Origin of the sequence: Pseudomonas sp. PA15(2017), assembly GCF_001945395.1 — a bacterium.
Classification (GTDB): domain Bacteria; phylum Pseudomonadota; class Gammaproteobacteria; order Pseudomonadales; family Pseudomonadaceae; genus Aquipseudomonas.
Genome location: NZ_MSXV01000058.1, coordinates 111706 through 221244, shown reverse-complemented (window position 1 = coordinate 221244; position 109539 = coordinate 111706). Strand labels below are relative to the sequence as shown.

Sequence of the window (109539 nt, the reverse complement as noted above, 5' to 3'; positions counted from 1 at the left end):
GCCGGGGCGCTCGCGTGGATTGTCTGCTGGCCGGCGAACCGTTATGGTGCGCCGCCCGTTCATGCGAGCGGCGCTCGCGTATCTGCGCACGCCGTCGCCGCCGCAACTGCGCGGCTGCCTGATAGGCTGAACCATGGGGCGACTTTCCTATTCCTCGAGGTGCGCGATGACGCTTTCCGGACCCGGCGTGCTGTTCTCTGTCAGCGCCTCGATGCTGTTCGCCCTGATTCCCGGCTACGTGCAGATGCTCACGCCGCTGGATGGTTTCCAGGTGTTCGCCCAGCGCGTGCTCTGGTCGATCCCGGCGGTGCTGTTGCTGCTCACCCTGCTGCGTCAATGGCCGTTGTTGCTCGGCGCCCTGCAGCGCCTGCGCCGCGAGCCGTTGTTGCTGGCGGCGCTGCCGATCGCCGCGGCGCTGATCGGCCTGCAGTGGTTTCTGTTCGTATGGGCGCCGTTGACCGGGCACATGCTCGACGTTTCCCTGGGTTATTTCCTGCTGCCGCTGGCCATGGTGCTGGCCGGCCGGGTGTTCTACGGCGAGCGCCTGCGCCCGCTGCAGCGGCTCGCCGTGGCGTGCGCCTTTGCCGGCGTGCTGCACGAACTGTGGCAATCCCAGGCGTTTTCCTGGGTCACGCTGGTCACTGCCCTGGGCTATCCGCCGTATTTCATGCTGCGCCGCTGGATGCGCCTGGATGCTTTGCCGGGCCTGGTGTTGGAGATGCTGGTGATGGCGCCCCTGGCCATCTGGCTGATCCTCTACTGGGCGCCGGCTGGCATGTTCGCCGAGCATCCACGCCTATGGTGGCTGGTACCGGGCATGGCGCTGCTGGGCACCATCGCCCTGGCGGCGATGATGGCCTCGTCGCGGCTGCTGCCCCTGGGCCTGTTCGGCATCCTCAGCTATGTGGAGCCGATGTTGCTGTTCACCGTCAGCCTGCTGTTTTTGGGCGAGCAATTCGATCCGGACCAGTTCCTGACCTACCTGCCGATCTGGGTGGCAGTAGTGCTGGTGGGGTGGGACAGCGGGCGCTTGCTGCTCAAGCAGCGACGCATGCAGACCGTGGCCTGACGGCTTTCGGCGAGGCGGCGAGAGAAAGCATTCGGCCCCGAGGCGCGAACGCGGTAACCTATGCGGCTGATTTAGCATTTGCATCGAGGTTGCCCCGTGTTTGCCCAATTTGCCCTGCATGAACGCCTGCTCAAAGCCGTGGCCGAGCTCAAATTCACCGAGCCGACCCCGGTGCAGGCCGCTGCGATTCCTCCAGCGCTGGAGGGCAAGGACCTGCGGGTGATCGCTCAGACCGGCAGCGGCAAGACCGCCGCCTTCGTGCTGCCCATGCTCAACCGCCTGCTTGGCGACGGCAGCTCCAAGGCGCGGGTCAGCGTGCGTGCGCTGATCCTGCTGCCGACTCGCGAGCTGGCCCAGCAGACGCTCAAGGAAGTCGAGCGCTTCGCCCAGTACACCTTCATCAAGGCCGGGCTGATCACCGGCGGCGAAGACTTCAAGGTGCAGGCCGCCATGCTGCGCAAGATCGATATCGTCATCGGTACGCCGGGGCGCCTGATCGAGCATGCCAACGCCGGCAACCTGCTGTTCGAAGACGTCGAGGTGCTGGTGCTCGATGAGGCCGACCGCATGCTCGACATGGGCTTTGCCGAAGACGTGCAGCGCCTCGCCGAACTGTGCGACCGCGAGCATCAGACCCTGCTGTTCTCCGCTACCAGTGGTGGCGCCGGCCTGCGCGAGGTGGTCGCCAAGGTGCTGCGCGAGCCCACGCACCTGCAGCTCAACCGCGTCAGCGAACTGGCCGAGGGCACCCGCCAGCAGATCATCACCGCCGACCACAACTACCACAAGGAACAGCTGGTCGAGTGGTTGCTGAGCAACGAGACCTACGACAAGGCGATCATCTTCACCAATACCCGCGCCCAGGCCGACCGCCTGTACGGCAAGCTGGTGGCCAAGGAATTCAAGACCTTCGTGCTGCACGGCGAGAAGGACCAGAAGGACCGCAAACTGGCCATCGACCGCCTGCGTCAGGGCGCCGTCAAGGTGCTGGTCGCCACCGACGTGGCCGCCCGCGGCCTGGATGTCGAAGGGCTGGACCTGGTGATCAACTTCGACATGCCGCGCTCCGGTGACGAATACGTGCATCGCGTCGGGCGTACCGGTCGGGCCGGCGCCGAAGGCCTGGCCATCTCGCTGATCACCCACAGCGACTGGAACCTGATGTCGAGCATCGAGCGCTACCTCAAGCAGCGTTTCGAGAAACGTACCGTCAAGGAACTCAAGGGTAGCTACCAGGGGCCGAAGAACCTCAAGGCGTCCGGCAAGGCCGCTGGCACCAAGAAGAAAAAGGTCGACCCGAAAACCGGCAAGAAGATCGCCAAGAAGCCCGCGACTAAAACCCCGGCCAAGCGCAACACGGTGAACAAGCCGAAGAGCGATGCAGGCCTGGTCAGCCAGGACGGCCTGGCGCCGCTCAAGCGCAAGGCGCCGTCGACCGACGCCTGATGATTGCTTCGGTCACCGGTAGCCATTGCCGGTGACCGTCACTGCACCTGTTCCTCGACCTCTCCGCCGATCTCTTGCAACTGCTGGAGACGCTGGTCGTAAGCATCGCAATCGGTGGCGTGCTGGCCGCTGCTTTCGGGCTTCGCCTGCTTGAGCTCCTCGCGTAGTACCGCGGCCCGCTGTGGATCGCGCTGGGTAATTTCTTCGATCTTGGCCGCCAGCTCCTGGGCCTTGGCGGTCGCCTCGTCGGCCGTGCAGGCCGGTTCCTTGCCCATGCCGTAACAGGCCGTTGAAAAACTACCTACGTCGCCATTGCTGCGTTAAAAACAGCCTCAAAATGCTCATTTACAGCACGTAAACTGCGCTTTTTCGGCTGTTTTTGCCTTGCACTGGCTTGCTCGCCTACATTTTTCATCGGCCTGTAATAGGTCAGGCCGCATAGCGGCGCAATGTGCTTGATCATGCTTCAATCCTCACACTTTGCAGGGTCATTTCCGAGCGGTTGAGTGCCTGCCAGCGGTGAATGTTCAGGGCTTTGGTCTACTGCTTGTTGTTCAGGCTTCGCACGGTCAGGTCCAGCGCCTTCTGCATGTCCAGCCGGGCGGAGTGGCCGATGTCCTTGTCATTGAGGTCGAAGCCGCGTTCCGATGGCAGGATCGGCGCGGTCAGGTCATCGGCGTCGGTGGGCTCGAAATCGAATTCTTCGCCGATGGTCATGGCACTGCGGCGCAGCAGCATGCGTAGCTGATCGGGGTGCAGATCAGGGTTGATCGACATCAGCGAAGCCACCACGCCGGCCACCAGCGGTGTGGCATAGGAGGTGCCGCAATGCACGCTGCCCTGCTGGTTCTCTTCAGCCGTGGAGGCGCGTACGCAGGCGGCGGCGGTGATGTCCACGCGGGTGTCGACGTTCGACGAGCTGCGCCGTTTCACGTACGCCGGGTCGTCCACGGCAACATCCTGGCGATCGCTGCGTTGGTGCCCGCCAACCACGAACAGCTGCTCGGTGACGAACGAGGAGGGCAGGCGATAGTCGTCGGCACCGGAAAACGAGGCACCGTTGCCGGCCGAGTTGATCACCACCACATCCGGGTGCTCGCGGCGCAGCCAGAGGAAGAATTCCTCGAGCAGCTCTTCGTAACCGCTCATGGCCACGCCCGAACGCACCAGCGAGTCGATCTCGTCGCCGTGAATGTTCTTCGCGCCGATGCGGTGGATGCCCCAGCTCCAGTTCAGCACCCGCACGCCGTCCTCGACCAGGTTGACCGAGGCGGCGATGTTGGCGGTGATGCCGGCGTCCGAGTTGCGGTCGACGATCACCTCGAAGCCCGGCCCGGCGCCATCCAGCCCGCGCAGGAAACCGGTGTTGCCACCATCGTCCCAGCGCGCCGCCAGGATGCCCGCCACGGTGGAGCCGTGGCCATCTGGCTTGTCGGCATCGCGGCTGTACAGACGGGTGTGGGGCGTGTTGCCCTGACGTTCGGCGGCGCCCAGGTAGTCCTTGAAATCCGGCGCGTCGAAGTCGACGTTGCGCTCGATCAGGCCAATGCGCACCGGCTCCGTGGTGATGGGCGAACGCTTGGACGGAATGCGTCGCTGGTAGTAGTTGACCGCATCTACGAAGCGATTGGCGGCCCATTCCTCCTCGCCCAACTGCTCCTCCCTGCTGGTGCCGACGGATGCCTCCTGCTCCTCGGCGGAGGATTCCTCGACCACCACGGCGTCCACGCTCAGCTCGCTGCCCAGGCGCAGCACCATGGCGTCACGCTGGACCAGATCCTTGGCCGGCAGGCGCAACTGGTAGGTGTTGAGCGGCGCGATGGCGCCGACCACTTCGGCGCCATATTTCTTGGCCAGCGCCTTGGCCGTATCCAGGCCGTGGGCATCTTCCTCGATGACCACGCTGACCAGATCGACGTAGGTGTTGAGGCCGTCCATGTTCTTGGCCACTTCACCCGGCTTGGCGGCCAGCACGTGGCTGCCGGCCATCGACAGCCACACCGGGTTGCTTACCTCGTCGCCCTGTTTCAGCCACAGCGGGCCGCTCTCGTAGCCCTTGCTATCGAGGATGATGCGCAGCCCATCCTCTCGTTTCACGGCCCTGGCCGGCAGCGGCTTGCCATCGAGCAGCACCTGTAGCTCGCCGTCGGCCACCCCGCGTGTCGTCAGGCAGAAGGTCTGGCGCTGGGTATCGAGCACGTCTTCGCAGCGATACAAGTGCTTGAGCCGCAACGGCTCGGCCGCCAGTGCCGATGGCGCGATGCTTGCCACGAGCAGAGCGCTGAAAACGGGGCGCAGCAGGGGCTGGCGGAGCATGGCGAACATCCTTTGTACAGGGAGATGCGCCTCAGACTGGCGGCGCAGGCCTTGGTTCAGGCCGCGTTCGGCAGATAGCCCGAACCTTGTTCGTGGCGCTGACGTCACACCTTCACGGGCGCTCGTGGCGCCGAACAGAAGGGAGACGAGGCTATGACGACTCATCAGCACACTCACAACTGGGATCTTGTCGAGCGCATGCTGCACGCAGTGCAGAGTGGTGCGGGCCAGCCATTCGTGCCGCGCCGCTGCGCCGAGGAATTGGCCGACGCCTTGCAGCAGGCTGGCAAGCCGATCGACAACGTCGATTCACTGAAGGCGCAGGCCGACGATTACGAAGCCACGCTGCTCAAGGGCGGTTTCATCGCGCCGCGCCCCGAAGAAGAGGGCGGCAACGGCGAGAATTTCGTCCTCACCCCGCGCGGTGCGCAGTTGCTGAGCATGATCGACAGCACCTTCCCGGGTGAGCAACACCCGCGCGAGGTACTCGATGGCCAGGGCCTGGCAGCGCTGACGCCCGAGGTGTTCGATGGGCTGGCGCCCAAGGCGACGCTGGTCTGATACCCACCTGTGCCCTGGCCGCGTAAACTGTACGCTGATGCCCTGGTTTGCCGGGGCACCGGTTAGGTCGACGTGGTGGGGGCGGTCGTGCAATGAGATGGTGGGCAATCGGACTGCTGCTGTTGGCGACCAACGTCGCGGCCGACGAGCTGAGGATCGGCTTTGGCACGCACAAGCCGCCCTATATCTTCGAAGGCGAGCAGCGCGGCATCGAGTACGACATCGTGGTCGCTGCAGCCCGTGCATCGGGCATCACCGTCGTGCCTTCGTACGCGCCGATGGAGCGCCTGCACCGAGCGTTCAGCCGTGGTGAACTCGATGGCATCGCCACCACGCGCCTGCAAGGCGGTGTGACGAGCTTTTACTCTCAGCCCTACATTCGCTACCACAACGTGGCAGTCGCCCTGACTTCGCGCGATTATCGAATCGAGCGCATCGCTGACCTGAGCAAGCATTCGGTGCGCGCCTTCCAGCGCGCACGGGTGCTGCTGGGCGAGGAGTTCCAGCGCATGGCCGAGGCCAACCCGCGTTATCACGAGGAGGCCCAGCAAATCGCCCGCAACCGCTTTCTGTACAGCGGCCGGGTGGAGGTGGTGATCGCCGAACGGCGAATCCTGCGCTACTTCAACCGCGAGGTTTACCGCCAGGTGGACGTCAGCCAGCCGATCACCGAATACCCGTTGTTCCCCCCCACGCCCTATCAGCTGGGGCTGCGTGACCAGTCGATGCGCGATCGCTTCGATCAGGGCCTGGCCGACATCATCGCCAGCGGCGAATACCGGGAAATCGAACGCCGCTACGCCATGTACTGAACCGCCCCATCATTGGGTGGTTTCTTCTGCCTCTCCTTCGAGGGTGGCGGCCAGCATCTCGGTCTCCATTGGGCGTGTCTCGACGCTGAAATCGGCGATTTCGATGGAGCCCTTGCCTTCGCCCGTCAGGTGAAAGGAGAACGCCTTACGGGTGTCCAGGTTGTCGAAGGTGAAGCTCAGTTCCACCGGCCGGCCTTTTTTCAGTCGTGGTATCTCCGGGACGTTGATCAGCACGTCACGGTCGAATTCCTTGGTCTTCAGGCGTAGCGTGGCGCCAGCTTCGCTCATCTTCAGCGCGTTGATCTTCAGGGTCACGCGGGTCTGGGTGCCCTTGGGCAGCTCCAGATACTGGGCGCCGATCAAGTTGTCGGCCCAGTCGTCTCCCGGTGTGGCTCGCAGGCGAATACGCTCGTTGCTGGCGAACTGCAGCAGCTGGTTGCCCTGGCCATCACTGAGCGAACGATCCAGCAATTCGGCGCGCAGGCTCACCTGGCGCGCCGGTTTGCCACTGACGCGGCCTAGGTATTCGGCCTGTTCAGCGATGAATCCCGGGCTGGCATAGCGCCGGCAAACTTGCTGGAAGTTGCACTCGGTCAACGTGCCCCGGCCATCATGCTCGCGCAGCAAACCGTTGGTGTAGGAAATGATCTGGCGGCCATGGCTGTAATCGCGCAGCATCGAGCGCCCGGCGATGCTCGCCGGCAGCGGCAGGGCCAGGTAGTCGAGCACCGAGGCGGTCAGGTCGATGTGCCCGTAGACGCCGTTCTTGAGCGAAGGCAGTTGCGCCTGCTCAGGCGCCAGCATCAGGTTGAAGCCCCAGGCCGACGCCAGGCGCACGTTCTCGATGCCGTGGGATTCGTCCGAGGTCACCACCACCAGGGTGTCGTCGAGCACGCCGCGTTCTTGCAGGGCGTCGAGGAAATCGCCAATGGCGTCGTCCAGGTAGGCGATGGCTGCCTGCTTGGCGCTGGCGTGACGGGCCAGGTAGTCGTCCGGCGCGGAGTAGGGCTGGTGGGTGCCGACGGTGAGCAGGGTCAGCATCCAGGGCGCCTTCTGCTTGCGCAGGCCGTCGACGTAGCTCAGCGCGCCTTCGAAGTAGGCCTTGTCGTCCATGCCCCAGGCGAAGTCGAGGTAGGGCGTATTACGAAACCAGTCGCGGCCCAGGGTCTTGTCGAAGCCCATGCGCGGCATGATCTGGTCCTTGGCCATGAAGCGCAGCCCGGCGCCCTGCAGGAAATGGGTGCTGAAACCGTTGTCGCGCAGTTGCGCCGGCAGGCACTGGGCGGCGCGCTCGGCATTGCCCAGCAGCTCGATGCCCTTGGGGGTGCCCGAAGCCAGTTTGTCATAGTCGCCACAAAGCATGGCGTACAGCCCGCGAATGGTCTGGTGAGCATGCAGAACGTAGTCGCTGGTGAGCATGCCGCGCTCGGCCCAGGCGCTCAGGCGCGGCATCAGGTCATCCTGGTAACTGCTGCCGATGGCCCGCCGGCTGGCGTCGAGATAGGCACCGGGGATGCCTTCCAGGGTGATGATCAGCACGTTGCGGGCGCGGCCTGGTTCGGCCAGCAGCGGCGTGCCGTCCATGTCCAGGCGGGTGAGGCCGCTGATGTCCGGTGGGCTGTTGGGCTGGCCGCGGGTCATCCAGTCGTCGACGCCCAGCTGAGCGACGCTGATGCCTTCAGCCAGCCATTTGTGCGGCAGGTTGAACTGCACCCACTGGTCGGCTTCGCTTGGGCTACGGTACTGGAAGGCGGCGTGGGCGGTGAGCAGCGCCAGAGGGGCCAACAGCCAGGCCGCCGATGGTTTACGCACCTGCGGGCGTGCGCCGAGCAGGATGAGGAACGCCAAGGCGGCGGCGATGGAAGCGCCTGCCAGCCAGGGGTGAGTGAGGCCACCGCCCTGGGTCGAATGGCTGAGAAACTGTGCGTCGGTCAGGTAATGCAGGTCAGCCGGCTCGGGCATGCGGCCCACGGCGCTGACCAGCTCGACGGTACCCTGGTTGAGCACCACCCAGATCAATGCCAGCGGAATGCCCAACAGCAGGCGACTACGCAGCGCTAGCCATAACAGCAGGCTGCCAATGGCCAGGTCGGAGAGGTAACCGAACGGATGGGACCAGCCCAGCGTATAGCGGCTGAGCAGCGGCAATGCAATGAACAGGACACCCAGTACCAATTGAACACTGGCCGGCCGCTGCAGCCAGGGGCTGAGAACGCGCACGTATCTTCCTTAAACGATGATCGACAGACGATGGTTTTCAGCGTGCCTTCACGGCTGGGGCGAAGGTTGAGTGCTGAAAAAGCGACTGACATCATTTTGAAACATGCGTGTGCTCATCGCCAGCGACAAGCGCTGAAGACGCGAAATAAGTCGTTCAAATCATTGCCCGGACGGGCGAGGGGACGGGGAGGCTGCCGACCTGGCGCCCGGTATCGGGCGCTGCAGGTCGATACAAACGAAATTACTTCTTGGAAATAGTGATATGGCGGCTGGCAGGACCATTGGTCTGGCCGCTGACGCCCTTGGCGATCTCCTGGATCTTGCCGCCGGACTTGAGGAACGCCGCTACCTGAGCGTCGATCGATTCACTGGTTTCCACTGCCGGGGCAGGTTTGGCTTTGCTGTGGGATGCTTTGACGCGCATGACGGTCATATTGCCTACTCGAGTCATCAAGATGGCCGCCCATTGTATCACCGCTGGGCGCTCAGCTGTTCATTCGATGACCAATGGGCTGATCACCTGCCTACTCGCTGCTGCACGTCCGGGCTTCCCAGCGAGGAGTCGGGTACACTGCCTGGCTGAAAACGAGGGTAGGTACCATGGCTGTTATCGGACGTATGAATTCCTTGCAGGTCGTCAAGCACACCGACTTCGGTCTGTATCTGGACGGCGGGGCGGACGGCGAGATTCTCTTGCCCAAACGCTACATTCCCAAGGACACGCCCAGCGAGGTGGACGACTGGCTCAACGTATTCGTCTATCTGGACAGCGAAGACAAGCTGATCGCCACCACCGACAAGCCCAAGGTGCAGGTCGGCGAATTCGCCAGCCTCAAGGTCGTCGACATCAACCGCGTCGGCCTGTTTCTCGACTGGGGCCTGCCCAAGGACCTGCTGCTGCCCCATTCGGAAGAAAAGCGTCCGCTGCAGATCGGCGACTATTGCGTGGTGCACGTGTTCGTCGACAAGCGCAGCCGCCGTATCACCGCCACCGCGCGCCTGGACCGCTATCTGGACAAGGTGCCGGCGACCTACCAAAGCGGCGACGAAGTCGACCTGCTGGTCGTCGAGCCGACAGACATGGGGTTCAAGGCGATCATCAATGGCAAGCACTGGGGCCTGATCCACAAGAACGAGGTGATCGGTTTCATGCGTGGCGGTATCCGCCAGCCGGGTTTCATCAAGGACATGCGCAGTGACGGCAAGATCAGCCTCAGCTTGCAGCCGGTCGGCCAGCAAGTGGCTGACAGCCTTGGCGAACAGATTCTCCAGCGCCTGCGGGACAGCGGCGGCATGCTGGAGCTGAGCGACAAGAGCTCGCCGGAACGCATCAGCGCGATGTTCCGGGTCAGCAAGGGCAACTTCAAGAAGGCCATCGGCGGCCTCTACAAGCAGGGCCTGATCCGCATCCATGACGAGCGCATCGAACTGCTGAAGTAACCGCACGACGGGCAGGCGCCGCGAAAAGCACTTGAGCGGCACGCGGCGCTTGCCAATAATGCGAGCCCCGCCGGTGTAGCTCAGTCGGTAGAGCAGCGCACTCGTAACGCGAAGGTCGCAGGTTCGATTCCTGTCTCCGGCACCATATAGAACAATAAGTTGCGCGATTCCGTGTTGATCGCTTATGCACCTATTGCGGACTTCTCGTGAAAAAAGCGTCGTCCAGCTTTGCTAAGTCAGCAGCTTGAAGATTGCCTGAGTGGTAGTGCAGTTTGGTCCAGGCCATCAGGTAGTCGTAGCGGGCCTGGGCCAGATCGCGGCGAGTGCTGTAAAGCTGCTGCTCGGCGTTCAGCGCATCAAGATTGGCCCGCTCACCACCCAGAATGCTCTGCTGGGTCGAGAGTACCAGCGCCTCAGCAGCTACCAACGCCTTTTGATAGGCGCGCAGCTTGCTCACACCGGAGAGGCAGGCACTGAATTGACGGCGCAGCTCGATCAGGATTTCGCGGGTCTTGCCCTCAAGCTCGTACTCGGCCTGCTGCATGGCATAACTTGCCTGTCGTGTGGATGCTGAAACACCACCACCGGCATACAGCGGCAAACTGATTTCGATGCCGATAGTGTTGGTATCGTAGCGTTGGTTGTAAGTGTTGCTGCTTTCCGACTCCTGTTTGCGTGAGGTGGCGTAGGCCGTGACTTTCGGCAGATGCCCGGAGCGGTTGCGCTCCACCTCATGCCGCGCTATTTCCAAGGCGTGGCGTTCCGACGCCAGAACCGGGTTGTTCTCGACCGCCATCTTGTGCCAAGTGTCATAGCTGGCGGGAGTCAAGATCAGGGCGGAAAAGTCGTCGTCAAGTGGGGCCAAGTCCTCGATGTTTATATTTTGCACGCCAATCAAAGAGCCTAGCGCTCTCAGCGAGGCGTCTTGCTCGTCGAGGGCCTGGATTTCTTCCGCGATAGCGAGCTCGTAGCGCGATTCGGCTTCAAGAATATCGGTGCGAGTGCCCTCGCCTTGCTGGAGCAAATGCTTATTTTGCTGAAAGTGCTGCTCGAAAGCCTTTTTCTTGACTCTGGCCATGTCGATCTGATCTTGCGCAAACAGCGCCTGGGTGTAGTAACTCAGCACGCGAACCAATAGAGCCTGGCTTTTTTCGCGAAATCTTTGATCGGCGAACAACGCCTGGGCCACCCCCTTGCGATAGTTGGCATACGCTTCATAGTCAAAGAGTGGCTGTTGCAGGCTGAAGGTAGAGCCGAAGCTGCTGTAGTTGCGGTCGTCACGGTAGGTGCCGCCGCGTCCATCGGGTAGTCGCGCCTCGGAGTCGTTGTAACCCTTGTTGTAGTTATAGGATAGCTTCGGCATCAGACCCGCGCGGCCGATAGCACGATTCTCAAGACCGGCTTTGTGCTCTTTGATGGCGCCCAGGAACACCGGGTCGTTGCGCAGTGCCTGTTCGTACACATCGAAAGGCCCCATGACGGCTTTGGCGCTGCCGCACACCAGCCACAGCAGGATAAAGAGAAGTCTCATACTCAATCCTCCGTCAGCGCTGAGCTGGCGCGATCCAGCAGCGGCTTGAACAAGTAATTGAGCAATGACCGCTCCCCCGTACGTACAAACAGTTCTGCAGGCATCCCCGGCCTGATCACCAAGCCATGGAGTTTTTGCAGAGCCTCTTCACTGACACTGGCGCGGAGCATGTAGTATGAAACGCCTGTCTTTTCGTCGAGCACTTGGTCGGCGGAGATCAGACTGACCTCACCTAGCACACGCGGCGTGCGGTTTTGATTGAAGGCGGTGAATAGAATATCAACCGGCAAGTGGGTGCCGACCTTATCCACCAAGTTCACCGGCAGCCTTCCCTCCACTTCCAGGGGGGTACCTTGGGGCACGATCTCCAATAAGGTTTCGCCGGCTTGAACAATGGCGCCTTCGGTATGCACTCGCAGATTCAATGCGATTCCGTCGGCAGGTGCATCAATTTCACTGTGCTGCAAATCGAACTTGGCCGACGTTAGTTGTTGCTCTAGCGTCAGTGTGCGTAACTGCGCCTCGGCTAACTGACCACGCACTTCTTTCTGATATTCCTCTAGGTACTGCTCCAGTTTGAGACGCGATTCAATGATGCCCTGTTCCAAGCGCCCGCTTTCGCCGATAGTTTGCGCTAGGTCCTTTTCGACCTGAGAAAGCTGACGCTGAAACTCCCTTAGGCGGTTGAGTGGGATATAACCGTTGTCAGCCAGTGATGACAGGCTGCTGATCTGCTCGCGCAAGGATTGCTCCTGAGCTGTCAGAGCAACCCGAGCGCGCCTTAGGCCACTTAGCTGCGCGGTTGCACCATCGATGTTGGCACGAATGGAGGCCTGTTCACGTGCGAACGCCTCGCGGCGGCTGCTGAATAGCTGGCGCTGATCATCCATCACCAGTACCAGCGCCGGGTCCGGCTCAATGTTTGAAGTTGATGGAAATATAAGGGTGTCTTGGTTGTCACGTTCGCTTTGCCAACGTGCCAAGCTTGCCCAGGCGAGCCGGTACTGAGCTTGCAGCGATCGCACGCTGGCTTGGTTTTGCGTCTGGTCCAGGCGAAACAACGCCTGGCCCTGTTTTACCGCTTCGCCATCACGCACCAGAATTCGACTGACCACACCTGGGCTCAAGGTTTGAACCACCTTACGGTTACCCGAAACCACGACCGTACCCTGCACCGGAATACCCTGATCCAATGGCGCAATGCTGGCCCATAGAAAAAAACCGCCGGCACCGACGACAGTCATCAACCAACCCATGCGCACGAAGAAAATGGCATTTCGCTGTTTGTACGTTCGATTGAACTTGATCTTGCTCATATCCCTTTCCCCTCCCACTCAATACTGACGACTGAAACTCACGCCGGTCTTAGGCCTTTGTATTTCCGGGGGGGCGGACAACGCCTTCAGTACGTCTTGGCTGGGGCCAAACGCTTGCACGCGACCGGCGTTGAGCACCAGCAACTTGTCGGCTTGGGCCAATGTGGAAGTACGATGCGTAACCAGAACCACGGTGCTGCCCTGCGTCTTCATCTGCTCGATAGCGCGGGCCAGTGCCGCTTCACCCACGCTGTCGAGATTGGAGTTGGGCTCATCGAGTACGATCAAGCGTGGCGCGCCATACAATGCGCGCGCCAGGGCCACCCGTTGTTTCTGGCCACCGGACAGACCGCCGCCAGCGTCGCCGAGTAACGTGTCGTAGCCCTGAGGCAGGCTCAGGATCAAGTCATGCACGTCAGCCTGACGCGCTGCGCTGACCACCTTTTCTGGGTCATTTTGGGTGAAGCGCGAAATGTTGTCGGCAATGCTGCCACTGAACAGCTCGATGTCTTGCGGCAAATAACCAATCTCAGGGCCAAGGTCATTGCGGCTCCATTGATGAATATCGGCGCCATCCAAGCGTACCGTGCCGCCCAGGGTTGGCCAGACGCCCACCAATACCCGCGCCAAGGTGGACTTACCCGAACCTGATGCCCCGAGCACGCAAAGCACTTCGCCTGCAGCCAGGTCAAAACTGATTTGATGTAAAGTCGCCCCGCCCCGACCCGGCGGCCCGGCGCTGACATTCTCGAGATTGATGTGGCCTTCGGGGGCCGGTAACGCCATCTGGCTGTCTTTTGGTGGGAATTCGCGCAGCAATCCATCGAGCCGCTGGTAAGCGAGCTTGGCCGAGCTCCACTGCTTCCACACCGCAATTAGCTGGTCGATAGGGCTGAGCGCCCGGCCCATGAGGATTGAACCGGCTATCATCATGCCGGCGGTCATCTGCCCTTTGATCACCAAGTACGCGCCAAGCCCTAGCACCAAAGATTGCAAGCAGAGGCGCAGGGATTTACTCAGGGAGCTCATTATCGAGCCGGTATCGCTGGCCTTGTTCTGAAAGGACAGGAACTGCGAGTGCACGCCGAACCAGCGCTTGCGCAACGCGCTGAGCATACCCATGGCTTGAATCGTCTCGGCATTTTGCAAGTGACTCGTCGCCAGTTGAATGGACTGCTGGGAGAAGGTATTTGCTTGTCCCAACGGTTTTTTTGTCAGGTACTCATTCAGGCAGGCTAAAACGATCAATAGCACGGCTCCGACCGTTGCCAGTACGCCCAGCCACACATTGAAGAGGAAAATTACCAACAGGTAGATCGGAAACCACGGCGCATCGAAAAACGCGAAGAGCGCGGGCCCGGTGACGAATTGGCGAATGGCGGTGAGGTCGCCCAAGAACTGCCCGGCATGCCCTGAGCCATGCTGCAAGTTTCGTTCGAATGCGGCCTTGTATACCCGCAAATTGAAACGCCGCTCCAGCTTGTTGCCGATGCGAATGACGACAAAACTACGGACCACTTCCAAAAGCCCGATAAATGCGAAGAAACCCACGACCAAGAGCGTCAGCATTACCAGGGTGGTTTCATTTTGAGAGGACAGCACACGATCATAAACCTGCAGCATGTAAATGGACGGAACGAGCATCAATAAATTAATCAATGCGGTGAAGCACCCGACAGACGTCAATATGCCCTTGTAGTCTGCCAATGCCCCAAGTAATGGAGACATCGCTTTAGGAGCCGTCATATACATTAATTCCTTATTACGATATGAATGTTTCTTCTTTGCAAAAGCATAGCGCGAGACCGAATTTTTAATCCCGCAGTGACCTCGATTACAGCGGAAAAATACTCAAACACTGGACAAGCAGTTTTTATATGGCAAGCCTTGACCGGTAAAGCTCGACGCAGTAAGCAAAGCCCGAATCTACCTTATGTTGTATTGTCCGGCGCTGAGTCAAAATCATGGTGGCGCGTTGTCAGGATCAAGCCTTGTCCAAATAATCAAAGGCTGGGTTTTTTGCCTGATATCGTTTTTAGCCAATGGAAACATCCTTATTAAACCTATCCCTTAGGGTAGGCACTGCCATTAAAAGCATCAGAGCGTTTAAGAGCCATGGGAAAAAGCAGTGACACGCGGGAAGAGCCATGCAGCAAATGAAGCCTTTGTAAGTCACCGACCCGAAGCTTACGCATTCCTGCGAAAGCTTCGGGTTTCACTCATCGGTAATACGTACCACTTATCAAACGACGTCTAAAACTACGATAAGTAATAGTCTCCCCCGGAGGCTGCCAGGCCTATTTGAATCGCATGGCCCAATCCATCTGCCAGTACCAATGGTGCTTCGGCTACCGAGTTGCTGAAAATATTAATCGTACTGCCATGCTTGACATCGGCCAGGGAGTAGTTGACAACTAACTGGTCAGTAGTCTTACCGTTGCCGCCCAGGTACTCAAGAAAATTGGAGGTTTTCATAGACCCCTTAATGTAATCATTTTTGGCAGCGCCCAGGTCGACAAACGTAGTTGAAAGGCTGTAGTTGCTCAAATCATCTACGATGAATTTAGTGTCGAATGTACGCTTGGCGTTATCCAAATAATTGAGCGTCACGTTATTATCAATATAGAACGTTGCCCCACCCAGTCCAGAGTAATAATCAAGGGACTTCTCAGCGTCACCCTGGAAACCAATTGATTGAGAATAGGACTGAGCCAATGGTGTGTTTTTTACCGTGCTTTTTTCTGCGGAGGACACGATAGTTGTAAAAGGGGAATACCCATCAATAAGCGCAACTGCGTCATGATCCTTAGTGCCTCCCATATAAAGCGAAGCATTAGATACGTCATTGAGAGAGGCACTAAAGCTTCCGCTCGATGAAAAAACGGACACATTTTGATTACTGGTGTAGTTTTTCAGGTGAATTTGGTCATGACCACCCCCTGTCGAGATAGTTTGAATGCCCTGCTTGCCATCAATCACTATCTTGTCATCAAAATGAGTGCCTACGAAATTCGCAAACCCATTGGCTGTAACGGTATTAGCGCTCCCCTTATAGGCTAGAGTCCCGTCTACGAAAGCTACTTCCCTAGTCAAAGGAGATGCAGAAACCGTCGAACCCGCCGAAGGTTCAGAACCCGAAATACTTTTAGGCATATCTTTTAAAAAGACAGTGCCGTCACTGCCTTCAAAAGTGACCTCATCATGCAGGCCTGAATAAACAGTAGCGTTAGAGTTTCTGAGGAATAAATTACTGTGCCCATACGAGACATAGGTGCCGTTGAACTCTTCTAAATTTACCCAGAAGGAGTCCTCCCATCGGCTGTCAAAGACCACTGGCCCTTTGACGATGTCAAAATCCTTCAGATCTGTACTAGGAAAATCCATAGTATGGTCATCGGGTAATTCCGGGTTATGTAAATCCGCTCCGCTGAAATCCAACACCTGTAAAGGGCCACCGTCAGAGTACCCAGCGGTAAGTAAATGAATTTTGTCTGAGTGAATCAAATAATCGACATCAAACTTATAAGTGACTGTGGCGTTGTGGGAGCCATGGTGCTGGAGGTACAAGTCAAACATGGCGTTATAAGGAGAAATTTCTTTAGCAGCTTTGTTTATAATAAGGGTGGTGTTCGAATCCTCAGTTAAATTTCTTGAATAAATATCCAGCCGACCGCTTAGAAGTTCGCCTGCAGGGTGTTTAATTTCAGCAAGAGGCGGAATATCTATGAGTACCAGTACATTTTTTTTATGAAAATAATCCCCTGAATATTGTATTGCGGCCCAGTTTGGATTCGAGCCATCATGTGCTTTTTGGTAAGATGGCTCACCGCTGCTCGAGTATCGCGCAAGATAAAAATTCCCAAACTTCTCTTGGTCCTGGGCGGAACTCAACAGATTTGAAAAAGAATGGTTAGAGAGGGCAACGAACTCAACTTGATCCAGCCCTGCCTGGTTCTTCATGGCAATCAACTTTGGACGCACATCCCTATCCATGTCCCTAATAATTTCTTTTACGTGGTTATCTTGCCAAGCTTGAGAGTTTTGAAGCGCATCAATTTTTCCAGTGAAATTGTTTCTATAAATGCTAGAAAACCAATTGATCAGGGGCGTAGAGTCTAGTGCCGCATTTGTGTGTGCAACCTCAAGTACTTGGGCGGTGGATTCATGACCCAAGGATCTTTGACGATCTATTTCATCCTGCAAATCTAAAGCCACGCCAATGGAGTGAAAATCAGGTATCACTAAAAGAGCCAAAGCGGCTGGCGGAAACGCAACACTAGCAGCAACTGCCGCTACGGATGCAGTCATATTTACAATCGCCCCACCCAGATCGTATTGTGACTGTCGACTAGAATAGTCGCCACCGTACTTATTAGCGACCTGGACTATGTCAGCAACAGAGAGACCTACAAAAATTACTGAGCCGACAGCATTCAACCCCTTCGCTACCGGCGCAATGAACTTTCCGCCCCCCTCGATGAGCCCTAACGCATCACCGGCAAGGAATGACACATCTGCGGCAAGTGTAAGGGAGTTGAGCACTGTTGAATAATCATCAGTTTTTGTAGACAAACCATAAATATCTTTAGAAATTGCAAGGATGTCTGAGGTGAAAGCGAACGGATTTTTGCCCAGTTTGATCAATGCGTCCTTGCCATTTCCAAGGTGCCATGCTTCTTTATTTGCAAGTTCAGAATAATAAAAGTTTCGAAGCTTAGGGGATAATTCGCTTGCTAGATTTACATCATATCGCTTTTCGTTAGTCAGTGCGCTTTTGATAGGGGCCTTGATATCGAGAACACCAGCGTCTAGCTGGCTTTTGAAATTAATGGCATCCTCTTTCAGCTTTGCAAAATAAACGCCTTGTTCTTTCTTTGACAGGAACATATCCATTTGTTGGCCGCGAGCAAAGTTCAATGCGTCTGACGCATACTTAACCGCAGAAATAACGTTGCTTGCTGAGCTGTCCTCTATAGCTGCAGCGATCGAGTTCGGGAGTGTACTCAATGTTGTGATTGATTTCGCAAGGGCAGCGGAAAATTTGTAGGCACTTGCATATTTGAGTTCGTTAGCGAGCACGTCTTGATAAATGTGATTGCTGTTGATCACATCACCAAGATTATTTAGCCTGTCATTAAATAGCGTGTGAAACCAGATAGTTTGATTAGCCAGCGTCACTTGTTCTTTTTCAGCCGCGCTGATCGAGTGACCGTTGCTCTGAAGATGATCAAGTGTCTTTTTATTGAAGTCATCGAATGCTTTATTTCCATATTTTTGCTCGGTGTCTGACAACCAGCGCTTTAACGCTGAGTCGAGTTTTGAACTAACGGACCCCGCTTCTGCATTGAGTTTTTGCCGAATATCCAAGTGAATCGATTTTATTAGCTCCGAGGCGGTAAAATCTCGAAATTTACTGGTGTTGTCGACGCTGGCCTGATGCGCATAGGTTACAGGTAACAGTACTTTTTCGTTCAAAAAATCCTTGTATACGTTTTTGTTGGTTGCCACAATTTCTGTCAGTGCAGCGTTAATATTTGAAGCATCTCGTATAGCCACCTGTGCATCCCGACCCTCACTCACCTTGAGCATCGCGAGGCTTTCGCTTTTGGCTGTAGAGACAGCTGAAACGATCGCCTGAATGCTCTTGATTTCAGCTGCGCTAGGTTGAGATGTACTAGTAGTAGCCAGATAATTTTTCAGTTTACCCGCTTGCTGCGAGAGAGCCTCTATTTCCGATGCCTTCTGAAGCAGTGCATTGAGAACGACGGTAGATACTTCGTCATAGACGCTGTTGTCAGCACTTGGAGATAAATGGTAGTGCTTGATTAAAGCTTTTACTCCCTCGACACTTTCAGCATTATTGAATACTTTGTTGAGATCAATAGTTTTGGTTTTATTGTTCCATGGGCCGGGTACAAGGACTACTGGGTCGTCTCCAACGACTCCTTTAATACGACCTAATAGAAGAGAATCAGAATTCAGTTTCTTTTCTAGGTTATCGAGGTAGTTGATAGTAGCGTGTGTTTCTTTAATATCCATGTGACCATCCTTTAAAAAGTCGGTATTATTGAACCTGTGACAGGTGTCCAATAGGGCATGTCCGTATCGCTCAAGCTGCTGATAACGCTATGAAAGCTGAATGTCTGTTTCTACCATTGCTCTCCATGTTTACTTATTTGCAGGTAAGTCACGAACTTTAAATTCATCATCCGATGCGCAGGGGTGTTAAAGCAGCATTTAGGATGTCGAAAAATTTAGTATATTTTTAGGATATTGCTTTTTAGCCGCTAAAGTTGTAATCAAATAGCGCAACTGCCACGCTGTCTGTTCATGACAGTCGGCAAGTGCATTGGGGCAAGCATTTGCTTTCAAACACCGGTAGGCGAGCCTGGTATTTGAATCTGGATAATCGCGACGGCACTCGCTCCAGCGGTCCCAGTAAAACTTATAATCTGAAAGTGGCTGCGCCGGTGGCGGATGCCAAACAAGATGATTGATTGCCTAGCGCCTTTGATAACTTATTCTAAATACAGAATACGACAAATTTTCATCGGCACTTCCACGACAACCTGCACGCTGTGTGATTTTCAAAAAAACAGCTGCTTGAAAAATTGTTTCCACATTAAGCCGCAAGTGCAAGGCGTATCGAATATGGGAGTTTGATGTGGCCTGACAACAGAGCAAAAGGCTAACCACGCAAATACCTTGCCTCGTGTTGATTCACATTTATTCCGGGATTGAATATATTCATGCCGTCAAAAATTATCGCTGGCTTAGAGTGCGCAGTCTTTTCGCAAGCTACCCAACCTCTAACTCACGGCGAGCGAGATACTGACTGATGGTCGCCCAATAACTGGCTCTAGAACGTCAAGGCTGACCAATATGACTATTTTATTTGATCGGTATCATTAATGCTGCTTGCCTAAATCTGCAATAGCGCACCTGCTTATTAGCAAGCCCGTACGTCCTTTTACGAGGCCGTTTAGCGACTCAACCAGTCATGGGCTACTATTCTGATGGAGCGCGATGGCGCCGATCATCTCAACTGCTGGAGGAGATATGTATTCGCCAATAGCTCTCCCTGCGCTTTCGACCGCGGCACCGGCGGTATCGGCCAGTGTGCTCATGACTAACTCAGTAACTTGATTTGGCTGTCTGTGCCCAGCTCAACTCTTGCATTCGAGTTCGCGTTACCGACATCAAAGCCGAGACCAAATGTACCGTAACCTTAGTGAGTTGTTTGGCAGTGCCGCCCTAGAATACCCAGGTACCGTTGACTGTGTTCTCTACCGATTGAAAAGAATCTGCTACTGAACTTTGAGGTCGTGCGGTATTAAGTTCGACTGCCTTCATCGCAGAATTCATGGAACCAACACGAGTAGCTGAAGCAACCTCTCCAGCAGCGGACGTCAGCCGAATACCTCTATCCAAAGGCCCCGGAATAAAATTATAAGCTGAGTTGTATGAAGTCACGGTATGCACCCACTCCGTTATCTAGAAGTTCCATTTGCTAGCTTATCCTGTCGCTAGGCTATGGAAGAAGCGAACTTGGGAAGCATTTCGATTAGTTCTATCTCGACCGAATCTCCGTTGTTGGGTGGGTAACTTTCAAAAATCTCATGATTCAGAAAAGCTTCCATCACGCGAGACCATTCCTCCTGAGCTCTTTTGCCACGCGGTCTCGTCCATTTCGAACTCGTAGAGAAGTTCCTTTTTAGAAATATTGGGGTTTTAGAGTTGGTATTTACTATTGAAGCTTCTGGCAGCTAGTTATTCGGTCTGATCTAGCAAGACTTTCGCCCCAACAGTGTACGACTCCACGCAACTGTTGGGCCGAAAGGCTATTTAGAAAACAATTCTAGAAATGCTCTCTATCGAGGCAATCTAGAAACTCTGCACTACCTGGGTCTGGACCGTCTGCAGCTTCATAAGAGCCACAACCCGAATCAGCATGTGCCTGACCCATAAAAAACATCAGAGCGGCTGAAACACTCAATGCTGAGATAAGCTTCTTCATCATCTGCTCCTCCATGAAAATATTGCATTATGTAAGCGTGTCATACAGAAAGTTGCTGATTTAAGATAGCGATAGAAAACGGCAGCCGCAAGTCTGTTCGCGGACTTTTACGCAGAAATATGGTGACAATAAATGATGATTAGAGTGATTATTTATCATGAAATGATGTGTTCTAGCTCAGAGAACCGAATTGTGTAATGTTGGCAACATTGGTCGCTGTGACGTGAACTTGATGGGCTTTGTGCGACGTCAATATTAGCGTCGATAGACGCTTTGGCACCAAAGTAATACTGTTTTATCTTTCTCGATCTAGTGCATTTTAGGGTCGCGCTTACCTTCCTTTGTTCTTGGCCGAACTCGGTGCTTGAATCAGCGTGACATTGACTGCGCGTGGCTGAGTCGTGAGCCAACCCGAATACTCAAAAGAGTACTTACCTGCTGAGGTGATTTGACAGTATCAAAGTACATGGTCAACGACCTTGTTATCAAATCGCAGCAGCTAGCGCGAACTACCAGCAGATGTTGTCGACTCTCAACATGCTGGGTTTTAGCCTGAGTGCTGTCGGGCGTTATGGACGAGAAGGCTGCCTGAAGGATTATTTGAATTGCTCAAGCGAACTGCTCACAAATCACATCGAACGTGTGATAAAGCTTGAGTGACCCTATTGAGTTACACCGCACAGCTTCATAATCCACGAACACGTCCTAGCGTCGCGCGGCACGATCTGAAAATAAAGCCCTTTTCAAATCTCCACCGGGGGTATGGTAGAACGGGCAGCACCAGTTGGTCGACCAAGTTTTCTGTTGTGTATTAATTCAAATTTGCCAATCGTTGATATAGGAAATCGACTGCCAGTCGAATTTTTGAGGTTGAATTGGGCGCTGGCAGGTAAAGCATGTAGATACCCATTTTATCGTGGCGAGCCAAAGAAATAGATTGGTCGAGCTCTAGAGCGACAAGTTCCTTTCGCCTCAAGTAGTCATTCATGCGCCAAGTTGGGAGGAGTACGATCCCTCGGTGTTTGCGAGCCATGGTCAATAGCGATGCTCCATCATTGCTAATTAATATTGGTGACAACCTAGCGTTCACCCAGTCATCACAATTTTGAATGAGCTATTTGAGTACGCCATTCGCCCCGCGACACTATGCGTTGCATGGCTGGCCAAATCCTGAACCGTCTTCGGTGCTCCATTGTTCGCCAGATACTTTGGAGAAGCAGCGAGGACGAAGCAATTAGAGTTGAGTCGACGAGTAACCACTCGATTCCCTGGCTGCAAACCACCCCTTATGATGATGTCGTACTGGTCACCTCCTAAATTCTCCAATTCATTAGTCAGATATATATCAAGGAGAATATCCGGGTAGCATTCATTGAAGTCCTGAAGAACAGGCATAAGCATCATCCGCCCGTGACCTGACAAGCAGCTGATTCGTAGTGCTCCGCTAGCTTTGGCTTCCCGGTTTCTCACCAAGTCGAGGAAGCAATCGGCCGATCGCTCCCGAGGGGTGGGCTGGTGATTATCTGTGGGAGCGGGCGGGGACGCCCAGTCCATGCCCGCTATTTTTCGCGCGCATGGCGCGCTGCCACAGTTGATCGTCTTGCCTTGTAGCTGCCTCTTCATGCGTATGCAAGACTTTGAACGGGCTCTTGGCGGGGTGTCCACTGAAACTGGGCAATATCAGGCGCCACTGGCTGCGAGACTCACTGCCGACTGTTGATAAGTGACCAGCCTGGCAGGTTGCGGTAGAGATCGACCTCGGTCGCTGGCAGGGTAGCGGGTCGCCAAGCCCTTCGACTGGCTGATGCTCGATTACAGCTCTGCGTTGCGTGTCGAGGAGCTCGCACACTCGCGTGCAGGTGAGTGCGCCGACGCTTCATAATCATTTCCGCCAGCTCACTGCCATGAGCCCACGGCAGTATCGGAAATGGTTGCGTGTGAATGAGGGAGGCGGCTGATGCTCAACGAGCACCTGAACGTCTCCAGCGCGGCATTCAAGGCTGGTCGCGAAAGCGCCGCCGCCTTTTTGCTCAATCACCCAGGCGCGACATCGGTATGTCGCTTGGGCAGATCGTGCGCGATACAGACGATCAGGACCAATTCGCCGAGTAGTCAGTGGCTGTCCGGTATCATGTACTCGAGACGCATTGGCAATTGAGAGTGGCTGCAGATAGCGCTAAGCTCGCGCTCTCTTTTCCACGCTGATGCTTCCCTGTGATCACGCAAAAGCCATCATCGCTTCTGGCCTGCTTCATTTCCGAGCGCAAGCGCCTGGTTCATTACCTGACCGGCCGCACGGGTTGTGCGGCCACGGCCAAAGACATCCTGCAGGATGCCTGGCTCAAGCTCGACCGCTCCGAGAGCCGCAGGCCTGTGGGCAATCCCCTGGCGTATCTGCAGCGCATGGCGCGTAATCTGGCCATCGACAATGCCCGCGCGCACTCGCGTCGGTGGCTCGATGCCGTGGAGGTCGAAGCTTTGCTGGCATTTCCCGACGAGGCCCCGAATGCCGAGCAGAAAGTCAGCGATGCCCAGCAACTGGAGCGGCTGGCGCAGATCGTCGAGGAGTTGCCGGCGCGCTGCCGCGAGCTGTTCCTGGCCGCGCGCATCGAAGGCACGCCGCACAAGCAGTTGGCCGAGCGTTTCGGTGTCAGCGTGCGCACCGTCGAGCTGGAGGTCGCCCGGGCGCTGGACCATTGTAGCGAACGCCTGCGGCAGATCAGCGGCGAGGCAAGGAGATAGCGTGGTGCCGGTGTACAGTACCGCCTCTGCCGCCGATGCCTGCCTGTGATGACTCAACCTGCCGCCCCCGAACCGTCTGACATGACCCTTAGCCAACACGCCAATGCCTGGGTGGCGAGGCTGACCTCCGGGCACGCCACCGTGGAAGACGCTGCGGCCCTGCGCCAGTGGTGCGCGCAAAGCGACGCGCACGCGGCGGCCTATCGCGAGGCGACGCGCCTGTGGCGTCAGGCTGGCAGCCTGGCAACGCCGCGGCGTTTCAAGCCGTGCCGCAAGTTGTTCGCGGCCAGCGCCGTTGCGGCCTGCCTGGCGTTGGTGATGGTGGGCGGCACCTTGCTCGGGGTGGTGCCCGATGGTCGGGCGCTGCTGGCTGACCATCACACCCAGCGCGCCGAGCACAAGATCATCGATCTGGCCGATGGCAGCCAGGCGGAGCTGGACGCCGACACACGCCTGAGCGTCGATTTCAGTGCGGCGCAGCGGCGTCTCGAGCTGGCCGATGGCGCGGCGATCTTTCACGTCCAGCACGACACCACGCGGCCATTCGTGGTGCATGCGGCGAACATGACGGTGACCGCCGTCGGCACGGTGTTCGAGGTGCGTCACTTGGCCGCTGGCATCAGCGTGACCTGCACCGAAGGGGTGGTCGAGGTGCGTCAGGGCGATGGCACCCGGCAGCGAATCAAGGCCGGTGAGCAGATCGTCTACAACGCGATGGGTGCCGGCCCGCTGCAGCGCATCGACAGCGCTAGGGAGCTGGCCTGGCGCAAGGGCGTGATGGCGTTCCGCAACCGTCCGCTGCAGGAGCTGGTGCACGAGCTCAATCGCTATCACCAGGGTCGTATCGTGATCGCCAGCGACAGGGTTGCGCAGATGCCGGTCAGTGGCGTGTTCCACCTGAACCGCGTCGACGAGGCGCTTCGCCATATCGAGCAGGCCCTGCAGCTCAGTGCCACGCGCCTGCCGGCGGGCGTTGTGGTACTGCGCTGAACTATTTTGCAGATTCCTTTGCGGGTCGCCTCACCGGGCAGCGTCATTGAGGGAAGAGCGCCATCTAGCGCGCTTATCTGACGATGTTTCGGGGGGATGAAATGGGGACGATGCGCAATCCACGCTGCAAGAAGACGACTGCTGGCACCCGCCATATGCTGGCCTGTTCGCTGCTGCTAGCCATCGCCGGCTTGCCGGCCCAGCCGCTGCTGGCCGCGGATACGGCTGCCGATTCGGCACGCGAGCAACAACGGCTGCGTTTCGACATTCCCCCGCAGCCCCTGGATGAAGCGCTGGCCAGCTATGGCATCAGCAGTGGCGTGCAGGTGCTTTACGGGGCGTCGCTGACCGGCGGCCTGCGGTCCAGCGCGGTACAAGGCGAGATGACTCGCCAGCAGGCACTGGCGCAACTGCTGGCAGGCACCGGCCTGAACTACCGTTTCACCGCCGAACGCAGCGCCACCTTGAGTGCCGAATCGGCTCCCCGGCCAGGGCTCGGCAGCCTGGAACTGTCGCCGTTGATGGTCAGCGGCGAGAAGATCGGTCGCACCCTCGAGCAGACCATGACCAGCGTCGCGGTCAGTACCGAGGACGATCTGCGCGAACATGCCGACAAGCACCTGGGCGAAGTTCGCCCGCACGCCTGGCGTCTACACTCAGGCTGGCAACGAGAACTGGGGCATCCGCGGTGTGCCGGTTTCCGGGTTCGACGACCAGGGCCCGGCGACCCTCAACGGTGCGGTGTCGGTATTCGTCGACGGCGCCCAGCAGCCCAATCGCGCCTTGACCCTTAGCCCCGTCCCGCTGTGGGACGTGGAGCAGGTGGAGGTGCTGATGGGCCCGCAGTCCACCACTCAGGGCCGTAACTCCCTGGCCGGCGCAGTGGTGGTGCAGACCCGCAACCCGACGTTCGAGCCGGACCTGCGCGCGCAGACCCGCGTCGGTAACGATGGCGAGAGAGGTGCAGCGATTGCCGTCGGTGGCGCGCTGGTCGACCAGGTGGTGGCTGGGCGTCTGGCCGTCGATTATCAGGAAGGGGACGGCTACATCGACAACATCACCGTCGGCGGCGATGCCAACCCCCGGCGAGCCAGTAACGTGCGTGGCAAGCTGCTGGTGCTGCCGAACGACGATCTGGACGTGCTGCTCAGTTATTCGCGCGGCGAGAATCGCCAGGGCGAGAACTCCAGCCTACGCCAGGGCGACCGCGTGCGTTACTACAAGGTCGCTTCCAACACCAGAGCGTACGATAACCTCGAGCAGGATACCGGCACCGCCAAGATCGACTATCGCCTCGACGACTTCTGGACCCTGACCAGCCAGACCGCGCTGACCCGCGTGGACTACCGGGCGCTGCTGGATTTTGACCAGAGTGCTGCTGAGAATCAGGAAGTTCGGCGCCATCAGGATACCCGGATGTTCAGCGAGGAACTGCGCCTGGGGTATGAGGGCGAAGATGTGCGCGGTTTCGTGGGTGCCTATTACGGGCGCACGACCAATGATTTCCATGATTGCCTGCTCGACAGCGGCAGGCTCCTGCGCACCCTGCGCGGTGATACGCAGATCGACAACCAGGCGCTGTTCGGCGAGCTGAACTGGACTTTCGCACCGAAGTGGACGCTGATCAGCGGATTGCGCTACGACCGTGAGCGCAACCAGACGGACGTGCAGCAGGATGACTTCTCCAGGCCCGCCAAGGCCTCCAAGACGTTCACTGCGCTATTGCCCAAGCTCGGCGTGGATTACCAGTTTGCGGAGAACCAGTACCTGGGCTTTACCGTGCAAAAGGGCTGCCGCGGTGGCGGCGTGAATACCCGGGCCGGCAGCAGACACGGCGCGTACGATCCCGAATACACCACCAACTATGAGCTTTCCTATCGCGGTGCCTGGCAAGAAGAGAGCGTGCGCCTGCGGGCCAACCTGTTCTATACCGACTGGAAGGATCAGCAGGTCAGCATTCGTGAAAACAATGCTGTGTTTTCGCGGATCTATAACGCGTCCAGCAGCACCATCAAGGGTATTGAAGTATTTCTCGAGCAGGACCTGACCAGCCAGCTGAGCATCAATGCCGGCCTGGCCTATACCGACGGTCGCTACGGCGACTTCGTGACCGGCACTGGTCAGGACATGAGCGGCGAGTCGTTTCTTTATGCGCCTCGCTACAAGGCTTCGACCGGCGCGCGCTACCGCTTCGCCAATGGCCTGATGGTGGGTGGTGATCTGGTGTATCAGGAAGGTACGCCCAGCCAGTACGACTTCGGTGCCGACGGCAAGGTCACCCGCACCCACATGTCCGATCACTACGTGCTGATGAACCTCAATGCCGAATATGCGCTGACCGAGCAACTGCTGCTATCGGGCTACGTGAAGAATCTATTCGACAAGCACTACATCACCAACAACCGCAACGACGATGTCATCGACGTCGGTGCACCGCGCAGCTTCGGGCTGGTGCTCGACTACAAGCTGTAAGAACCTGTTCACGATCTTTACGCGCCTGAAGCGGCAACTACCAGGCAGAAGCGGCTGTTGATGCAGTACCTGTGGGATCGAGGAGCGGCCGCTCCCGCCACTTAGCGGCCAACATCGGCGAACCTGGGCCTCTAAGGCGCTGGCATGCCTGATCGGCCCGCACTGTCGTGTTGATCAGGCCACTTCGCCGTCGAGCATTCCCCGCAACTCGTCCAGCAAGGTGCCTGGCCCCTGGTACAGCGCCTTGGAGGAGAGGGTATGGGTACGTTCATCGATCCGTACCAGCAGTTGCGGCACGCCCTGAATGCCGAAACGGTTCAGCAGTGCCTGGGTGGTCTGGATGCGTGCGTCGGTCTGTCGGGCGAGCTCCCCGCCAGCCGTCAGTTGTCGGGCCAGTTCCTCGCTGTCTGTTGCATGGCCGGCCTCGGCAAGGGCCTGGGCCGTCAAGCGCGCGACGACCTCGGCGCTGGCCGTGTTTTCACCCTGCACATACCTGGCCAGCTGCAGGTGCCTGAGCAACTGCGGCTCGAGCATGGCGTCGATCTGCCGAGCCGCCGTCAGAGCGCGGGTGAGGGCGGTCGAATCGAACGCCGTAGCGGTATCGGCCAGCACCTTGTCACGGTACGCGGTGCTGAACACTTCTCCGGTCGCCGCTTCGATACGTTGGTCATTGCTCCACGCATGGGCCGCCCAACCGGCCGACATGGTGCGCGCGCCTGCGCCGGAGAACAGGCCGCTGGGCAGCATCTGCAGTTGGCCGGGCCAGCGCTCGGCCAGGGTGGCCAGTGCCTGGGAGCTGGCATAACACCAGCCGCACAGTGGATCGAAGATGTACTGGAAAGTGAGCGATTCCATGAAGAGCTGCCAGATAAGGATGATCGCGGCACTCTACGGCGTCGATGGGATGGGATATAGGCTCAACGGGTTGCAGCTGTGTTGCGCAGGCCGTGCAGATCGGTGCGTGGCGGCCATCAAGTCAGATGGCGAACCAGGGCCGCCACCAGGATGCCAGCGGCGATGGCCGCGAGCGGTTTTCTGACCACCAGCATGACGATGGTGGTGCTCAACAACGCGAGCCTGGCGCCAGCGTCGCCTTCCAGTGCCAGCGGCGCAAGAATCGCCACCAACACCGAGCCGGACATGGCGCTGATGAACTGCTGGGTTCTGGCGTTGATCGGTACGAAGGACATCACGAATACGCCGCCCCAGCGGGTGGCCAGGGTTACCAGGGCCATCACCACCACCACGATCAGCGCTCCAAAGTCGGTGGTTTCCATCATCATGCTTGCTTCTCCATCCACAGCGCGCCGAGCAGGCCGCCGGCCACGGCGCCGACCACTACGTGGCTGTTACTGGGCAGGTACCAGTAGGCCAGCAGCGAGGCGAGGGCGGCGACCGCCCAGATGATCAGGATGCGCAGGTTCTTCTGGCCGCCCACTACCATGGCCAGCAGGAAGCAGCCCATCACCATGTCGAGGCCGAAGCTCACCGGATCGTCGATGGCACTACCGAAATAGATGCCCAGCCAGGTGCCGAGCAACCACGCCAGCCAAAGCGCCAGACCGCCCCCGAGCAGCAGGCCGAGGCCGGGCTTGCCGGCACCGAAGGCCTGCATCGACATGGCCCAGTTGGCGTCGGACGCCACCAGCATCACGCCATAGCGCTTGGCCGGCGGCAGGCTGCTGAGCCAGGGATACAGCGTGGCGCCCATCAGCAGATGGCGGGCATTGATGGCGAAGACCGTCAACGCCAGCGGCACCAGCGGAATGTGCGTGCCCCACAGATCCAGCGCGGCGAACTGCGACGCACCGGCGAATACCAGGGCGCTCATGACCAGGCTGGTTTCACTGCTCAGCCCGGTTTGCGTGGCGGCGAGCCCGAAGGCCAGGCCGAACAGCACCACGAAGGCCGAAATCGGCAGAAACTGCCGAAAGCCATCCCAGGTGAGTGCCAGGTCGAGTGCTTGTAAGGGGCGTTGCGCTTGGGCGGACATTAGGGTTCCTGCTGGTCGTGAGCGAGCGGCGCTGTTGAAGGCTTCGACGCGGCGAAGAAAATCGGTTTGACTGGCCTGATTGCTTAGAGCCTGTTCACGATCTTCATGCGCATCAGGCGGCAGCTGCAAGGCAAAAGCGGCTGTTCGCCGATCCACCTTGGGAGCGCGCCATGCGTGCGAAAAATCGCCGGCATGAACAGGTTTTCAGGGCGGTTATCAGGCCTTCAACGGCGGCGTACGCGGTGGAATCTGTCGTTTGCTGCCGGTCGCTTCGTAAGCCGAGGCCAGTTGCAGCAGGGCGTTGTCGTCGTAGGCGCGGCCGGCGAAGGTCAGGCCGACCGGCATGCCGATATCGGCCATCACGCCCATGGGCACGGTCACGGTCGGCACGCCGAGGTGGCGAATGGCGAGGTTGCCGTTGGCAACCCAGATGCCGTTGCTCCAGGCGATGTCGGCGGACTGCAGGTTCACGTCGGCATCGGCCGGGCCCACGTCGGCGACGGTGGGGAACAGCACGGCGTCCAGCCTGAGCTCGTCCATCCAATGTTCGAGGTCGAGCTTACGGGTCTTTTCCAGCCCACGCAGGCCGTCCGGCACGCTGGCGATTTCGTCCCAGGCCTTGAGGCCGCGCTGGGCCATGCGCACGTACTCGTCCATGCCGGCGGCCAGGTCGTCTTCGCGGTTGGGCAGGGTGCCAGGGTCATGGGGGAAGATCTGCGGGCCGTCGACATCGGCCAACTGATTGAGCGTCGGGTCGCCGTTGGCGCGCAGGAAGTCATCGAAGGCCCAGCCCGACAATTCCCACAGCTCGTCATGCAGAAACTCGCGGGACACCATACCGCGGTTGAACACCGTCGGCGCGCCAGGGCGATCGCCCTCGCAGTTGGAGACCAGCGAAAAATCCACCTCGACTACCGTGGCGCCGGCTTTTTCCAGGGCGGCGCGAGCCTGCTCCCACAGCGCGATCACCGAGGCCCGGGTGTGGATGCGTTGGCCGGTAGGGCCGCCGATGCCGGGCTTTTCGCCAGTGCCGGCCAGTTCGTCCTTGTTGATGTACATGCGCGGCACGCCCAGGCGCTTGCCTTTAAGAGCTTCGGGTCTGGCGACCAAGTCCAGGTAAGACGCCGGGCGTACCTCGCTGGCCTTGGGAATCGGCACCCAGGGCTGCAGGCGCCACAGGTCGCCGCGGCTATCGGCGTCGTCGGCGACCACCACGTCTAGCACTTCGAGCAGGTCGGCCATGCTGCGGGCAAAAGGCACCACCACGTCCATGGTCGGGGTCAGCGGCCAGTTGCCGCGCACCGAGATCACCCCGCGCGATGGCGTGTAGGCGCACAGGCCGTTGTTCGACGCCGGGCCGCGGCCGCTCGACCAGGTTTCCTCGGCCAGGCCGAAGGCGGAGAAGCTCGCGGCGGTCGCGGTGCCGGCACCGTTGGAAGAGCCGGAGGCGAACGGCGCAGTGAGGTAATTGGCATTGTAGGGGCTTTCGGCACGGCCATAGACGCCGCGCTGCATGCCGCCATTGGCCATCGGCGGCATATTGGTCTTGCCCAGGCAGATGGCGCCGGCCGCACGCAGGCGCTCGACGGTGAAGGCGTCGCGCTGGGCGACCAGGTCCTTGAAGGCCGGGCTGCCCGAGGCGGCGGTCAGGCCCTTGACCAGGTAGCTATCCTTGGCGGTGTAGGGAATTCCGTCCAGCGGGCTCAGGGTTTTGCCACGCGCGCGACGGGCATCGGAGGCCTCGGCTTCTTTCAGGGCATCGGGGTTGTGCACCACCACGGCGTTGAGCCGGGTGGCCGTATCGGCGCCATCGTAGGCCACGATCCGCGCGAGGTAGGCCTTGACCAGTTCGACCGCGGTGGTACGGCCGGCCTCGAGCGCGGCGCGCAGCTCGGCGATGGAGACTTCGGTTACCTCGAACATGCTGTCACCCCTGATGGCTCGCGGGCCAGCAACGTTCTTCGCGCGCCTGATGCCCGGTGCAATGGCGGCTCGCTTGAAGCCGATCGACCGTCGATTCTAGTGCCCCTCGCGCAGGAGGGGCAGCCCCAGGCGTTCAATTTTTTGCACAGGCCTAATATTGTACATTGACGCCTGGATTCCAGTGAGGTGCCACAATGCACGATTCGATCAAGCCCGTGAGCCTGGACAAGGCCTATCGACTGCTCAGCCATGGCCCGACGGTGCTGGTGTCGGCCCGTCATGACGGGGTCGATGGCGTAATGGCCGCCGCTTGGGCGTGCGCCCTGGATTTCGATCCGCCCAAGCTGACCGTGGTGCTCGACAAGATCACCGCCACCCGCGTGCTGGTCGAGCGCAGCGGGCAGTTCGTCATCCAAGTGCCGACGGCCACGCAACTGGAACTGACCTATCAAGTCGGCTCGCGCAGCCTCAATGATGAACCGGGCAAGCTGGCCGACAGTGGTGTCGAGCTGCTTGCCATGGAAGATCTGGATCTGCCGTTGGTGGCCGGCTGCTCGGCGTGGATGGCCTGCCGCCTGATCGACGAGCCTCATAACCAGCAGGCCTACGACCTGTTCATCGGCGAAGTCACCGCGGCCTGGGCCGACGACCGGGTATTTCGCGACGGGCGCTGGCATTTCGAGGACGCCGATCCGGCCTGGCGCAGCCTTCATCATGTTGCCGGCGGTCACTTTTATGGCATCGGCGAGGCGCTGACTCGCAAATGATCCGCGTCTGGCGTTGTCCCAGGTAGACAGGTATTGAGCGCGCGTTCGCGCCTCGCACGGAGTTCGCCATGAAAGCTTCGATCAGTCTTGCCCTGGCGCTGGCCATCATGGCCAGCGCTTCTGCCGCGTCTGCGGATGAGCGTGCGCCGCAGACCATTCGTGTGATTCCAAAGGCCTATGTCAGCCCCGGCGCGAGCGGCAGCGTCGACACCTACGAGCGCCAGGAGCGCTACAATCTTTACGGTGGCCAGCGCATTCCCCAGGGCATCGACTCCAGCCGTCACGAAAGCGGCCAGCGCAGCTCGACCTTCGAGACCCGCGGCGGTATTCGTCAGAGCATCGAGTATCCCAACGGTTACGAAGTGCAGCGTTATCCGGGGCAGGGCACCCAGCGGTACGAGCAACGGCGTTAGGGTCCATCGAGGTGTCAGCGCAACCCGAAGGGCCGTGTTCGTTTCGCCTCACACGTTTTCCTGGCCCATTCGGTCTTCGTGGCAAGACGGAGCCTTGGCGCGGTCGCGATGAGGCCTCGATAGCCCCACAGCACTAAACTTTGGTCTAAAAAAAACGAGGCTTCGACTAAGGTCGTCTGTCGTAAGTTGAATGCTGACATAAAGTTATCCGTACCAGCATCCTGCTGTGGAGGATAACAATAAAATGAACGACAGCATCTACCGGCGGATCGAGCAAAATCCGCGCTTCCAGGAGCTAGTAGCCAAGCGCGAGCGATTCGCCTGGATACTCTCCGCCATCATGCTCGGCATCTATGTCGGCTTCATTCTGCTCATCGCCTTCGTGCCCGGCCTGCTCGGAACTCGCATCAGCGCGGACTCGCCGATCACCTGGGGTATTCCCATCGGTGTCGGCGTGATCCTGTCGGCCTTCGTGCTGACTGGCATCTACGTGCGCCGTGCCAACAGTGAATTCGACAACCTGAACCAGGCCATCCTGGACGAGGTGGGCAAATGATCGGCCGCATCCTTAGCGCCCTGGCCATGATGGCCATGGCACCGGCCCTGTGGGCCGACGCGCTGACCGGTGACGTGCAGCGTCAGGCGGTCAACACACCTGCCATCGTGATGTTCCTGGCCTTCGTCGGTGGCACCCTGTGCATCACCTACTGGGCTTCGAAGCGCAGCAAGTCGACAGCCGATTTCTATACCGCGGGAGGCGGTATCACTGGCTTCCAGAACGGCCTGGCAATCGCCGGCGACTACATGTCGGCGGCCTCTTTCCTGGGTATTTCCGCCCTGGTATTCACCTCCGGCTACGACGGCCTGATCTACTCGATCGGCTTCCTGGTCGGCTGGCCGGTGATCCTCTTCCTGATCGCCGAACGCCTGCGCAACCTGGGTAAATACACCTTCGCTGACGTAGCCTCCTACCGCCTCAAGCAGAAGGAAATCCGCACCCTGTCGGCCAGTGGTTCGCTGGTGGTGGTGGCCTTCTACCTGATCGCGCAGATGGTCGGTGCCGGCAAGCTGATCGAGCTGCTGTTCGGCCTCGACTACCATGTGGCCGTGGTGCTGGTCGGCATCCTGATGGTGATGTACGTGCTGTTCGGCGGCATGCTGGCCACCACCTGGGTGCAGATCATCAAGGCGGTATTGCTGCTCTCCGGGGCGTCGTTCATGGCGCTGATGGTGATGAAGCATGTCGGCTTCAACTTCGCGACCCTGTTCTCCGAAGCCATCAAGGTGCACGCCAACGGCGAGGCGATCATGAGCCCGGGCGGCCTGGTCAAGGATCCGATCTCGGCGATTTCCCTCGGTCTGGCGCTGATGTTCGGTACTGCCGGCCTGCCGCACATCCTGATGCGTTTCTTCACCGTCAGCGATGCCAAGGAAGCCCGCAAGTCGGTGTTCTATGCCACCGGTTTCATCGGCTACTTCTACATCCTGACCTTCATCATCGGCTTCGGCGCGATCCTGCTGGTCAGCACCAACCCGGCCTTCAAGGACGCCACCGGCGCGCTGCTGGGTGGCAACAACATGGCGGCGGTGCACCTGGCCAACGCCGTGGGCGGCAGCATATTCCTGGGCTTTATCTCGGCGGTGGCATTCGCCACCATCCTTGCGGTGGTTGCCGGTCTGACCCTGGCAGGCGCTTCGGCGGTTTCCCATGACCTTTACGCCAGCGTGTTCAAGAAGGGCAACGTCAACGAAAAGGACGAGCTGCGTGTTTCGAAGATCACCACCGTGTGCCTGGGTGTCCTGGCCATCGGCCTGGGGATTCTCTTCGAGAAGCAGAACATCGCCTTCATGGTGGGCCTGGCCTTCTCCATCGCGGCAAGCTGTAACTTCCCGGTGCTGTTCCTTTCCATGTACTGGAAGAACCTCACCACCCGCGGTGCCATGATCGGCGGCTGGCTGGGCCTGATCACCGCCGTGGTGCTGATGGTGCTCGGCCCGACCATCTGGGTCACGGTACTCGGCCACGCGAAGGCGATCTTCCCGTACGAATACCCGGCGCTGTTCTCCATCATCGTGGCCTTCGTCGGTATCTGGTTCTTCTCGATCACCGACAAGTCCAAGGGTGCTGAAGAGGAACGTGCGCTGTTCCTGCCACAGTTCGTGCGTTCGCACACCGGCCTGGGGGCCAGCGGCGCTTCGGCCCACTGATCCATAGCGGGTAAGCAAAGGGCGGCCCTCGGGTCGCCCTTTTTCATTCTGGCGCCGCACGGATAGATGGAGGGGCGAGCGTGCCTGTTTACCACCCATGGCCAAGCCGGCAGCGATGGGCAGTCAACGCTGCGCCTCGTGGTCTGGCGGAGGGGGCCGAGCTGCTGTTCGCCGATCCACTGTGGGAGCGCGCCATGCGCGCGAAAAATCGCGGGCATGGCCCGCTCCCACAATTGACCGGCGAGAGTCTGCCTCCGCCACTTAGCCGCTAAAGTCGCCGATCCTGGGCTTAAAGATCATGAACAGTCTCTTAGAACCTGTTTAAAGTCTGCTGCGCGTCGGCACTGCGGCGTTAAAAACAGGCTCGGACTGCTCATTTACAGCTCGTAAACTCCGCGTCCTCGCCTGTTTTCGCCTTGCATTGCTCTAGCTCGCGAGACTTTGAACAATCTCTTAGGGCCGTAGAGCAGGCGAGAGGAACGCTGCCGTGGCAGGTTGCGGCGCCGGGGTCGCTCACCCCGATGGTTGCGTAACTCGGCATCGCTTGGCGCAGTTACCGCTTACGCCGTTGCCGGCACCTGATAGGTGTCGATATGGATGCGATTACGGCCAGCGCGCTTGGCTTCGTAGAGCTGGTGGTCGGCGCGTTGCAGCCAGTCCTGCCAGCGTTCGTTGGTGTACAGCACCGCGCCGCCCATCGAAGCCGTGACCGGCCCGTCCGGGGTCTTCAGGTGCTGGGCGATCTGCGCCTGCAGCTGCAGGGCTGCGGCCCGCAGGCCCCTTTCGTTGGTGTTGCAGAGCAGCAACAGGAACTCTTCACCGCCAAAGCGGAACAGCCGGTCTTCGTGGCGGAAGCAGCGATTGGTCAGTTCGACGAAGCTCACCAGCACCTGATCGCCAGCGGCGTGGCCGAAGCGGTCGTTGACCTGCTTGAAGTGATCCATGTCGATGACCAGAACGGCGCTGTTGATATCGTGGCGGCGCTTGTTGGCCACGGCGACCTTCAGCTCCTGATCCATCACCCGGCGATTGCGGGCGCCGGTCAGCGCATCGCGGGTGGCCCAGGACTGCAACTGTTTGCGCTGGTAGCGGGCGCGCTGGGCGAAGATGAAGCTGAGGGTGCTGGCCATCATCACCGTGACGATGAACGACAGCATCTGGTAATCGCTTTCGAACACCGCTCCCGGCATCAGCCTGGCATAGATCACCAGCGCGACCAGTACCGCGACGGTTGCCAGCAAGGCCAGCAAGGGCGGCGCCATGAAGAAGTTGAGGAGGATCAGCGGGTAGATCCAGAACAGGCCATTGATCCCCAGCTTGATGGCGATCAGCGTGGCACAGAGAGAGGCGACCACGACCAGGAACAGGCCGGGCTTGCGGGTATCGCCGGTTTGCCAGGCGTAGCCCATGGCGAACAGCGTCGACAGCACGATGATCGTATCGGCGATGCCGACCGGATAGTTGCCTTGCGAGAATCGATAGACCGCGTAGGGGGTAATGCCGAGCACCCCGAAGAAGCCCATCAGAGTGATGATGGAAAGCTGGAAGTCCTTGCGCAGCCGCGTAAGAGCACGATTGAAAGGTTTGCCCATGGCCTGTTGTTCTCATTGATCCGCGTACGCCTGGCAGCAGTGCTCGCTCGTCGCTAGCGCTCGGGGCCATGTCCGGCGGCCATGGCGGGCAGAAAGCACTAACCCGAAGCGAGGTGGCTCGAATGCCAGCGTCACGTCAGGTCTTAAGAGGTGTCAACGTGCCATTACGTTCAATATCTTTTTCTTTTTGTAACGTAGCAGGCGCTCGGCCAGGGGGCCAGGCGGGGATGTGCAAGGTGAAAAGCCCAGGCGGATGTAAAAGGGGTCGAGATCGGGATGGCAGAAAAGCCACACCGGTGTGTCGACCGCCTGCAATGCATGGGTGATGAGGTCACTGGCCACGCCCTGCCGGCGCTGCTCGGCATCGACCAGCAGGCTGGTCAGCCACTGGCCATGAGCCACGGGCTGCAGGCAAAGGGCGGCGATGATCTGCGTACGTTCGGCTACCCACACCTGGTGGGCCGCTCGGGTGCGCATGGCCGAACGCTGGCTTCGGTAGAACTTGTCGGCCAGGGGCCGCAGGTGGTCGGGCAGGCAGCGAAACGCGGGCATCGATGTAAGGTAGTGAAGGGCGGGCCGCCAGTCTACGTTTCAGCTGCCGTGGCTGCTAGGTCTGTCCCGCTTCTCGCAGCAAGGCGGCTCGCGCTCAGACGGGTACGGACCCTTGGCTCACGCGCTACGTAGCAGGCGCACGGCGCTGATTTCCGGCAGGTCGTCGCGACGCAGGTAAACGCGCAGCGGTTCGCTGATGGCCAGGCGCTCGTCGATACGCAGTTCGACCAGCAGGCGCAGGCGATCGCGCTTGAGGATCATCAGCTCGGCATCGGTCGTGGCTTGCCAGACGAACTCGCTGGTCGGGGTGATGCTGTCTTCGGTGACGTCCAGGCCGAAGGAATCTTCGCTGAAACGAACGATATGCTGGCCGGTCTTGAGGTTGAAGCCAACGAACCCTTGCAACTGGTCGGCGGCGGCGCAGATGCCGGCGGAAGTGATAGCCATGGTGAGCCCTCGCGGTGGCGGTATGGATCAACTCAGGCTAAGCGCTGCGTGCACAAGGGTGTTGCCGTGGATCAACGAATCGGCATCGAGCCGCTGCGCCATTCTGCACCCATTGCAGTAGCTGCCGCCCAGGCCGCCGCTGCGCGGTCGATCAGCCTTCCGGCAGCAGGCGGGGTTGCGGGCCAACATCGCGGATCGAATTGGAAACGCGGTAGTTGGGCGCCTGCAGAGCGCTGCGGACCTTCTCGTACTCTTCGTATTGCAAGCCGCTACGGCTGAGCATTTCCAGGGCGAACTGCTTGATTTCGGCGTCGGTATAGGGGCGTTCGGCAGCCGACTGCGGGGTGGCGCAGCCGGCCAGCGAGAGGGTGAGAAGGGTGAGCAGAATAACCAGTGAGCGTTGCATGGCGGGCACCTGTGAGCGAAGCCGTTGAAATAGCTAGGGTCTGTTGCCGTTTCAACGCGAGCCGCGTTGCCGCGAGAAATCTCGCCAGGCCGGGCGGCGATCCGTTAGGCGGAGGACGCAGGGAATGGCGTTCCCTTTTCAAGTCCTCCAACAACGCATGGCGAGATTTCTCGCGCAACCCGAAGGGCCGGGCCCGTTTTGCCGCGATGCTGCGTTTCTCGCCGGCTCACTTAGCTAGCTAAACTTCGCGGCTCGTGCCTTGCCTCGCGGCAAAACGGGCTCCGGCGCGGCCGTGTGTGAAACGGCAACAGACCCTAAGGCTATTGGCTGGCTCGCCGGTGCAGAAATCATTCACTTCGATAGTGGCTATCGGCGCTTCTGTGGCTGGGCGTTCAGAGCGGGCGCGCGGCCCAGATCAGCGGCAGTACATGCAAGCGCAGCAGAGGCGCCAGGTCGTTTCCACGTGGATCGTCCGGGTGCAGCCAGCGCAGCTCTTCGAGTTCGGCGGCTGGCGCCACTGGATGGTCGAGGGCGGCGCGAAAGATATCGGCTTCCACACGGGTGTCGGCTTCGTTGGCGGCCATTTCATTGAAATGGCCCAGCGGCACGAATGCCGCCTCGCAGAGCTGCAGGTTCAGCTCTTCGTCGAGTTCGCGAGTCAGGGCCTGCAGAGCGCTTTCACCGGCTTCGCGTTTGCCGCCCGGCAGCATGAACATCCGCGTGCCGCGTTTGCGCACCAGCAGCAACCGGCCCGCGTCGTCGAGCAGGCAGGCGGCGGCGATGTTCAGGGTGCGCGACGGCATGTTCAGCGCAGGTGGCTGGACGGAGTTTCCAGCAGGCCGACCTTCACCGCCATCAGCGGCGAGTTGTTGATCCATACGTCGTCGATGACGATGGTGCGGCCGATGTCTTCCTTGTCGGCAGCCACCAGCAGGTAGTAGGTGCCATCTTCCGATGCTTCGCCATCCCAGCCCGTGCTGGTCATGCCGACCACCGTGGACGGGCGTGCCGGTATGTTGGGGATCACCGTGCCATAGGCGTCCATCAGCACCGCACGGGGCTTCAGGGCGAATTTGTTGATGCCCATGCAGGTGTGATCGCACAGCGAATTGACGTTGAGGCGGTAGCGCTCGCCCTGCTTGAGTTTCAGGGAGTAGACGCGGTAGTTGGACAGCGAACTGCCGAACTGCATGCTGGCATTGCCGGCGATACCGTGGGGCACGCTGCTCTGCGGGCCCAGCGGCAGCGGCACGACCTGGGCGTTATGGATCGCTTCCAGGTTGCTGCGTACGATGCTGTGCTGAACGTCCGGGGCGGACGAGTGTGGGGCGCTGCTGCAAGCTCCGAGCATAAGGCAGCCGGCGATGAAGAGGGACTTGTGCACGATGAAGCTCCTGTAAGGCTGTATTCCGCTGCGCCTGTGATCGGCGCAGAAGGAAGCCGGCCAGTATACCGGGTTATTGCGGCAATACCGTGATGGATTGCCGCAATTCGCCCTTCGCCGGCAGTTAGCCGGCGAGACCCACGTAAACGTTCTGCACGTCGTCGTGGTTGTCGATGGCCTCCAGGAAGGCCTCGACTTCCTCGAGCTGCTCCGGCGTCAGGCTGGCGACCGGGTTCTTCGGGCGATAGCCGAGCTTGGCCGAGTTGACGGTGAAGCCTTGCTCGGGCAGGGCGCGGCTGACCAGGTCGAGGTCGGTCGGCTCGGTGATGAACAGCGTGTTGCCTTCATCGGCTTCGTCGAAATCCTGAGCACCGGCTTCGATGGCGGCCAGTTCGGGGTCGGCGTCGCTGTCGCTGGAGGCCTCGATCAGGCCGACATGATCAAAATCCCAGGCTACCGAGCCACTGCCGCCCAGCTGGCCCTTGCGGAACAGCACGCGGATCTCGGCCACGGTGCGGTTGACGTTGTCGGTCAGGCACTCGACGATCAGCGGCACCTGATGGGGCGCGAAACCCTCGTAGGTGGTGCGCTCGAAGTTTACCGTCTCGCCGCTCAGACCGGCGCCTTTCTTGATGGCGCGATCGAGGGTGTCCTTGGGCATCGAGGCTTTCTTGGCCTGGTGGATGGCCAGGCGCAGCTTGGGGTTCATGTCCGGGTCGGCGCCATTGCGCGCGGCGACCATGATCTCCTTGACCAGGCGGCCGAAGATCTTGCCCCTGGCGTTGGCGGCGGCTTCTTTAGGTTTGGCTTTCCACTGGGCGCCCATGTGTGTTCTCTCGGCTGTGCGGATGATGGCGTGGCGCAGCCTTGAGGTGAGCGGAACGGGCTGGGCGACGAATTAGGGTGGCAGATTTTAATGCCTCGGCGCCGTACTGGCACCCGGCAAATCACATTTTGCGTGTGATCACCCGATATTGGCGTACTGCAAGGCAGCTGCGGACCGATCGGCAGGAGCGGGCCAGGGCTCCATGTCCATGGCCCCTTGCTTGCGATTCAGGGCGTCTGAATCAGCGCGTCGACTAGCTCCAGGGCTTTCTCGAAGGATGGGTAGCCGCTTTTGGCGACATCCAGCTCGGCATAGTCGGCGCGGTACTCTTCGGCGCGGATGAGGTCGGCTTCATCGACCAGATAAGGCTGCGACCAGATCCGGTAGAGCAGTGCCACGGCGTAGGGTTGCTGCTTTTCGGCGGCGGTCTCCAGCTTGGCCAGCACATCCTCGGTCTGCGGACCCTCGCGGATCATCAGGATCGCCTGGTAGAACTCCACCTCGCCGCGCTCGTCGTCGCTCGCCGCACGGCGCAGCAGGGCATTGGCCAGCTCGTGGCTTTCCATGTCGCCGGACATCACCAGCATCTTGGCCTGCAGCATGTCGTTCTGATAGAGCAACTGGCGATCGCGGCAGCTGTCGCCGCTCAGCGGCTCGTCGCAGGTGGTGGGTGAGGCGCAGCCCGCGAGCATCAGGCTCAGCAGCAGGCAGCCAACGCCATGTCGGCAGTCAATCATAGGAGTTCCCCAGGCAAATCTGATGTATCGACCCGCGCGTCGCCTTCTGGTTCGGCGCGCCTATGCTATCGAGTTCAACGCAGCGCTTCGACCGCCGCCCCGATAAAGGCGTAAGTTTCCATTTCCCGCTCATCCATTTCCGGCTTCGGCCAGGCGCTCCACACCACCGCAACTACTTTCTCCCTGGGGTTGATATACAGGAATTGGCCGAAGATGCCCTGGGCCTCGAAGGCACCGCCGTCGTGGTTGGGCAGCGCCGTGCTGCCGGCCGGGAACAGCCACCATTGGTAGCCATAACCAAGGGCGTATTCGCCGTCGTACAGCTTGCCGGGCTCCAGATGTGAGCCCGCTGGCGCGCGGGTGGCGCGCTGCAGCCAGCCGACCGGCAGGATGCGTTCGCCGTCGATCACGCCGTCATGGAGGATGAACTGGCCGAAGCGACCGTAATCACGCAGCGTCGCCGACAGACCGCTGCTGCCGATTTCCTGGCCAGCACGGCTGTCGAGCTGCCAGAACGCGTCGCGTTCCATGCCCAGGCGCGCCCAGATGCGCTCGGACAGATAATCGCTGGCGGTCATGCCGGTCGCCGCATGAACCAGTTCGCTCTGCAGGTGCGATTCACCCGTGCTGTAGTTGAAGGTGGTGCCGGGTGCCTGCGCCTTTTTCAGCGCGGACATCTGCTTGAGCAGGGCGCCGGGGTCGTTGGCCAGTTGCAATTCGAACATGCGGCGCCGGTCCGATTGCGGGTCGCGGTAGGTTTCGTCCCAGGCCACGCCGGAGCTCATCTGCAGCACCTGCTCGACGCTGACGCCGTCGTAGGCGCCACCCTTGAGTTGCGGCAGGTAACGGGTGACCGGGTCGTTCACGCTGGCGATCTTGCCCTGCTGCACCGCAGCGCCGACCAGGGTCGAGGATATCGACTTGACCACGCTGAAGGAGGTCCAGCGGGTGCTGGCGTCGTTGCCCATGGCGTAGCGCTCCAGCGCCACCTTGCCGTCCTTGAGAATCAGCAGCCCGCTGACCTGATTGCGTTGCATGAACGCATCGACGCCCAGGCGCTGGTCGCCTGCCGTGTATTGCACCGATACTTCGCGGCCCTTGGGCAGCGGCCGAACCTGCGGGCCGCGGTCTACGGTGCGGGTGTAGAACAGCTCGTCCATGTTGCGGTAGGTGCCCGCCTGATAGGCCGGCGGCAGCTCGTAGAGGTCCTGGGCGCGGCCGATGCGCTCGGGCTTGTCGGCCGGCGGCGTGGGCACCTGGGCGCAGGCGCCGAGCAGCAGGGCGATGGCGGCTGGGAGAAGGGCGGTGCTGCATCGTTGCGAGGTGATCACGAGGCGTCCCCGGTGCGTGGTCGATGGCTCAACCATAGCCGATAACGATCCCGGATAGCGCGCTGCGTCGCAGCCGAGAGGTTGAACTGTCGTTTGCTGGCGCGGCTCTACACACCACACAGCAACTGATGGAGGCGCCCATGGAACTGCCCAACAAAGACCTCGGTACCCTGTTCGAGCAACTGGGACTACCTTCCGACCCCGCCAGCATCGATGCCTTCATCGCCAAGCACTATCCGCTGCCCGATGACGTGAAAGTTTCCGAAGCGCCGTTCTGGAACCAGGCCCAGGCGACCTTTCTCAAGGACGAACTGCTGGAAGACGCCGAGTGGGCGCCGGTGGTGGACGAGCTCAACGTGCGTCTGCACGAGAACAAGCTGGCGTAAGCCGTTTGCTCAGGCGGAACTCAGGCGCTGCAGCTCGCGCCTGACCATCGCCGCGTATTCCGGCGGCGAGAGCTGATAGAGCTCACTGGCTACCCAGGTCAGCCAGCCGGCGCCAAGGCTGGCCTGGCGATCAAGCAAACGCTGGGCGTCGGCGGTGGCCTGGGCGGCACGTTGCTGATGGAAGTCGGTGCGGCTCATGCTTGCCTCCTGTCTGGCGGAGCGAAGCGCACATTGTCCTCGGCGTCGGGCGCTTGGTAAACCGGGCGCTGCGCGTTAGGCTCGCGGCTTGTGTGCCTGATCGAGAGCCTGACGATGCCAGCATTGGTGAACTTCAAACAACGAATCTGCGCATTGCGCCCCGGCGATCAGGCTGGCGGCGATGTCGATCTGCTTTACGCCTTCGAGAGCGATCGTGGGCGGATCATCAATTCCGCGGCCATTCGCCGTTTGCAGCAACGCACCCAGGTGTTTCCCCTGGAGCGTAATGCGGCGGTGCGCAGCCGCCTGACCCACTCCATGGAAGTTCAGCAGGCCGGGCGCTTCATCGTTCGCACGCTGTACGCCCAGCTCGGTGAGCGGGCTGCAGACCATGGTCTGGACGGCTTGCAGGGCGCCCTGGAAAGCCTCGTGGAAATGACCTGCCTGATGCACGACATCGGCAACCCGCCATTCGGGCACTTTGGTGAATTCGCCATTGGCGAGTGGTTCGAACGGGCCCTGGATGGGCTGTTCGCCGTGGCCGTGCCGCAGCAGCAGGCCAATCCTGATCTGCAGGCACGCATGCGCGCCGACCTGCGCAATTTCGAAGGTAACGCCCAGGCGGTGCGGCTGGTGGTAAACCTGCAGCGCCTGCGTCTGACCTACACCCAGACCGCCGGCCTGCTCAAATACCTGCGCCCGGCCTACCAGCCCAGGCCCGGCAAGGGCATGGCCGGTGCCTACCTGAACAAGAAGCCGGGCTTCTATCTGTCCGAAGAAGGTTTCGTCGCCGAACTGCAGCAGGCGCTGGGCCAGGCGCCAGGGACTCGTCATCCGGTGGCCTACATCATGGAGGCCGCCGACGACATCTCCTATTGCCTGGCCGACATCGAGGACTCGGTGGAGAAGGGCATCCTCACCGTGACCGAACTGGCGCCGCTGCTGGTGTCCACGTTCGAGAAGCTGAAATCCCCGGACATCCTGATTCCCGGCTCCAAGCAGTCATTCCGGGGCCTGGTCGAGCAAGCCCTCGAGCGCTATCACCAGGAAGAGATCAATAAGGCCGGGGAATTCTTCGTCAGGTTGCGCGTCAGCATGATCCACCCGCTGGTGCAGCACGCGGCGCGACAGTTCATCGACAATATCGACGCGGTGCATGCCGGAACCCTGGATCGCGCGCTGATCGAGGACGACAGCCTGCCCCACGCCATCGTGCAGACCTTCAAGGATGTGGCCATGGCCCGGGTGTTCTGCCACCGCGAGGTGGAAACCCTGCAGTTGCAGGGCCATCGCATCATTCAGGGCCTGTTGGACAGCTACGGCGCCTTGCTACGGGTGGACGCCCAAACCTTCGCCGAGCTGACCGAGGGCAATTGCCGTCGCGAGGCCTACCTGCAGATGCTGGTGCGCCGCTTGCCGGGCCAGCTGATCAAGGCCTATCGCCAGGCCGTGCGTGAGTGCGCCGAAGCGGACCGCGCCGCCTGGGAGTTCTATCACCGTTGCCGGCTGGTGCAGGATTTCATCAGCGGCATGACCGACCAGCATGCCCATGACGAATATCGGACGCTGTTCGCGCTGTAGGTGCGATCTCGCTTGGGGCCTGTTCCTGATCTTTCAGGCCAGGTTTGTTGATTCTGGCGGCTAGGCGGCGGGAGCGGTCATCGGCGCAGTACCTGTGGGAGCGGGCGGGGGCGCCCAGTCCATGCCCGTGATTTTTCGCGGGCATGGCCCGCTCCCACAGATAATCACCAGTCCTTCCTACGAGACCGATCGGCCGCTCCCGCCCCACTTAGCCGCCAAAGTCGCCGAACCTGGGCTTAAAGATTACGAACAGAATCTTAGATGTTCTTCCAGATCAGCTGCAGCCCAGCCAGCAGCATGCCCAGGCGGGCGATGCGGTAGAACCAGGTGTGGTTGATCCGTGACTGCAGCCACAGGCCCGTCCAGACGCCGAGCGGCACGATGGGCGCGAGCATCAGGCTGAGCAGCAGGTTTTCTCGACTGAACTGGCCGAGCCAGGTGTAGGGAATCAGCTTCATGGCATTGGTGAGCAGGAAGAACAGGTTGATGGTGGCCACGTAGCGCAGTTTTTCCAGTTGCTGAGGCAGCAGGTGCATCATCACCGGTGGGCCGCCGGCGTGGGCCACGAAGCTGGTGAAACCCGCCACCGAACAGAGCGCCAACCCCCGACGGGGTTGTAGCGGGCGAGGTGCCGAGTCGTTCTTGAGCAGCCCCAGCAGCACGAAGGAGATGGCGATGACGCCGATCAACAGGCCGATCAGGTTTTCGTTGAGCAGCTCGAAGGTCAGCGAGCCGATGACGATGCCGATCACTGCGCCGGGCAGCATGACCTTGAGGTTGGCCGTGTCCCATTTGCCCCAGTAGGCCTTGAGCCCTACCACATCGGCCAGGCAGAGGATCGGCAACATCACCGCGACGGCCTGCATCGGCGAGGTGGCCAATGCCAGCAGCGGCACGGCGATACCGCCCAGCGCGCCGCCGAAGCCGCCCTTGGACAGGCCGGTCAGAAAGACGACAGGAATGGCGAACAACAGCAGGTCAGCGAGGGTCATTGCAGGAGGGCTCATTCAGCGAATACGCAGGGTAGAGGCTGGCGCCGCTGCCTCGCAAGCCAGCGCTGGTCGGGCCGTCCCTGGACGCGCCTTGAGTCAGCCCTGGCTGAACTCGGCGAACACCTGCTCGCCGGTCAGCTCGCAGGTCTGATTGGCGAAGCAGTAATAGGCCGGCCTGGATTCGATGAAGATCTGGCTGTCGAACTGCCAGTCGCCCTGATCGTCGAGCAGGCCGACCGGCACGGCATGGTGGCCGTTGCTTTTCAGGCGATAGAACAGATGGCTGCCGCACTGGCCGCAGAAGCCACGCTCGGCCCACTCCGATGACTCGTGGATGCGCACCTGCTGCTCGCCACTGAGCTGCGCCAGCTCACCTTCGGCCACCAACAGCGGGCCGCCGCCCCATTTGCGGCAGGTCGCGCAGTGGCAGGCGCTGATGTTGCGGCTGGCGATGCGCAAGGTCAGGTTGACCGCACCACACAGGCAACTGCCGTGTCGGTCGAGTTGAGTCATGGCGTAACTCCTTCAGTCTGGCTGGAGCGTGGACAGCCTCAAGGGATCGGCGACGCCGCCTCGACGACCCGGTGGATGAACTGCAGCTTGCCGACCACCGCAGCCGACAGCACGAACGGGTAGAGATCCTTGTGGCCCATGCTGCGTGCCAGCTCGTTGAGCATAGCGGCCAGTTCGATCCAGGCATTGATGAACTGCAGGAACTCCTCGGCCTGGGGATCGCCGGGGTCGTATAACGCGGCCCGAGTGTAGGGCCGGAACTCCAGCTCCACGTCGCCTGCGCGCATGCCGAAGCTCAGGGCAGTGTCCAGGGTGTCCATCATGTGCAGGTAATGGGCCCAGGTTTCGGCCCAGTCTTCCCAGGGGTGCATGGTGGCGTAGGCGCTGACGAAGGAGGCCTGCCAGTCGGCCGGTGCGCCCTGTTCATAATGACGTTGCAGGGCGGCACCGTAGTCGGCGCGCTCGTCACCGAACAGCCGGCGGTAGTCGTCCAGCCACGCGCTGCCGGCGATCAGCCGATCCCAGTAATAGTGGCCGACCTCATGGCGGAAGTGGCCGAGCAGAGTGCGATAGGGCTCGTGCAACTGGATGCGCGTCTGCTCGCGCACGTCATCGTCGGCTTCGGCGATGTTCAGGGTGATCAGGCCACTGGCATGTCCGGTCACCGGCGGTTGGCCGCTGAGATCCGGGCCGAGGAAATCGAAGGCCAGGCCGCGCTCTTCGTCCTCGTACTTGCTGAGCAGCGGCAGACCAAGGTTCAACAGTTGCGCAACCAGGCGACGCTTGGCCATTTCCAGGCGCGCCCAGCGTTGTTCATTGCCGGGTACCGACAGGTCGGGAATGGTGCGGTTGAGCTGGCAGGCAATGCACAGTGCCGATTCGCTGGCGTGCGGCAGCAGCCAGTTGCAGCCGGCAGCGGCATGCAGATTGGCGCAGCGTCGGTAGCGACGCGAGTCGCCGTCGATGCGCCAGCTCCCGGCATCCTCGCCGGGCGTCAGGGTCACCACCTGGCCACGTTCGGGCTCGTAGCCCAGGGGCGACTGGCAGGCCAGGCACTGGCTGTTACGAAAGAAGATGGGCTGGCCGCAGGTGCATTTGCCCAGGGCTTTCTGACTGGGCATGCGGATTTGCTTGGCCGAGTCGCCAATGCGCAGGCCAAGGGCCTGGAAGAACCGGTTCATGTGATGGCCTCGCCCACGCTGACTACCGCAACGATAGAGTGGTGCGAGAGGGTGGCGGTTCCGGGCTTTTCGACAGTCAGGTAGGGCGCAGGTGTGGCAGGGGTGCGGGGAACGCCTGGCACCAGGGCGGCGCCAGGCGAGGCGTGAATCAGTCCTGGCGGCTGGTCACTTCGAGCAGGTGGTAGCCGAACTGGGTCTTCACCGGACCCTGCACCACGTTGACCGGGGCGCTGAATACCACGGTGTCGAATTCCTTGACCATCTGGCCCGGGCCGAAGGAGCCGAGGTTGCCGCCGTCACGGCTGGATGGGCAGCTGGAGTTGTCTTTGGCGACCTGGGCGAAATCGGCACCGCCTTCGATGGCAGCTTTCAGTTCGTTGCACTTCTCTTCGGTGGCAACCAGGATGTGGCGGGCAGTGGCTTTGGCCATGGGGAAACACTCCGTTCAAATGAGCTGCCGAGCCTACCGGATTCACCCTGCGAGTCAAATTTGCTTGAGCGCCCCACGCCGCGGGTCGCGGGCTCGCCTCAAGGGCGCCAGTCGTCGCGCAGGTTGGCGACGACATGCTCGACGAAGGCGCGCACCTTGGGTGTCAGCTCGAAGCGGTCGCGCACGCACAGGTAATAGTCGAGCGGTTCGATAAGCGCTTGGTCACCGCCACTCTGCGAGGGGGTGAAGAGCTGCTGCAATTGCCCGCTCGCCAACAGCGGTTCGGCGACGAAGGCGGCCAGGCGGGTGATGCCGCCTCCATTGACCGCCGCGCGGGCCAGCACGTCGATATCGTCACTGACCAGCGCGACGCGGATCGGCGCCTCGAAACGCACGCCGTCGCGCACGAAGCGCCAGGGCATCAGGCGGCCATCCACGGCGACCTTGAAGGCCAGGCAATCATGCTCGCGCAGGGCTTCGGGCGTGTCTGGCATGCCGGCTCTTTGCAGGTAAGCCGGCGAGGCGCAATAGATCGACGGCACGCTGGCGATGTGTCGCGCCACCAGGCCGTCCTCCAGCTGCTGGGGGATGCGGATGCTGACGTCCACCGACTCCTGGATGTGGTTGACGCTGCGGTCGGTGGTGCTGAGCTCGCAGGCGATACGCGGATAAAGGGCGCTGAAGGCCGGCAGCATCGGTGCCAGCACATAGCGCCCGAAGGCGGCGCTGGAGGCGATGCGCAGGCGCCCCTGGGGATGGTCGTGCTGCAGGGTGGCGTTGCTACGCGCCAGTTCGAGATCACGCAGCACGTTGCGCACCTGGCTGAAGTACAGCTCGCCGCTTTCGGTCAGGGCCAGGCTGCGCGTGGTACGGGTGAGCAGGCGAACACCCAGGGACGCTTCCAACCGGGCGATGTTCTGGCTCGCGGCTGCCGCACTGATGCCCAGCAGGCGTGCGCCCGAGGCGATGCTGCCGCTTTCCACCGCCTTCACGAAACTCTCGATGCCACGCAGGGTGTCCATAGCCAAGCTTTCTTCTGGTTGCTTGATTGATAAGGTTTGCTTGGCACTGACCTTAACTGCGGCGCGCTAGTCCGGGCAACGGTTGCTGCAGATAATGGCCGCGTTTGGCCGCTGGCCACATCGATCAACCGTCCAAAGGAGTCTACAAATGCCCGATTCGACGCTGAACGTAACCCGCGCGACCTGGAAGCTGCCGGCGAAGTTATCGCCAGTCGCCTTCGCTTTTTTCATGTCCAGCATCATGGCGTTCCTGATGTGCCTGGTCATCACCGCTGCCAACCGCGGTTTCGCCGAGGGTTACCTGGCGGCTGCGCTGGCGGCCTATCGACTGGCCATGCCGGTGGCCTTCGTCTGTGTGATGGGCGTTCGGCCCGTGGTGCTGCGCCTGGTGAAACTGACGGTCAGAAGCTGATCGACAGGGTGCCTGAATGTGAGATGTATCCAAAAATGACTGAACGTTACCAAATGATTCCGCAATGAATGGTAGGCTGGCGCTCGAAATTCAGCCGATCTCATGGAGTTGCAGATGTTCTACAAGGAGTTGTTACTGGCCAGCCTGCTGGCCACCGCCGTCCCGCTGAGCTGGGCGGACCAGGCGCCGGCCGAGGGCGAGCAGCAAGCCACGGCCACCCAAGAGGCCGAAGGCCAGTACCTCAGCGAGGAGCAGTTCCTCGACAGCCTCCACTTCCGCTCCGGCAAGGTAGTGATCGGCAGCAACCTGGCGACCCTCAACCTGCCGGACAACATGGTGTTTCTCGATGGCGCCGACGCCGAGCGTGTGCTCGTCGAAGCCTGGGGCAACCCACCGGATGACAAGCTGCCCCTGGGCATGATCCTGCCCAAAGGCGTTTCGCCGCTGGCCGACGAGTCCTGGGCGGTGACCGTCGAGTACGAGCAGAGCGGCTACGTGTCCGACGAGGATGCCGCCGATATCGATTACAACGATATGCTCAAGGACCTGCAGGACGGCGCCAATGCCGACAACGAGTGGCGCACCGAGAACGGCTACGAGCCCATCGTCATCGTTGGCTGGGCGTCTGCACCGCACTACGACGCCGCTGGCAAGAAACTGCACTGGGCCAAGGAAGTGAAATTCGGCGACAGCGACGAGCACATCCTCAACTACAACATCCGCGTGTTGGGCCGTAAGGGCGTGCTGGTGCTGAACTTCATCGCCGGCATGCACCAGTTGCCGCAGATCGAGGAAAACGTGCCGGCCGTGTTGGCCATGACCGACTTCAACGAGGGCAACCGCTACGCCGATTTCAACCCGGACCTAGACGAAGTGGCGGCTTACGGTTTGGGCGCGCTGATCGCCGGCAAGGCGGCGGCCAAGGTCGGCTTGTTCGCCGCGGCGCTGGTGCTATTGAAAAAGCTGTGGTTCCTGCCCGTTCTGCTGATCGGTTGGGTCTGGCGGCGCGTGACCGGCAAGAAGCAGCAGCCGGCGTCTGTCGAGCCTCAGGTGCAGCCGCAAGCCGAGGCAGAGCCAGCCCCAAGCTAAACGCCGCCGCCGGTGGCGAGCGAGATGGATCTGAACGACGGGCCGGACGATAGGCGCAAGTAACGCAGCCCTCGGAACGAAAAAAGCCCCGGCATAGGCTGTAATGCTGTTCCTTTAAATAGAAACGCCGCTTTTGCGAAACGGGGAGGCGACGTTTTTTCTGGGTTCAAGGCCAATACAAGCGACGAAGCATCTCGCTCTACAGCCTAAGTGAAAAGCATTACGGCATCGACCGGGGCTTTTTGCATGTCACTCGGGTAGGAACATCACAATGACGACAAACAGCCAAAGCAGTACCCCGGGCAGCATGCACAGCCAGTTGGCCAAGCTGAGACGGCTGTTCTGCTTGCCTGCCGGGTCGCCGCTGGCCAGGTTGGCCTGCTGCTGGATGGTTGCCAGCGGCCAGGCGGTCACCAGGGTTGTCGCGACCAGCACGAGAATCTCCAGCAGCGGGTTGCCGAGGCTTTCGCCGCGCGAAAGGCCGTTGCTGACAAATACCAGAGTGATGTACGCCCAGGCGACGGCGCTGTATTTCCACGCGCCGAGGCCCTTGGCCTGCAGCTGGCCCTGAATCAGCCGGCACAGTGAGTGGATGAAGAAGATATGAAAGATCGAGCGCGCGGCCGGGCTGATCTTCTTCGGCAGCATGCCGGCCCGCTGGCGATCCCAGTGCTTGTAGGCCCAGTAGATCGAGTAGAAGCCGAATGTGAAGAGGTACACGAGATACAGCTTGCGGGTGGAGGTGACGAAGAAGGAGCCGTCGGCGTTCGCTTGCTGCAGCAGATCGGCGCTGGGGGGTTGATAAAGATTGTCCATTCCGGGGTCTCGCAGGCACTGCCGGGGCAGTGTGGTTGCTAGGCGTTCTTCAGGCGAACGGCTCCTCCAGGAGCGCGAGAGATTGTACCGCGTATTTCCAGAATGTGGCGTGTCACGAGCCTTGGAAGGTGGGCCGTCGCGGCCCACCGGATGAGGTGCTCAGCAGTAGGTGTCGAGCAGTTCCTGCTTCTGGGCACGGGGGCGGGCCCAGTCGTGTTGCAGGGTGCGCAGCACGTTACCGATGAAGTCGCGGTCGGCGGCGGCGCGGCGGCCTACATAGCCCTGGCCGCGGCGGTAGGTGCGCAGGCGGGTGCGCATGTTCGGCCGTTCGCTCACGAACTCCTGCTCCGGCTTGTCGGCAGGCAGGCGGTCGATGCGGACTTCACCCGATTCGCATACCCACAGGATGTGGTTGTGCAGGCTGTCCTTGTGCTGGGAGAACAGCTGGGCGAGGTCGTCGATGGTCGGTTGCTGATTCAGGTTCATGGTGTTACCCCTTCATTCTCTGATCTGTCTAGGGCGACCGCTGCAGTGCGGCCGTCATTGCCCGTGGCGTTTGAGTGCTGCCGACAGCCGTGTAGTGATGCGTGGGTATCGCTACGCAGCGGCGGCTAACCGAGGTCGAGGAGGTGGGGGAGAAGGCTGCGAAGACAGGATCGGATGCAGGTGATCCGCAGGATCCCGCAGGCATCATGACAATGTCTCGCTAACGCTCTCGTCCGCACGGGACGCTCGACTTCATCAATCTGCCTTGTGGGCAGTACATATCGTGGAACGCTCGGCTGGTATTACCGAGCTCGCCCAAGTGCCCTTGTCAGGGCTCCCGTCAGGGGAGGCGAGCCCATCATGCAAAACCGAAAAGGGGCCGTCAACAGTTTTGTAGTTATTTATTTTAAACACTACAAAAATTCCTCGGGCCCGCTGCAAAGCGTCTGGCACGCCGAAAAATGACCCTCCGGTCAGTCTTCGCAGAGACGCCCGTCGCGCTCGCGCTGAGCGTCACGTTGCATCGACTCGAGGTTCTTTTCGATGGTCTCGCACAGGGCGTCCATCTGGATCTGGTGCTCGCTGACCTGGAAAGGGCTCTGCAGGTCGCTGCCCACCCGTTCGATCGCCAGCAGCATGAAACCGACTACCGTCGAGGCCAGCGGTGTGTACCACTCCAGGGTCTCGACCAGGCCGATTGGCACGATCACGCAGAACAGGGTGATGAACAGCCGCGGGAAGTACACGTAGGGGTAGGGCAGTGGCGTGTTGGCGATCCGCTCCAGGCCGCCTTGGCAGTTGGATACGTCGACCAGCGTCGATTCAAGACGGGTCAGACGGATACTGTCCAGTCGGCCCGCCTTGTATTCGCTGGCCAGCATGGCCGCCGAGCCGTTGAGAATGTCGTTGGGAAAATTGTTGGTGGTGCCGCGGCGTTCGAACTCCTCGGCGGAAACGAAAGCGCGCACCTCGTCGTCGCAGGGCTGGTTGCGCAGGCTGGCGGACAGGCTTCGGATGTAGGCGACATGGCGGCGCAGCAGCACCACTTTCACAGGGTTGCTGCCTTCATGGTCGTCGATCAGGGTCAGCGCCTGGCGGGCGAAACTGCGCGAGCTGTTGATCAGCGCGCCCCAGATGGTGCGGGCTTCCCACCAGCGGTTGTAGGCGCTGCTGTTGCGAAAGCTGATCAGCACCACCAGGGCCGAGCCGAGCAGTGTCAGCGGCATGGAGGGCAGGTTGATGCGGCGGTCGAGAAACAGCATGTAGTCGACCGTGACGATGACGTCCCAGATCAGCAGCCAGAACAGTGACCAGCCGACATAGCCGAAGGTCTTGAGCAGGTAGCGATAACCACGGGTAACGGAATGCATCACGTGGAGTTCTCCGCGAGCGAGTAAGGCGAAAGCGCAGAGATTCGGACGTGGAGCCGCGGGAAAGGTTCGCTGGGGCGGTGAGTCAGCCTCGCTGACGCGCTTTGGCCAGGTCGCGGAAGAAGGCCAGATACTGGCGCGGCCCGCCGGCGAAGATGGTATTCAGGCGCAGCGGATCCCTGGCATCGGTGATGCCGTCGAGCGCCGGCCAGGGATCCCGCGGGTGATCACGCAGGTACGCGGCATTCACGCCGGGGCGCTGCACTTCACCCTGGCTGCTGTCGACGTAGAGCACGCGGTTGTCCTGTGCGAACGCCTTGCCCAGTTCCTGCACCAGGGTGAGAAAGCCGCGGTCGCTGCCGCCGCGCAGCCAGGTGCCGCTGCCAGCATCGGTTGTGGCGGGCGAACTGGTCAGGGTGTCGCCAACGCCGACCAGGCGCGGCATGTCGTGCGGGTCGAAGCGTTGGACGGCCAGTTGCAGCAGCGCGTCGAGGCTGGCTGGCGCCTGGCGCACGTTGAAGTCTTCGCCCAAGGGGAACGTACCGGTACGCTGCCCGTAATGACGGTTGAGGATCACCAGCACGCCGGCTTCCTTGACGGCGCCGCGCAGCATCAGTTGCAGGTCGGTGGTGCCCGCCGCGGTGCCTTGCGCCGGGCGCAGGCGCTCCTGGCCCTCGGCATCACGGCCGAGATTGGGCGCGTAATGGACGAAGAACGACTGCGCCAGGCCCTGTGCAGCGGCCCTGTCGAGCAGCTGCTCGAGGAGCCCGGCGCCGTCGACCTGGATGCGTGCATACAGCGCCGGCTGGTCACGCCAGTGATGATGGAAGGCGTTGAGATTGAGCGTGGGCGACACCGGGTTGTCGAGCACGCTGCTGGCCAGTAGGCGCTCGATATCGTGATCCGCCAGGTGATAGGGCGCCTGCCGCAGCAGTGTCTTCAGCGATTCGTTCAACCACGCGGGCGCTGCGCCGAGAAATGCCAGTTCCTCGGCGCTGACGCCTGTATGGGCGATGCGCCCGTGGCGATCCTGCAACTGCACACCGCCGGCGGCCAGGCCGGGCAGGTACAGGCCCTGCTCCTGACAGCGGCGCGTGCTGCCGATGGCGCGCTCGACCAGGGCGTTCACGCCGCGGCTGCCGATGTGCTCGCCGTTGGTCAGTACCTGGAAGTGGCCATCCAGTTCGCGGGCCGCCTGCAGGTAGGCAGCATCCAGCGTACGAGTGAGTGGATCGCGCACCAGGTCCATGCATACGCCATCCAGATCCTGGATGATCAGCAATTTATCGGTGCCAGCGAGGCTATCGAGCAGCGAAGTGGGGTCGAGCGAATACGCGGTTTCGGTCACAATCATGGGCCCGAGTTTAACGCGGTTTCAGCCGATGGGGCGATTGACTGAAGCATTTGGCCAGAGCGGTTGTCCATCATCAGATTGGCAGAGCGGATTTGAGAGGAAGCACGGATGAGTGACTCACCCAAGCGGGTTCGGCAGATCGTTACGGCGCTGCTGCTTTGCGCGAGTGCCGCAGGTACTGCGAGGGGCGATGAAGCCGCGCAATTGGCCAAACTGATCAACAGCTACCGCGAGGCCGGGCAGGGCTGTGGCGGGCAACCCAGCCCGGCAGCCGGCCCGCTGGCGCCTGATCGGCGCCTGGCCGGGCAGAAGGTCAATTCTTCCGACCAACTTCAGCAGGCCTTGCAGCAGGCAGGCTATCAGGCTGCGGCCGTGCAACTGATCCGCGTCACCGGCCCGGACACCCCGGAAGCGGCCATGGCCATGTTGCAGCAGTCGTATTGCAAGCAGCTGCAGGATGCCCAGTTCGCCGACATCGGCGTGCTGCACGAGGGCAACAGCTGGCAGGTGGTGCTCGGCCGTGCATTGCTGCCGGCGCGCCTGGGGGATTGGCAAGAAGAGGGTAAGGCGATTCTCGAGGCGGTCAATCAGGCTCGTGGCACGGCCCGTCAATGTGGCGACCAGCCATTCGACGCGACCGAACCGCTGAACTGGAACGATGCTCTGGGCCAGGCTGCCCTGGTCCACAGCCGCGATATGGCGATGAATAGCCTGTTCAGCCACCAGGGCAGCGACCGTAGCCTGGTCGGCGCCCGCGCCACCGCAGCCGGCTACACCTGGACGCTGATCGGCGAGAACATCGCCGCCGGCCAGGGCCGCGCCCAGCAGGTGGTCGAGGGCTGGCTGGCCAGCCCCTCGCATTGCTACAACGTGATGAACCCGGACTTCCATGAAATGGGCGCTGCCTACGCCAGCAACCCGCAAAGCCAGGCGACCATCTACTGGACGCAGGTCTTCGGCTCGGCGGGGCGTTCGGGACTCTGAGCGGGTTTGATTTCGTGGTCTGGGTGGCTGGCGTGGATATCCGCCCGGTCCCGTGGGCGCGCGCCATGGGTGCGACATCGTCGGCATACACTAGGCGTGCCGGCGGCTCCTACGTTAGCTATTCCTTAGAACCTGTTCACGATCTCTTGGCGCCTGAAGCGGCCACTACAAGGCAGAAGCGGTCGTTCGCTGATCCACTGTGGGAGCGCGCCATGCGCGCGAAAAATCGCGGGCATGGCTCGCTCCCACAGGTACTGCGCCGATGGCCGCCCCACTTGGCTGCCAGAAACGGCGAGCCTGGGCTGTAAGATCATGAACAGGCTCTTAGACCTGATGATCACTCAACAGCGGTGGCATCGGGCAATCCAGGGTATCGGCGACGGCGCGCATCAATTCGGCCTCGCCCGCACTGATACGCCCGTCATGCTCGATGCAGCGGGCCATGGCCTTGAGCAATTGCGGCTTCTGCAGCGGGCGCATCTGGTTGAGGCGGTTGAGTGCGTCGTTCAGTTCGCTGATTCCGGCGCGGCGCTGCTCGGCAAATACACGGGCGGTGAACGGCAGGGTGCTCCAGGCGGCCTGGAACGCTTCACTGGCCGCCAGTTCGCCGGTATTGCCGGCCCGCGCCAGGGCGGCCAGCAGCACGCAGCTTTCATTGCCCAGCGCCGCCAGTGGCAGGCGACCTTGCACGGGACGTTGCATGCCCAGGTTACGTTCGACGATGCGCAGCAGCGCCCATTCCATCAAGCCCAGTTGCCCGGTGCTGATCAGCAGGGTGCCGATATCGCGCTTGAGGCTGACGAAATCCTGGGGCTCGAGTTGCTTTAGCGCGGGAATGGCCAGCTCCAGCAGCGGCAGACGACGCCCGGTGGGCAACCGTTGCAGCGGGTCGGCCAGCTCCAGCAAACGGTCGGCGAGCAAAGGCGGCAGGTTGGCCTGCATCCAGTTCATGCGTTGCTGGCGGGTGGCGTCGTCGGGGCCCAGCAGCAGGCCATAGAGAATCGTCAGGGCGCCATGGGGATCGTGAGCGGCGTTGCGCAGGCGCACGTCGATCTGTGCCAGGCTCTCGCGGGCTTCTTCCAGGTGCAGCGGTTGTGGCTCGCCGATGCTGGCGATGGCGGCAGTCGCCGCGGCGGCACTGAAGCCTGAGGTCACCGCCTGCTGCGGCGCGGCAGATGGCGCCGGGGCCTCGAATACCTCGTCGCCGAGCACTACGCCTTTCCAGTTCGGGTCGATGCGGCGGATGCGTTCTTCCAGCGGCGGGTGAGTAGCCATCATGCGGCTCAGCGCCAGGCCCTGGCCGAAGTACATATGGCTGTACTCGGCGGCGTGGCTGGCTTCCAGACGCGAACCGCGGCCGAGCTTCTTCAGTGCTCCAGCGATGCCGTTGGGGTTGCGGGTGTACTGTACGGCCGAGGCGTCGGCGAGGAACTCGCGCTGGCGGCTGACGGCAGCCTTGATCAGGTTGCCGAAAAAGGTGCCGGCGTAGCCGATCACCAGCAGCGCAAGGCCGACTACCATGACCAGCGCGACGGCATTACCACGGCCCTTGTCGTCGGAACGACTGGACGAGCGCGCCGCGCCGCTGTGGCCCACGCCGCGCATCAGCAACTCGCCGATCAGGCCGAGCAGCAGGATGCCGTGCAGTACCGCCACCAGGCGGGTATTGAGGCGCATGTCGCCATGCAGGATATGGCTGAATTCGTGGGCGATCACGCCCTGCAATTCATCGCGGTTGAGCCGCTCGATGGCGCCACGGGTCACGCCGATCACCGCATTCTCCGGGCGCAGCCCGGCGGCGAAGGCGTTGATGCCCGGCTCTTCGAGCAGGTACACGGGCGGCACCGGCACGCCGGCGGCCAGCGCCATCTCCTCGACCACGTTGAGCACACGCTGCTCGTGCAGGCCCTCGGGCTTGAGATTGAGCAGGCGCCCGCCGAGGCGCTCGGCGACTACCTTGCCGCCAGCGCGCAGTTGCGAGGCCTTGAACGCCCATCCGAGAACCACAACGCCGACGACCACCGCGGCCACGCTGAGCAGCAACTCCTTGCTCAGTGCCTCGAGGCTGTAATTACCGTATTGGTAGACCTGCCAGGCGACGGCGATCACCAGCGTGGTGCTGACCACCAGGGTTATCACCGCCAATACCAGCAGTATCACCAGGCGCGAGCTGTTGCGCCGGGCGCGATCCTGCTGTTCGAAGAAATCCATCCGCTAGCCCTGTGCTCAGAAGGCGACTTTGGGTGCGTCCTGAATGGCCGCGCTGTCGGCGAACTCCAGCAGGGCCGCATCGTTGCCATGGCCGAAGGCGCCCGCCAGCACCACCGGCGGGAAGCTCTGGCGGTAGGCGTTGTAGGCGGTGACCGCATCGTTGTAGGCCTGGCGGGCGAAGGCCACCTTGTTCTCGGTGCTGGAAAGTTCTTCGCTGAGCTGCTGCATGTTCTGCGAGGCCTTGAGGTCCGGGTAGGCCTCGACGGTCACGTTGAGGCGGCCCATGGCGTTTTTCAGCACGCCCTCGGCGTTGGCCAGGAGGTTCATGCTCTGGGCATCGCCCGGGTTTTGCGAGGCCTGCTTGAGACCCTCGACCGCGCCGTTGCGCGCGGCCACCACGGCCTCGAGGGTTTCGCGCTCGTGGGCGAGGTAGGCCTTGGCGGTTTCCACCAGGTTGGGGATCAGGTCATAGCGGCGCTTGAGCTGCACCTCGATCTGCGCGAAGCCGTTCTGGTAGCGGTTGCGCAGGCTGACCAGGCGGTTGTAGACGCTGATGACGTAGAAAACCACCACGACCAGTACGGCGATGATGATAAGGGTGGAGATATCCATGAGATGTCCCTATCGGTTGGTGAACGTCGCCGCATGGTAACGGAAAGTGCAGGTCGTCGGGCGCACCATGACAGGGCGCCCGGTGTGGATGTGCGGTGGTTCCGGTTATTGCTCGTCCGTCTTGTTCGGGCTGAGCGCCATCATCTGGATGGTCAGGCGCGGGGTCGCCAGGCTAAGGCCGGATTCGTCCAGGTGGCGCTTGAGCGCGAGGTTGAAGGCGCGTGAAACCTCCCATTGGCGAATCGGTGCGGTCTTGAAACGGGCACGCAGCACCGCATTGCCGGAGTCGAAGCTTTCCACACCCTGGATCTCCAGGGGCGACCAGATATGGCGGCGCATCAGCACGTCGCTGCGCAACTCGGTGGCGACTTCGCGCAACAGCTTGATGGCATCGTTGATGTTCATGTCGTGGGGAATGGCGACGCGAAAGATGGCATAGCCGAACTCGCGCGAGTAGTTCTTGATGCTCTTGATCTCGCTGAACGGGATGGTGTGCACGATGCCGTCGATATCGCGCAGGCGCACGGTGCGGATGGTCAGGCCTTCGACGGTGCCGAGGTGGCCGCCGACATCGACGTAGTCGTCGATGGCCAGGGAATCCTCGATGATGATGAACAGACCGGTGATCAGGTCCGCCACCAGCGATTGTGCGCCAAAGCCGATGGCCAGGCCGATCACCCCGGCGCCAGCCAGCAGCGGGGTGACGTTCATGCCCATGTTGGCCAGGGCGACGATGGCCGCAATGATGAAGATGCTGACGAACAGCACGTTGCGGATCAGCGGCATCATGGTCTGCGCGCGGGCGTTGGTCTGGCCCTTGCGCGAGCGGGTGAGGGCGTGATGCACCGCTGTGTCGGCGAGAATCCATACCAGCCAGCCGCAGGCCAGGGTGGCGGCCAGGCCGACCAGCTTGAGGCTGATCTCGTGCCCGTCGCCCTCGGCGAAGCGGATCAGCGACAGCCCCCATACACGCAGGCCCAGCTCGATGAACAGCAGCCACACGGCCAGGCTCAGCATGGTGTGGAAGAAGTTCTGGAAACGCTCGAAATACGCGGCATGCCGGCGATGCCGCGAACGGCTCTTGAACAGGCGCCGCCTGATCAGCCCGTTGACCACCATGCAGGTGACCAGCAGCACGGTACAGACCAGCGACTGGCGGAACGCGGTGCTGGTGTCGCCGGCCGACACGAAGGTCGCCGACAGGGAAATCGCCACCAGGGCCAGGGCCGGCAGGTACCAGAAGCTGCCGAGCAGCTCCACGGTCTCGCTGATGCCGCGCTGGCGCAGACGCCGTGCCAGCGGCTGGTTGCGGATCAGATGGGCGATCGGGCGACGGAAGCGCAGGATGAACAGGCCGGTGCACAACGCCGCCAGCACGTTGGCCAGGGTGGCCGTGGTGTGCGCCAGGTTGGCGCCGAGGCTGGCGACCAGACGCGGATCGTTGAACGCCTCGCCAAAGGCGGCGAAGCTGCCGATCAGCCACAGCGGGCGAAAGGCGCGGCGGCGCAGGATGTTCAGCGCGGTGCGCCGGTGCGGGCCGTCGAGCAGCGAAAAGGCGATCACGCAGATGGCGGAGAAGCAGGTGCCCACCACCAGTGCGTAGGCCAGCACCATGGCCAGATCGCGGCCCAGGGAGGCGGGCAGCACGTAGCTCAGGTAGCCGGTGATCAGCAGGGCAGCGAACCAGGGGCCGAGCTTGCGCAGGGCGAAGCGTAGCAGGTCGGTCGGGCGCGGGTTCTGCGGCAGGTCCTCGGCGAGGCCGAAGCGCAGGCGCACCTGGTGGCTGAGCGCCCGCAGCCCGAAGGCCAGCAGGCTCCAGATACCGATGATCAGCGCGAAGTTGCTGACCAGCGCAAAGCGTTCGCCGGCCTCGGGCAGCAGCGCCGCCAGCTCGCTGCGGCTGCGCGACAGCTCCAGCTGCCAGCGCGCCAGGGGGCTGTGTTCGCCGGAGAACTGGCTTTCGATACCGCTCAGCGTGCTGCCGATCAGCCCCAGCACGCCGTCGTGGCTCTCGAGATGGGCTTTCTGGGTGGTGTCGCGCAGGGTTTTCAGGTCGTTGAGCAACTGCGCGCGTTGCTTGTCGTTCTCCAGCGACTGGATCACTTCGTCGAGCGAGCGATCCAGCGGCTGATCCGCCTGGGGCTGGGTGCTGGCTTCGCCAGTGCTGCCGAACAGCGTCGGGATGCCAGCCGCCTGGGCAGAGGCGCAGGCGAACATGACCAGGGTGAGCAACAGCAGGTGGCGCAGCAGGGCGTTGAGGCGGATCACGCGCGAATTCTCCAACACGCGGGTGAGTTCCGGGGCGGCGTCGGCTGACGCTGCCCGGGGCTCAGGCGTAGTTTTCCGGGCTGAGACGGCGCTCGACCAGTTCGATGAGGATGTGGATGACCTTGATGTGCAGCTCCTGGGTGCGATCGGCGAAATCGCCGCCCGGCGCACAGATGCACACATCGGCCAGGCTCTCCAGCAGCGAGCCGGGCTTGCCGGTCAGGGCGATGACCTTGATGCCCAGGGCCTTCGCCACCTCGGCGGCCTTGACCACGTTGGGGCTCTTGCCGCTGGTGCTGATGGCCAGCAGCACATCGCCTTCGCGGCCGTGGGATTCCACGTAGCGCGAGAAGATGTGGTCGTAGCCGAAATCGTTGGCCACGCAACTGATGTGGCTGGCGTCGCTGATCGACACCGCCGCGATGCCCGGGCGGTTCTTGCGGTAACGCCCAGTCAGCTCTTCGGCGAAATGCATGGCGTCGCACATCGAGCCGCCGTTGCCGCAGGAGAACACCTTGCCCTTGGTCTCGAAGCTGCTCACCAGAAGGTTGGCGGCGTGCTCGATGTTGGCCAGCGTCTGCTCGTTGCCAATGAAGGCGTCGAGGGCGCGCTGGGCTTCGAGCAGGCTATTGCGGATATGTTCGATCATGGTCGCCTCAGGGCAGGTCATGGCTGTTGTAGAAGGCGCCCAGCACTTTCACCAGATGTGCCAGATCCTGACTGCCGGCCAGCTCGCGAATCGAGTGCATGGCGAAGGTCGGCAGGCCGATGTCGACGGTACGCACGCCCAACTGACTGGCGGTGATCGGGCCGATGGTCGAGCCGCAACCCATGTCGCTGCGGGTCACGAAGCTCTGTACCGGTACTTCGTTTTCCAGGCACAGGTGGCGGAAGAAACCAGCGGTTTCGCTGTTGGTGGCGTAGCGCTGGTTGCTGTTGATCTTGATCACCGGGCCGGCGTTGAGCTTGGGCCCGTGGTTGCCGTCGTGCTTGGCTTCGTAGTTGGGATGCACGCCGTGGGCATTGTCGGCCGAAACCAGCAGCGAACGCTGCAGGGTGCGTACGAAATCATCGCCCTGGGGCAATACGCGGCGCAGCACCTGTTCGAGCATCGGGCCATCGGCACCGCACGCCGAGCTGGAGCCGACCTCTTCGTGGTCGGTGCACACCAGCACGCAGGTTTCCTCGTCACCGGCGTCGAGCAGCGCTTGCAGGCCGGCGTAGCAGGACAACAGGTTGTCCAGGCGCGCACTGGCGATGAAGTCCTGGTTCAGGCCCACCACGGCGGCGCTCTGGGTGTCGTAGAAACTCAGCTCGTAGTCGAGCACCGCATCGGCGTTGAAATCGTGCTCCATGGCCAACTGCTCGCTGAGCAGGGCACGGAAGTCGGCACCCTCGGCACCGGCCAGTTGGGCGAGGATCGGCGGCAGTTCGTTCTGCGCATTGATCGCCCAGCCCTGATTGGCCTCGCGGTTAAGGTGGATGGCCAGGCTGGGGATCACGGCAATCGGCTGGTAGAAGTCGATCAGCGCGCTTTCCACCTTGCCGTCGCGGCGGTAGGTGACGCGGCCGGCCAGCGACAGGTCGCGGTCGAACCAGGGGGCCAGCAGCGCGCCGCCGTAAACCTCGACGCCGAGCTGGAAGTAACCCTGACGCTCCAGCTCCGGGTTGGGCTTGACGCGCAGGCAGGGGCTGTCGGTATGGGCGCCGACCAGGCGCACGCCGCCTTCGACGGGCGAGCGAATACCGAGCTTGAAGGCGATGATCGAGGAATCGTTGCGGGTCACGTAATAGCGGCCACCGGCTTCGGTGTACCAGGGCGCGCGCTCGTCGAGCTGGCGGTAACCAGCAGCTTCGAGGCGCATGGCCAGGCTGCTGGTGGCATGAAACGGTGTAGGGGAGGCGTTGAGAAAGTCGAGCAGGCCTTGATTCAATTCTTCGCGCATGGGGCACTCCGGACGGCAATGTGCCGAGTTTATCGGATTTGCCCGCGGCGCTGTTGGCGTTTCCTCGCGTATGCAGGGATCCGTTCAGGTAGCCCGGCGTTGAGCGAAGCGATACCCGGGAGCTGTGTTGAGAACGCGCCGTCTGTGAGTTCACTCTGGGTATCGCTTCGCTCAACCGCAGGCTACAAGAGCAAGTGCTTATTCAAGCCTCGATGGCCACCAAGCTGAGGATCTGCTCGCCTAGCTCGACGTAATTACCGCTCAGCTCGCTGCCGGCCGGCCAGGCGTCACCCAGGTCGATCAGCAGGCGCAGGCGTGCGGTGTGCTGCGCCGGATCGAGGCTGAGCAGTTCGGCGTCCTGGAAATAGAAGCGCGTGAGCACCAGTGGGTAGAGCGCCTTGAACAGGCTCTCCTTGAGCGAGAAGACCAGGCTAATCCGCCAGGCGCGCTGCTTGGGGCTCAGCTCGGCGATCCGTGCCAGCTCATCGGCGGTGAGAATTTCACCCACCAGCTGTTCGGCGCGCTCGCTGCACAGCAGCCGCTCGACGTCCAGGCCCAGCCCCCGCCAATCCCGAGCGGGCGCGACGATGGCGGCGGCCCAGCCCTGGCCATGGGTGATCGACCCGCTGACCTGCGCCGGCCATTGCGGCGCCCGATCCTCGCCGACCGCCGGTACGCTGGCCACGCCGGTGACCCGATACAGCGCTTCGCGCGCACACAAGCGCCCGGCCAGGTGCTCGGCCTGGCGCTTGGCGACGCCGCGCACCGGCGGCACGCCTGCGGCCAGGTAGTCGCCCTCATCGAGTCGGGCGGGATCGAAATGGGTGCTGATCAATTGCGCGCCGGCCAGTGGCCGTGTGAACGGCCAGTGATCGTCGAGGGGGCTGCAGCAGCGGGGCAGAGGGGCATTGGTCATGGCTGGCATTCTGCCGCACCGGCCCACCGCTTACCAGCCGGGCACGCTGTGCATGTCCGGCAGCTTATGGGCGATGCCCTTGTGGCAGTCGATGCAGGTGGCCTCGCCGTTGGCCAATGCCGTGGCGTGCATCTGCGCGGCGCGCTTGCTCTGGCGGGTGAAGTCCATGAAGTCGAAGTTGTGGCAGTTGCGGCACTCCAGCGAGTCGTTGGCTTTGAGGCGTGCCCACTCGTGTTCGGCCAGTTCGCGGCGTTTCTCGAGGAATTTCTCGCGGGTGTTGATGGTGCCGAAGATCTTGCCCCAGACCTCCTTGGAGGCCTGCATCTTGCGCGCGATCTTGTCCGTCCACTGGTGCGGCACGTGACAATCCGGGCAGGTGGCGCGCACCCCGGAACGGTTGTTGTAGTGGATGGTGTCCTGCAGTTCGACGAACACGTTGTCGCGCATTTCATGGCAGGAAATGCAGAATTGCTCGGTGTTGGTGGCCTCCAGCGCGGTATTGAAGCCACCCCAGAAGATGATCCCGGCGATGAAGCCGCCCAGGGTCAGGAAGCCCAGACTGTAGTGCACGCTGGGGCGGCGCAGGACCTTCCAGTAAGTGCCGAGCAGGGCGAGCAGCGATTTCATGGTGCCTCCTCAGGGGTGCCCGGCAGGTTTGCGTTCACCCTGCAGAATCTGGTCGATGTTCCTGAAACCGTTCTCCACCAGCGGCTTCACCTCGGCCTGGGTGACGTGGCACTGGGTGCAGAAATAGCGGCGCGGCGACATGGCGGCCAGGGCCTGGCCTTCACGGTCCATGTAATGGGTGATGCTGATCATCGGCGCCTGGCTGCGCGCGCTGTTGGCGCGGCTGTGGCAGGCCATGCAGCGGTTGCCGAAACGATCCACCTGGTAACCGACGATGGTGTGCGGAATGGTTGGCGGCTGCTCGGGGTAGTTGCGCTCGCGGCGGATGTCCTTGTTTTCCTCGGGTGCGATGCGCGGTGCCGGGAATTCCTGGGTCAGGGTGCCGCCCGGGCGGCGACCATCCGGTGCCGGGGCGTCCAGCGGGTAGCCGAGGTCGGCAGCCACTGCCACGCCGAACACGGCGAGCAGCAGCAGGGGCAGATAACGCAGTTTCATGGCTGAGCTCCTCATGCCGCGCTGATCAGTTGGATCTTCACCGCGCACTTCTTGTAGTCGGTCTGTTTGGAGATCGGGTCGGTGGCGTCCAGGGTGACCTTGTTGATCAGCTTGTTGGCGTCGAAGAACGGTACGAACACCAGGCCGCGGGGCGGCTTGTTGCGCCCACGGGTCTCGATGCGCGCGCGAATTTCGCCGCGCCGGCTGATCACTTTCACCTCGCTGCCGCGCCGGGCATTCATGGCCTTGGCGTCGTCGGGGTGCATGTACACCAGGGCATCGGGCACGGCGCGGTGCAGCTCGTCGACGCGCTGGGTCAGGCTGCCGGTGTGCCAGTGCTCGAGCACGCGGCCGGTGCTGAGCCAGAACGGGTAGTCGTCGTCCGGCGCCTCGGCTGGCGGCTCGTAGGGCAGAGCGAAAATGATCGCGCGGTTGTCCGGGTAGCCGTAGAACTGCACGTCGCTGCCCTTGGCCACATAAGGGTCGTGGCCCTCGCGATAACGCCAGCGGGTTTCCGAACCCTCGACCACCGGCCAGCGCAGGCCACGCTCGCTGTGGTAGCGATCGAACGGCGCCAGGTCGTGACCATGGCCACGGCCGAACTGGGCATATTCCTCGAACAGGCCCTTCTGCAGGTAAAAGCCGAAGGCCTGCGCTTCGTCATTGCGAAAGCCCTTTTCCAGCTGTTCGGCCGGGAAGGCATCGACCTGGCCGTTCCTGTACAGCACCTCATAGAGTGTCTTGCCCTTGAGCTGCGGTGCCTTGGCCAGCAATTCGGCCGGCCAGACTTCGTCGGTGGTGAAGCGTTTGGAGAATTCCACCAGTTGCCACAGGTCGGATTTCGCCTCGCCCGGTGCGCCGACCAGTTGGTGCCAGAACTGCGTGCGACGCTCGGCATTGCCATAGGCGCCTTCCTTCTCCACCCACATGGCGCTGGGCAGGATCAGGTCGGCGGCCTGGGCCGAGGTGGTCGGGTAGACGTCGGAGACGATCACGAAGTTGTCCGGCTTGCGCCAGCCGGGCAGCACTTCCTGCATGATGTTCGGGCCGGCCTGCATGTTGTTGCTGACCTGGGTCCAGTACACCTTGAGCACGCCATCCTTGAGCATGCGGCTCTGCTCCACGGCGTGGAAACCGGGCTTTTCCTGGATGGTGCCGGCAGGCAACTTCCAGATCTTCTCGGCGGTGGCGCGGTGTTTCGGGTTGGTGACCACCAGGTCGGCCGGCAGGCGATGGGAAAAGGTGCCCACCTCGCGGGCGGTGCCGCAGGCCGAAGGCTGGCCGGTCAGCGAGAAGGGGCTGTTGCCCGGCTCGCTGATCTTGCCGGTCAGCAAGTGGATGTTGTAGATCAGATTGTTGGCCCACACGCCGCGGGTGTGCTGGTTGAAACCCATGGTCCAGAACGACACCACCTTGCGCTTCGGGTCGGCGTACAGCTCGGCCAGTGCCTTGAGGCGTTCGGCCGTCACGCCCGATTCCCTGGCAGCGCGCTCCAACGTATAAGGTTTGACGAAGGCGGCGAACTGCTCGAACGACAGGTCGCTCCAGGTATTGGCGTTCTTCGCGTTCTTGGCCTTCACCTCCAGCGGGTTTTCCGGGCGCAGGCCGTAGCCGATGTCGTCGGCGCCGAGGGCGAAGCGGGTGTGGCGCTTGACGAAATCCTGGTTCACCGCGCCGCTCTGGATGATGTGGTTGGCGATGTAGTTGAGGATCAACAGGTCGGTTTGCGGCTTGAACACCATGGAGATGTCGGCCAGGTCGAAGCTGCGGTGTTCGAAGGTCGACAGCACCGCCACCTTGACGCCGGGGTGGCTCAGGCGCCGGTCGGTGACGCGGCTCCACAGCACCGGGTGCATCTCGGCCATGTTCGAGCCCCACAGCACGAAGCTGTCAGTGGCCTCGATGTCGTCGTAGCAGCCCATCGGCTCGTCCATGCCGAAGGTGCGCATGAAGCCCATCACCGCCGAGGCCATGCAATGGCGGGCGTTGGGGTCGATGTTGTTGCTGCGAAAGCCCGCTTTCATCAGCTTGTTGGCGGCGTAGCCTTCCCAGATCGTCCACTGCCCGGAGCCGAACATGCCCACGGCCTGCGGGCCGTGCTCGCGCAGGGCCTGCTTGAACTTGTCTTCCATGATGTCGAAGGCCTGTTCCCAACTGATCGGCCGGAATTCGCCCTGCTTGTCGTAGACGCCGTCTTTCATGCGCAGCAAGGGCGTGGTCAGGCGGTCGACGCCGTACATGATCTTCGACAGGAAGTAGCCCTTGACGCAGTTCAGGCCACGGTTGACCTCCGCCTTGATATCGCCGTGGGTGGCCACTACGCGGTTGTCGCGGGTGGCGACCATCACGCTGCAGCCGGTGCCGCAGAAGCGGCAGGGCGCCTTGTTCCAGTCCAGGCGGGTGTTCTCCGCGTCGGCGACCAGGTTGCTGGCGCTGGACGCGATCGGCAGGCCAGCGGCGGCTGCGGCGATGGCTGCAGCCTGGGCCTTGGTGAATTCGCGGCGGGTCATGCTCATCGAGCGGCTCCTTCCGAAGTGAGGCATTCGTGGTAGATCAGTGCGGCGTTGAGCACGCCGGGCAGCGCGTTGACCTGGTCGATGCGCTGCAGGATGAGTTTTTCGTCGCGCGCCTCGATGACTACCACGGCCTTGCCTTGCGGGCTGTGCTGATGCACGTCCAGGTCGTCGAGCAGGCGCAGGTTGGCGAGTACCGCATCGAGCTGCTCGGGGCGGGCATGCACGATGAAGCTGGCGATGTGCAGGGGGGCGTCCATGACGGGCTCCTGTAGCCGAGGTGAATCAGTTGGGTGGGCCGGGCGGGCCGAAGAGCATCTGCAGGAACCAGACGGCGAAGCCGTAGGCGCCGACGAGGGCCACGGAAAGCAGCGGGAAGAGGAATATCACCAGGAATACAAACAGCCGGCGTTCGCGGCGTTTGCCCCCGGTGTCTTCGGATGGGCTAGGCATGGGCAGGTCTTCATCGGTCAGGCGTGTGCATGTGCCGTCATCGCGGGCTGCCGTGTTGGCAACCTGACGGTCTCTGGTCGTTAAGCCCGACCTTAGTCGCACTGGCCGGCGGGGTATTGACCCTGGTCAATGTCCGGGCCATTACGGCGTGGCAGGCGGTGAAAAAGCCTGCTGGCCGATCGTTCAGGCAAGGTTCAGCAAAGGTTCAGGAAGGGTTCAGTCGATAGCGTGCAGGATGACCCTCGAGTTCTTCACTAACCACTGGCATTCGAGAGGCATCTCCATGAAAGCGACTCTGACCAAACTGGCTCTGGCGACTTCCCTGGTATTCGGCGCGGCCGCTACCGCCCACGCCGACAACAACTTCGCCGGCTTAACCTGGGGCCAGACCAGCAACAACATCCAGAAATCCTCGGCGCTCAATGCCAACCTGGGTGACCCGAACTTCGACAGCGTGATCAACAGCACCAGCACCTGGGGTGTGCGCGCCGGCCGACAGAACGATGTCGGTCGTTACTACGCCACCTACGAGCGCATGTCCGGCAGCAACAACGGCTACAAGCTGCGCCAGCAGAATCTGCTCGGCAGCTATGACGCCTTCCTGCCGCTGAACAACAACGGCACCAAGGTGTTCGGCGGTGGTACCCTGGGTCTGGTCAAGCTGGAGCAGAACAGCCCGGGTGTCTCGCGTGACACCAATGTCGGGTATGCTGCCGGTCTGCAGGCAGGCCTGTTGCAGGAAGTCAACGACAGCACCTCCATCGAAGGTGGCTACCGTTATCTGCGCACCAATGCCAACACCGAATTCGCCCCGCACGGTCAGGGCAAGGTCGGCTCCCTGGACCTGCATAGCAGCGGTCAGTGGTACCTGGGCGCCAACTACAAGTTCTAAGGCACCCTAATCAGCTGTGCGTCGGCCCTGCGCCGTTAAGAACAGGCTTGAAATGCTCATGTACGAAAGTACAGTCGCCTGCGACTCCGACCGTTTCTCGCCTGTTCTTGCGGGGCCGCCTAGGCCTTGCAGAGCTTTAGCTCGCAAGATTATTGAATCAATGAGTTTCTTGCCGTTTCATAACGAAGAGGGCATGCAACGATGAAATTGCTGGTCGTGGAGGATGAAGCGCTGCTGCGCCATCATCTGTATACCCGACTCGGCGAACAGGGCCACGTGGTGGACGCGGTCGCCAACGCCGAGGAAGCGCTGTATCGCGTCGATGAGTACCACCATGATCTGGCAGTGATCGATCTCGGCCTGCCGGGCATCAGCGGGCTGGATCTGATCCGCCAACTGCGCAGTCGCGACAAGACCTTTCCCATCCTGATTCTCACCGCGCGCGGCAACTGGCAGGACAAGGTCGAGGGCCTGGCCTCCGGCGCCGACGATTACGTGGTCAAACCCTTTCAGTTCGAAGAGCTCGAGGCGCGCCTCAACGCGCTGTTGCGCCGCTCTTCCGGCTTTATCCAGTCGACCATCGAGGCCGGTCCATTGCTGCTCGACATGAACCGCAAACAGGCGCTCATCGAGGGCGCGGGCATGGGGCTGACCGCCTACGAGTACCGCATCCTCGAGTACCTGATGCGCCACCACCAACAGGTGGTGCCCAAGGAGCGGTTGATCGAGCAGCTGTATCCCGATGACGAAGAACGTGACCCCAACGTCATCGAAGTGCTGGTTGGCCGCCTGCGGCGCAAGCTGGAGAATGCGAGCGGCTTCAAACCGATCGAAACGGTGCGCGGCCAAGGCTATCTGTTCACCGAGCGCTGCCGATGACCTCAGGCTTTGGCCGATTGAGAGCGCGCTGGGTTTCCTCCCTGCGCCTGCGCCTGATGCTCGGCAGCACGGTGATCGCTGTGCTGTTCATGGCGGCGCTGCTGCCAGCCTTGCAGGGTGCTTTCCTGATCGCCCTGGAAAAATCCGTGGAGAAGCGCCTGGCCGCCGATGCCGGTGCGTTGATCTCCGCCGCCCGCACCGACGATGGCGAGCTGCGCATGCCCAGCAAGCTGCCGGACGAGGAATTCGATCTACCCGACGCCCAGTTGCTGGGCTTTATCTACGACCGCGACGGGAACTTGGTGTGGCAGTCCTCGTCGACGCGGGACATCTCCGTGTCCTACTTGCCAAGCTACGATGGGCGCGGCGACGAGCTGCTGCGTACCACCGATCGTCAAGGCCGCGATTTCTACCTCTATGACGTCGAGATCAAGCTGCTGCGCGGGAAAAGCGCAGCGTTCAGCATCGTCACCCTGCAGCCGGCCAGCGATACCCTGGTGCTTTTCAACGATTTCACCAAGCAGCTCTACCTGTGGCTCGGTGGGGCCTTGCTGCTGCTCCTGGGGCTGTTGTGGTTCGGGCTGACCTGGGGCTTTCGCAGCCTGCGTGGGCTGCGTGAGGAGCTGGACGAAGTGGAGAGCGGTACCCGCGATCGGCTGAGCGACGAGCACCCGCGCGAGTTGCTGCGCCTGACCGGCTCGCTGAACCGCCTGCTCGACAGCGAGCGCCAGCAGCGTGAGCGCTACCGGCATTCCCTCGATGATCTGGCGCACAGCCTGAAGACGCCACTGTCGGTGCTGCAGGGGGCGGCGGAGGTGATCGCCGCCAAGCCGGAGAACCGTGAGCAGTCACAGATTCTTCAGGGGCAGATCGAGCGCATGAGCCAGCAGATCGGCTATCAGCTGCAGCGCGCCAGCCTGCGCAAGAGCGGCCTGGTTCGCCATCGGGTACAGTTCGCCAGGGTAGTTGACAACCTCTGCGAGGCGCTCGACAAGGTCTACCGGGACAAGCAGGTAAACGTGCAGCGTCAGTTCGATGCCTGGCTGGAAATTCCCATGGAGCGCGCCGCGCTGCTCGAGCTGCTCGGCAACCTGCTGGAGAACGCCTACCGCCTGTGCCTGGGCCAGGTGCGCATCAGTGCCCGAATCGAAGGAGACACCTGTCAGCTCTGCGTAGAAGACGACGGGCCGGGCGTGCCGGTGGATCAGCGTGAGCGCATCCTGCGCCGTGGCGAGCGCCTGGACGCCCAGCACCCGGGGCAGGGCATTGGTACCGCGGTGGTCAAGGACATCATCGAAAGCTACGAAGGCGAGCTTTTTCTCGAGGAGTCCGAGCTGGGGGGTGCGGCCTTTCGGGTGCGCATCTGATTGCCTTGGGCTGCTTTGGTGGGAATCCGCCACGCCCGCGCGAGGCCCGTGCGGAAAACCGCCATTGGCGGCGTGAGTACGCCTGGGGTTTTCTTTAAAGTCCCGCTATATCAAAGGTTTATCCGAAAATTTCTTGTATGGCATGACGCTTGCTTTTGCAGCGTCAAGGTCGCGCTAGCGTCCTACTAACAAATCCCTCCAGGTCAGGAGGGTTGGCGCCTAAACAAGAAAGGTGGTGCGGACGTCGCTGGATGTCAGCCGCACCCATGAGGATTCACCATGACTGCCACAACGAACGATGTTGTCCGTCAACCGTTCTATAAAATGCTCTATGTCCAGGTGTTGGCTGCCATCACCATCGGCATTCTCCTCGGTCACTTCTACCCTGAAACCGGTGTTGCCCTCAAACCGCTTGGCGATGGTTTCGTCAAGCTGATCAAGATGGTCATCGCCCCCATCATTTTCTGTACAGTGGTCAGCGGCATCGCCGGCATGCAGGACATGAAGGCGGTCGGCAAGACCGGCGGCTATGCACTGCTGTATTTCGAGATCGTTTCCACCATCACCCTGATCATCGGTCTGGTCGTGGTCAACGTGGTGCAGCCAGGTGTCGGCATGCACGTCGACCCGAGCACGCTGGATGCCAGCAAGATCGCTGCCTATGCCCAGGCGGGTGAAGCGCAGAGCACCATCGGCTTCCTGCTCAACGTGATTCCGTCCACAGTGGTCGGTGCGTTCGCCAACGGCGACATCCTGCAGGTGCTGTTCTTCTCGGTGATCTTCGCCTTCGCACTGCAGCGCATGGGTGAGTTCGGTCGCCCGGTGCTCGAGTTCATCGATCGCATCGCTCACGTCATGTTCGGCATCATCAACATGATCATGAAGCTCGCGCCCATCGGTGCTTTCGGTGCCATGGCCTTCACCATCGGTCAATACGGTGTCGGCTCGCTGGTGCAACTGGGTCAGTTGATGCTGTGCTTCTACATCACCTGCTTCTTCTTCGTGCTAATCGTGTTGGGCGGCATCTGCCGTGCCCATGGCTTCAGCGTCCTGCGCCTGATCCGTTACATCCGCGAAGAGCTGATGATCGTGCTGGGTACTTCGTCGTCGGAGTCGGCCCTGCCACGCATGCTGACCAAGATGGAAAAACTCGGTGCCAACAAGTCGGTCGTCGGCCTGGTGATCCCTACCGGTTACTCCTTCAACCTTGACGGTACCTCGATCTACCTGACCATGGCGGCGGTGTTCATCGCCCAAGCCACCGATACCCCGATGGACATCACTCACCAGATCACCCTGCTGCTGGTACTGCTGGTGGCCTCCAAGGGCGCTGCTGGCGTGACCGGTAGTGGCTTCATCGTTCTGGCTGCCACTCTGTCTGCCGTCGGCCACCTGCCGGTTGCCGGCCTGGCGCTGATCCTGGGTATCGACCGCTTCATGTCCGAAGCTCGCGCGCTGACCAACCTGGTCGGTAACGGCGTTGCCACCATCGTGGTCGCCAAGTGGTGCAAGGAGCTGGACGAAGACACCCTGCAGCGCGAGCTGGCTTCCGGTGGTCGCCCGGACGTAGTGGCCGTACCTGCCGACAACGTTGGCAAGGCTTCCTGATAGAAATGTCGTCGACCTTCCCGGCAGGGAAGGTCTCCTGGCCCGCCCTTGTGGCGGGCTTTTTTTATGGGCGGCCGAAAAACCGCGGGCTGGCACCTCGCCTCTAGGCCACCTGTTCTATTGAGCCAGGCCCGGTCCTGCAGGAGCATTTCCGGGCGGGTGGCGTGTCATGAGCTGGATGGCTGCGGTGCGATGCGTTGCCCATCAATCCTGGATCGATGGAGAGGTTTCCATGAAAAACATGAAGAAGATGGGTTCACGCCGCTTGGGGCTGGCGGCAGCATTGCTGGCCGGTATCGCATTCAGTGGCACCGCCAGTGCCTGGACGTTCGAGCATGGCTGGAGTTGCCAGAACAAGTGGTATCAGATGGGGCTGATCGAGCTGGTTGCCTGCGGTGGTGGAGGCGAGGGCTGATACGCCTGGAGCCGGGTCGCAATGTTCGACCCGGTAATGCCATTCAAAGCCCGCTGAGCGGGCTTTTTCATGTTTGGTGGCACGGGTGCGGTGGCGAACGATTGGCAGGGGAGTGGTGCTGCTTAAAGCGGGAGATGGATGCAAAGGTGCCAATACGAAAAAACCGGCCGCGAGGGCCGGTTTTTTAAGGATTTGGTCGAGAGACAGGATTCTAACGTCTTTCCTAAACAGCTGATTTTACTCGTTCTTTTCGATGGTTAAAAAAGTCGGCATACCAACTGGCATACCATTTGATTTTCGCGCCTATTCATACTGTCTCAGCCGGCCCGTGAGGCCAGCCTGAGCCTACAAAAATATTTCGCGCGCAACCACCTGAATCCTCATCTTTGCTCGCGCAGCCGGTTGATCGACTCCTGAGCCTCGAAGCTCACAGCCTCACGAGTATCGGTGATGATGTACAGGATCTCGCTGCACACGTGATTCGTGTCGGCGCCGGCCAGCAGGTCGGCGACCTTCGTTTCGATCTTATTGAGCCCATTGGTCGCCAGCTGCGCTGTGTCGACGGCGGTGATCAGGTCGTGATGATGAGTGCCTATAATTCTGTCCTTACGTCTGGTGGTTGCATTAACCATAACGGCCGAGATCGAATCGCCCACTGAATCTGCAATTTTTTTCTCTGCCGGGTTACACACCAGCCTACCGGCACTCTGGAATATGCAACCCCTATCTAGAATGGGGTTCTCCGGGCAGGTTGTCTTCGGACAAAAGTCCGAATCTGCTGCACGGATCTGGCTCAGGAAGGCTCGTCGTCCTGGGCGAGGTAGGTTTCCATCATGCTGTCGATGGGAATCCACATGGCCTGGCGCCGCTTGCCGGTGTGCCCGCACTCGCTGCAACCGGCATTGCCGTGCGATCCCATGCACCCGCAGTCACACGAGCAGCCGCTGCAGGTGTCGGTCCACTCCGCTAAGTCGTGAACGATGCCGCGGATGATCGCGAAGTTCTTGCGGCGATCGAGCCGGTGCCCGGCCAGGGCCTCGGCTTCTTCATAGGTGGCGGGGTGGTCTATCGGTGGCCACGGCTTGCTTTCCGGAAACTCCCGCCTGACGACAGTCCCGCTCATCCCGCGGCCCTCCAGTTGATCGGCTTGGTGTTCTCGCAGTGCTGGCACTTCCAATGCCGCGCGCCGGGCTCGCCAGCGAGGTGCATGTTCTTGTAGTGGCAGCGCGGTGCGTCCTGCAGGCGCTGCTCGAAGGGTTGGCCAGGCAGGATGCCCATGGCATCGGTGCCGTCTTGCACGATGGCGTTCGCGGTGCGCAGCACCTGGTCATCGCTCGGGGTCTGGGCGAGGTTGGCCATCCTCTGGCGGTACTCGACCCGGACTTTGTCACGCATGTGGCGCGCCGCGTTGCGCACGGCCGCGGCGGTGCCGTGGATGCGCAGCACAAGGGCGAAGACGGTCACCACGTACAGATTGTCGTAGCGCGGTGTGGCGCTGCGCTCAAGCCAGCGGGGAAGGGTGACAGCTTTCATTTGTCGTAGCCCTCCATGCCTTTGGTGTAGTTGCTGCTGATCCTTCTAGCGATGCTGTCCAGGCGCTCGGCCATTCCCCACATGGCTTTGTTGTCTCGGCGAGAGACGACGGAAGAGCGGGCGACGTTGCGGCCAATCAGGATGCCGGCGGCACGGCGAATCAGCCATGCCTCCAGTTTGCGGCGCATGAAGCCGGAGTGCGGGATCAGCTTCATTGCTGGCGCTCCCCAGTTGTAAGCTGCTGGATTACAACTGCCGGCTCAGTATTGTGGATGCGTACCACGAAGCCTTCAGGATGGCTGTTGTCATCAACGAGCGCGTGAACTGGCCCGATTTTCGCCAGCGCAGCCTCCGTCGCAGTCGGGTTTTCTCGATGGGCCGCTTTGACGTGATCCAGCCAGATGCTTTCGCCGGTACCGCTCGAGTACCCATTGGAGTAGCTGCTGGTGGTCTCGGCTTCTTCCTTGGCGCGCTGCAAGAAAACCAGCGTGTTGCAGCAAGGACAGGCGTTGTCGCACTCGGACGGATCGTAGCCATCGTGGTCGGCATCCCACAGATAGCCGTCGCCGCGGCACTCCCAGGTTCCCCATTGGTAGGTGCAGATGGTCTCGCCGTTGACCAGGCTGGGGCCTTCGAAGAAGCCCAGCCGGCCTCTCATCGGCATGAAAGGCAGGGGCTTTGGGTCGCGCAGAACAAAGCCCTTATCGCCCATGTACCAGGGCGAGTCGCTGCGATCGAGCGAGTCGACCAGCTCGACCGATCCGATGATTCCGCCGCGCTGCAGATCCTCGAGTGGTGGAAGCAGTGTAGCGTTGGCCTGCAGTGCGAAGTCTCGGGCGAACTCGTATTCCTTGCGGGTCATGCCCTGGGCCGCGTGTACCAGGAAGCGGCCCCGGAATTTCGTATTCCAGGTGCGGTTTTCGAGGTCTTTCCCGCCGTGGATGATCAGCCAGGCCCAGGGCTGGCGAATGCTCAAAGCTTTCATGGCTGCTCTCCCTGCTGGGCGCGGTGGGCTGCCAGGGCGTGCTCTGCCTGCCTGCATGCGTGCACCCGGTAGTCGACATGGGGTATGTCTGGATGCGGGTAGTGCCTGACGATTTTCTCCAGTGCCTCAACCAGCCCGCTCACGTCCTGCGTTGCTGGCGGGGCGGCGTAAAGCGGAATCGAGCGAACTTCCAAGCTTCCTTTCCAATCAAGGGCGTCATTGATTGCCGAGTTAAAAGGTCGGTCGGAATATTGCTTTCGCCTTACGGTGCCGGTCCGCTCGAATGCTTCAATTAGATATCCAGCAGGCTTCTGCTCACCGCTTACAGGGTGCGGTGCGGCGGCTCGGTCACGGCGCTTGCGGAACTCGTAAATCATGGACTGGAGATTTATGAGCGCATCGGTCAGATCGCTCTCAGCATTGTTAACCGCCTCAAACGCTTCTTCAGAAGCATCACCATCATCACGCTCTTCGAAATCAATGCAGGCTTTCGAGTACGCCTGATAATCCGAGATTGCGGACTCTGCGGCGACCGCCATGTACTCGGCATGCTCGATAGCGTAATCCTGCGGAGTGCGCCCAGTTGCATCCGGGGCCACCACGCTGGCAGGCTGCTTGGCGTGGGCCTGATCCCACATATACCGAGCCAGCTCCTTGGTGCTCTCCCAGCCATTCTCTACCGCGTTCGAATAAGCGAGGTCGAACTGCGTGCGCTCTTGATAGTTGTTTTTAGTCATGGGTGTGGGCCTCAGGCGTATTGAAATTTGAGGTACTTGCCTTTCGGCAGGGGAATCCAGATCCACCCGTAGTGGTCATCACCAGCAGGGCAGCCACCGCTATGCTGGTCGATGTAGATGTATCGGAAGGCAGTGCCGGGCTCATCCTGTCGTCCGCCGCCGTGCGTATCCGTCAGTTCGAAATCGCACACGAAGTTGTCGTCGGCGTAGTCGATGAACTTCTCGATGCTGGCCAGCTTCCGCGGGCTGACCAGTTCAGCGACCTGGGCCATTACCTCGCGACGGTTTCTCTGCAGATCGGCATAGTGCTCGGCCATTGCGGCGGCGTAGTCGGCCTCAATCTGCGCGGTCATACCGCCTCTCCATCGCCGCCCTGGGCAGGCGTGCATACCGGGTCGTTCAGCATCGGCAGCCATCCGATGGGCTCGCCTTCGCCTTGCGTGAAATGGTCGTGCGACCAGCACCAGCCGGCGAACAGCCAGCGATCTTCGCCGTCGTTTTCGAAGTTATTGGCGCCGATGGTTGGGGCTTGGTCGGCGTCCTCGGTTGCATGCTCAGTGAACTCGACTAGCAGGCGCACCATCGTGCCGTCGCGCGGCGCTGTTGCCATGTCGCGCCAATGCGGGTCTTGATCTTCCTGAGCGCCGCAGACGGTGCAGACCAGAAGATGCAGGCCATCGTCCGTCCATTCGTGGTCGCAGTGATCGGCAGGCACAGCGCTGGCACACATCTCGCCAATAGCGAGAGTTGCGATTTCGAACGGCGCTTCACCCATCCTTGAGACCCTGCATATCTCGTTCAGAGCGTTTACCGCATCGTCCAGTTGCTGGCGCAGCGCTTCGACGCCGGCGGCGATCGGCCCCCAGCTCGGGATGCCGCCCAGGATCTCGCCGACTTCGCGGGTGATCGCCTGCTGGGTTTTCGCCTCGCCGGACCATACGCGGGCCTGCAGCAGGATGGCGTCGCGCTGGTTGATCAGGCGCTCTTTCTCTTCGCCCTCGGCGCGGCCTATATCCCAGAACTGTTTTCCCCGGTGGCCAGTCGGAGGCGGGTTCACGCCCTGCTTGCCGAACGCCAGGGCGCCGACAATGGTGTCGATCAGATCGCGCTTGTAGGCGTTGTCGCCGTCGATGCTCAGTCCCTCCCGGCGCATAGCGCTGAGGTTGGCATCAGTTGGGGTGACGCCGGCAAGCAGGTGCAGCTTGTGTTCGTGCTCCTGCTCGGCGAAGTACTTCCAATGCTCCAGCTCAGTGAATGGCGAGGGGATGACAACGGCCGAGACTGATATGCCGGGCGGCGTGCGCAGGGCGTTCAGCTCTGCGGCGTGGCGCTCCGCGTCGGCTCGATCATATGCTGGGTAAATCTCGTCGGGGCCCTGGGCGTGGACGGCGAAAAGCTGGGGGGCTGCGTGAGTACTGGTCATAGGTCACCTCGCCGCGCTGGCGGCAATAGTTGGTGTGGGATACTGGAAGGGCTGCAGGCCTGCTGGCGCGTCTGGCAAGTTGGGCTGGTGGGCCTGTAGCAATTTGGAAAAAGTTGTTGTGGCGGCATAGGAAAGGCGGCCTACACTCCGAGGAGGATCAACAACGAGAAGGAGCTCGACATGCCGATCAGCGCATCCGCATTCGCCGTCATCAACGAACCCATTACTCCTCAGAAAATCGCCCGCGATACAGGTCTCGATCTCAGTTTGATCAGGGACTGGGTAACACATGCCAAATCCTATGAGGACGGCAGCGGCTACCTGGTGTTCTTCAGGCCGGACACCCCGGGTGACGTGCGTGAGATGGTCCCGCGGCTGACGCCAACCAACCTGCTGATCGTGCTTGCAGCCTGAGCCGCTACCGGTCAGCGGTTCTGCCGCAGATCTGCCAGCTTCCGCGTCAAATCCATAGAGCAACGCTGCAGCGCGCCGGCTTCCACCGGCGTTCGTTTGCCGGCCGACTTCTTGCGGGCTGACCGCAACGCCCGGGCGGCGCGCAGGCAGCGGGTCAGTTCGAGAATCGTCAGATCGAGGGTGTGAGCTTTCATCGCGAGTCTCCTGAGGTGCTGGCAGGCAGTATCGGCATGCGCACACGCCGATGCGCCGGCCGGTGTGGCGGCAGTAGGTGGGGCAGTTGATGGCCAGGGCTGGAGTCAGCAGCCGGTCATCGGAGCGTGAGCACGGGCGGCGCAGGTCATGCAAGAATACTGTTTTTATATACAGTATTCCGCCATGAACTATGGACTTCCTCAATTTCAAGCTGTGACGAAAGACGAGCTCCGCCTGGTGTGGTCGGAGCAGCCGGACATGCGCCGCCTGGTGCTGGAAATCGAGCGGTACCGGCGCCTGCTTGCGGAAGCCGACAGGCTGTACCAGGCAACGCACGAAGCCTGGCGCAAGGAAACTGGCAGCAACCTGACCGCGCTCCACTGCATGAAGCTGCTGATGTCCGGAGAACGGAACAGGGCTTGACTGGCTGCGGGTCGTGATCATGGCTGCGGCTCCGTCAGCAGATCCGGCCCCGGGCTTTCGCCCTGGGCAGCGGCAGGTCGTGCTTGCGGAAGTACTCGCGCCGGGCGTCGAGCCAGGCCTTGTAGGCCCAGCCAGAACGCTCGCTGAAGGGGTACGAGTCATCGATCGCTTTGGCGATGCCGTGGGCGAACTTGCCCTCGGCCTCAGCCTGCTGGTGCACTGCGGTCATGTGCTCCCAGCTTCGGGCGTACCAGGTCATATTGCTTGATCCTGCTGAATGTCTGCCTCGGCCATCTCGCAGAAAAAGCTGCAGGCTGGAATGGCTTCGTTGCGGCGAATGGGGCCATCGGGAAGATCGCGAAGCGGGAAGCGCTCGCCCTTGCGAGGGCCTGAGCGATAACGCAGGAACCAAGAGCCCTGGCCAAGATCGTCTTGCACCTGGCACAGCGCTTCGAATTGCTCGGGAAAGTCAGCGCGGATGGCACGCCAGTAGCCTTCGCCACCCTTCACGCAGCCGATGCAGTTCGCGTTCTCGTAGCCCATTTGGTAGGTGATTGGCAGGGCGATACCTGCCCGGATGACCATCGCTTTGCAGTCTTCTTTGCCCAGGCCGAGGTCTATCAGCGGTGCGATGACTGGGCGATCGGGGTTTCGGTCACGAAAGTCGTCGAGGCGATCGGCTTCTTCGGCGGTGTAGCCGAGCACCATCACATCGCCTGGCTGTTTCCAAGCATCCAGCTGGCGACGTTTCAGTAGCTTGGTGCAGGGCGCTCCGTGCGGGCCTTTCATGTAACGCTCACGGCGAAAGACCTGGATGATGTCTGCGCCGTATTTTTCGTCAGCTAACACAGTGATATCGCGGCCGAGCCAGATCTGGCAGTCGGCCAGGAAGCGGCGATTGTCCACGTGCTCATTTGCCAGGAAAGCGTTGATGAACTGAACGTCGTGGGTAGCGCCGTATTGCGCCAAGGCTAGCTTGCCTGCCACTGCGGAGGCGGCGCCGCAGCTGAACTGCACCACAATGCGCGAGTCCGGCAGCACGATGCCTGTCATGCCGCACCATCCTGCTGCTCAGCATCGAGCAGGGCGAAGAGGTCGGGCATAGACATTTTCCGTTCGGCGCCCGCGCAGTAGGCGGCACCGTCGAGGAAGTAGGCGGGTGATAGCTCACAGGCACGGCCGTAGCGGCCAGAGAGGATGGCGCGGTAGGGTGTGCTCATGATCCCGCCGAACGGGTCGTAGACCACCTCAGCAGGCATGGTGTATTGCTCGATGCAGCGATCGATGATGTCGAACTGCAGGGGGCAGATATGCTGCTCCCGACCCTTGGCGGCTTGCAGGGTGTTCATCGTTAGCATGCGGGTGATGTCAGTCCACACGTCCGGGTGCCAGCTCTGCGGCTGCAACAGCATGAAGGTGCTGGGCAGCCAGCCCGACTTGTCGACCTGCTCGGCGATCTTCACGTCGTGGCGGAAGTCGTAGACGTTGTCGAGGCTGTGGCGCTTGTACATCTGGAAGATGGCGGCCTGGTCGAGGCCATCCAGATCCTCGGGCATCAGTGGGCGGTTACCGCTGGACTTCATGAAACCGTGCGCGTCGAACTGCCAGCGTGGGCGGGTGTAGGTTTCCTTGTCCTTGACCACCGGCAGGTCGGCGTAGCCGTTGCTGCGGTCGGTCGGCGGCTTGCGGAAGATCAGCAGGTACTCGGGCATGCCGGCGCCCTGGCGGGAACCGTCCTTGCACTGCTCAGTCCAGCCCAGACGGTAGGTCTGGTTGTTCTCGCGCACCACGTCGGTGGTGATGGTCTTGCGGGCCAGGAAGCCGAAGCCATGCTTGCGGAACGCCGCTACGCACTGATCGCTGAATGGGTCGACCACCTGGAAGCCCATTCCGGAGATGCCGCTGGGGGTGATGCGGTCTTTCACGTGGATGGCGGCGACGCGGCCGGGCTGCAGCACGCGCAGCAGCTCGGGGATCAGGAAGTCCATCTGCTTCCAGAAGTGCTCGGCGTCATCGGTGTGGCCGAAGTCGTTATAGCTAGGCGAGTACTCGTACTGGTTGCCGAAGGGGATGCTGGTGCAGATCAGGTGCACGCTGTCGGCCGCCATCTGCTGGGTTTCCAGCACGCAGTCATTGTTCACGATGGTGTAGCGCTCGCCGGAGGCCTCAACGCGCTGCACGCCGAGCGAGCGCGCAAGCTGGCTGGCCATGGCGGCATGGGCCAGGCCGAAGTCGCGGATAATCTGGGTCATTTTCTCAGCCTGCAGATTGTGCTGATTCCACTTGCGCTCGAGCTGGCGGCGGATGTCGCGCTCTGCTTCGGTGTAAATCAGGTCGATGCGGACGCGCTTGGTTTGGCCGAAGCGCTGGATGCGGTGGACGGCCTGGATGAAGTCGCGAAATTTGAAGCCGATCCCCAAGAACACGGCCTGGTGGCAATGGCGCTGGAAGTTGCACCCTGCGCCGGCGATCACGGGCTTGGCCGCCAGCTCGGGGAACTTGCCGTCGCTGAACTCGATGATCAGCTGCTCGCGATCGTCCAGTAGCTGGGTACCGAACACGCTGACCACGCCCGGGATAGCGGCCTCGATCGCGTGGCGCTCGGCTTCGAGGTCGTGCCAGATGATGCGGTGGGCATCGGGGTTCTCTGCGCGAATCTGCTGCAGGCGCTCGATTCGCCCGGGCAGGCTGTCGCGTTTGACCCTGGCCGCGTCCTGTACGCCGATCGCCGCGTTGGCGAACAGGCGGCCCTGGCCATCCTTCTCGGCGCCGGCCTGGCTGTGGTCGCTCGGCAGCTCGTGCCAATGCAGGTCGAGCTCAGGCAGCTTGTAGCCTTCATCGCTGAACCCCAGGTCGCTGGGCTTCTGAACGAACAGCGCCCAGCTGGCGACCCACAGCCAGAACTCTTCTTCCTTGTGCGGGTGGATGGTCAGGCTGTCGGCCTTCTCGCTGTTGCGCTTGAAGAACCGGGTCTTGGCAGCGCCAACGTCCATCACGCCCAGGTAAGCGGCATAGGCAAGCAGTTCGATGTAGTCGTTGGGCGATGGGGTCGCGGTGGCCACAAACCGGTACCGGATACCCTCGGACTTCACGCCTGCCTGGCGATCGTCGCCGGCGAACAGGCGCATGAACTCGCGGAAGGTCTTCGACCCGCCGAAACCGCGCAGGCAATCCGCTTCATCCAGGCTGGTGGCCACGAAGTGGCGAGGATCAAGCTTCCCGTCGCGCACGGTCTCGTAGTTGGTGAGATAGACGCCGGTGGCGTCCGCCTCCTCGATGCTACGGATGAAGCGTGGCGGCTCTGCCCAGCCCAGGCGCTCCACCGCGTCGCGGCGAAACTCCTGACGTACGCCCAGCGGGATGGTGATCAGGCCGCGGCCGCCGGCGTGCTCGGCAGCCAGGCGAACGGTTTCCAACTGGATAACGGTCTTGTGCAGTCCGAAGCTGGCGAACAGCGCGCGGCGACCGCCGGCCAGCAGCCAGGGCACGATAGCCCTGCAGTGCGGCTTCATGCGATCGCTCACGAGCTCCGGCTGGACGTCGAAGCCGTAGGTCGGCGCCACACAGACCTTATTCTCCAGAAACTTCTGATAGCAGGTGGTCATGCCGAAGCCTCCACCTTCACCCAGCCATCAGGCGTCTGCCGCATGCGGGGCTTAATCTTCGGTTTCGGAGCCGGCGCGGGAGCTTCCAAGAAGGCCGGAACGATGCTGTTGGGATAAAGGTCATCGCGCAGCGGCATGATGACCGCTACAAATCGTTCAATGAGCTCAGGGCAGGAGATGCGTGCGACGATCATTTCGCTCTCGCCCTGGACTTCGAATCGGATTGCCGAGCGTGATTTCAGGGCGCGCGGATCAATGATGCTGGCTGCATCGTTCACGGTGACCAGTAATGCGGGGTTGATTGGTGGGAAGCGTACAGGCGCTTCCTTCCTTTCCTTCGGAAGGACGCGCCGCCAGTCCGGAAACTTTGCGTCAATGATGGTTGTGCGGCAGGCGTGCAGGGCTGGCCAAGTGAACGGGTCTTTCGGCGGTTCCACCTCGTCGCTACCGGTCACGACGGCACCGTTGTTGGCGATCCACAGTTTCTTCGGTTCGCTGAGCTTCTTCGGATCACCCTTGGATTTGCAGGCTGAGATCAGCGAGCGCGGGATGTCGCCGACGATAATCGGTTGGTCGCACCATCCGTCCGGATCATGAATGACCACAATCCTCGCCCCGCAGGTGCCAACGATTACAACGCCGCTTTCCGAGTGTGGCTCTATAAGGACGCCGTTCAGGTAGTAGCGAACATCTTTCTTGGCTGCGAACAGTTCGGCGGCCGCGAAGTACTTTGGGTTAACACGAGCAAGGTACTTCACGGCTGAACCCCCTGGGCGGTGGCCGCAGCCTGCAGGGCGTCGAGCAGCAGGGCCTGGCGCACTTGGCCAGCCAGATGGGACTCAATTGCCCGAACAATTTCGGTGTTCATGCTGGTGTGCTGGTCGGCGGCCAGTTGCTCAACCTGGGCGCGCATGCCGTCCGGCAGGCGAACCACGAACTTGTCGGCAGTGCGAGAGTTAGCCATGGCGGATCACCTCACGTGCGCCGTGAGTGTTCATGGCGGTGACGATGCCCTCGGCTTCCATGCGCTCAATCAGGCGTGCGGCGCGGTTGTAGCCGATCTTCAGCTTGCGCTGAACGCTGCTGGTGCCGGCGCGGTTGCTTTCGCGCACGTGCTGCACTGCCTCCGCATACAGCGGATCATCGCCATCCGGCGCTGCGTCGCCGGCAACGTGCCCGCGCTGGGCGGTTTTCTCCGGCTCGGCGCGTTTGATCTGGTCGGCCAGTTGCTGCGGTACCTGGCGGATGGTCAGGATGCCGGCGGCCGCGTCGAACTCGACACGGTTGCCGAGCATGTGGGCTTCGAAGCTGATCGACAGGCCGTCGGTGCGACCGGTGAAGCGGCGGAACTGGGTGATGGTGCGTTTGTCCGCCGGAAATTCCGGGGACATGCCGTAATCCTTGTTGCGGATGAAGTCGTAGAAGGCCTGCGGCCGATCCTCGTCGACCAGGGCGGCCAGTTCTTCCAGGCTGATTGGCTCGCCCAGTTTGGCCTGGGCGCTGGCGTAGGCGACCAGAGTGTCGGTCTTGGCCAGGGCCTGCTCTTCAGCCAGATCCTCGCTTTCCACGAAGTCGCTGAATGCCTTGAGCAGGGTGCGGGTTTCGCTCGGCGCGTCGACGCCCTCCTGGCAGCCGATGAAGTCGCGGAAATAGTCGTTGATCCGGCGGCCGTTCTTTCCCTTGATGAACGAGATGTACTGGCGTGACTGCTTATTGTTCTGCCACTCGCTCAGGTTGATGCGTGCGGCCAGGTGCAACTGGTGCAGGTCGATGTGGTGGGCTGGTGCGATATCCAGGGCATCGGAGACCGTCACACCTTCGCTGTGGTGCAGCAGGGCGATCGCTAGGTATTCGGTCATGCCTTGCTGGTAGTGGGCAAAGAGCACGTGCCCGCCGGTGGACAGCGCGGATTCCTCCATCAACTTCTGCAGGTGTTCAATCGCCTGCCAGGTGAAGCCGGTGAAGTCCTGGCTGTCGGCCAGGTAGTTGCGCAGCCAGCCGCTGAGAGGGTAGGCGCCGGATTCCTCGTGGAACAGGCCCCAGGCCTTGCCCTGCTTGGCGTTGTATTGCTCGTTCAGGTCGGCCAGCAGGTTTTCCATAGCCTGCGACGCGAGTAGCTCGCCGTCGCGGGTGTGCAGAACCGAGGGGCTGCCGTCGGGCTTCTTGTCGATCCGGTGGATGATCGCGTGACAAATAGGCATGGCAGTCTCCTCAGATACCGGTAGGGATGTCTTCGCCGCCCAGCGCCTCGAGGAGGGCCGGCAGGAAGTCGCGGAAGGTGAGCATCATCAGGACGAAGGAGGCGTCGAACTGGCTGTCGGAGTCGTCGCCGCCGTCCTGGGTGGCCTGCTCTTGCAGCAGGTCTTCGAAGCGCAGGCGGCTGATGACCAGCTTGTCGTCGAGCACGAAGGACAGCTTGTCCTGCCAGGCCATCGACAGCTGGGTGACCTGCTTGCCGGCGTTCAGGTGCACCTGGATCTCTTCGCCGGTGAGGTCTTGGTGCTTGGCGGCGATGGAGCCGCCGTCTTCGTGGGTGTCGCGCAGGAACGCCTGGTCCAGCAGGTGGAAGTCGGCAGCGGCCTGTTGGGTTTTCAGCCAGTCGGTGAGGGTGGCCGAGGGGGCGATTTTCACGGTGATGGGGCGCACAGGCAGGCTGCCGAGCGCTTCACGCAGCGTCGACAACAGATCCTCGGCGGCCTTGGGGCTGCTGGAGTTGACCAGCACCAGGCCATCGGCCGGCATGATCGCGGCGAAGGTGGCCTTCTTGCGGGTGAACGCGCGGGGCATGAACGCCTGGACGATCTCGTCCTTGATCTGGTCGCGCTCCTTCCGGAAGACCTTGCGGTTCTGCTCGGCTTCGATTTCGTCGACCTTCTCGCGCACTGCCTCGGTGATCACGCTGCCGGGCAGCAGGCGTTCTTCCTTGCGGGCGGCGATCAGGAGAAAGCCCTGGGCTTCACGCACCAGGGGCGCGTCTTCGCCTTTGCCATTGGGCGACACGAAGCCATAGGTGGCCATTTCCTGGCTTTCACAGGGGCGGGCGGGCTTCTGGCGCAGGGCCTGTTCGAAGGTTGCTGTTGTGAGGTTGATAGCCTGGGTCAGGCGGTAGATCAGGAGGTTGCGGAACCACATGGCGATATTCCTCAGGCTACTTTGGCTTTGGTGACGAAGGTGATGGAGTGCTCGCGCTCCATGCGTGCGAGGCGGTCGCACCCGATCTGGAGTTGGCGAGAGGTGGCGTAGCGGGACATGCCAATGGCGGCCATGGCCTTGGCGCGCTCGACTAGTGCGCTGTCGTCGGCGGTGGTGCCGAACGGGCGGCCACCCTTGCGGGCAGCCTTCTGGGATTGCTCTTCACGGCGCGCCGGGGTGATGACGGTCATGCTCGAGGCCGTCCACTGGTGCTTGGTGAACGGGCGCTGCTCGATGGGTGACTCGACGACCTGCACGGCCCCAGCTTCGGCCAGCATTGCTGCCAGCCATTGGCGATCGGCTTCCTTGGATGACGGGGTCGGCAGGTTGAGTGTTGTGAGGTGGTGCATGGCGCTCTCCCTGGTCAAGCCGCGGCTGGCATGGCAACGCCCTGCAGGGCGAAGTAGATGCGGGCGCAGGCGAGGGCGTCAGGCATGGCGCGGTGCGCCTCGGTCAGGTCTTCGCCGGTGAGGTGCTTGTAGGCTTCGGCCAGGCTGGGCAACTTCTTGCCGGGCAGGTTCAGCACGGGGCGAGACTCGTAGCAGGTGCAGAACTTGGTGGTGGAAGTTTTGAATGAATCAGCCAGCTCCTTGCTGTGGTAGCGGGCGATGGCGATACGGGCGATGCGATCGTCGAAGGTGACGTTGTGGGCGGCGCGGATGCCAGCGCGGGCGTGGATAGCCAGGAAGCCGTCGAGAGCTTCGATTTCTGGGATGCCTTCGTCCATGGCCTGCTCCATGGTGATGCCATGGATAGCGATCATCTCCTCGCTGATCTCCCAGCCGGCCGGGCGGACGATGGCCTGGAAGCGGTCGATGATGTTGCCGGAGGCGTCGCACAGCAGGGCGGCGACCTCGACGATATGGGGCTGGTGGCCGGCTTCGCTCGGCTGTTTCCAGTCCGGGATGCCGGTAGTTTCGAAGTCGAAAACGTTGGTCGAATTGGTCATTTCAGTGACTCCAGGGTGTAGGAACCCCAACCCACGCCGGAAGGCCGGCGCGGCGGGTAATTCAGGGTTGGTTACGCGGCGTGGTTGACGGGCTGGGCAATGACGCCAGGCAGTTCCAGGGCGGCGCGCTTGTCGTTGGCCAGGCTGTCGAGTGCGAGCTGGTCGATGATCAGCAGATCCTCAGTGCCGTAGCCGGCGGCGATCGCTGCGATGAGGGCGGACTTGTCGGTGACGACGCCGCGCCACAGGTGGTTGTCCTGGGCGGTGCGCTTGGCGAGGCCTGGCTCGGTGGCTGCTGCCTTCGCTTCAACTCCGGTAACCGGTGCCGGGCTTGCTGAGGTGGGAGCGGCTGGCTGCAGGGCAGCGCGCTCGCGCTCGAGCTGCTCGCGCTGCAGGCGCATTTCTTCCTGCTGCCGCTGGATCTCCTGCTGCTGGCGCTGCATTTCGGCCTGCTGCTCGTCGAACTTGCGTTGCAGTTCAGCGCGCTCGGCCTCTGCCTTCTGGCGCGCCTCCTCGGCAACCTCGAACTCCAGGCGGTCGGCCAGCATCTGGGTCAGCTCGTCCAGGGCGGCCTGGCGCGCGGCTACGGCTTCTTTAGTCAGGTCGTAGAAGTCGTGCATCGCGTCGATCTCGCCCACACGATCGAGCATGTCAGTGATTTCCTGGCTCGACTTGCCGCGCACTTGGCCGGGCATGGCCACGATGGCGTCGACCTTCTTCTGCAGGCGCGCGATACGCTCCTGGCGCTCGCGCTCGATGCGGTCGTCCACTACCTTCTTGGCGGCCTTCATCGGATCTTCCAGGGCAACGAGCGCGGCGGTGATACGCTTGGCTTCGTCATCGAGGATGCGGCCGGCCTTCAGGTGCGGCTCTTTGGCGGCCTTGCGGGCGGCTTCGAGTTTGGTGCGCAGCCCGGTCAGTTCCTTGATGCCATCCTTCACGAAGGCATAGCCTTCATCGGTGTTGGCGTCGGGCACGGTCTGGTACTTCTCGCGCAGGCTGGCAAGGGCTGCGTCGGTTTTGCTGTACTCGGCAATGTTGACTTTGCCGGTGTTCAGATCCACGTCATTGGCGATGGTCATGGCGGTTACTCCGGTTGGGTGAGGCGTGCGGTTGGGTATTTCTCGTCGAGGAAGGCCATGCGCTCTGCCGCCGCCTCGTTGATGCGTTGCTCGATGTCGCTTGGGTCGTAGTTCACGACCTCAGCTTTTTCGCGGGCCGTGGCGCAGATCCTTTTGCGGAGCGCTTCCAAGGCGCGCTGGTTGTTGGCCTTGGCCAGGATCTGGATCTGGGTGTCGATCCAGATGCGGAACTCCGATTTGGCCTCGTTCATCACCTCTTGGGCGCCGTGTTCTCCGGCTTCCTCAAGGCGCTGTTTCAGCTTCAGGCCTTCGAGATAGACCTCGTCTTCGAACATCCCAAGGTGCACGTCGGCGCTGAAGCCGAGCATGCTCAGGCACTTCTTGATGGCGTCAGTCAGGCTCTTCTTGGGCGCGTCAAAGTCGGTGAACGCCCCGTACTGGCTTTTGCGAACGAAAGGGGTGTGGCCGTAATGGATAACGTGGTTACGCTTGCCACCGCGGACGTACCAGAGCTTGATCTGGATGGTGTGCACCTGCTCGCGGCCCACCACCTCGCCATCTTTGCCAGTAATTGGCGCGCCTTCGTCGAAGCGGTCGACCAGAATCTCGTAGCCCCAGCCCTTACCGATCGGGCCGAACATCTCAGTGGCGCGCTGCACCAGGTACAGACCGTTGATGCTGGTGACCGGGCGGCCGTCCAGCTGCTGAGTCTTGGTGTACTTGGTGTCGGTCGTCTTCACCGCATCCCACATCTGCATGTGGGGGCTGCTCTTTTCCTGGGCCATGGTGGTTCTCCTATGCCGCGGCGCTTTGGTCGGTGTGGCCAGCGACAGTGCGGCCGTTGATGCGTTGTGCGATCCAGGCTTCGATCTCGTCGAGCAGCCAGCCGACAGGGGCTTGGCGGGCTTCCGAGTCGCCGATGGAAATCGACTTGGGGAACGTGCCGGCCGCCATGCGGCGATAGATCGTTGCGCGAGAGAGGCCGGTCTTTTTCATCACTTCAGGCAGGCGGATGATCGTTTTGCCTGTCAGATCCGGTGTGGCTGTTGTCATGCTGGTCACCAACTGGCGATGCGATCGGCCAGGCCGAGCGCGAGAATGAAACCGAGGAAGAGGGCGAGTGCTGCGGCGAAACTGCGCCAGAGCACGATGCGGCGGGCTCGCTGGTATTGGGTCATGCCGGCACCTCACAGGTGATGAACCAGATACCGCGGCGGCGAACCGTGCGCTTGATCTGTGTCGGGCTGGTGAGGCCGGCGGCAATAGCGCGGGCCAGTGCCTGGGCGAAGCAACGTCCGGTAAATGGCTTAGGCATCCACCCCTCCTAATTTCCTGTCGGCCTGCTCGACCTCGTTGCGGTACTGGTCGTGCTCGGCGCCGGTGATAAGGCTCTCTGCATAGGCGAGCTCGATCATCGCGGTCGACCCTGCCCAGCAAATCGACCGGGTGATCTCGGACGTGCATTTGCCCAAGTCGCGAATGGCCTTGCGTATAAGGCGGTGGGAGATCTCAGACATGGTCGAAATCCCAGCTGCGGAACAGCTCATTGCCTTCGCCGACATAGATCTCGCCCTCGGCCTCTTCTTCCTCCTGTTCGGGAGTTAGCGGGTCCAAATAGTCGGGATCGCGTGGATCGAGGTTCATGCGCCATGCGTTGTGCGTGATCACTGCGGCAGCTCCTGCAGAGGGGCGGCGGCAATGCGGCGCTCAACTTCCTCGGCGGCGAACTCTTCCTGGCACTGGTCGACATGCTCACGCAGCCATTTCAAGGCAACGCCCTGCAGGCTGTTGTCGCGGTGGATGCGCGAAAGGCACAGGGCGACAGTGGTGTCTCGGTCGAGGCGGGTAGCGCAGAAGTCCGCGAAGGCGCTGCACAGGGCCGGCTCGCCTTGCTGAAGCTCGTTGATGACGATCAGCTTCATGGCGTCCAGCGAGCGAATGCGCATTGACTGGCGATGCAGCTCAACCAGGCTGAGGGCGCCGTTAGCAGGTGCGCTTGCGATCTGATTTTGGGTTAGGTGCATGGTTGCCTCCGTGGTGGCCAGTAGCGGCTACGTGAGGCAAATTTAGAAAGCTAAACAGATTTCGTCAAGCATATAATTTAGTTTTCAAAACTGTTTAGGCAAATGTTAGCCTTCCTGAGGGGCTGGATAGCGGTCTATGGAGGGTGGTTCAGTGCCTGCGTCGCAACGACTTGCGGCCACTTCGGCGTTTCAGGCTGCAGTGCTTGTAATAGATGGCGGCGGCGGAGCTAGCGGTAAAGATGAAAACCTTAGAGGCAAATTGCATGTGCAGAAGGAAAGAGGATGCGGGCACTTCTGGAATTAGCGATAGCCCGATGGCGCCAATCATCACCCGACAAGAACAAAGGATGATCGAAGCAAGGATTAACCGCTGTTTTCGAATATTCTGGGCGGCCTTTTTCGTGAGCTGCCTAGCTGGCCACATCAGTGTGATCCTGGCTTTGGCAATAGACCTTTTTATCAGCTTGCCTGCTCTGATCAGAGCCTGCCTCCTGAGTTCGGCGTTAAACAAGCGTTTCGACCAGGCGCTTGAAGTGGAAATGCGAGAGTTAGCCCATCGCGCCGCCGCGCCAGATGACGCGACCCAGAATCGGCATGTCGTGTAATACCGCAGGGCTGACAGGTTCGTCTGGATAGGCGAGCTTGTCGGCGTTGTCGCTGCGGATCAGCCAGGCGCCAGATAGCTGCTGGATGATCCGCTTGATGCTTATGCCGCCATCAGGTCTGCGAATCGCGTATGCCTGGCGATCGCGCGGGTCGGTATCCGATACGTCGAAGAGCACGACGTCGCCATCGAAAATATACGGCTCCATGCTGTCGCCTTCGGCATAAATCACGAACAGATTTTCCGGCTTTGCGCTCATGCGTTTGAGCCATTCCCGCTTGAAGGCTAGCCCGCCCTTAACCTCGACATGGTCATTCAGAAAACCGTCACCGCACTCACCCTTGGCTGAGTACTGAGGAATCAAGGCGTACTCGCTTTCCGAAGGGGAGTTATCCGACTCCGTCCGGTCTTTCTCATAATCACTTGCGTCCATGTCAAGCCAGGGCTTCGCGAGAGATATTACACCTGCCGGAACAACGGGAACGGGGGTTCCTTCTCCAGTAGCGAGCCATCGTGCAGAGCAGCCGAGAGCCTTGGCCAAGGCCATAAGGTTCTCGGCCTTCATCTTGTTGGTGCCATTGAGCCAAAAGGTGATGGTCGACTTCGAGACACCTACACGTTTCGCAAGGTCAGTCTGCGATATGGCGAGCTCATCAAGCCGCGCTCTGAATCTGTCTTTGAATTCCATATTTAGGATTCTAAACCTTACCGTGTTTTGTTATCTTGCTTCTTTCTGTTTACCTTTCTAAACTCCTGAAAAACCCGTGGAGCTAGGACATGACCTACGAAGAAGCAGTTGCCCATTTCAAGACAGGCAGGGCGTTGGCTGCCGCCCTTGGCGTAAGCCCTGGGCGCGTATCTCAGTGCAAGTCTGCTGGCGGGTTCTCCTACCAGCAGCAGTGCGTTCTTGAAAAAGCATCTGGCGGAGCTATCGAAGCGCGCCAAGATGACGAGCCCGCACAGCAGGTACCTTCCTGATGATCACCAGCAGGCCAATCGATGTGTGAGTTTTCAGACTTCATCAAGCACCACGAAATCAAAGCCCGATTCGACGATGAAACCCTCGGCCGGATCCTGGAGCAGTGCCGCAAGCAGCGGAAACGCCGCGCGGTGCTGGTCCGGGAGATTGTCGAGCGTTGGCTCGATGAAGAAGAGCGTAAGGCAATCAGCAATGCGGCATGAAGGCCCGCGGGAGGCCCTGTTGAGCAGGACAACACCAGACGCCAATCACAACCTTGTAGCCAAGGCGATCGGCGAGATGACAACACGCGAGCGAACGCGGCTCGAGGTAGCCGCGCGCGCGGCCGGGCTCACGCTTGAGCAGGCCGTCGTGAAGATCGTCAGCGAAGCGCTTACAGGCGAGGCGCGCTGATGGATTGGCTCAGGTGGTGGCACGGGACTGTGACTGACCCGAAATTTCAGCGTGTTGCACGAATGTCCGGCGCGAGCGTGGGCGAGGTGCTGGCTGTATGGGCGTGCCTACTTGAGTGTGCGAGCGCGGTGCCTGTGTGTGACGCGCCTGTGACGCCGTGTGACGTCACATGTGACGGTGGTGACGCCGATGTGACGCCGGTGACGCGCGGTGACGTGACGAGTTTCAACTGTGACGACCACGACGTTCTGCTGGGCTTCGGCGACGGCAAATGTGCGCTGATCGTTGCTGCTATGGCAGAGCGGGGCATGATCATTACCGGGCGGCTGGCGAGTTGGGACGAGCGGCAACCTGCGGTGCGTGATTCGGCGGGGAAACGACAGAGTACTAGTGCGGCGCGGACTGCAGCTTATCGGCAACGGAAAAAAGCCGCCCAGAATGTGACGTCTGGTGACGGTCACAGTGACGCACCTCCCGTCACAGGTGACAAAAGTGACGCTGGTGACGCACCAGAGAAGATAAGAGTAGATAAGAGTAATAACCCCCCTTTCCCCCCTGCTGGGGGTAAGGCACCTGCCAAGCCGAAACCGAAAGCCAAGGCCCCGGCTGCCTCTGCTGAGAAATCCGCGAAGGCTAAGCCGAAGCGCCCGCTACCGCTGCCATTCCTGATGACCCCTGAAATGCTGGCCTGGGCTGCCGAGAAGGCGCCTGCGGTGACGCTCGACCGCGAGACGGAGCAGTTCATCGACTACTGGACCGGTACCGGCAAGCCGATGGCCGACTGGCAGGCCACCTGGCGCCGCTGGATGCGTACGGCTCAGGGCGATCTGGAGAAGCGTGGCCTGGCCAAGCCTGCCGACGGCGGTGCCGTCGATGACACGAAGTGGATCCACGAGGACGACGGCCTATGAAACCTGCAAGCGACGTGCTGAAAACGCTGCCGAACCTGCCGGCCGAGCAGGTGGACGATCCCCGGGCCAAAGTGGCAACCGACGAAACGGCTCGCATCGTGAACATGCTGTTCGAGGAGCTGAAAGCGATCTTTCCCGCGTGGCGTCAGGCCTGGCCGAACGACGCGGCTGAGAAACGCGCGAAACGCACTTGGGTGAAGGGCTTTGTTCGGGCGGGTGTTATGACCGTTGAGCAGCTGCGCTATGGCATCGAAGCGTGCCGGCAGCTGGATACCGACTTCGCACCCAGCATTGGCAAGTTCGTGAAGCTCTGTGTGCCGACTGCCGTTGATCTGGGCATGCCAGATGACGAGGCAGCATGGCGGGAGGTTGAGCGCAACTGTGCGAACCCTGGGCGCCACCGCTGGAGTCACGAGGCTGTTCGCCTCGCGGGCTCGTCTGTTGGCTGGTTCCGGCTGCGTTGCAGCAGCATTCCCGAGGAGACGCTACGCAAGCGTTTCGATCACGCGTATTTCCAGCTGCGCCGGCGCTTGGCCGTGGGTTTGCCGCTCGAGGAGCCGCTTCAGGGGATTGAAGACCAGAGCGGACAGTTGACGCCGGAGCAGGCTGACCGGCGCGCCGAGCAGGCCGTGCAACACCTGATGCGCTCACAGGGCCTGGACAAACTGACCGGCGAGCAGGCTCGCCTGCAGCTGCTCAAGCAGATGCGTATTCGTGGTGGTGAGGAGGAGTGATGGCTAGCACAGCGACAGCCACAACAGGCACGGCCGGCGCCAAGTCGCCAGCGAAGAAACGCGCTGCGCGCCCGATTTACATGGTATGGCGCCGGGTGATCGACGAGCAGACCGGTGAGCTGCGCATGGGGTTGTGTGCCGACAGTAGCATCGACCAGTTTCTGTGCCGCGAGCGAGAGTATCGCGCCGGCGACCAGGTGCGCTGCGAGATCAAGAAGGCGCGCAACGTGAAGTTTCACCGCCTGGTGCACGCCCTAGGCCGCATGGTCAGCGAGCAGGTCGACAAATTCCACGGCCTGGACGCCCACACCACGATCAAGAAACTGCAGCTCGACGCCAGCGTGTGCTGCACCTACGAGGCGTTCGACATCCCCGACCTGGGCCGGGTGATGCGCCAGATTCCCGAGTCGATCAGCTTCGACTACATGACCGAGGAGCGCTTCCGCGAGTTCTGGCGCGGGATCTGCCAGCACCTGATCGAGAAGTACTGGCCCGGGCTGACCGAAGAAGCGATCGAGCAGATGACGGGCCTGATGCCTGGGGAGCGTGAGCAGTGAGCCTGATACCGATGAGCCATGCAGATCTCTGCGCGATCGCTGTGAGGTGGCTGAAACGGCCCAACTCGGCTGGCGGCCCTGGCTGCCATGTTGCTGTCAGCGAATGCCGCTCTGGGTGGACTGGCGAGGTGCCTGATGCAATTGGCTTCCGCGCGGCCGGCAGCTATGACGATGGATCTATCGTCGTGGAATGCAAAACCAGCAGGGCTGACTTCCTGGCAGATCGCAAGAAAGCTCACCGTACGACCGGAGGATGCGGCAACTGGCGTTACTTCTTGGCACCAGAAGGGCTGATCAGCCCGGATGAATTGCCGCCAGGCTGGGGGCTGCTCACGGTGAACAACCGTGGCCACGTCAAGCCAGTGGTCGGGCTGGCCGCGCTATACCGCAAAACCTATGCGCGAGACTCCGACATCCTGCACTGGCGGCATGAGGCCAATCGTGATCGTGAGCAATTCCTGCTCACCAAACTGCTGAACCGCCTAGGCGATGTAGAGGAGATGAACCTGAAGGTCAAAATGGCCTACTCAGAGCGGAGCCGTTTGGTAACCCGTGTGAACGAGCTCACTGAGCAGCTGAGCAATGAGAGATTGCAGCGGTATGTGGGAGGCCGTGGCCAGTGAAGCGCACCGAACTGAAGCGCAAGACGCCCCTGAAGGCCAAGGCCAGCGGCATCAAGCCGCGCACACCGCGGCAGAAGACCTGCGACAACCCAGCGTGCGGCAAGAAATTCACGCCGGTACCGGGCGCGATCGGCCAAAAGGTGTGCTGCTGGCAGTGCGGCCTGGCCATCGCTGATCAGCCTGAGAACCAGAAGAAGGCGCGCGTGGCCATCGAGCAGCGGGAGCGGCGCGAGATCCAGGTGCGCAGGGAAAAGCTGAAGACCTACGGCGAGCACATGGCTGATGCCGAAAAGGCCGTGAGGGATTGGCGCCGCACCTACGAATTGTCCATCGGCAGTGGCTGCATGAGCTGCGACAAAGATCAGCATCAGGTGCAAGCCGAGTTGGGCTGGATTATCGGAGGTGCCTGGGATGCTGGTCACTACCTGAGCAAGGGCGCCCGCCCTGAGCTGCGCTTGGAAGAGAACAACATCTGGCTCCAGTGCAAAGGCTGCAACGGTGGCTCGGCCAAGTACGCCCGCAAGGGTGAATCGGTGCGCAACGGATTCCGCCTTGGCCTTATTGAGCGTATCGGCCTCGAGGCAGTGGAAGCGCTAGAAGCCGACCACCGCCCCCGCAAATACACCATCGAAGAGCTGAAGCAGATCACCGCGCATTACCGGGTGCTGCTGCGCGAGCTGAAGAGGGGGCGTGCGTGAACGATCCAATTTTTCAGGCCTGGCTGGCCGAGCAGTACCGGATCCTGCGCGAGCAGGGGCTGATTCGATGAACAAGGGGGAGGGGAGCATGAAGCGCACATCGTCGACACAGATTGTGCTGGAGGCGCTGCAGGATCTGCATGCGCAGGAGCAGATAGTCACGCGTGAGGCTTTGTCCGACGTCACCGGCCTGAAGGTGGCGGTGGTTGATGACCGGCTCAAGTCGCTGGTAGCTGATGGACTGGTCGCCCGGGTGCAGCGTGGAATCTACGTGCCGGTGGAGCAGCACCCGCCAGCGCGCCAGATCAGCAAGACCATCCTGCCCGACGGCACGGTGAAGATCGACATCGGCGATGACGTTTTAACGCTGACACCCCGGGAGGATCGAATGCTGGCGAATCTGTTCGCCGGGGTGACGATGCAGTCGGCAACAATCGAGCTGGGACATCACGCGGCGCTGATGTCCGGAACGCTCAACTCTCGCTTGAATCGCCTTGAACGGATATTGTGTCGTGCTGGCGACGGCGTATCAGCCGGCCAGGACGTGGTAACCGGTCCAGGGCAGAGCCAGCCGGACGTGTGAAGGAGTCAGCAATGGAAACAGTAGAAGTTCTGCTCATAGGCGGTCCATGTGACGGAATGCGCATGAGTGTGATGCCTGGCCAGCCAAGCCTTCAGGCTGTGCCGATGCGTAAATGCGGAGTGCCAAATTTTTCCGAGTCCGCCTTCTCGGTGAGTGAGACCCAGCAGATCTACACCTACCGTAGAGTGCCACTCCGGGGCGAAAAATATGCGGAATATGATGTTTACGTGTTCGGCGACTATGACGTGCTTGGGACGCTTATCAAAAACTACCGCGCCCACGTAGGTGTTGACCCCTTGTAGGGTTCGACACTCCCCAGGCCACCCGGAAAAACTCCGGGCATGGCCAAAGAATCTCCGGGCTCCAAGCCCACCCCCAAGAAGACCCCAAGTAAGCCGGTAGCCAAGAAGGCCGCCGGCTCGTCTGCTCGTGCTCGAAATACCGTGAAGGTGCACAACGCAGAGGTGGTGCTTACCGCTCTGCAGGTGCGTTTTGTTGAGGAGTACCTGGTAGACCTGAACGCAACCCAGGCAGCTATTCGTGCTGGGTACAGTGCAAAGACTGCAGGAGTCGTAGGCTGCGAGAACCTTACGAAACCTAATATCCAGGCTGCGATCGCTGATGCGAGGCGGAAGCAACAGGAACGCACTGAGATCACTGCTGACCGTGTGCTGCGCGAGGCGTGGAATCAGGTCACGGCTGATGCTCGCGAACTGACCGAGCTGATCGTGGTGTGCTGCCGCCATTGCCATGGTGATGGACACCTGCGGCAGCGCACACAGATCGAGCGCGACTACGCATACGCGCTCTGGGTGTCTGAAGGCGAAGACCCTGATGCCTTCCCCGAGGATGGCGGCGTCGGCTTCGATTCCAACCGCGAGCCACATGCCAACTGCCCGGAGTGCGGTGGCCATGGCTACCCGCGCGTGGTGCTGAAGGACACGCGCAAGCTCTCCCGCGGAGCTGCATCGCTGTTCGCCGGCGTGAAGCAGACGAAGTTCGGCATCGAGATCCAGATGCACAGCAAGGATGCGGCTATGGAGAAGCTGTTCAAGCACCTTGGCCTGTACGAAAAGGACAATCAGCAGCGCGTGGACCCTCTGGCGAGCCTGCTGCACACCATTGCAAACGGGAACTCCAATGGCTTCAAGCCGGTGAAGCACGACCCCGAGCATGGTGAGGACTGAGCATGGCCATGCGTGTGGTGCACGACCAGCCGCTGCAGCCGCTCCCCACGAATGCCGAGGAGTTGGCCAAGTGCCTGGCTGATCCTGAGTGGCGGATCTTCTCCGGCTGCCTGTACAAGATCATGATCAAGGGCGACGACAAGCTCGACGAGGATGGAAACATCGTTGAGCAGGGAGAAACCTTCGTGATGCCGTTCTCGCCGAACAGGGCGCAGAAGCGATTCCTCACACGGCTGTGGCATCGCAACCTGATCCTCAAGGCCCGTCAGCTCGGTTTCACCACGCTGATCGCCATCCTGTGGCTGGACCACGCCCTGTTCAACGGCAACCAGCGCTGCGGGATCATCGCCCAGGATCGCGAGGCAGCCGAGGCGATCTTCCGCGACAAGGTGAAATTCGCGTACGAGAACCTGCCCGACGAGATCCGCGAGCGCTTTCCGCTGGCCCGTGACAGTGCCATCGAGCTGCTTTTCGCGCACAACAACAGCAGTGTGCGCGTCGCTACCTCGATGCGCTCCGGCACCATCCACCGGCTGCACGTCTCCGAGTTCGGGAAAATCTGCGCCAAATTCCCTGACAAGGCGCAGGAAGTGGTGACCGGCTCCATCCCGGCTGTGCCCACCAATGGCGTGCTGGTGATCGAGAGTACTGCCGAAGGCCGCGAGGGTGAGTTCTTCAACATGGTGCAGGTCGCCGAGCGGCAGCACCGGGACAAGAAGATCCTGACGCCGAAGGATTACCGGTTCCACTTCTACGCCTGGTGGCAGGAGCCGAATTACCGCCTGCCGAGCCGCACGGTGTCGATCAGCCACGACGAGCACAAGTACTTCGACAAGCTCGAAAAGCTTATGGACTGCAAAATCGACCCCGACCAGCGTGCCTGGTACGTGGCCACGAAGCACGCCGACTTCCCGGGCAAGGAAGAACGCATGTGGCAGGAATACCCCGGCACGCCAGACGAAGCGTTCCAGGTCAGCACCGAAGGCAACTACTACGCCGAGAACATGGCCGATCTGCGCAAGCGCGGTGGTATTACCCGTGTTCCCGTCCTGGATCTGCCGGTAAACACCTTCTGGGATATCGGCAATAGCGACGGATGCGCGATCTGGTTCCAGCAGGAGCTGCGCGGTGAGGACAGATTCGTCGACTACTACGAGGAGCACGGCAAGGATCTACGCCACTACGCCCAGGAGCTGAAGGATCGCGGCTACCTGTACGGCGTGCACTTCCTGCCACACGACGCCGCGCACAAGCGCCTGGGCGACTACAACCGCAGCGTGCTGGAAATGCTCGAGGAGCTGCTGCCGGGCCACACCTTCGTGGTTTTGCCGCGCATCACCGAGCTGATCACCGGCATCCAGCAGACCCGCAAGCACATGAAGGGTTGCTACATCGACGAGGATCGATGCGCCGAAGGCATCAACAGGCTGGAGAACTACAAGAAGAAGTTCAGCCGCTCCGAAAACCGCTTTCTCGACAACGCTCCGAACAAGGCCAACGGCTGCAGCGAGGGCGCAGACGCCTTCCGGCAGTGGGCGCAGGCCAAGGAGCTGGAAATGCTGGGCCACATACCGGGCCAGCGCACGTACAACGAAGCCCCAGCGCCTGACTGGCGCACTTGAGGAATCACCAGATGGACGCTACCGCGATCAAATATGTCGATGACCTGCAGCAGGGCGAGCAGCCGGAGGATGAGTTGGCTCTGACCCTGGATGAGTACTCGGAGATCATGCACGAGATCGAGGAACAGCCGAAATGGCGCAGCACGGCCGACAAGGAGATGGATTATGCCGATGGCAACCAGCTCGACAGCGACCTGCTGGCCCGTCAGCGCGCCCTTGGCATTCCGCCGGCGGTCGAGGATCTGATCGGTCCGGCGCTGCTGTCCATTCAGGGCTATGAGGCTGAGACGCGTACAGATTGGCGTGTGACCCCAGATGGTGAGGTTGGCGGCCAAGACGTTGCTGATGCGCTGAACTACCGCCTGAACCAGGCCGAGCGCCACAGCAAGGCCGACGCGGCGTGCAGCGATGCGTTCCGGCCGCAGATATCGATCGGCCTGGGCTGGGTAGAGGTTTCACGCGAGAGCGACCCGTTCAAGTTCCCGTATCGCTGCGGCAGTGTGCACCGCAACGAAATCCATTGGGACTTCAGCGCGCAAGAGCGCGACCTTAGTGATGCGCGCTGGGTTCGCCGCCAGCGCTGGTTACGCCCTGACCGTATTGCCCGCGTGTTCCCTGACCACAAAGAGCTGATCATGGCTGTCGGCCGCCATGGCTCTAGCTGGTGGATGGATGACCCGATCGGCAACCACGACGGTGGCGCATCGACCGGGCTGCACAATGCCTGGGCAGAAGCCCGTGCATGGAGCGTGCAAGAGGAGCGCTGGTACAACCCGACCTCGAAAGAGGTGTGCCTGGCTGAAGTCTGGTACCGGCGCTGGGTCGATGTGGGCGTGATCACCGCCCCGGATGGCCGCGTGGTCGAGTATGACGAGAGCAACATCGCCCACCAGGTGGCGCTGGCCAGCGGTATGTCGCAATACAGCCGCGCGGTCGTTGCCCGTGTGCGCCGCAGCTACTGGCTCGGGCCACACCGGCTGCACGATGGCCCGACGCCATACAGCCACCGGCACATCCCCTACGTGCCATTCTGGGGCTTCCGTGAGGACAGCACCAACGTGCCCTATGGCTACGTGCGCGGCATGATCTACCCGCAGGACAGCCTGAATAGCGGCATCAGCAAACTGCGTTGGGGTATGGCATCGGTGCGCACCGAGCGGACCAAGGGCGCCGTCGACATGACGGATGCGCAGTTCCGCCAGCAGGTAGCGCGAGTAGATGCCGATATCGTCCTGGACCCAGTGGCTATGGCCAAGCCGGGCGCGCGCTTCGAGGTACACCGTGACTTCCAGCTCAACCAGCAGCAGTTCCAGATGATGCAGGACAACCGGTCGGCCATTCAGCGTGTGTCCGCTGTCACCACCGGATTCATGGGCAAGGAAGGCACCGCCACCAGCGGCCGCCAGGAGCAGATGCAGATCGAGCAGAGCAACCAGAGCCTGGGCAGGGTGATGGACAACTTCCGCGCCGGACGGATGATGGTGGGCGAGATCCTGCTGTCGATGATTGTCGAGGACCTGGGCGACAAGCCGCACGAGATCGTGATCGAGGGTGACGCCGTGCGCGAAGACCGTGTGGTGGTTATCAACAAGCCTGAGCAAGACCCAGCGGGCTACACGTACCTCTCGAACGACCTGCAGCGTACTCGCCTGAAGGTCGCGCTCGAGGATGTGCCGAGCACCAACAGCTACCGTGGCCAGCAGCTGTCGGCGCTCTCCGAGGCGGTCAAGTCGCTGCCGCCGCAGTACCAGGCCGCCGTGCTGCCGTTCCTGGTCAGCCTCATGGATGTGCCGTTCAGGCGCGATGTGGTCGAGGCGATTCGCGCGGCGAGCCAGCAGGAAAGCCCCGAGCAGATCGAGCAGCGCATCAAGAAGGAGGTGCAGGACGCCCTGGCACGTTCTGGCACCGAGGCGAAGATGCGCGAGATCGATATCAAAGAACGCAAGTCGGATGCAGAGATCGAGCAGATCCGCGCTCAGTCGGTACAGCTAGGTGTGCAGGCGGCTTACGCGGCCATGCAGGCGGGAGTGCAGGTCGCGCAGATGCCAATGATCGCGCCGGTGGCCGACGAGATCATGAAAGGGGCAGGTTATGTGCGCAAAGCCGGCGATGATCCGGATTTCCCGACTGCTGAGGCGACCGCAGCGATGAACATCAAATCGCCCTACATTCAGGGGCAGGGCGCCGATGACCTGACCCAGGTGCGGGAGAACACCAGCCCCGCGCATCCGCCGGTGCCGGCAGAGCCTGGGACTGGCATGCAAGGAATTGAAACCGCTAGGACGGAGGACAACCTTGGCTGATTAGTTTCAAAGTGGCATTCTGCTAGCTCTTTCAAGGAGCGATGGTATGACCGGAATGATTCAAGGGTTTCCAGCCAGTGATTGGGTTCGTGCGCGTGATGTTGCTGAAGAGATCATCTCAGCCAGGGCCAAGCGTCGCGGCAACCAGTTCATCAGCTACACCGATCTTGTTGCCCAGCTGCCGCTTGCCATCGAACCCAATGATCGCCGTCTCAGTGTGATGCTTGATGAAATATCGCGAAAAACTCACGAACTCGGGCGTGGCTTCCTAACAGTTCTCGTAGTCCATAAGAACGGTGACCAGTTTCCTGGAAATGGTTTTTTTGAGATGGCTGAGCTGTGCGGTGAGGACGTGAGTGATCGTGAGGCGTTTTTTATCCGTGCCTACAACCAAGTGATTGAAGCAAATCGCTGAACGCACGCGTAGTTTGCCAGACTAGCCAGTGATAACCGGCGATACTACGCAGCTCTAATAAGTTATGGAGATTGCCAACATGAGTTATGGAGTGACGCTTTACAACTTGTTCATCGCTTCGCCTGGCGATGTTGGCTGGGCAAGGACACAAATTAGGCAGTCTGCTTATCTCTGGAACGAGGTCAATACAAAACACCGGAAAGCAGTACTTTTCCCTCTGGGCTGGGAAACTAACTCAGCGCCGAATATGGGCGCTCCGGCACAGCAGATCATCAACGAGACTCTCCTCTCAGAGGCAGACATACTCGTTGGCGTATTCTGGACACGGTTGGGCACTCCTACTGCTGAATTTGAAAGTGGCACGGTTGAAGAGATTGAGCGCCACATTAAGGCGGGAAAGCCCACGCTGCTCTATTTCTCTGAGCAGCCTGTGGCTTTAGGCTCGGTGGACATGGAGGAATACGAGCGGCTACAGACCTTCAAGAAGTCTTGTCAGTCTCGTGGTCTGTATCATCAGTTTGAAGATCAGCCCAAGTTCGTAGAAGACTTCAATCGGCATTTGGGTATGCATGTCAATGAGCTGCTTGGCGCGCAGCCGGTATCTACAGCAGCGACGGCAGATGTCGGCATACCAAGTGTGGCCCGCGGCTTGAGCGAGGCGGCTAAGATCCTTATCAAGCAGGCTTCGAAAGATGCTTACGGAAAGGTTATGACCATGGAGGCTATCGGTAGCAGTCTTGTGCAAACGAATGGCAAGCAGTTCGTACATGGTGATGATCCTCGTGAAACCGCAAAATGGTTCGGTGCGGTACGTGAGCTTGTGAAGGCCGGTTACCTTCTGCCCAAAGGAGCTAAGGGACAGGTTTTCGATGTGACAGCGTTGGGCTACGAGTACGCTGACACTCTGCCTGATTGAACTTGAATCTACGGCCTCATGGGCAATCCGCGAGAGCTGTAGAATCATTGACCCCCTGTAGGGTTTTTCCTTTCTTCCTCCCCCCTAGACACTCGTTTGCAAGCCAGGCACGCGCCTGGCGATGCGCGGGGCGCGCTTGCGCTCTGCATCAGCTGAACCCTTGCGGCCACGGCGATATGTGGCGGGACAGGCATGAAACCAGACGAGTTTATCCAGCAGCACGCACCCGATGGTGTGTTGACCGCAGAGCAGGCCGCCCAGCTGATCGAGCTGGCGGAACAGGGCGATACCGGTGCTGTGTCATCGGAAGAAGGCAGCGCGCCCGTCGTTGCCCCTGAAGCTGCAGCAGCACCTGAAGCGGTAGCGGCTGCCGACGACGTACCGAAACCCAATGAACCCGTGGCTGCCACTCAGGACGAGGTGGATCCGGCCAATGCCGTGATCCTGGCAAAGGACAACAAGCACACCATTCCGTACGACCGGCTGGTGGAGGCGCGGGAAGGCCGTCAGGCCGCCGAGGGCAAGGCGCAGGAAGCGCTGCAGAAGCTGCAAGAGGCTGAGAAGGAACTGAGCGCGCTGAGGGAACAAGCGCAGCAACGGGCGGACGTCGGAGCGGCGCCCACCGATGCCGACAAGAACCTGGCTGTCGCCGAGGCAGCCATCGAAGCCGGTATCGACCCGGAGATCTTCGGGGATTTCTCCCCCGAGGAGATGGCCAAGGGCGTGCAGAAGCTGATCGCAACCAGTGTTCCGACGCTGATTGCGCAGGCGCTTCAGCAGCAACTGGCCCCTCTGCAGCAGAAGCAGGCGACTACCGAGCATGAAGCTCACCTGGCGCTGATCCATGCCAAACACCCTGATCTGGATTCGATTCTGGAGAGCACGGAGCTGCAGGCCTGGATCGATTCGCAGCCGAGCTTCGCCCGCCCGGGTTACCAGGCGGTGATCGGCACTGGATCGGCCGAGCAAGTCATTGAGTTTCTGGACACGTACAAGGCAGCAACTGGGAAAGCTCAGGCAGCCGCTGCGCCCTCTGCAGAGAGCGTGAAGGAGGCAGCCAAGAAAGCCATCGCCGCGGCCAAGCCGCAGGTGCCCGCCAGCCTCTCGGACATCCCGGGCGGCAAGGTTGGTCCTGCAACCGGGCACGAAGCGCTGGCGACCTTAGGCGCCACCGATATGGCCGAGGCCTTGATGGACAAGAGCCCGGAGCAGATCGAGGCATTTCTCAACCGGAGCGTTTGACGCTCCGGGTCCCGTTGAACAAGGAGATTCACCGTGTCCGATAAGACGCACATGCGCTACGGCGACCCCAAGGCGATGGTGGAGCAGGCCGTCGGCCTCTTCGCTGTGCATACCCAACGCAATACCACCCTCAACCGCCTGACCGGCAAGATGCCGAAAGGCGAGGCGGGCGCTGAGGCGACCCTGCGCAAGCAGACCACCCAGCACATGCCCATCGTTCGTTGCCAGGATTTGGGCAAGGGCCGCGGCGACGAGGTGACCTTTCACCTGCTGAACCCCACCGGCGGCTACCCGATCATGGGCAGCGCGTACGCCGAGGGCCGTGGCGTGGGCATGAAGCTGTCGGAAGACAAGCTGCGTGTGAACCAGGCGCGTTTCCCGATCGACCTGGGCGACACCATGACTACCATCCGCAGTCCGGCCGACTTCCGTCGCCTGGGTCGTCCGGTGGCGCAGGCCAAGATGGACGCCTACGTCGACCAGAGTCTGCTGGTGCACATGGCTGGTGCCCGTGGCTTCCAGGACAACATCGAGTGGGCGATCCCGACTGAGGTGCACAAGGACTTCGGTGCAATCATGGTCAACCGCGTGAAGGCGCCGACCAAGAACCGCCACTTCATCGCAGACGGTGGTAACGGTATCCAGCCGTTCAAGGTCAACGCTGGCGAAATCGACCTGGCTACCACTGACCTGCTGAAGATGGACACCGTGGACGGCGTGCGCAACTTCATGGATCAGATCGCGCTGCCGCCGCCTCCGGTGATCTTCGAGGGTGACGCTGCTGCGAACGACTCGCCGCTGCGCGTGATGCTCGTCTCTCCGGCGCAGTACAACCTGTTCGCCGCTGATCCGAACTTCCGCCAGCTGCAGGCCAGCGCCATGGCGCGTGCTCAGCAGGCGAAGGGTCACCCGCTGTTCCTGGGTGAAGTGGGTCTGTGGAACGGCATTCTGATCGTGAAGATGCCGAAGCCGATCCGCTTCTACGCCGGCGACACCATTCGCTACTGCGCCGCGAGCGACAGCGAGAACGAGAGCACCTGCGTGGTACCTGACTCGTTCGGCGATCGCTTCGCCATCGACCGCGCCATCCTCCTGGGTGGCCAGGCTGTGGCCGAGGCAATGGCTGCCAGCGAGAAGTCGAAGATCCCGTTCTTCTGGAGCGAGAAGGAGCTCGACCACGGCGACAAGGTGGAGCTGCTGCTGGGTGCGATCCGCGGTGTTAGCAAGATCCGCTTCGCGATCGAGACCGGCAACGGCACCGAGTTCACCGACTATGGTGCTACCGCGATCGACACCGCCGTGCCGATCATCGGCGCCCGCAAGTGATGGGCTGGGCCGGGTAACACCGGCCTACCTTTCTATAACCCTATCGAGGAGAGCCCATCATGGCCAAAGTTACTCTGCGCCAATACGGCGAACGCCAGTTCGGCGGCGCTGCAGGCGCCTACGGCAACACCACCACCCTGCGTTTCCAGCTCGTGACCATCGCCAATGGCAGCGCGCAGAACGCGGATGTTTCCACCCCGATCGCCTCCGGCGATGTCGTCGACCTGGGGCCACTGCCGGAAGGCTTCCGTCTGGATGACGCGCAGATCCTGGTGACCACTGGCATGACCGCCACCATCACCGGCTCGCTGGGCTTTGCCTACGAGGATGGTGTCGACGATGCCGGCGTGCCGCAGGACGCTGCGTACTTCGGTGCCGGTATCGACCTGGCTGCTGCTGGCCGCAAGCGCACCACCGGCTCCAAGCTGGTGGTGCTGCCCAAGCCTGCGCGCCTGATCCTGACCACCGCTGTAGCGGCCAACGCCAAGGCCAGTGCGATCAACGTGCTGGTGAGCGGCGAGTTGCAAGGCCCGCGCTGATCCGCGCTTCTCGGGAGGGCCTTCGGGCCCTTTCGTTTTTTCAGACCAAGCAGGACATCGACATGAAAGTCATCGTAATTGCTGGTATCGCTCATGCGATCCTGTCGTCGCTCAAGCGGCTGGCGGGTGAAGAAGTGGTCGCGTGGGCAGATACCGAAGAGAGCTATCAGCAAGGCCTCGTCGCAGGCGTAAATGCGTATGTGGCCGATCCTGAGCTGACCCCTGAGGCTGAGCACCAGGCATGGCTGGAGGCACGTGTTGCTGATGGCTGGACCCATGGTTCTGCTTTCGATGCTGAGCCGAAGAAGCATCCTCTGATTCTGCCGTTCGAAGAGCTTCCACTGGATCACAAGAGCATGGCTGTGGTGCTGCACGCGACCGTGCATGCGCTGAAGGATATCCCGGACGCTGATGATGCTGTCGCCATCGCCGTGGCTGAACTGACCGCAGCTGGCCAGGCCACGCCTGCCGCAGCCTCGGTTGCCGCTGCACTGCCTGCTGGCCACGTCCCTGTGCAGTACATCGGTCGCCGTGACACCTTCACCGACCACCTTTACGGTACCGGCCTGGTGTTCGCGAAGGAACAGGTGCGCAACCTGCCGGGTGACCTGGCTCGCAAGTTTCTGCGCCACGCCGATCAGTTCAAGGAAGGCCAGGCCGCAGCAGTGGCCGTGGAGCAAAGCAGCGCTGCACCTGCCGACGACACGGACGCCAAGCTGGCCGCAGCGAAGAAGGCCAAGGACGACGAGCAGAAGGAGCAGGACCAGCTGAACGACCTGCGTCAGCAGATCGGCGTGATGACCAAGGACGCGCTTTTCGACTACGCCTTCACTCGGTACCAGCAGAAGCTGGACAAGCGCGCCTCCGTCGATAGCCTGCGTCAGCAGGTGATCGGCCTCGTTGACCAGTACGGCCCGGTGTAAATCATGACCCTCGATGAGCTGGTAAAGGACTTTCGCACCACCACCCAGGACAAGGTGGAGCCCTACCTGTTCGAGCAACAGGATGTGGCGCGCTGGCTCATCGAGGCCGAGCAGGAAGCGTGCATTCGTGGGCGCCTTCTTCATGAGTCCGAGAACACAGCGGTTTGCGAGGTTTCGGTGCAAGCCGGGCAGGCGAGCTACCCGCTGCATGCCGCCCTGTACGAGATCGATCATCTGGGGCTGCTCAACGCTGGCTGCCCTCACCAACAGCCGATGCGGCTCGTGTCCCGCGAGTGGCTGGATGACAACCAACCAGGCTGGCGTGATCGTACGGACGTGCCTCGCTTCGCTATTCAGAGCGACACCAGCATCCGGCTGGTCCCTGCACCAGCCACGGCTGGCATTCTCAAGCTCGAAGGCTTCCGGCTGCCGATCCGTGGTCTGACGAGCGATCGCACGTCAAAGCCGGAGATCAGCGCCGCGCACCACCGGCACCTGGTGAACTGGGCGCTGTATCGCGCGTTTACCGTACCCGATGCAGAGACGCTGAACCTGGGCAAAGCAGGGGATGCACTGGCCGCTTTCACCGAGTACTTCGGCGCCCGCCCGGACAGCGACCTGCGCCGCACCACCCGCCATGACGTCGAGCACCATAACAAAGCCTGGGCCTGACCCCCTGTAGGGTTAGCTCGCACGCCTTCTGCCTCATAGCCTTGCTACATCACAAGCCCCGCTCTGTGCGGGGCTTTCCATATCTGCAGTAGGGACCGGCGAATGAGTGCCACCGAGAAAGCCATAACCGGGAGCAGCTACATCGGCGCTGTCTTGTCGATCATCGGCGGCATGACGCTGACGGACTGGGGCATTGTGGTCGGCATCATCACCGCGCTGCTGACCTTCGGCGCGAACATGTACTACCAGCGGCAGAAGAACGCGCGCGAGCAGCACCTGTACGAAATGGAGCTGCAATACGTATACAGGGCCCGCCAGGACGTGCACCAAGAAGGTGGCCAGCAATGAGGGTCAAGGGCAAGCTGGTTCCCGCCGCCCTGGTGGCTGCGCTCAGCAGCCCTTTGGCGTACACCACCCTCGAGCGCTTGGAGGGCAACGTGCGGGAGGTCTACGCCGATCACTTGGCCGGCGGCATCCCCACCTACTGCGCCGGCCGCACGGACTGGAGCGCTAAGGTAGGCACCAAGCTAACCGACGACCAGTGCCGCGAGGTCAACAAGACCACCATCATCGAGTACGGCATCGCTGTGCTGGCCTGCACCGATTGGTCGAACATCACGCCGCGCCGACTGATCGGACTGACCATGTTCGCCATCAACGTCGGCAAGGCTGGCGCCTGTAATAGCCAGGCGGTCAAGTCCATCAATGCCGGCGACATCACCAGGGGCTGCAACCTGATCGCCACCAAGCCGAACGGGGAGCCGAATTGGTCGACTGCTGGCGGCCGCTACGTTCAGGGCCTACAGAACCGCCGCCAGGCCGAGCGCACGCTTTGCCTGTCAGGGCAGCCCGTATGAACCGCCTGCTGCTCGCCGTCGTCGCCGTGCTGGGCGCCGGCCTCCTGCTGGCGCTCTGGCGCATTGATCGCGTCACCAGCGACCGAGACCTGGCCCAGGCCGCTGCCGATCAGCAGCAGGCCCGCGCTGACTCCCTGCGCAACACCCTGAACCTGACGCGCGAGCTGGCCAATGACCAGGCTGCAGTTGAGGCCACCTACATCGAGGAGAAACAACGTGCGGAGAATCATGCCGAGAATCTGCGCCGCTGCCTGGCTGCTGGCACTTGCGGGCTGCGCGTCGCAGCCACCTGCCCAGTCGTGCGAGTGGACGGAGCCGGGGCCGCTGCCGGCGAGCCTGATGCAGGGGCCCCAGAACTTACAGCCGCTGCTCGACGAGCTTATCCAGCCCTCGTTTCCGCCCTCAAGCAGCAGCGAGCGCAAATAGTCGGCCTGCAGGCCTCACTTAAAAACCTGCACAGCAAGTGCAAGATCGGAGCAGCACCATGAATGACCAAGCTATTGAGCAAGAGATCCAGGCCAAGGGCCTTACTGCGCCGCGTGTCACTCCCGCCGACATCGAGGCCAACATCTCGAGTGAGCACTACTTCACTGCGGGCCAGGGCGATGCAAAAGCGGTGGAAGATGCCGCCTTTTCTGGAGGTGCGCTGAACGCCGCGGCTTCGCGTTCTACGCCCGATGCGCTCCATCTGCTGACCTTCTGCGTGCTGGTGCTGCGCAACGGCTTCACCGTGACCGGCGAGAGCGCCTGTGCCAGCCCGGAAAACTTCGACGCTGAGATCGGCCGCAAGATCGCACGCCAAAGCGCAGTGCAGAAGATCTGGCCGCTGATGGGCTACGCCCTCAAGGAACGCCTGAGCGGCGAGTGAGGAGAGCGCAATGGCGCCCGAGATTCCCCTGACCATCACCCGAGGCGAGACCTTCGAGTTCGGCATCATGTATGCCGACGAGGATCTGCGGTACCTGCCTATCACTGGCATGCCGAGCACCGCGCCGGCGAGGCTGACGGTGGTGGGTCACCAGGTGCCAGAGGGCTGGCCGGTACGCATCGAGTGCGTGAAGCAGCCGATGGAGCTCAACACGCCTGAAGACGAAACCCAGTTCGCCCGGGTGGTCGACGCTGACACTATCGAGCTGAACGAGGTGAATGCGCATTGCTGGCGACCGTTCTCCGGTACCGGGCTGATGATCCTGCGTGCACCCATGGATCTTACCGGCTGGCACTTCCGCGCCCAGGTGCGTGATCGCGTGGGCGGCAACCTGCTGTTCAGCTGGCACAGCGACCCCGCCGAGCAGCCTGACGGGCTGGTGATCGTCGACCTGGCGCTAAGCCAGTTCGTGCTGACCATGGAGGCTGCCATGGCCGGCGCCATCACCTGGAACCGTGGCGTATACGACGCCGAAGCGATCGACCCGAGCGGCCGCGTCTACAAGGTCGCGGCCATCAGCCCGGTGGAAGTCACCGGCGAGGTAACGGTGTGAGCGTCATCGCCGTGCGTGGCCATGCTGGCCGATCTGCAGTTGCAATCCAGCTGCGGCAGCGAGGAGCTGTGGCGGTCGTGCAGGCGCGGCGGCCGATAGTGGTTGCCGCCGGTCTACGCGGTAAACCCGGGCTGGATGGCGTGGGCGGCGCCGAGATAAGCGCCGAACCAAACAACAGACTGACCCTAAAAGCAGACGGGCTGCACGTGTCCGACGACTTCCAGCCCGACCCGCTTGCCCACTACATCCTTGCTAAAGGCTGAACGCTATGACTATGGAAACTCGCCTGATCGCCTTGGCCAATGCCATCGGCACCGACATCAAGAACCTCACCGCCAAGCAGGGCGACCTGACCAGCCTGCCCACCCAGGCCAAGGGCAACCTGGTGGCGGCCATCGCCGAGATCTACAGCCTGATGGGGCAGGCCGGCGCTGTGATCGATGACAGCGCTGGCGACGGCGCCACCAGCGTCACTTGGTCGGCGAATAAGATCCACGACACCATCGAGCTGGCCAAGGTCGCTGTAAAGGACTCGATCCTGGGCGGTGCGTCCGAGGCCTACGATACGCTCAAGGAGCTGGAAGAACTCGCCACGGGCAATGCTTCGGCCGCCGCGGCGCTGGCTGCAGCCGTGGCAAATCGCGTGCGTTATGACGATGCGCAAACTCTAACCGTCGCGCAGAAGCTGCAGGCCTGCACGAACATCGGCATCGGCAACCCCGAGACCGACTTCGCCGCGGCCTACGCCACGGCCAAGGCGTGACCCATGACTCTGGTAGCGCGCGTGATCGCGCTGGCCCAGGCGGTGGCGGCTGACATCAAGGCTATTCAGGTCTCGCTTTCCGGCCTTGGCACGGCCGCCCGCAAGAACGTGACCACCTCGGCCATCGACAAGACCCCTGATCGGGTGCTGCGCACGGGTGATGGCGGCTGGATGGGAGACGTACCTACCGCTGAGCTGAACTTCAATCTCGACGACCGTACGTTGCGGGGCTGGCGTTACTGCGCAAAGAATACCACCACCGGCACTTTCCCCCCGGGCGTCAACTATGGCCATGTCCATACCTTCGGAAATACCGGGGACGCGGTGAGCCAGGAGCTGTGGGCCTTCGAGGGTGCCAGCCAGACTTACACGCGCTGGTATCGGCAGTGCTTTGGCAGTGGGGCCTGGGGCGTGTGGGCGCCGATTCCTCGGCATGGCGAGGTCTTGCAGGGTGCTGCTCTGGTTGAGTGCGGCACGTTCGTCAGCGGTGGCCAGGACTCGGACATCCTGATCAAGACCAATATCCCGGCGGCTGAATCGGTGATGCCTTCCCTCATCATCGAAGGCGCGATCAGCGGGTATACCCTCCCGTTCAGGATCGACTTGTCGTGGTACTTCTACCAAGGCGCGATTTACCTGCCCAATGCTATCGCCATGTCGGCCGGCAACCGGCCTGGCTGGGTCGCTATTCATCTCAGCGTGATCAATGGCCTTATCGCCATACGGCTGCGGTTCACCGCTGGCACCGTGTACCTGCCTCGGGTCGCAGTGCGGGCGAACAGAACCCCTCCCTATGGTGGGCTGTTGTCCTATTACCTGGGGTGGTCAGCCACTTATTCAGCAGGAGCCCAGGCGGGGGAGGTGAACGTCCCGGTAGTGAACCAGCTTCGAGATACAGACATTGAAAGGGGGTTCAATGCCAACGGTTCGTACACCCGTTACCCTGACGGCACCGTGGAAATGTGGAAGGCTTTAAGCGTGCCGTGCACGGCCAATACCTTAAAGCAGGTGTACATCGACCTGCCCGCGGCAGTTGACATTACCCAGCCCGTTATCCCTGTGCTTGGGCTTGGGGCACCGACTGACACCTGGGGTTTCGAGTGCCGGCAACTGGCCGGGGTG

The 109539-nt window shown here is 61.5% G+C and carries 121 protein-coding genes, 1 tRNA gene and 5 pseudogenes; 54 read left to right on the top strand and 73 right to left on the bottom strand.

Annotated features, from left to right (window positions below; all coding sequences use genetic code 11):
• The first annotated feature begins 166 nt into the window (after window positions 1–166).
• On the top strand, window positions 167–1069 hold the full coding sequence (gene rarD / locus BVH03_RS22735; RefSeq protein ID WP_075963308.1) for an EamA family transporter RarD: 903 nt from the start codon (window positions 167–169) through the stop codon (window positions 1067–1069).
• A 96-nt stretch (window positions 1070–1165) separates the two neighbouring features.
• Window positions 1166–2515, top strand: a complete 1350-nt coding sequence (locus tag BVH03_RS22730; RefSeq protein WP_075963307.1) for a DEAD/DEAH box helicase — start codon at window positions 1166–1168, stop codon at window positions 2513–2515.
• A gap of 38 nt (window positions 2516–2553) precedes the next feature.
• Here the strand turns inward: BVH03_RS22730 and BVH03_RS22725 are convergent, their stop codons facing one another.
• The 3 genes from BVH03_RS22725 to BVH03_RS22720 form a co-directional block, all read right to left on the bottom strand.
• On the bottom strand, window positions 2554–2790 hold the full coding sequence (locus BVH03_RS22725) for a hypothetical protein (protein ID WP_075963306.1): 237 nt from the start codon (window positions 2788–2790) through the stop codon (window positions 2554–2556).
• A 26-nt stretch (window positions 2791–2816) separates the two neighbouring features.
• The gene (locus tag BVH03_RS26510; RefSeq protein ID WP_168175665.1) at window positions 2817–2978 is read right to left on the bottom strand and encodes a hypothetical protein; all 162 of its coding nucleotides are present in this window, start codon (window positions 2976–2978) and stop codon (window positions 2817–2819) included.
• A 77-nt stretch (window positions 2979–3055) separates the two neighbouring features.
• On the bottom strand, window positions 3056–4831 hold the full coding sequence (locus tag BVH03_RS22720) for a S8/S53 family peptidase (RefSeq protein WP_075963305.1): 1776 nt from the start codon (window positions 4829–4831) through the stop codon (window positions 3056–3058).
• A gap of 153 nt (window positions 4832–4984) precedes the next feature.
• Between BVH03_RS22720 and BVH03_RS22715 the strand changes: the two genes are divergently transcribed.
• Together BVH03_RS22715 and BVH03_RS22710 are read left to right on the top strand one after the other, a co-directional pair.
• Window positions 4985–5392: a transcriptional regulator gene (locus BVH03_RS22715; RefSeq protein ID WP_075963304.1), complete on the top strand. Its 408-nt coding sequence runs from the start codon at window positions 4985–4987 to the stop codon at window positions 5390–5392.
• 92 nt (window positions 5393–5484) lie between these two features.
• The gene (locus BVH03_RS22710; protein ID WP_075963303.1) at window positions 5485–6204 is read left to right on the top strand and encodes an ABC transporter substrate-binding protein; all 720 of its coding nucleotides are present in this window, start codon (window positions 5485–5487) and stop codon (window positions 6202–6204) included.
• Window positions 6205–6213: 9 nt separating this feature from the next.
• Here the strand turns inward: BVH03_RS22710 and BVH03_RS22705 are convergent, their stop codons facing one another.
• Together BVH03_RS22705 and BVH03_RS22700 are read right to left on the bottom strand one after the other, a co-directional pair.
• On the bottom strand, window positions 6214–8424 hold the full coding sequence (locus tag BVH03_RS22705) for an LTA synthase family protein (protein WP_075963302.1): 2211 nt from the start codon (window positions 8422–8424) through the stop codon (window positions 6214–6216).
• Between the two features lie 241 nt (window positions 8425–8665).
• A complete protein-coding gene (locus BVH03_RS22700; protein WP_170833962.1) occupies window positions 8666–8857 on the bottom strand; it encodes a hypothetical protein in 192 nt (63 codons plus the stop codon).
• Window positions 8858–9024: 167 nt separating this feature from the next.
• On the opposite strand from BVH03_RS22700, the gene BVH03_RS22695 reads away from it, so the two are divergent.
• Together BVH03_RS22695 and BVH03_RS22690 are read left to right on the top strand one after the other, a co-directional pair.
• Window positions 9025–9864, top strand: a complete 840-nt coding sequence (locus tag BVH03_RS22695) for a S1 RNA-binding domain-containing protein (protein WP_075963301.1) — start codon at window positions 9025–9027, stop codon at window positions 9862–9864.
• A gap of 69 nt (window positions 9865–9933) precedes the next feature.
• Window positions 9934–10009, top strand: a tRNA-Thr gene (locus BVH03_RS22690).
• A 45-nt stretch (window positions 10010–10054) separates the two neighbouring features.
• On the opposite strand, the gene BVH03_RS22685 is transcribed toward BVH03_RS22690, so the two are convergent.
• The 7 genes from BVH03_RS22685 to BVH03_RS27340 all read right to left on the bottom strand — a co-directional run bounded on the left by BVH03_RS22685 (window position 10055) and on the right by BVH03_RS27340 (window position 22282).
• Window positions 10055–11395: a TolC family outer membrane protein gene (locus BVH03_RS22685; RefSeq protein ID WP_075963300.1), complete on the bottom strand. Its 1341-nt coding sequence runs from the start codon at window positions 11393–11395 to the stop codon at window positions 10055–10057.
• 2 nt (window positions 11396–11397) lie between these two features.
• Entirely contained in the window at window positions 11398–12711 is a 1314-nt protein-coding gene (locus tag BVH03_RS22680; protein WP_075963299.1) for an HlyD family type I secretion periplasmic adaptor subunit, read from the bottom strand.
• Between the two features lie 18 nt (window positions 12712–12729).
• Window positions 12730–14463, bottom strand: a complete 1734-nt coding sequence (locus BVH03_RS22675) for a type I secretion system permease/ATPase (RefSeq protein ID WP_075963298.1) — start codon at window positions 14461–14463, stop codon at window positions 12730–12732.
• A gap of 507 nt (window positions 14464–14970) precedes the next feature.
• The gene (locus BVH03_RS22670) at window positions 14971–18750 is read right to left on the bottom strand and encodes a hypothetical protein (RefSeq protein WP_075963297.1); all 3780 of its coding nucleotides are present in this window, start codon (window positions 18748–18750) and stop codon (window positions 14971–14973) included.
• Window positions 18751–20569: 1819 nt separating this feature from the next.
• Window positions 20570–20728 carry a hypothetical protein gene (locus tag BVH03_RS26505; protein WP_168175664.1) on the bottom strand — a complete coding sequence of 53 codons (159 nt, stop codon included), beginning with the start codon at window positions 20726–20728 and terminating at the stop codon, window positions 20570–20572.
• Between the two features lie 811 nt (window positions 20729–21539).
• Complete coding sequence (locus tag BVH03_RS27345; RefSeq protein ID WP_075963296.1) at window positions 21540–21818, bottom strand: LysR substrate-binding domain-containing protein; 279 nt, start codon at window positions 21816–21818, stop codon at window positions 21540–21542.
• A complete protein-coding gene (locus BVH03_RS27340; protein WP_371915385.1) occupies window positions 21815–22282 on the bottom strand; it encodes a LysR substrate-binding domain-containing protein in 468 nt (155 codons plus the stop codon). The genes BVH03_RS27345 and BVH03_RS27340 overlap by 4 nt, the downstream gene beginning before the upstream one ends.
• A 144-nt stretch (window positions 22283–22426) precedes the next feature.
• On the opposite strand from BVH03_RS27340, the pseudogene BVH03_RS27040 reads away from it, so the two are divergent.
• The 4 genes and pseudogenes from BVH03_RS27040 to BVH03_RS22645 all read left to right on the top strand — a co-directional run.
• Window positions 22427–22754, top strand: a pseudogene (locus BVH03_RS27040) (helix-turn-helix domain-containing protein); the annotation flags it as partial.
• Window positions 22755–22942: 188 nt separating this feature from the next.
• A complete protein-coding gene (locus BVH03_RS22655) occupies window positions 22943–23470 on the top strand; it encodes an RNA polymerase sigma factor (protein WP_083640142.1) in 528 nt (175 codons plus the stop codon).
• An 81-nt stretch (window positions 23471–23551) separates the two neighbouring features.
• On the top strand, window positions 23552–24460 hold the full coding sequence (locus BVH03_RS22650) for a FecR family protein (RefSeq protein ID WP_075963294.1): 909 nt from the start codon (window positions 23552–23554) through the stop codon (window positions 24458–24460).
• 101 nt (window positions 24461–24561) lie between these two features.
• Window positions 24562–26932 (top strand): annotated as a pseudogene (locus BVH03_RS22645) (TonB-dependent receptor domain-containing protein).
• A 174-nt stretch (window positions 26933–27106) separates the two neighbouring features.
• Here the strand turns inward: BVH03_RS22645 and BVH03_RS22640 are convergent.
• The 4 genes from BVH03_RS22640 to BVH03_RS22625 all read right to left on the bottom strand — a co-directional run bounded on the left by BVH03_RS22640 (window position 27107) and on the right by BVH03_RS22625 (window position 30848).
• Complete coding sequence (locus tag BVH03_RS22640) at window positions 27107–27787, bottom strand: DsbA family protein (RefSeq protein ID WP_075963293.1); 681 nt, start codon at window positions 27785–27787, stop codon at window positions 27107–27109.
• A 116-nt stretch (window positions 27788–27903) separates the two neighbouring features.
• Complete coding sequence (locus BVH03_RS22635) at window positions 27904–28215, bottom strand: AzlD family protein (RefSeq protein WP_075963292.1); 312 nt, start codon at window positions 28213–28215, stop codon at window positions 27904–27906.
• Window positions 28212–28925: an AzlC family ABC transporter permease gene (locus tag BVH03_RS22630; protein ID WP_075963291.1), complete on the bottom strand. Its 714-nt coding sequence runs from the start codon at window positions 28923–28925 to the stop codon at window positions 28212–28214. Before BVH03_RS22630 ends, BVH03_RS22635 begins: the two co-directional genes overlap by 4 nt.
• Before the next feature lie 216 nt (window positions 28926–29141).
• Window positions 29142–30848, bottom strand: coding sequence for an amidase (locus BVH03_RS22625; RefSeq protein ID WP_075963290.1), 1707 nt, complete (start codon window positions 30846–30848; stop codon window positions 29142–29144).
• Window positions 30849–31042: 194 nt separating this feature from the next.
• Between BVH03_RS22625 and BVH03_RS22620 the strand changes: the two genes are divergently transcribed.
• From BVH03_RS22620 to BVH03_RS22605, 4 genes are all read left to right on the top strand, one after another.
• Entirely contained in the window at window positions 31043–31615 is a 573-nt protein-coding gene (locus tag BVH03_RS22620) for a flavin reductase family protein (RefSeq protein ID WP_075963289.1), read from the top strand.
• Window positions 31616–31683: 68 nt separating this feature from the next.
• Window positions 31684–32028 (top strand): hypothetical protein, encoded by a 345-nt coding sequence (locus BVH03_RS22615; protein ID WP_075963288.1) that lies wholly within the window; start codon window positions 31684–31686, stop codon window positions 32026–32028.
• A 244-nt stretch (window positions 32029–32272) separates the two neighbouring features.
• Entirely contained in the window at window positions 32273–32584 is a 312-nt protein-coding gene (locus tag BVH03_RS22610) for a DUF485 domain-containing protein (protein ID WP_070886806.1), read from the top strand.
• Window positions 32581–34236 carry a cation acetate symporter gene (locus BVH03_RS22605; protein WP_075963287.1) on the top strand — a complete coding sequence of 552 codons (1656 nt, stop codon included), beginning with the start codon at window positions 32581–32583 and terminating at the stop codon, window positions 34234–34236. The genes BVH03_RS22610 and BVH03_RS22605 overlap by 4 nt, the downstream gene beginning before the upstream one ends.
• 560 nt (window positions 34237–34796) lie before the next feature.
• On the opposite strand, the gene BVH03_RS22600 is transcribed toward BVH03_RS22605, so the two are convergent.
• From BVH03_RS22600 to BVH03_RS22560, 9 genes are all read right to left on the bottom strand, one after another.
• The gene (locus BVH03_RS22600) at window positions 34797–35828 is read right to left on the bottom strand and encodes a GGDEF domain-containing protein (RefSeq protein ID WP_075963286.1); all 1032 of its coding nucleotides are present in this window, start codon (window positions 35826–35828) and stop codon (window positions 34797–34799) included.
• 153 nt (window positions 35829–35981) lie between these two features.
• A complete protein-coding gene (locus tag BVH03_RS22595) occupies window positions 35982–36380 on the bottom strand; it encodes a GNAT family N-acetyltransferase (RefSeq protein WP_075963285.1) in 399 nt (132 codons plus the stop codon).
• A gap of 117 nt (window positions 36381–36497) precedes the next feature.
• Window positions 36498–36827, bottom strand: a complete 330-nt coding sequence (locus BVH03_RS22590) for a DUF2025 family protein (RefSeq protein WP_075963284.1) — start codon at window positions 36825–36827, stop codon at window positions 36498–36500.
• Window positions 36828–36978: 151 nt separating this feature from the next.
• Window positions 36979–37233 (bottom strand): hypothetical protein, encoded by a 255-nt coding sequence (locus BVH03_RS22585; RefSeq protein WP_075963283.1) that lies wholly within the window; start codon window positions 37231–37233, stop codon window positions 36979–36981.
• 392 nt (window positions 37234–37625) lie between these two features.
• On the bottom strand, window positions 37626–38036 hold the full coding sequence (locus BVH03_RS22580) for an NUDIX domain-containing protein (RefSeq protein WP_075963282.1): 411 nt from the start codon (window positions 38034–38036) through the stop codon (window positions 37626–37628).
• A 2-nt stretch (window positions 38037–38038) separates the two neighbouring features.
• Window positions 38039–38617, bottom strand: a complete 579-nt coding sequence (locus BVH03_RS22575) for a hypothetical protein (RefSeq protein WP_075963281.1) — start codon at window positions 38615–38617, stop codon at window positions 38039–38041.
• Between the two features lie 124 nt (window positions 38618–38741).
• On the bottom strand, window positions 38742–39443 hold the full coding sequence (locus tag BVH03_RS22570) for a YebC/PmpR family DNA-binding transcriptional regulator (RefSeq protein WP_075963280.1): 702 nt from the start codon (window positions 39441–39443) through the stop codon (window positions 38742–38744).
• Window positions 39444–39670: 227 nt separating this feature from the next.
• Window positions 39671–40180: a hypothetical protein gene (locus BVH03_RS22565; RefSeq protein WP_075963279.1), complete on the bottom strand. Its 510-nt coding sequence runs from the start codon at window positions 40178–40180 to the stop codon at window positions 39671–39673.
• A gap of 74 nt (window positions 40181–40254) precedes the next feature.
• Window positions 40255–41547, bottom strand: a complete 1293-nt coding sequence (locus BVH03_RS22560) for a serine hydrolase domain-containing protein (protein WP_371915384.1) — start codon at window positions 41545–41547, stop codon at window positions 40255–40257.
• Between the two features lie 104 nt (window positions 41548–41651).
• On the opposite strand from BVH03_RS22560, the gene BVH03_RS22555 reads away from it, so the two are divergent.
• A complete protein-coding gene (locus tag BVH03_RS22555) occupies window positions 41652–41897 on the top strand; it encodes a DUF2789 domain-containing protein (protein WP_075929462.1) in 246 nt (81 codons plus the stop codon).
• A 9-nt stretch (window positions 41898–41906) separates the two neighbouring features.
• On the opposite strand, the gene BVH03_RS22550 is transcribed toward BVH03_RS22555, so the two are convergent.
• Window positions 41907–42095, bottom strand: coding sequence for a hypothetical protein (locus BVH03_RS22550; RefSeq protein ID WP_075963278.1), 189 nt, complete (start codon window positions 42093–42095; stop codon window positions 41907–41909).
• Between the two features lie 114 nt (window positions 42096–42209).
• Here BVH03_RS22550 and dgt point away from each other — a divergent pair, with 114 nt between their 5' ends.
• Complete coding sequence (gene dgt, locus BVH03_RS22545; RefSeq protein WP_075963277.1) at window positions 42210–43676, top strand: dGTPase; 1467 nt, start codon at window positions 42210–42212, stop codon at window positions 43674–43676.
• Between the two features lie 257 nt (window positions 43677–43933).
• On the opposite strand, the gene BVH03_RS22540 is transcribed toward dgt, so the two are convergent.
• From BVH03_RS22540 to BVH03_RS22520, 5 genes are all read right to left on the bottom strand, one after another.
• The gene (locus BVH03_RS22540) at window positions 43934–44668 is read right to left on the bottom strand and encodes a sulfite exporter TauE/SafE family protein (protein ID WP_075963276.1); all 735 of its coding nucleotides are present in this window, start codon (window positions 44666–44668) and stop codon (window positions 43934–43936) included.
• 96 nt (window positions 44669–44764) lie between these two features.
• Complete coding sequence (locus BVH03_RS22535) at window positions 44765–45181, bottom strand: GFA family protein (RefSeq protein ID WP_075963275.1); 417 nt, start codon at window positions 45179–45181, stop codon at window positions 44765–44767.
• Between the two features lie 38 nt (window positions 45182–45219).
• A complete protein-coding gene (locus BVH03_RS22530; RefSeq protein ID WP_075963274.1) occupies window positions 45220–46362 on the bottom strand; it encodes a putative zinc-binding metallopeptidase in 1143 nt (380 codons plus the stop codon).
• Between the two features lie 148 nt (window positions 46363–46510).
• Entirely contained in the window at window positions 46511–46792 is a 282-nt protein-coding gene (locus BVH03_RS22525) for a peptidylprolyl isomerase (RefSeq protein ID WP_070886824.1), read from the bottom strand.
• A 98-nt stretch (window positions 46793–46890) separates the two neighbouring features.
• Window positions 46891–47814 (bottom strand): LysR family transcriptional regulator, encoded by a 924-nt coding sequence (locus BVH03_RS22520; RefSeq protein ID WP_075963273.1) that lies wholly within the window; start codon window positions 47812–47814, stop codon window positions 46891–46893.
• A 148-nt stretch (window positions 47815–47962) separates the two neighbouring features.
• On the opposite strand from BVH03_RS22520, the gene BVH03_RS22515 reads away from it, so the two are divergent.
• Together BVH03_RS22515 and BVH03_RS22510 are read left to right on the top strand one after the other, a co-directional pair.
• Window positions 47963–48226, top strand: a complete 264-nt coding sequence (locus BVH03_RS22515) for a DUF2798 domain-containing protein (RefSeq protein WP_075963272.1) — start codon at window positions 47963–47965, stop codon at window positions 48224–48226.
• A 114-nt stretch (window positions 48227–48340) separates the two neighbouring features.
• Complete coding sequence (locus tag BVH03_RS22510; RefSeq protein ID WP_075963553.1) at window positions 48341–49315, top strand: DUF2167 domain-containing protein; 975 nt, start codon at window positions 48341–48343, stop codon at window positions 49313–49315.
• A 249-nt stretch (window positions 49316–49564) separates the two neighbouring features.
• Here BVH03_RS22510 and BVH03_RS22505 read toward each other — a convergent pair whose 3' ends face one another.
• The 4 genes from BVH03_RS22505 to stpA form a co-directional block, all read right to left on the bottom strand.
• Entirely contained in the window at window positions 49565–50131 is a 567-nt protein-coding gene (locus BVH03_RS22505) for an MFS transporter permease (protein ID WP_075963271.1), read from the bottom strand.
• Window positions 50132–50290: 159 nt separating this feature from the next.
• Complete coding sequence (locus BVH03_RS22500) at window positions 50291–50617, bottom strand: hypothetical protein (protein ID WP_075963270.1); 327 nt, start codon at window positions 50615–50617, stop codon at window positions 50291–50293.
• Window positions 50618–51090: 473 nt separating this feature from the next.
• On the bottom strand, window positions 51091–51987 hold the full coding sequence (locus BVH03_RS22495) for a bestrophin family protein (RefSeq protein WP_075963269.1): 897 nt from the start codon (window positions 51985–51987) through the stop codon (window positions 51091–51093).
• 85 nt (window positions 51988–52072) lie between these two features.
• Complete coding sequence (gene stpA, locus BVH03_RS22490; protein ID WP_075963268.1) at window positions 52073–53341, bottom strand: glucosylglycerol 3-phosphatase; 1269 nt, start codon at window positions 53339–53341, stop codon at window positions 52073–52075.
• A gap of 108 nt (window positions 53342–53449) precedes the next feature.
• Between stpA and BVH03_RS22485 the strand changes: the two genes are divergently transcribed.
• Window positions 53450–54325 (top strand): CAP domain-containing protein, encoded by an 876-nt coding sequence (locus tag BVH03_RS22485; RefSeq protein WP_075963267.1) that lies wholly within the window; start codon window positions 53450–53452, stop codon window positions 54323–54325.
• Window positions 54326–54649: 324 nt separating this feature from the next.
• On the opposite strand, the gene BVH03_RS22480 is transcribed toward BVH03_RS22485, so the two are convergent.
• The 11 genes from BVH03_RS22480 to napE all read right to left on the bottom strand — a co-directional run bounded on the left by BVH03_RS22480 (window position 54650) and on the right by napE (window position 66366).
• On the bottom strand, window positions 54650–56536 hold the full coding sequence (locus tag BVH03_RS22480; RefSeq protein WP_075963266.1) for a M48 family metallopeptidase: 1887 nt from the start codon (window positions 56534–56536) through the stop codon (window positions 54650–54652).
• A 15-nt stretch (window positions 56537–56551) separates the two neighbouring features.
• On the bottom strand, window positions 56552–57148 hold the full coding sequence (locus tag BVH03_RS22475) for a LemA family protein (protein ID WP_075963265.1): 597 nt from the start codon (window positions 57146–57148) through the stop codon (window positions 56552–56554).
• A gap of 105 nt (window positions 57149–57253) precedes the next feature.
• A complete protein-coding gene (locus tag BVH03_RS22470) occupies window positions 57254–59365 on the bottom strand; it encodes a mechanosensitive ion channel family protein (protein ID WP_075963552.1) in 2112 nt (703 codons plus the stop codon).
• Between the two features lie 112 nt (window positions 59366–59477).
• Entirely contained in the window at window positions 59478–60065 is a 588-nt protein-coding gene (gene lpcA, locus BVH03_RS22465) for a D-sedoheptulose 7-phosphate isomerase (RefSeq protein ID WP_075963264.1), read from the bottom strand.
• A 7-nt stretch (window positions 60066–60072) separates the two neighbouring features.
• Entirely contained in the window at window positions 60073–61362 is a 1290-nt protein-coding gene (locus tag BVH03_RS22460) for a M18 family aminopeptidase (protein WP_075963263.1), read from the bottom strand.
• Window positions 61363–61564: 202 nt separating this feature from the next.
• On the bottom strand, window positions 61565–62287 hold the full coding sequence (locus BVH03_RS22455) for a 4'-phosphopantetheinyl transferase (protein WP_075963262.1): 723 nt from the start codon (window positions 62285–62287) through the stop codon (window positions 61565–61567).
• A gap of 21 nt (window positions 62288–62308) precedes the next feature.
• The gene (locus tag BVH03_RS22450) at window positions 62309–62905 is read right to left on the bottom strand and encodes a cytochrome c3 family protein (protein ID WP_075963261.1); all 597 of its coding nucleotides are present in this window, start codon (window positions 62903–62905) and stop codon (window positions 62309–62311) included.
• 9 nt (window positions 62906–62914) lie between these two features.
• On the bottom strand, window positions 62915–63400 hold the full coding sequence (locus BVH03_RS22445) for a nitrate reductase cytochrome c-type subunit (protein WP_075963260.1): 486 nt from the start codon (window positions 63398–63400) through the stop codon (window positions 62915–62917).
• A gap of 11 nt (window positions 63401–63411) precedes the next feature.
• Window positions 63412–65916 carry a nitrate reductase catalytic subunit NapA gene (gene napA / locus BVH03_RS22440; protein ID WP_075963259.1) on the bottom strand — a complete coding sequence of 835 codons (2505 nt, stop codon included), beginning with the start codon at window positions 65914–65916 and terminating at the stop codon, window positions 63412–63414.
• Entirely contained in the window at window positions 65913–66173 is a 261-nt protein-coding gene (locus BVH03_RS22435) for a chaperone NapD (RefSeq protein WP_075963258.1), read from the bottom strand. Before BVH03_RS22435 ends, napA begins: the two co-directional genes overlap by 4 nt.
• Before the next feature lie 25 nt (window positions 66174–66198).
• A complete protein-coding gene (napE, locus tag BVH03_RS22430; RefSeq protein ID WP_075963257.1) occupies window positions 66199–66366 on the bottom strand; it encodes a periplasmic nitrate reductase, NapE protein in 168 nt (55 codons plus the stop codon).
• Window positions 66367–66649: 283 nt separating this feature from the next.
• On the opposite strand from napE, the gene BVH03_RS22425 reads away from it, so the two are divergent.
• From BVH03_RS22425 to BVH03_RS22405, 5 genes are all read left to right on the top strand, one after another.
• Entirely contained in the window at window positions 66650–67258 is a 609-nt protein-coding gene (locus BVH03_RS22425; protein WP_075963551.1) for an outer membrane protein, read from the top strand.
• Window positions 67259–67459: 201 nt separating this feature from the next.
• Window positions 67460–68137 carry a response regulator gene (locus BVH03_RS22420; protein ID WP_075963256.1) on the top strand — a complete coding sequence of 226 codons (678 nt, stop codon included), beginning with the start codon at window positions 67460–67462 and terminating at the stop codon, window positions 68135–68137.
• The gene (locus tag BVH03_RS22415; protein WP_075963255.1) at window positions 68134–69504 is read left to right on the top strand and encodes an ATP-binding protein; all 1371 of its coding nucleotides are present in this window, start codon (window positions 68134–68136) and stop codon (window positions 69502–69504) included. Before BVH03_RS22420 ends, BVH03_RS22415 begins: the two co-directional genes overlap by 4 nt.
• Window positions 69505–69783: 279 nt before the next feature.
• The gene (locus tag BVH03_RS22410) at window positions 69784–71112 is read left to right on the top strand and encodes a dicarboxylate/amino acid:cation symporter (RefSeq protein WP_075963254.1); all 1329 of its coding nucleotides are present in this window, start codon (window positions 69784–69786) and stop codon (window positions 71110–71112) included.
• A gap of 232 nt (window positions 71113–71344) precedes the next feature.
• Window positions 71345–71527 carry a hypothetical protein gene (locus BVH03_RS22405; RefSeq protein WP_075963253.1) on the top strand — a complete coding sequence of 61 codons (183 nt, stop codon included), beginning with the start codon at window positions 71345–71347 and terminating at the stop codon, window positions 71525–71527.
• A gap of 380 nt (window positions 71528–71907) precedes the next feature.
• Here BVH03_RS22405 and BVH03_RS22400 read toward each other — a convergent pair whose 3' ends face one another.
• The 8 genes and pseudogenes from BVH03_RS22400 to BVH03_RS27035 form a co-directional block, all read right to left on the bottom strand.
• A complete protein-coding gene (locus BVH03_RS22400; protein WP_143486047.1) occupies window positions 71908–72183 on the bottom strand; it encodes a hypothetical protein in 276 nt (91 codons plus the stop codon).
• Between the two features lie 137 nt (window positions 72184–72320).
• The gene (locus BVH03_RS22395) at window positions 72321–72650 is read right to left on the bottom strand and encodes a hypothetical protein (protein WP_075963251.1); all 330 of its coding nucleotides are present in this window, start codon (window positions 72648–72650) and stop codon (window positions 72321–72323) included.
• Window positions 72647–73060 carry a hypothetical protein gene (locus tag BVH03_RS22390; RefSeq protein WP_075963250.1) on the bottom strand — a complete coding sequence of 138 codons (414 nt, stop codon included), beginning with the start codon at window positions 73058–73060 and terminating at the stop codon, window positions 72647–72649. The genes BVH03_RS22395 and BVH03_RS22390 overlap by 4 nt, the downstream gene beginning before the upstream one ends.
• Window positions 73057–73275: a hypothetical protein gene (locus tag BVH03_RS22385; RefSeq protein ID WP_075963249.1), complete on the bottom strand. Its 219-nt coding sequence runs from the start codon at window positions 73273–73275 to the stop codon at window positions 73057–73059. Before BVH03_RS22385 ends, BVH03_RS22390 begins: the two co-directional genes overlap by 4 nt.
• Window positions 73272–74045, bottom strand: coding sequence for an ASCH domain-containing protein (locus BVH03_RS26670; RefSeq protein ID WP_218189567.1), 774 nt, complete (start codon window positions 74043–74045; stop codon window positions 73272–73274). The genes BVH03_RS22385 and BVH03_RS26670 overlap by 4 nt, the downstream gene beginning before the upstream one ends.
• Entirely contained in the window at window positions 74042–74782 is a 741-nt protein-coding gene (locus BVH03_RS22375; protein ID WP_075963248.1) for a hypothetical protein, read from the bottom strand. The genes BVH03_RS26670 and BVH03_RS22375 overlap by 4 nt, the downstream gene beginning before the upstream one ends.
• A gap of 11 nt (window positions 74783–74793) precedes the next feature.
• A complete protein-coding gene (locus tag BVH03_RS22370) occupies window positions 74794–75135 on the bottom strand; it encodes a hypothetical protein (RefSeq protein ID WP_075963247.1) in 342 nt (113 codons plus the stop codon).
• Window positions 75136–75755: 620 nt separating this feature from the next.
• Window positions 75756–75941, bottom strand: a pseudogene (locus tag BVH03_RS27035) (hypothetical protein); the annotation flags it as partial.
• 444 nt (window positions 75942–76385) lie between these two features.
• Here BVH03_RS27035 and BVH03_RS22360 point away from each other — a divergent pair.
• Window positions 76386–76619, top strand: coding sequence for a hypothetical protein (locus tag BVH03_RS22360; RefSeq protein WP_075963245.1), 234 nt, complete (start codon window positions 76386–76388; stop codon window positions 76617–76619).
• Between the two features lie 11 nt (window positions 76620–76630).
• Here BVH03_RS22360 and BVH03_RS22355 read toward each other — a convergent pair whose 3' ends face one another.
• Window positions 76631–76813 carry a hypothetical protein gene (locus BVH03_RS22355; protein WP_075963244.1) on the bottom strand — a complete coding sequence of 61 codons (183 nt, stop codon included), beginning with the start codon at window positions 76811–76813 and terminating at the stop codon, window positions 76631–76633.
• Window positions 76814–76961: 148 nt separating this feature from the next.
• On the opposite strand from BVH03_RS22355, the gene BVH03_RS22350 reads away from it, so the two are divergent.
• Window positions 76962–77237: a hypothetical protein gene (locus tag BVH03_RS22350; RefSeq protein ID WP_143486046.1), complete on the top strand. Its 276-nt coding sequence runs from the start codon at window positions 76962–76964 to the stop codon at window positions 77235–77237.
• Window positions 77238–77271: 34 nt separating this feature from the next.
• On the opposite strand, the gene BVH03_RS22345 is transcribed toward BVH03_RS22350, so the two are convergent.
• From BVH03_RS22345 to BVH03_RS22265, 18 genes and pseudogenes are all read right to left on the bottom strand, one after another.
• On the bottom strand, window positions 77272–77496 hold the full coding sequence (locus tag BVH03_RS22345) for a hypothetical protein (RefSeq protein ID WP_075963242.1): 225 nt from the start codon (window positions 77494–77496) through the stop codon (window positions 77272–77274).
• Window positions 77493–78290: a hypothetical protein gene (locus tag BVH03_RS22340; RefSeq protein WP_075963241.1), complete on the bottom strand. Its 798-nt coding sequence runs from the start codon at window positions 78288–78290 to the stop codon at window positions 77493–77495. Before BVH03_RS22340 ends, BVH03_RS22345 begins: the two co-directional genes overlap by 4 nt.
• Complete coding sequence (locus BVH03_RS22335) at window positions 78287–80842, bottom strand: DNA methyltransferase (protein ID WP_075963240.1); 2556 nt, start codon at window positions 80840–80842, stop codon at window positions 78287–78289. The genes BVH03_RS22340 and BVH03_RS22335 overlap by 4 nt, the downstream gene beginning before the upstream one ends.
• Window positions 80839–81600 (bottom strand): hypothetical protein, encoded by a 762-nt coding sequence (locus tag BVH03_RS22330; protein WP_075963239.1) that lies wholly within the window; start codon window positions 81598–81600, stop codon window positions 80839–80841. Before BVH03_RS22330 ends, BVH03_RS22335 begins: the two co-directional genes overlap by 4 nt.
• Window positions 81597–81806 carry an Arc family DNA-binding protein gene (locus tag BVH03_RS22325; RefSeq protein ID WP_075963238.1) on the bottom strand — a complete coding sequence of 70 codons (210 nt, stop codon included), beginning with the start codon at window positions 81804–81806 and terminating at the stop codon, window positions 81597–81599. Before BVH03_RS22325 ends, BVH03_RS22330 begins: the two co-directional genes overlap by 4 nt.
• A pseudogene (locus BVH03_RS27030) lies at window positions 81799–81990 on the bottom strand (DNA translocase FtsK); the annotation flags it as partial. The pseudogene BVH03_RS27030 and the gene BVH03_RS22325, both read right to left, overlap by 8 nt.
• Window positions 81991–82047: 57 nt before the next feature.
• Window positions 82048–83043, bottom strand: a pseudogene (gene yejK / locus BVH03_RS22315) (nucleoid-associated protein YejK); the annotation flags it as partial.
• A 10-nt stretch (window positions 83044–83053) separates the two neighbouring features.
• Window positions 83054–83974: a recombination-associated protein RdgC gene (rdgC, locus tag BVH03_RS22310; RefSeq protein WP_075963237.1), complete on the bottom strand. Its 921-nt coding sequence runs from the start codon at window positions 83972–83974 to the stop codon at window positions 83054–83056.
• Window positions 83975–83985: 11 nt separating this feature from the next.
• Entirely contained in the window at window positions 83986–84384 is a 399-nt protein-coding gene (locus tag BVH03_RS22305; RefSeq protein ID WP_075963236.1) for a hypothetical protein, read from the bottom strand.
• A 14-nt stretch (window positions 84385–84398) separates the two neighbouring features.
• Window positions 84399–84983 carry a 3'-5' exonuclease gene (locus tag BVH03_RS22300; protein ID WP_075963235.1) on the bottom strand — a complete coding sequence of 195 codons (585 nt, stop codon included), beginning with the start codon at window positions 84981–84983 and terminating at the stop codon, window positions 84399–84401.
• Between the two features lie 71 nt (window positions 84984–85054).
• Window positions 85055–86065 carry a hypothetical protein gene (locus BVH03_RS22295; protein ID WP_075963234.1) on the bottom strand — a complete coding sequence of 337 codons (1011 nt, stop codon included), beginning with the start codon at window positions 86063–86065 and terminating at the stop codon, window positions 85055–85057.
• 5 nt (window positions 86066–86070) lie between these two features.
• Window positions 86071–86850, bottom strand: coding sequence for a hypothetical protein (locus tag BVH03_RS22290; RefSeq protein ID WP_075963233.1), 780 nt, complete (start codon window positions 86848–86850; stop codon window positions 86071–86073).
• Between the two features lie 10 nt (window positions 86851–86860).
• The gene (locus BVH03_RS22285; protein ID WP_075963550.1) at window positions 86861–87118 is read right to left on the bottom strand and encodes an AlpA family transcriptional regulator; all 258 of its coding nucleotides are present in this window, start codon (window positions 87116–87118) and stop codon (window positions 86861–86863) included.
• A gap of 121 nt (window positions 87119–87239) precedes the next feature.
• Window positions 87240–87380, bottom strand: coding sequence for a hypothetical protein (locus BVH03_RS26495; RefSeq protein WP_168175662.1), 141 nt, complete (start codon window positions 87378–87380; stop codon window positions 87240–87242).
• Window positions 87373–87582 (bottom strand): hypothetical protein, encoded by a 210-nt coding sequence (locus BVH03_RS22280; RefSeq protein WP_075963232.1) that lies wholly within the window; start codon window positions 87580–87582, stop codon window positions 87373–87375. The genes BVH03_RS26495 and BVH03_RS22280 overlap by 8 nt, the downstream gene beginning before the upstream one ends.
• Window positions 87575–87733, bottom strand: a complete 159-nt coding sequence (locus BVH03_RS26490; RefSeq protein WP_168175661.1) for a hypothetical protein — start codon at window positions 87731–87733, stop codon at window positions 87575–87577. The genes BVH03_RS22280 and BVH03_RS26490 overlap by 8 nt, the downstream gene beginning before the upstream one ends.
• The gene (locus BVH03_RS22275) at window positions 87730–88089 is read right to left on the bottom strand and encodes a hypothetical protein (RefSeq protein WP_075963231.1); all 360 of its coding nucleotides are present in this window, start codon (window positions 88087–88089) and stop codon (window positions 87730–87732) included. The genes BVH03_RS26490 and BVH03_RS22275 overlap by 4 nt, the downstream gene beginning before the upstream one ends.
• Before the next feature lie 548 nt (window positions 88090–88637).
• A complete protein-coding gene (locus BVH03_RS22265) occupies window positions 88638–89381 on the bottom strand; it encodes a S24 family peptidase (RefSeq protein WP_075963229.1) in 744 nt (247 codons plus the stop codon).
• A gap of 89 nt (window positions 89382–89470) precedes the next feature.
• Between BVH03_RS22265 and BVH03_RS22260 the strand changes: the two genes are divergently transcribed.
• From BVH03_RS22260 to BVH03_RS22125, 28 genes are all read left to right on the top strand, one after another.
• The gene (locus BVH03_RS22260) at window positions 89471–89671 is read left to right on the top strand and encodes a hypothetical protein (RefSeq protein ID WP_075963228.1); all 201 of its coding nucleotides are present in this window, start codon (window positions 89471–89473) and stop codon (window positions 89669–89671) included.
• A 21-nt stretch (window positions 89672–89692) separates the two neighbouring features.
• Window positions 89693–89875 carry a hypothetical protein gene (locus BVH03_RS22255; protein ID WP_075963227.1) on the top strand — a complete coding sequence of 61 codons (183 nt, stop codon included), beginning with the start codon at window positions 89693–89695 and terminating at the stop codon, window positions 89873–89875.
• 19 nt (window positions 89876–89894) lie between these two features.
• Complete coding sequence (locus BVH03_RS26485) at window positions 89895–90065, top strand: hypothetical protein (RefSeq protein ID WP_168175660.1); 171 nt, start codon at window positions 89895–89897, stop codon at window positions 90063–90065.
• A 215-nt stretch (window positions 90066–90280) separates the two neighbouring features.
• On the top strand, window positions 90281–90976 hold the full coding sequence (locus BVH03_RS26665) for a hypothetical protein (protein WP_218189566.1): 696 nt from the start codon (window positions 90281–90283) through the stop codon (window positions 90974–90976).
• Window positions 90973–91710, top strand: a complete 738-nt coding sequence (locus tag BVH03_RS22240; RefSeq protein WP_075963224.1) for a replication protein P — start codon at window positions 90973–90975, stop codon at window positions 91708–91710. The genes BVH03_RS26665 and BVH03_RS22240 overlap by 4 nt, the downstream gene beginning before the upstream one ends.
• A complete protein-coding gene (locus tag BVH03_RS22235; protein ID WP_075963223.1) occupies window positions 91710–92267 on the top strand; it encodes a hypothetical protein in 558 nt (185 codons plus the stop codon). The genes BVH03_RS22240 and BVH03_RS22235 overlap by 1 nt, the downstream gene beginning before the upstream one ends.
• Window positions 92264–92890 carry an adenylosuccinate synthase gene (locus tag BVH03_RS22230; RefSeq protein ID WP_143486044.1) on the top strand — a complete coding sequence of 209 codons (627 nt, stop codon included), beginning with the start codon at window positions 92264–92266 and terminating at the stop codon, window positions 92888–92890. The genes BVH03_RS22235 and BVH03_RS22230 overlap by 4 nt, the downstream gene beginning before the upstream one ends.
• 29 nt (window positions 92891–92919) lie before the next feature.
• Window positions 92920–93588, top strand: coding sequence for a recombination protein NinG (locus tag BVH03_RS22225; RefSeq protein WP_371915387.1), 669 nt, complete (start codon window positions 92920–92922; stop codon window positions 93586–93588).
• A gap of 88 nt (window positions 93589–93676) precedes the next feature.
• Window positions 93677–94171, top strand: coding sequence for a hypothetical protein (locus tag BVH03_RS22220; RefSeq protein ID WP_075963547.1), 495 nt, complete (start codon window positions 93677–93679; stop codon window positions 94169–94171).
• Between the two features lie 11 nt (window positions 94172–94182).
• A complete protein-coding gene (locus BVH03_RS22215) occupies window positions 94183–94473 on the top strand; it encodes a hypothetical protein (protein WP_075963222.1) in 291 nt (96 codons plus the stop codon).
• Between the two features lie 39 nt (window positions 94474–94512).
• Window positions 94513–95358: a terminase small subunit gene (locus tag BVH03_RS22210; RefSeq protein ID WP_075963221.1), complete on the top strand. Its 846-nt coding sequence runs from the start codon at window positions 94513–94515 to the stop codon at window positions 95356–95358.
• A gap of 2 nt (window positions 95359–95360) precedes the next feature.
• Entirely contained in the window at window positions 95361–96980 is a 1620-nt protein-coding gene (locus BVH03_RS22205) for a terminase (protein ID WP_075963220.1), read from the top strand.
• An 11-nt stretch (window positions 96981–96991) separates the two neighbouring features.
• Window positions 96992–99283 carry a hypothetical protein gene (locus BVH03_RS22200; protein ID WP_075963219.1) on the top strand — a complete coding sequence of 764 codons (2292 nt, stop codon included), beginning with the start codon at window positions 96992–96994 and terminating at the stop codon, window positions 99281–99283.
• 46 nt (window positions 99284–99329) lie between these two features.
• Window positions 99330–99698 carry a hypothetical protein gene (locus BVH03_RS22195; protein WP_075963218.1) on the top strand — a complete coding sequence of 123 codons (369 nt, stop codon included), beginning with the start codon at window positions 99330–99332 and terminating at the stop codon, window positions 99696–99698.
• A gap of 79 nt (window positions 99699–99777) precedes the next feature.
• Complete coding sequence (locus BVH03_RS22190; RefSeq protein ID WP_075963217.1) at window positions 99778–100614, top strand: hypothetical protein; 837 nt, start codon at window positions 99778–99780, stop codon at window positions 100612–100614.
• Window positions 100615–100806: 192 nt separating this feature from the next.
• On the top strand, window positions 100807–101856 hold the full coding sequence (locus tag BVH03_RS22185) for a hypothetical protein (RefSeq protein ID WP_075963216.1): 1050 nt from the start codon (window positions 100807–100809) through the stop codon (window positions 101854–101856).
• 33 nt (window positions 101857–101889) lie between these two features.
• Window positions 101890–103182 carry a DUF4043 family protein gene (locus BVH03_RS22180; RefSeq protein ID WP_075963215.1) on the top strand — a complete coding sequence of 431 codons (1293 nt, stop codon included), beginning with the start codon at window positions 101890–101892 and terminating at the stop codon, window positions 103180–103182.
• Between the two features lie 59 nt (window positions 103183–103241).
• The gene (locus BVH03_RS22175; protein ID WP_075963214.1) at window positions 103242–103721 is read left to right on the top strand and encodes a hypothetical protein; all 480 of its coding nucleotides are present in this window, start codon (window positions 103242–103244) and stop codon (window positions 103719–103721) included.
• A 62-nt stretch (window positions 103722–103783) separates the two neighbouring features.
• Window positions 103784–104644 carry a RyR domain-containing protein gene (locus BVH03_RS22170; RefSeq protein ID WP_075963213.1) on the top strand — a complete coding sequence of 287 codons (861 nt, stop codon included), beginning with the start codon at window positions 103784–103786 and terminating at the stop codon, window positions 104642–104644.
• A 3-nt stretch (window positions 104645–104647) separates the two neighbouring features.
• Window positions 104648–105316 (top strand): DUF6682 family protein, encoded by a 669-nt coding sequence (locus BVH03_RS22165; RefSeq protein ID WP_075963212.1) that lies wholly within the window; start codon window positions 104648–104650, stop codon window positions 105314–105316.
• A gap of 102 nt (window positions 105317–105418) precedes the next feature.
• On the top strand, window positions 105419–105664 hold the full coding sequence (locus BVH03_RS22160) for an HP1 family phage holin (protein WP_075963211.1): 246 nt from the start codon (window positions 105419–105421) through the stop codon (window positions 105662–105664).
• Entirely contained in the window at window positions 105661–106173 is a 513-nt protein-coding gene (locus BVH03_RS22155) for a lysozyme (RefSeq protein ID WP_075963210.1), read from the top strand. Before BVH03_RS22160 ends, BVH03_RS22155 begins: the two co-directional genes overlap by 4 nt.
• Window positions 106170–106661 (top strand): lysis system i-spanin subunit Rz, encoded by a 492-nt coding sequence (locus BVH03_RS22150; RefSeq protein ID WP_075963209.1) that lies wholly within the window; start codon window positions 106170–106172, stop codon window positions 106659–106661. The genes BVH03_RS22155 and BVH03_RS22150 overlap by 4 nt, the downstream gene beginning before the upstream one ends.
• The gene (locus tag BVH03_RS22145; RefSeq protein WP_075963208.1) at window positions 106658–107041 is read left to right on the top strand and encodes a Gp49 family protein; all 384 of its coding nucleotides are present in this window, start codon (window positions 106658–106660) and stop codon (window positions 107039–107041) included. Before BVH03_RS22150 ends, BVH03_RS22145 begins: the two co-directional genes overlap by 4 nt.
• 10 nt (window positions 107042–107051) lie before the next feature.
• On the top strand, window positions 107052–107654 hold the full coding sequence (locus tag BVH03_RS22140; protein WP_075963207.1) for a hypothetical protein: 603 nt from the start codon (window positions 107052–107054) through the stop codon (window positions 107652–107654).
• Window positions 107651–107917, top strand: coding sequence for a hypothetical protein (locus BVH03_RS22135; RefSeq protein WP_143486043.1), 267 nt, complete (start codon window positions 107651–107653; stop codon window positions 107915–107917). Before BVH03_RS22140 ends, BVH03_RS22135 begins: the two co-directional genes overlap by 4 nt.
• A 5-nt stretch (window positions 107918–107922) precedes the next feature.
• A complete protein-coding gene (locus BVH03_RS22130; RefSeq protein WP_075963205.1) occupies window positions 107923–108417 on the top strand; it encodes a hypothetical protein in 495 nt (164 codons plus the stop codon).
• Between the two features lie 3 nt (window positions 108418–108420).
• A partial coding sequence (locus tag BVH03_RS22125) for a hypothetical protein (protein WP_218189565.1) occupies window positions 108421–109539 on the top strand: 1119 nt, incomplete at its 3' end.

Excerpts from the sequence above, each read along its gene's own strand:
- rarD (WP_075963308.1), top strand. The coding sequence starts at position 167 with ATGACGCTTTCCGGACCCGGCGTGCTGTTCTCTGTCAGCGCCTCGATG.
- BVH03_RS22725 (WP_075963306.1), bottom strand. The coding sequence starts at position 2,790 with ATGGGCAAGGAACCGGCCTGCACGGCCGACGAGGCGACCGCCAAGGCC.
- BVH03_RS26510 (WP_168175665.1), bottom strand. The coding sequence starts at position 2,978 with ATGATCAAGCACATTGCGCCGCTATGCGGCCTGACCTATTACAGGCCG.
- BVH03_RS22720 (WP_075963305.1), bottom strand. The coding sequence starts at position 4,831 with ATGCTCCGCCAGCCCCTGCTGCGCCCCGTTTTCAGCGCTCTGCTCGTG.
- BVH03_RS22715 (WP_075963304.1), top strand. The coding sequence starts at position 4,985 with ATGACGACTCATCAGCACACTCACAACTGGGATCTTGTCGAGCGCATG.
- BVH03_RS22710 (WP_075963303.1), top strand. The coding sequence starts at position 5,485 with ATGAGATGGTGGGCAATCGGACTGCTGCTGTTGGCGACCAACGTCGCG.
- BVH03_RS22700 (WP_170833962.1), bottom strand. The coding sequence starts at position 8,857 with ATGACCGTCATGCGCGTCAAAGCATCCCACAGCAAAGCCAAACCTGCC.
- BVH03_RS22695 (WP_075963301.1), top strand. The coding sequence starts at position 9,025 with ATGGCTGTTATCGGACGTATGAATTCCTTGCAGGTCGTCAAGCACACC.
- BVH03_RS22685 (WP_075963300.1), bottom strand. The coding sequence starts at position 11,395 with ATGAGACTTCTCTTTATCCTGCTGTGGCTGGTGTGCGGCAGCGCCAAA.
- BVH03_RS22680 (WP_075963299.1), bottom strand. The coding sequence starts at position 12,711 with ATGAGCAAGATCAAGTTCAATCGAACGTACAAACAGCGAAATGCCATT.
- BVH03_RS22675 (WP_075963298.1), bottom strand. The coding sequence starts at position 14,463 with ATGTATATGACGGCTCCTAAAGCGATGTCTCCATTACTTGGGGCATTG.
- BVH03_RS22670 (WP_075963297.1), bottom strand. The coding sequence starts at position 18,750 with ATGGATATTAAAGAAACACACGCTACTATCAACTACCTCGATAACCTA.
- BVH03_RS26505 (WP_168175664.1), bottom strand. The coding sequence starts at position 20,728 with ATGAAGAAGCTTATCTCAGCATTGAGTGTTTCAGCCGCTCTGATGTTT.
- BVH03_RS27340 (WP_371915385.1), bottom strand. The coding sequence starts at position 22,282 with ATGGACTGGGCGTCCCCGCCCGCTCCCACAGATAATCACCAGCCCACC.
- BVH03_RS22650 (WP_075963294.1), top strand. The coding sequence starts at position 23,552 with ATGACCCTTAGCCAACACGCCAATGCCTGGGTGGCGAGGCTGACCTCC.
- BVH03_RS22640 (WP_075963293.1), bottom strand. The coding sequence starts at position 27,787 with ATGGAATCGCTCACTTTCCAGTACATCTTCGATCCACTGTGCGGCTGG.
- BVH03_RS22635 (WP_075963292.1), bottom strand. The coding sequence starts at position 28,215 with ATGATGATGGAAACCACCGACTTTGGAGCGCTGATCGTGGTGGTGGTG.
- BVH03_RS22630 (WP_075963291.1), bottom strand. The coding sequence starts at position 28,925 with ATGTCCGCCCAAGCGCAACGCCCCTTACAAGCACTCGACCTGGCACTC.
- BVH03_RS22625 (WP_075963290.1), bottom strand. The coding sequence starts at position 30,848 with ATGTTCGAGGTAACCGAAGTCTCCATCGCCGAGCTGCGCGCCGCGCTC.
- BVH03_RS22620 (WP_075963289.1), top strand. The coding sequence starts at position 31,043 with ATGCACGATTCGATCAAGCCCGTGAGCCTGGACAAGGCCTATCGACTG.
- BVH03_RS22615 (WP_075963288.1), top strand. The coding sequence starts at position 31,684 with ATGAAAGCTTCGATCAGTCTTGCCCTGGCGCTGGCCATCATGGCCAGC.
- BVH03_RS22610 (WP_070886806.1), top strand. The coding sequence starts at position 32,273 with ATGAACGACAGCATCTACCGGCGGATCGAGCAAAATCCGCGCTTCCAG.
- BVH03_RS22605 (WP_075963287.1), top strand. The coding sequence starts at position 32,581 with ATGATCGGCCGCATCCTTAGCGCCCTGGCCATGATGGCCATGGCACCG.
- BVH03_RS22600 (WP_075963286.1), bottom strand. The coding sequence starts at position 35,828 with ATGGGCAAACCTTTCAATCGTGCTCTTACGCGGCTGCGCAAGGACTTC.
- BVH03_RS22595 (WP_075963285.1), bottom strand. The coding sequence starts at position 36,380 with ATGCCCGCGTTTCGCTGCCTGCCCGACCACCTGCGGCCCCTGGCCGAC.
- BVH03_RS22590 (WP_075963284.1), bottom strand. The coding sequence starts at position 36,827 with ATGGCTATCACTTCCGCCGGCATCTGCGCCGCCGCCGACCAGTTGCAA.
- BVH03_RS22585 (WP_075963283.1), bottom strand. The coding sequence starts at position 37,233 with ATGCAACGCTCACTGGTTATTCTGCTCACCCTTCTCACCCTCTCGCTG.
- BVH03_RS22580 (WP_075963282.1), bottom strand. The coding sequence starts at position 38,036 with ATGCCGTCGCGCACCCTGAACATCGCCGCCGCCTGCCTGCTCGACGAC.
- BVH03_RS22570 (WP_075963280.1), bottom strand. The coding sequence starts at position 39,443 with ATGGGCGCCCAGTGGAAAGCCAAACCTAAAGAAGCCGCCGCCAACGCC.
- BVH03_RS22565 (WP_075963279.1), bottom strand. The coding sequence starts at position 40,180 with ATGATTGACTGCCGACATGGCGTTGGCTGCCTGCTGCTGAGCCTGATG.
- BVH03_RS22560 (WP_371915384.1), bottom strand. The coding sequence starts at position 41,547 with ATGGTTGAGCCATCGACCACGCACCGGGGACGCCTCGTGATCACCTCG.
- BVH03_RS22555 (WP_075929462.1), top strand. The coding sequence starts at position 41,652 with ATGGAACTGCCCAACAAAGACCTCGGTACCCTGTTCGAGCAACTGGGA.
- BVH03_RS22550 (WP_075963278.1), bottom strand. The coding sequence starts at position 42,095 with ATGAGCCGCACCGACTTCCATCAGCAACGTGCCGCCCAGGCCACCGCC.
- dgt (WP_075963277.1), top strand. The coding sequence starts at position 42,210 with ATGCCAGCATTGGTGAACTTCAAACAACGAATCTGCGCATTGCGCCCC.
- BVH03_RS22540 (WP_075963276.1), bottom strand. The coding sequence starts at position 44,668 with ATGACCCTCGCTGACCTGCTGTTGTTCGCCATTCCTGTCGTCTTTCTG.
- BVH03_RS22535 (WP_075963275.1), bottom strand. The coding sequence starts at position 45,181 with ATGACTCAACTCGACCGACACGGCAGTTGCCTGTGTGGTGCGGTCAAC.
- BVH03_RS22530 (WP_075963274.1), bottom strand. The coding sequence starts at position 46,362 with ATGAACCGGTTCTTCCAGGCCCTTGGCCTGCGCATTGGCGACTCGGCC.
- BVH03_RS22525 (WP_070886824.1), bottom strand. The coding sequence starts at position 46,792 with ATGGCCAAAGCCACTGCCCGCCACATCCTGGTTGCCACCGAAGAGAAG.
- BVH03_RS22520 (WP_075963273.1), bottom strand. The coding sequence starts at position 47,814 with ATGGACACCCTGCGTGGCATCGAGAGTTTCGTGAAGGCGGTGGAAAGC.
- BVH03_RS22515 (WP_075963272.1), top strand. The coding sequence starts at position 47,963 with ATGCCCGATTCGACGCTGAACGTAACCCGCGCGACCTGGAAGCTGCCG.
- BVH03_RS22510 (WP_075963553.1), top strand. The coding sequence starts at position 48,341 with ATGTTCTACAAGGAGTTGTTACTGGCCAGCCTGCTGGCCACCGCCGTC.
- BVH03_RS22505 (WP_075963271.1), bottom strand. The coding sequence starts at position 50,131 with ATGGACAATCTTTATCAACCCCCCAGCGCCGATCTGCTGCAGCAAGCG.
- BVH03_RS22500 (WP_075963270.1), bottom strand. The coding sequence starts at position 50,617 with ATGAACCTGAATCAGCAACCGACCATCGACGACCTCGCCCAGCTGTTC.
- BVH03_RS22495 (WP_075963269.1), bottom strand. The coding sequence starts at position 51,987 with ATGCATTCCGTTACCCGTGGTTATCGCTACCTGCTCAAGACCTTCGGC.
- stpA (WP_075963268.1), bottom strand. The coding sequence starts at position 53,341 with ATGATTGTGACCGAAACCGCGTATTCGCTCGACCCCACTTCGCTGCTC.
- BVH03_RS22485 (WP_075963267.1), top strand. The coding sequence starts at position 53,450 with ATGAGTGACTCACCCAAGCGGGTTCGGCAGATCGTTACGGCGCTGCTG.
- BVH03_RS22480 (WP_075963266.1), bottom strand. The coding sequence starts at position 56,536 with ATGGATTTCTTCGAACAGCAGGATCGCGCCCGGCGCAACAGCTCGCGC.
- BVH03_RS22475 (WP_075963265.1), bottom strand. The coding sequence starts at position 57,148 with ATGGATATCTCCACCCTTATCATCATCGCCGTACTGGTCGTGGTGGTT.
- BVH03_RS22470 (WP_075963552.1), bottom strand. The coding sequence starts at position 59,365 with ATGTTCGCCTGCGCCTCTGCCCAGGCGGCTGGCATCCCGACGCTGTTC.
- lpcA (WP_075963264.1), bottom strand. The coding sequence starts at position 60,065 with ATGATCGAACATATCCGCAATAGCCTGCTCGAAGCCCAGCGCGCCCTC.
- BVH03_RS22460 (WP_075963263.1), bottom strand. The coding sequence starts at position 61,362 with ATGCGCGAAGAATTGAATCAAGGCCTGCTCGACTTTCTCAACGCCTCC.
- BVH03_RS22455 (WP_075963262.1), bottom strand. The coding sequence starts at position 62,287 with ATGCCAGCCATGACCAATGCCCCTCTGCCCCGCTGCTGCAGCCCCCTC.
- BVH03_RS22450 (WP_075963261.1), bottom strand. The coding sequence starts at position 62,905 with ATGAAATCGCTGCTCGCCCTGCTCGGCACTTACTGGAAGGTCCTGCGC.
- BVH03_RS22445 (WP_075963260.1), bottom strand. The coding sequence starts at position 63,400 with ATGAAACTGCGTTATCTGCCCCTGCTGCTGCTCGCCGTGTTCGGCGTG.
- napA (WP_075963259.1), bottom strand. The coding sequence starts at position 65,916 with ATGAGCATGACCCGCCGCGAATTCACCAAGGCCCAGGCTGCAGCCATC.
- BVH03_RS22435 (WP_075963258.1), bottom strand. The coding sequence starts at position 66,173 with ATGGACGCCCCCCTGCACATCGCCAGCTTCATCGTGCATGCCCGCCCC.
- napE (WP_075963257.1), bottom strand. The coding sequence starts at position 66,366 with ATGCCTAGCCCATCCGAAGACACCGGGGGCAAACGCCGCGAACGCCGG.
- BVH03_RS22425 (WP_075963551.1), top strand. The coding sequence starts at position 66,650 with ATGAAAGCGACTCTGACCAAACTGGCTCTGGCGACTTCCCTGGTATTC.
- BVH03_RS22420 (WP_075963256.1), top strand. The coding sequence starts at position 67,460 with ATGAAATTGCTGGTCGTGGAGGATGAAGCGCTGCTGCGCCATCATCTG.
- BVH03_RS22415 (WP_075963255.1), top strand. The coding sequence starts at position 68,134 with ATGACCTCAGGCTTTGGCCGATTGAGAGCGCGCTGGGTTTCCTCCCTG.
- BVH03_RS22410 (WP_075963254.1), top strand. The coding sequence starts at position 69,784 with ATGACTGCCACAACGAACGATGTTGTCCGTCAACCGTTCTATAAAATG.
- BVH03_RS22405 (WP_075963253.1), top strand. The coding sequence starts at position 71,345 with ATGAAAAACATGAAGAAGATGGGTTCACGCCGCTTGGGGCTGGCGGCA.
- BVH03_RS22395 (WP_075963251.1), bottom strand. The coding sequence starts at position 72,650 with ATGAGCGGGACTGTCGTCAGGCGGGAGTTTCCGGAAAGCAAGCCGTGG.
- BVH03_RS22390 (WP_075963250.1), bottom strand. The coding sequence starts at position 73,060 with ATGAAAGCTGTCACCCTTCCCCGCTGGCTTGAGCGCAGCGCCACACCG.
- BVH03_RS22385 (WP_075963249.1), bottom strand. The coding sequence starts at position 73,275 with ATGAAGCTGATCCCGCACTCCGGCTTCATGCGCCGCAAACTGGAGGCA.
- BVH03_RS26670 (WP_218189567.1), bottom strand. The coding sequence starts at position 74,045 with ATGAAAGCTTTGAGCATTCGCCAGCCCTGGGCCTGGCTGATCATCCAC.
- BVH03_RS22375 (WP_075963248.1), bottom strand. The coding sequence starts at position 74,782 with ATGACTAAAAACAACTATCAAGAGCGCACGCAGTTCGACCTCGCTTAT.
- BVH03_RS22370 (WP_075963247.1), bottom strand. The coding sequence starts at position 75,135 with ATGACCGCGCAGATTGAGGCCGACTACGCCGCCGCAATGGCCGAGCAC.
- BVH03_RS22360 (WP_075963245.1), top strand. The coding sequence starts at position 76,386 with ATGCCGATCAGCGCATCCGCATTCGCCGTCATCAACGAACCCATTACT.
- BVH03_RS22355 (WP_075963244.1), bottom strand. The coding sequence starts at position 76,813 with ATGAAAGCTCACACCCTCGATCTGACGATTCTCGAACTGACCCGCTGC.
- BVH03_RS22350 (WP_143486046.1), top strand. The coding sequence starts at position 76,962 with ATGCAAGAATACTGTTTTTATATACAGTATTCCGCCATGAACTATGGA.
- BVH03_RS22345 (WP_075963242.1), bottom strand. The coding sequence starts at position 77,496 with ATGACCTGGTACGCCCGAAGCTGGGAGCACATGACCGCAGTGCACCAG.
- BVH03_RS22340 (WP_075963241.1), bottom strand. The coding sequence starts at position 78,290 with ATGACAGGCATCGTGCTGCCGGACTCGCGCATTGTGGTGCAGTTCAGC.
- BVH03_RS22335 (WP_075963240.1), bottom strand. The coding sequence starts at position 80,842 with ATGACCACCTGCTATCAGAAGTTTCTGGAGAATAAGGTCTGTGTGGCG.
- BVH03_RS22325 (WP_075963238.1), bottom strand. The coding sequence starts at position 81,806 with ATGGCTAACTCTCGCACTGCCGACAAGTTCGTGGTTCGCCTGCCGGAC.
- rdgC (WP_075963237.1), bottom strand. The coding sequence starts at position 83,974 with ATGTGGTTCCGCAACCTCCTGATCTACCGCCTGACCCAGGCTATCAAC.
- BVH03_RS22305 (WP_075963236.1), bottom strand. The coding sequence starts at position 84,384 with ATGCACCACCTCACAACACTCAACCTGCCGACCCCGTCATCCAAGGAA.
- BVH03_RS22300 (WP_075963235.1), bottom strand. The coding sequence starts at position 84,983 with ATGACCAATTCGACCAACGTTTTCGACTTCGAAACTACCGGCATCCCG.
- BVH03_RS22295 (WP_075963234.1), bottom strand. The coding sequence starts at position 86,065 with ATGACCATCGCCAATGACGTGGATCTGAACACCGGCAAAGTCAACATT.
- BVH03_RS22290 (WP_075963233.1), bottom strand. The coding sequence starts at position 86,850 with ATGGCCCAGGAAAAGAGCAGCCCCCACATGCAGATGTGGGATGCGGTG.
- BVH03_RS22285 (WP_075963550.1), bottom strand. The coding sequence starts at position 87,118 with ATGACAACAGCCACACCGGATCTGACAGGCAAAACGATCATCCGCCTG.
- BVH03_RS26495 (WP_168175662.1), bottom strand. The coding sequence starts at position 87,380 with ATGCCTAAGCCATTTACCGGACGTTGCTTCGCCCAGGCACTGGCCCGC.
- BVH03_RS22280 (WP_075963232.1), bottom strand. The coding sequence starts at position 87,582 with ATGTCTGAGATCTCCCACCGCCTTATACGCAAGGCCATTCGCGACTTG.
- BVH03_RS22275 (WP_075963231.1), bottom strand. The coding sequence starts at position 88,089 with ATGCACCTAACCCAAAATCAGATCGCAAGCGCACCTGCTAACGGCGCC.
- BVH03_RS22265 (WP_075963229.1), bottom strand. The coding sequence starts at position 89,381 with ATGGAATTCAAAGACAGATTCAGAGCGCGGCTTGATGAGCTCGCCATA.
- BVH03_RS22260 (WP_075963228.1), top strand. The coding sequence starts at position 89,471 with ATGACCTACGAAGAAGCAGTTGCCCATTTCAAGACAGGCAGGGCGTTG.
- BVH03_RS22255 (WP_075963227.1), top strand. The coding sequence starts at position 89,693 with ATGTGTGAGTTTTCAGACTTCATCAAGCACCACGAAATCAAAGCCCGA.
- BVH03_RS22240 (WP_075963224.1), top strand. The coding sequence starts at position 90,973 with ATGAAACCTGCAAGCGACGTGCTGAAAACGCTGCCGAACCTGCCGGCC.
- BVH03_RS22235 (WP_075963223.1), top strand. The coding sequence starts at position 91,710 with ATGGCTAGCACAGCGACAGCCACAACAGGCACGGCCGGCGCCAAGTCG.
- BVH03_RS22220 (WP_075963547.1), top strand. The coding sequence starts at position 93,677 with ATGAAGCGCACATCGTCGACACAGATTGTGCTGGAGGCGCTGCAGGAT.
- BVH03_RS22215 (WP_075963222.1), top strand. The coding sequence starts at position 94,183 with ATGGAAACAGTAGAAGTTCTGCTCATAGGCGGTCCATGTGACGGAATG.
- BVH03_RS22210 (WP_075963221.1), top strand. The coding sequence starts at position 94,513 with ATGGCCAAAGAATCTCCGGGCTCCAAGCCCACCCCCAAGAAGACCCCA.
- BVH03_RS22205 (WP_075963220.1), top strand. The coding sequence starts at position 95,361 with ATGGCCATGCGTGTGGTGCACGACCAGCCGCTGCAGCCGCTCCCCACG.
- BVH03_RS22200 (WP_075963219.1), top strand. The coding sequence starts at position 96,992 with ATGGACGCTACCGCGATCAAATATGTCGATGACCTGCAGCAGGGCGAG.
- BVH03_RS22195 (WP_075963218.1), top strand. The coding sequence starts at position 99,330 with ATGACCGGAATGATTCAAGGGTTTCCAGCCAGTGATTGGGTTCGTGCG.
- BVH03_RS22190 (WP_075963217.1), top strand. The coding sequence starts at position 99,778 with ATGAGTTATGGAGTGACGCTTTACAACTTGTTCATCGCTTCGCCTGGC.
- BVH03_RS22185 (WP_075963216.1), top strand. The coding sequence starts at position 100,807 with ATGAAACCAGACGAGTTTATCCAGCAGCACGCACCCGATGGTGTGTTG.
- BVH03_RS22175 (WP_075963214.1), top strand. The coding sequence starts at position 103,242 with ATGGCCAAAGTTACTCTGCGCCAATACGGCGAACGCCAGTTCGGCGGC.
- BVH03_RS22170 (WP_075963213.1), top strand. The coding sequence starts at position 103,784 with ATGAAAGTCATCGTAATTGCTGGTATCGCTCATGCGATCCTGTCGTCG.
- BVH03_RS22165 (WP_075963212.1), top strand. The coding sequence starts at position 104,648 with ATGACCCTCGATGAGCTGGTAAAGGACTTTCGCACCACCACCCAGGAC.
- BVH03_RS22160 (WP_075963211.1), top strand. The coding sequence starts at position 105,419 with ATGAGTGCCACCGAGAAAGCCATAACCGGGAGCAGCTACATCGGCGCT.
- BVH03_RS22155 (WP_075963210.1), top strand. The coding sequence starts at position 105,661 with ATGAGGGTCAAGGGCAAGCTGGTTCCCGCCGCCCTGGTGGCTGCGCTC.
- BVH03_RS22150 (WP_075963209.1), top strand. The coding sequence starts at position 106,170 with ATGAACCGCCTGCTGCTCGCCGTCGTCGCCGTGCTGGGCGCCGGCCTC.
- BVH03_RS22145 (WP_075963208.1), top strand. The coding sequence starts at position 106,658 with ATGAATGACCAAGCTATTGAGCAAGAGATCCAGGCCAAGGGCCTTACT.
- BVH03_RS22140 (WP_075963207.1), top strand. The coding sequence starts at position 107,052 with ATGGCGCCCGAGATTCCCCTGACCATCACCCGAGGCGAGACCTTCGAG.
- BVH03_RS22130 (WP_075963205.1), top strand. The coding sequence starts at position 107,923 with ATGACTATGGAAACTCGCCTGATCGCCTTGGCCAATGCCATCGGCACC.